This is a genomic window from Streptomyces sp. DSM 42067, from assembly GCF_055792885.1.
On the sequence record NZ_CM147706.1, the window covers coordinates 6,844,768 to 6,960,110 of the forward strand.

Sequence of the window (115,343 nt, forward strand, 5' to 3'; positions counted from 1 at the left end):
GCGCTCGGTGATCTGCTCGGCAGTGACCCGGTGTGCGCCCGCCACCTCGCCGACGTACTCCATGGCCTCCTCGTACATCTCCAGCTCCAGCAGGCCCAGCAGCGTGTGCATGCGGTTGGCGTGCTCGTGGTCCTGGGCGCGCAGGGCGTCGATCAGGCCCCGGGTGGAGTCGAGTTCGCGGCCGAGCTGCTCCAGTTCGGTGCGGTCGCGCAGGGTGGCGACGGCGCCGCCGTCGTCGGTGGGCATGCGGTTGGCGACGAGCACGCGCTGGCCGCGCACCGTCAGCAGATCGGTTCCGGTGACGCGCCCGGACAGCACATCGGTCGTACGACCGGGGCCGAGCGCCGTGTCCAGGGGTTGTCCGATCGCCTCCGCGTCGAGCCCCAGGAGCCGCTGGGCCTCGTCGTTGAGCAGCCGGATCCGGCCACCACGATCCAGGGCGACCACGCCCTCGCGGATGCCGTGCAGCATCGCCTCGCGCTCGGCAAGCAGCGCCGAGATGTCCGAGAAGGCCAGGTCACGGGTCTGCCGCTGTACTCGTCGGGAGATCATGTACGCGGCGAGCGCACCGACGGCCAAGGCGCCGCCCGCGTAGGCGAACAGTCCCGGTATGGCGTTGATCAGCCGGGCCCGGACGCTGTCGTACTCGATGCCGACGGAGACCGCGCCGACGATCCTGCCGTCGTCGCCGCGCAGGGGGACCTTGCCGCGTGCTGACCGGCCCAGCGTGCCGCTGTCGATCTGCATGACCTCCTGGCCTGCGATGGCGGCACTGGGGTCGGTCGAGACGAGTTTCCCGATCCGCTCGTGGTCCGGGTGCGACCAGCGGATCCCCTGCTTGTTCATGATCACGACGTACTCCGCGCCGCTGGCCCGCCGTATCCGTTCCGCCTCGACCTGGACGGGTCCGTCCGGCGTGGGCTGCGACGCCTGCAGATCCTCGGCGATCTGCGGCTGTGCTGCCGTGGTCTGCGCGATGGCGAGCGCACGCCGCATCGCCTGGTCGTCCAGTTGTTCGCTCAGCGGTGCGAGAAAGAGCCCGGTGGCGAGCACGGCGACTCCAGCGGCGATGGCCAGCTGCATGAGCAGCACCTGGGAGAAGACACGCCGGGGCAGGCCGAGGCGCAGTCGTCGGGCGGCGGGGGTCGGGCTCATGTGTACGAACGGTACGGGGGTGGGCGGGCTACACCGAAGCCCCTGTGGCCTGGATCTCTCGGCACCGGCGACGAGGACGGGCCTCGTCGCCCAGGTTGCACGGTCCAGGAGCCGGCTCTCAGCAGGCGAGGTCTCAGCCCGCGAGGCGGACGGCCTCGGCTGTCGGGCGGACCTCTCGTACCGCTACGACATCCATTCTCGCTGGTGAGCCGAGGGGCGAGCCGCAGCTCTCGGGGCGGGGTGGCAGGGAGGCGCCCTGAGCGACGGTGACCCGCCAGTGGCGCCCGTCGTTGTGGGCGACGGTCACCTCCCAGCGCGGGGCGGCCCCGTCTGTCCGTACGACGGTGAGAGTGCCGGCGCGGTCTTCGCCCGTCGAGGTACGCACGGCCAGCTCGGCGGCCTGTCCTGGCCGCTCCCACGCTGAGTTCCCGCGGCACCTTTCGGTGACGACGCGGCCCTCCCGGACGCCTTCGAGGATCTCCTTCACATGGTGGGCCGCGGCGCGGCCGTACGCGTATCCGTACGGCAGGACCAGAAGGGTCGGGGAGAAGCGGTGGCCGCCGAGGTGGGTGACCTCCCAGACGCCGTCGACTCCGGAAGCATCGAGTTCGGCTGCGAGGGGCCGGCCGAGGAGTGCACAGCAGCGGTCGCGCTTGCCGTTGGTACAGACGAGGGTGAGCGGGGAGCCGGTGTGGGCCTCGCCTTGGAGGACACGGTCGAACGTGTGGTGGTGGCCCATGCCGAGGGCCTGGAAGTCGAGCTTGAGCAACTGCTCAGGGGACTCTGTTGTGGCGCTTCGCAGCCATGGGTTTCCAGGGGCAGTGTGTGCCGCATACACCTGTCGGCGGGTGGGTGTGTGGCAGTCGGCGTGGCGGCCGGGGCGCCGGATGAGGGCTACGCGCACGCCCGTTCCCTCGGCGGCCACCTCGAGGGCGCGGCCGAGCGCCGGGTCCAGATGGCTGGACGTGAGCGCCTTGGCACCCCAGGGGCCTGGCTGCTCCACCAGCAACCACGTCGTCGCCGTGGCGGCGGTCCCGACGAGGGGTTCGTCGAGGGCGTGGGAGGCGGTCGCACACGTACTCACGTAGGTGACCCTAACCTGAATTGAGTGCGTGCGAATCTTGGGGCCACGCCAGGCTGCAACGTTGCGGGCCCGGCACCATGGCGTGTTGGTGCCGGGCCCGGGAAGTCTGTGGGTGGTCAGGCGTCGGGGATGTCGGCCTTGGCGCGGACCAGGGTCTCGCGGCTCACGATCACGATGCGTTCGTAGTCGGCGCAAGAGGCATCGGGAGGCAGTTCGCCGTCGAGCACCGCTGTGGCCTCCGTCCCAATGACGGCGAAATTGCCGTCACTGAGCTCGAAGATGTCCGGGCAGGAGTCGCCGGACAGACTGCCTCTTTCGCGTGGGGACGCACCGATGCGGCGCACGATTTTCAAGGTTCTGGTCCTCGCCTCTAGACATGACGGACCCTGATCCGCGCGCTGTCTAGTGGGTCAAGGGCGGAGCCAGGGCAGCCCGATAAGGGCGGGGCTAGGTTAGCTCTCCGCCGGTGGTTCACCCACAACCCACCACTCTTCCGTGTCAGCATCGTTCAAATCGCGGATGAGACGGTCGACCATTCGGCCCACCTTCGCCTCCTCGGAGCCGCCGTGGAGACTTGCGCGGTGTGGCCGGTGGGCGTCCCAGTAGTCGCGAAAGACGCGGTTCTGGCAGAACATTCGCAGGTGGCCGTGTAGCTCCTCCCAATTGACGATGCCCACGCGGTAGGCGAGCAGGGCGTTGTTGTAAAGCGCGTTCGCGAACAGGTACTGGCGGCGTTGGATGGGTGACTCGACTTGCACGTTGCTGTAGACAGCAGCCAGTTCAGGGTCCTCCATGGCTTTGTCCAGCAGGTAGAACTGCAGGCGCTGCTGCTCTGTCAGCATGGCCTGCCTGTCGCTCCGCTCGACCTCCGTGACCCGCAGGCGCAGCTCCGCGTACCGTCGTTGCTGCGTAGCCAGCGCCGCAAGTGCCCCCGCTGCAAAGGCGAGCCCCAATGCGGCCGCCGAGCCGAACCTTCGTATCTCAAGTTTCTGTGTGGCCATGTCAACCCCCGATTCAGGCGACCGTCCGCCGGTCGTCGGTGCGGGTCGACAAGATGGACCGGCGTGCGATAGGCGTCGCGCTTGCCGTCTCCCGGGGTGCCGAGCGGCTCTGATCGGCGGGGAGGCGGACAGGAGGCGCACGGCAGGAACGTTCGTCATGCTTGCCGGCGCCGTGCTGAGTGTGTGCCCAGCAAGCGGTGCTAACAATCGTTCACTTTGCCGGGGTTCTGGGCGCACATATTCTGGGTTGGTCCTCTGTCGTCGAACAAGAACCGCCGTACAACAGGCGTTGCACAAGAAGGGTCGCCAGTTTGAGTGAGCGGCAGGTCCCGGTCGTCGTACTCGCGGGGTTCCTGGGATCCGGGAAGACCACGCTGCTCAACCACCTCCTGCACAGCAGCAGAGGCAGCCGGATCGGCGCGATCGTCAATGACTTCGGGGCGATCGAGATCGACGCGATGGCTGTGGCGGGAGCGCTCGGCGACTCGACCGTCTCGCTCGGCAACGGCTGCCTGTGCTGCGCCGTGGACGCGAGCGATCTCGACGCGTATCTGGACAAGCTCACCCGGCCGTCCGCCCGCATCGACGTCGTCGTCATCGAGGCAAGTGGCCTCGCCGAGCCGCAGGAACTCGTCCGTATGGTTCTCGCCAGTGAGAATCCGCGCGTCGTGTACGGCGGGCTGGTCGAGGTCGTCGATGCCGCCGAGTTCGACAACACTCGCGAGCGGCATCCGGAGATCGAGCGGCATCTTGCCATCGCCGACCTCGTCGTGGTCAACAAGGCCGACCGTGTGCCGGGGGAGGAACGGGAGCGGACCATCCGGCTCGTCCGGGGGCTCGCCGGTCGTGCCGCCGTGGTCCCCGCGTCGTACGGGCGGATCGATCCCGAGTTGCTCTTCGACCGCAAGCCCGCCGAGGAGCGGATCGGGCAGCTCTCCTTCGATGACATGCATGAGCATGGCGACGCGGACGATCACGGTGACCACCTGCACGACGCCTACGACAGTCTCTCCTTCATCTCCGAAGTGCCGCTGAGCCCGCGCCGGTTGATGGAGTTCCTCGAACGCAGGCCCGAAGGGCTCTACCGCATCAAGGGCCACGTCGACTTCGGCGCCGCGGATGTGCGCAACCGCTACGTCGTGCATGCCGTCGGACCGTTTCTGCGGTTCTATCCGGAGCCCTGGGCGGGCGGCGCGGCACGTCTCACCCAGCTCGTCCTCATCGGTTCCGGCATCGACAGTGCGGCCCTGTACAAGGAGCTGGACGGCACCCGGGACGGCTCCCCCGCGAGCCCGGACGCCCCCCATGCCGATGAGCACAGCATGTGGGGCGTCCTCCGCTACGTAGAGGAACCCGAGGACCCGGAGGAACCCGAGCAGGCAGAAGCCGACTGACCCCGCGGGTCGCGGGACCGGTCGGCCCCCGCAGGGGTGGAGGCCGGGGCTTACGCAGGCGGTCCCGCCACCACCCCCACCGGCTTGCCGAGCGACACGCCGGATCCGTCCCGGCGCGGGTCGATTTCCGGCAGCTCCGTCGGCGAGCCGTTCTTCTGTGCCGCGCGGGCAGGCGTCTCGCCGGCCCAGGCGAAGCTCAGGCAGTCCTCGCCCTTCAGGAACCGCTGGCAGCGCACGCCACCCGTGGCGCGGCCCTTGCGCGGGTACTGGTCGAACGGGGTCAGCTTCGCCGTCGTCTGGACCGAGTCGTCCAAGGTTCCGCGGGAGCCCGCGACCGTGAAGACGACAGCGTCCGCCGAGGGGTCGACGGCCGTGAACGAGATGACCTTCGCGCCCTCCGCCAGCTTGACGCCCGCCATACCGCCGGCCGGGCGGCCCTGGGGGCGGACCACGGACGCCTGGAAGCGCAGCAGCTGGGCGTCGTCCGTGATGAAGACCAGGTCCTCATCGCCCGTACGCAGCTCGACCGCGCCGACGATCCGGTCGCCCTCCTTGAGGGTGATGACCTCCAGCTCGTCCTTGTTCGACGGGTAGTCCGGGAGGACGCGCTTGACGACGCCCTGCTCGGTGCCCAGCGCCAGGCCGGGAGAGGATTCATCGAGCGTCGTCAGGCACACGACCCGCTCGTCGGCCTCCAGGGACAGGAACTCCGACAGCGGGGCGCCGCCCGCGAGGTTGGGTGACAGTGTCGACTCCGGAAGCTGCGGGAGATCGATCACCGAGACCCGCAGCAGCCGACCGGACGAGGTGACCGCACCCACCTCGCCGCGCGCTGTCGCCGGCACGGACGACACGACCACGTCGTGCTTGACGCGCCGGCCGTCGGCGTCCTCGAAGGGGTTGCCGTTCGGCGTACGCGCCAGGAGGCCCGTCGACGACAGCATCACCCGGCACGGGTCGTCGGCGACCTGCAGCGGCACCGTGGCCGCCGGCGCGCCCGCCGACTCCAGCAGGACCGTGCGCCGCTCCGTGCCGAACTTCTTCGCCACGGCGGCCAGTTCGTTCGACACGAGCTTGCGCAGCTCGGCGTCCGACTCGAGGACGCGGGTCAGCTCCTCGATCTCCCTGTTCAGCCTGTCCCGCTCCGACTCCAGCTCGATGCGGTCGAACTTGGTGAGACGGCGCAGCGGCGTGTCGAGGATGTACTGCGTCTGGACGTCGCTGAGCCCGAACCGCCCCATCAGGCGCTCCTTGGCCTGCGCGGAGTTGTCGCTGGAGCGGATGAGCTGGATGACCTCGTCGATGTCGATCAGCGCGACCAGAAGGCCGTCGACAAGGTGCAGCCGGTCGCGCTTCTTGCCGCGGCGGAACTCGCTGCGGCGGCGGACGACGTTGAAGCGGTGGTCGAGATAGACCTCAAGGAGCTCCTTCAGGCCCAGCGTGAGCGGCTGGCCGTCGACCAGCGCGACGTTGTTGATGCCGAAGGACTCCTCCATGGGCGTCAGCTTGTAGAGCTGTTCCAGGACCGCCTCCGGCACGAAGCCGTTCTTGATCTCGATCACCAGGCGCAGGCCGTGCGCACGGTCCGTGAGGTCCTTGACGTCGGCGATGCCCTGCAGCTTCTTCGAGCCGACCAGGTCCTTGATCTTGGCGATCACCTTCTCCGGGCCGACGGCGAACGGCAGCTCGGTCACGACGAGGCCCTTGCGGCGCGCCGTCACGGTCTCCACGGCGACCGTGGCCCGGATCTTGAATGTGCCTCGGCCCGTCTCGTACGCGTCCCTGATCCCGGAGAGGCCGACGATGCGGCCGCCGGTGGGCAGGTCGGGGCCCGGGACGTACCTCATGAGCGTCTCGAGGTCGGCGCCCGGGTGCCTGATCAGATGGCGGGCGGCCGCGATGACCTCGCCCAGGTTGTGCGGCGGCATGTTCGTCGCCATGCCGACGGCGATCCCGGACGCGCCGTTGACCAGCAGGTTCGGATACGCGGCGGGGAGGGCGACCGGCTCCTGCTCCTGGCCGTCGTAGTTCGGCGTGAAGTCGACCGTGTCCTCGTCGATGGATTCCGTCATCAGCGACGTGGCGTCGGCCATCCGGCACTCCGTGTACCGCATGGCGGCCGGCGGGTCGTCGTTGCCGAGGGAGCCGAAGTTGCCGTGGCCGTCGACGAGGGGCAGGCGCATCGAGAACGGCTGCGCCATGCGCACCAGCGCGTCGTAGATCGACGCGTCGCCGTGCGGGTGCAACTTACCCATGACCTCGCCGACGACGCGGGCGCACTTCACATAGCCCCGGTCGGGGCGCAGGCCCATCTCGTTCATCTGGTAGACGATGCGGCGGTGCACGGGCTTCATGCCGTCCCGGGCGTCCGGCAGGGCCCGGGAATAGATCACCGAGTACGCGTACTCGAGGAAGGAGCCCTGCATCTCGTCGACGACGTCGATGTCGAGGATCCTCTCCTCGAAGTCGTCGGGCGGCGGGGTCTTCGTGCTGCGGCGGGCCATCGCTGCTGCGGCTCCTTCACACTGTCTGCCGGGCCATCGGGCTCAGGGCCATGAACGGATCTGATGCGGACCATTGTGGACCGCCTCGCTGACAACTGTGGACCGGGCCACTGACAACGGCGGCCGCGGGCCCTCTGCCGGCCTCGGCCCACGCCTCGCCCGCCCCTGCGCCAGGCCGCCCACGGGAGGCTGCGCCGAGCCGTACGCGAGGGCACCCGCCGTCGTGGGTTGTGCCCACCCTCCCCCATTGCCTTAAGGGCATGGGAGGCGCCCCCAGCCCTGCGGAACGATTGCCCACAACGGTGACGGCGAGAGAAGGGCGGGTCACGGGAACTTCGCCAGGTGTCAGCGCGCTTGCATACAGTGGCAGGAGCTGCAGAACCTTTCAGTTTTCGCGATCGAAGGGACGTACATGCCCATGGGTCACACGGCCACAGCTCAGGCCGGTTCCGGCGGCCTGACAGCGACCGAGCACCGGCTGGCCAACGGCCTGCGCGTCGTGCTCTCCGAGGACCACCTGACCCCGGTCGCCGCGGTGTGCCTCTGGTACGACGTCGGCTCACGCCACGAGGTCAAGGGCCGCACCGGCCTTGCCCACCTCTTCGAGCACCTGATGTTCCAGGGCTCGGCCCAGGTGAAGGGCAACGGCCACTTCGAGCTCGTGCAGGGAGCCGGCGGCTCGCTGAACGGCACCACGAGCTTCGAGCGCACCAACTACTTCGAGACGATGCCCGCACACCAGCTGGAGCTCGCGCTCTGGCTGGAGGCCGACCGTATGGGCTCCCTCCTCGCCGCCCTCGACGACGAGTCCATGGAGAACCAGCGGGACGTCGTCAAGAACGAACGCCGCCAGCGCTACGACAACGTGCCGTACGGCACGGCCTTCGAGAAGCTGACCGCCCTCTCCTACCCGGAGGGCCACCCCTATCACCACACCCCGATCGGCTCGATGGCCGACCTGGACGCGGCGACGCTGGAGGACGCGCGGGCCTTCTTCCGCACGTACTACGCGCCGAACAACGCCGTCCTGTCGGTCGTCGGCGACATCGACCCGGAGCAGACGCTCGCCTGGATCGAGAAGTACTTCGGCTCCATCCCGTCGCACGACGGCAAGCCCGCCCCGCGCGACGGAAGCCTTCCGGAGATCATCGGCGAGCAGCTGCGCGAGGTGATCGAGGAGGAGGTCCCGGCCCGCGCCCTGATGGCCGCCTACCGGCTGCCGGAGGACGGCACGCGCGCGTGCGACGCGGCCGACCTGGCGCTCACCGTCCTCGGCGGCGGCGAGTCCTCGCGGCTCTACAACCGGCTCGTACGCCGTGACCGCACCGCCGTCGCGGCGGGATTCGGCCTGCTCAGGCTGGCCGGAGCCCCGTCGCTGGGCTGGCTGGACGTGAAGACGTCCGGCGATGTGGAGGTCCCGGTCATCGAGGCAGCCGTCGACGAGGAGCTGGCCCGGTTCGCCCAGGAGGGCCCCACGCCGGAGGAGATGGAGCGCGCCCAGGCACAGTTGGAGCGCGAGTGGCTGGACCGGCTCGGCACGGTCGCGGGCCGCGCCGACGAACTCTGCCGGTACGCCGTTCTGTTCGGTGACCCTCAGCTCGCCCTGACCGCCGTCAAGCGCGTCCTGAAGGTCACCCCGGAGGAGGTCCGAGACGTCGCCAGGGCCCGCCTGCGGCCCGACAACCGCGCGGTGCTCGTCTACGAACCTCTCGCGCATCCTGAAACCGCGGACGAGACCGCCGAGGACACCGACGAGACCGCAGACGAGGAGGCGGCGAAGTGACCGAGGCCGCGACCATGGAATTCCACCCGCAGCCGCAGGCCGGGCCCGCCAGGCCCTGGGCCTTCCCGGCGCCCGACCGCACCACCCTCGACAACGGCCTCACGGTGCTGCGCTGCCATCGCCCCGGCCAGCACGTCGTCGCTGTCGAGATCCTCCTCGACAGCCCGCTGGACGCCGAGCCCGCCGGCCTGGACGGCGTCGCCACGATCATGGCCCGTGCCTTCTCCGAGGGCACCGACAAGCACTCCGCCGAGGAGTTCGCTGCCGAGCTGGAGCGCTGCGGCGCCACGCTCGACTCGCACGCCGACCACCCTGGCGTACGGCTCTCGCTCGAAGTCCCCGTCTCCCGGCTGCCGAAGGCCCTCGGCCTGCTCGCCGACGCGCTCAGGGCGCCCGCGTTCGCGGACAGCGAGGTCGAGCGGCTGGTGCGCAACCGGCTCGACGAGATCCCGCACGAGACCGCCAACCCGGCCCGCCGCGCGGCCAAGGAGCTCTCCAAGGGGCTGTTCCCGGCGGAATCGCGCATGTCCCGCCCCCGCCAGGGTACGGAGGAGACGGTCGCGGGCATCGACTCGGCGGCCGTGCGTGCCTTCTACGAGAAGCACGTACGCCCCGCCACGGCCACCGCCGTCGTGGTGGGCGACCTCTCCGGCACCGACCTGGACGCACTCCTCGCGGACTCCCTCGGCACCTGGACCGGCTCGTCCGCCGAGCCCCGCCCCGTGCCGCCGGTGACCGCCGACGACACCGGGCGCGTCGTCATCGTGGACCGCCCCGGCGCGGTCCAGACGCAGCTGCTCATCGGCCGTATCGGCCCGGACCGGCACGACCGCGTCTGGCCGGCCCAGGTGCTCGGCACCTACTGCCTGGGCGGCACGCTCACCTCTCGCCTGGACCGCGTCCTGCGCGAGGAGAAGGGATACACCTACGGCGTAAGGGCGTTCGGGCAGGTTCTGCGCTCCGCGCCGGACGGCAGCGGCGCCGCGATGCTCGCCATCAGCGGCTCGGTCGACACCCCGAACACGGGCCCTGCGCTGGACGACCTGTGGAAGGTGCTGCGTACGCTCGCCGCCGAAGGTCTCACGGACGCCGAGCGCGACGCCGCCGTGCACAACCTCGTCGGCGTCGCCCCGCTCAAGTACGAGACCGCGGCAGTCGTTGCGGGCACGCTGGCCGACCAGGTCGAGCAGCACCTCCCTGACGACTTCCAGGCGCAGCTGTACCAGCAGCTCGCCGCGACCGGCACCGTCGAGGCCACGGCGGCGGTTGTCAGCGCCTTCCCGGTGGACCGCCTGGTGACCGTTCTCGTGGGTGACGCCTCCCAGATCGAGGAGCCGGTCAGGGCGCTCGGAATCGGTGAAGTGACGGTTGTCACGGGCTAAGCGGCCCCGTCCGCGCGGCGCGGACGGGGCCGCTTAGCCCGCACAGGCCCCGCACAGCCCGCACAGGGCCCCACACGGACCTGCACAGGGCCCCACACGGACCCGAAGAGACCCCGGTGGCTGCAGAGCCACCGGGGTTCTCGTTTGTCCGAAATGTAGCGGAGGTTGCCTGTCTGCCCTGTGGGATGCACTACAAATCCCATGCTGCGTTTGTTGATTGAAAGATGTCCCGTTTAGCGTCGGTCCGGCTGTTCGTCAGGCAGTGCGCCGCGCCGCGGCACCGGACAGTCATCGCCGAGTCCCCGGACGGCGTGAGCCAGGGGAGCCGGGGACCCACCCTCCCGTCGACTTCGACGCAGGAGGAGCCCAAGTCCCTGGGGTGAATCGGGGGCCCTTGAGTCGTATCGAGGGAGCCCGTAGGAGACCTTCCTGCTCCGAACCCGTCAGCTAACCCGGTAGGCGAGAAGGAAGGAAAGGACCAGCCACTACATGGCGTTCACACGCGCCACCGGGAAGCATCGTCGTCCGAGCCTGCCCCAGCGCCTCAAGGGCCTGGGAGGTACCCCCATCACCCGCAGGACCGCAAGCGCGGCACGTGTCGCGGCACTCACCACCACCGGCGTCATCGCCGGCTTCGCCACCCCGGCCCAGGCTGCCGATGCCTCCGTCGAGCAGACCGGGCTGATCCAGGCCGTCACCCTCGGCGAGTCCGTCGCTGACAAGATCGACGCTCAGGCCGTCGCACAGCAGCAGGCCGCCGAGGAGGCCGCCGCCAAGAAGAAGGCCGCCGAGGAGAAGCGCAAGGCCGAGGCGAAGGCCAAGAAGGAGCGCGAGGCCAAGGAGCGTGCGGCCAAGGAGCGCGCCGCCCGCGAGGCCGAGCGCAAGCGCCTCAACTCCTACGTCAGCCCGATCGCCGGCTCCTATGTCTCCACCGGCTACAAGGCGGGCGGGTCGCTGTGGTCGTCCGGCAGCCACACCGGCGTCGACTTCCACGCAGCGTCCGGTACGGCGGTCCGCGCTGTCGGCTCCGGCACCGTCGTCACCGCAGGCTGGGGCGGTTCGTATGGGTACGAGGTCGTCATCAAGATGAACGACGGCACGTACACCCAGTACGGTCACCTGTCGTCCATCGCCGTCTCCGTCGGCCAGACGGTCACGCCGGGCCAGCGGATAGCCCTCTCCGGCGCAACCGGCAACGTGACCGGAGCGCACCTGCACTTCGAGGTCCGGACCACCGAGGAGTACGGCTCGGACATCGACCCGCTCACCTATCTGCGCTCGCACGGCGTGAAGGTCTGACGCGAGAGCGGACGCGCGTGAAGCACTGACCGGAGAACGGACCGGGCAGAACGCCCCGCTTCATGGAAGCCCCGGCTCATCGAGCCGGGGCTTTCGTCGTTTCCGAGCGCCGATTTGTCCAAAAAATATCCATGGATTCCAGCCCGCCGTCGGAAATTCCCGCCCGCTGCAATAGAGTCAGTCAACAGGCGTCAATCGACCGCGTTTCGCGGGGATTAAGGCGGAGGTCCGGTCATGCACATTCCCGCGCACTCGGTATGCACGGCCATCCGGGATGACATCGTCGCGGGTGTCTACGAGCGCGGCAGCCGTCTCACCGAGGAACTGCTCGCGCGCCGGTACGGGGTGTCCCGTGTCCCGGTGCGCGAGGCCCTGCGCACGCTGGAGGCGGAAGGATTCGTCGTCACCCGCAGGCATGCGGGCGCCTGTGTCGCCGAGCCCACCGAGCAGGAGGCCGCCGACGTGCTGGAGATCCGTACGCTGCTCGAGCCGCTCGGCGCTGCGCGCGCGGCACAGCGTCGTACCGAGGCGCATCTGAAGGTGCTGCGTGGCCTGGTCCGACTGGGCCAGGAGCGCGCCAGGCGGGGCCACAGCGAAGATCTGCGGTCGCTGGGCGGCTGGTTCCACGAGACGCTCGCGCAGGCCTCGGGCAGCCCGGGGCTGACGTCGCTGCTCACTCAGCTCCGGCACAAGATCGCCTGGATGTACACAGTCGAGACCCCCGCCCATCCCGTGGAGGCGTGGGCCGAGCACGGCGCGATCGTCGACGCCGTGGCCCGCGGTGACGCCGAACGGGCGCGGTCGCTGACCACCCTGCACACAGAACGGTTCAGCGCCGCCCACCGGCTCCGTTTTCCGGATCGCGGAGACCGTGTGAGGGGTTCGCAACACGCCGTAAACACTGTGAGCCCGCGGCATTAACAGAGGCGCCGTATACAAAGAGGGATATTCGGTGGGGGTTCTTTTTTGCTGCCCATTTTCTCGGGGTGCAGGGAATTCCGGCCGAGCTTCGGAAGGCATGGCGCGCGCTTCGGAGCGCATGGCGTAAAAAGGGCGGAGCCGCGCCGCCTCCGAATAAAGAGGCCGGCGCGGCTCCGCCGCAATTCACCTGTTGCCGTCAGACGGTCTCGGGAAGCTCCTCGAGACCCTCGGCGACCAGCTTGGCCAGCCGGTCGAGGGCGGCATCCGCCCCGTCGGCGTCGGACGCGAGGACGATCTCCTCGCCGCCCTGGGCGCCCAGGCCCAGCACCGCGAGCATCGACGCCGCGTTGACCGGGGTGCCGTCAGCCTTGGCGATCGTCACGGGGACGCCGGCGGCCGTGGCCGCACGGACGAAGATGGAGGCGGGGCGGGCGTGGAGACCCTCGGCCCAGCCGACGTTGACGCGGCGCTCAGCCATGTGATGCTGCCCTTCAGGATTCTCTCAGGGTTGTCTAGACCAGTGTTCCATACCGGCGGACGTGCCCGGAACAGTCGGGAACGGTCGGGAACGGCCCCGAAGAGGCCCGGAAGCGGTCCGGAACGATCCCTCGTCCCGCACCAGCTGCTCCAGTTCTCCCGGAACGTACCCGTCTGGTCGAACGGAAAGCCTAAGCCCGTTCTGCTCCCAGCGCCGCAGTGCCCCGTACGCTGGCCCCATGCACACCCCGTCGCAGCCGCTGTCGGAGCAGCACGCATACCCCGCGCACTGGGAGGCCGACGTGGTGCTGCGCGACGGCGGCACCGCACGGATCCGGCCCATCACCACCGACGACGCCGACCGCCTGGTCAGCTTCTACGAGCAGGTCTCCGACGAGTCGAAGTACTACCGCTTCTTCGCGCCCTACCCGCGGCTCTCCGCCAAGGACGTCCATCGCTTCACCCACCACGACTACGTGGACCGGGTGGGCCTCGCGGCCACGGTGGGCGGCGAGTTCATCGCGACGGTGCGCTACGACCGGATCAACGCCCACGGCATGCCGGCCTCGGCGCCTGCCGACGAGGCCGAGGTCGCCTTCCTCGTCCAGGACGCCCATCAGGGCCGGGGCGTCGCGTCCGCGCTCCTCGAACACATCGGGGCCGTCGCCCGTGAGCGCGGCATCCGGCGCTTCGCCGCCGAGGTGCTGCCGGCCAACACCAAGATGATCAAGGTGTTCACGGACGCCGGTTACACCCAGAAGCGGAGCTTCGAGGACGGCGTCGTACGCCTCGAGTTCGACCTGGAGCCGACCGACCGCTCGCTCGCCGTGCAGCGCGCCCGCGAACAGCGCGCCGAGGCCCGCTCCGTCCAGCGGCTGCTCAGGCCCGGTTCGGTCGCCGTCATCGGCACCGGGCGCGTGCCCGGCGGCGTGGGCCGCAGCGTGCTGAACAACCTTCTCGACGCCGGGTTCACGGGCCGCCTGTACGCCGTGAACAAGAGCTTCCCGCAGGAGCAGACGGAACTCGACGGCGTGCCTGCCCACCGCTCCGTACGCGACATCGCCGAACCCGTCGACCTCGCCGTCGTCGCTGTACCCGCGGCCCATGTGCCGGAAGCCGTCGCCGAATGCGGCGAACACGGCGTCCAGGGACTCGTCGTGGTCTCCGCCGGATACGCGGAGAGCGGCGCCGAAGGCCGCGAGCGGCAGCGCGAACTCGTCCGCCAGGCCCGCTCGTACGGCATGCGCCTGATCGGCCCCAACGCCTTCGGTGTCATCAACACGGAGCCGGACACGCTGCTCAACGCCTCGCTCGCCCCTGAGGTGCCCCGGCGCGGCCGGATCGGGCTGTTCACGCAGTCCGGCGCGATCGGGATCGCGCTGCTGTCGCGGCTGCACCGGCGCGGCGGCGGAGTGACCGGCGTGACCGGTGTCTCGACGTTCGTCTCCGCCGGCAACCGCTCGGACGTGTCGGGCAACGACATGCTGCAGTACTGGTACGACGACCCGGACACCGACGTCGTGCTGATGTACCTCGAATCGATCGGCAACCCGCGCAAGTTCACGCGGCTCGCCCGGCGCACCGCGGCGGCGAAGCCGCTCGTCGTGGTGCAGGGCGCCCGGCACAGCGGCGTCGCGCCGCTCGGGCACGCGGTGCAGGGCACGCGGTTGCCGCACGCCACTGTCTCCGCGCTGCTGCGGCAGGCGGGCGTCATCCGCGTGGACACGATCACGGAGCTGGTCGACGCGGGACTGCTGCTCGCGGGGCAGCCGCTGCCGACCGGTCCCCGGGTGGCCATCCTCGGCAACTCCGAGTCGCTCGGTCTGCTCACGTACGACGCGTGCCTCTCCGAGGGGCTGCGGCCGCTGCGGCCGCGGGATCTGACGACCGCGGCGACGCCCGAGGACTTCCGGGCGGCGCTGGGCGCCGCGCTCGCTGACGACCGCTGCGACGCGGTGGTCGTCACGGCGATCCCCGCGCTGGGGGAGGACGGGGCCGATGATGTCGCCCTCGCCGGAGCTCTGCGGGAGGCTGTGGCTGCGGGGCCGGCGAAGCCGGTGCTTGTCGTCCATGTCGAGCTTGGCGGGCTCGCCGCGGCGTTGTCTGCTGCCCGCAGCACGAGGCCTGGCCCCGGGGACCGCTCCGGGTACGACGGAAGCGCACCCGCCGTCGTGGGTGGTGCCCACCCTCGCCCAGTGCCTGAAGCGGCCTGGGGGGACCCCCATCTCCCCCAGAGCCAGAAGGGCCTGGGGGGACCCCCAGCGGAACGCCTGCCCACCACGGGACCCGCTGCCGGAACAGACGCCGAACTCCCCCGTATCCCCGCCTACCCCGCCGCCGAGCGGGCCGTGCGGGCGCTGGCCGAGGCCGTCAAGTACGGGCAGTGGCGGCGCGACGCCGCTGAGCCCGGGAAGGTCCACGAGTACGAGGACATCGACGAGAGCGGCGCGGCCGAGATGATCGACGGGCTGCTGGCCCGCGGCGACGGCGACCCGCGCGGCATGAGCCTCACCCCGGAGGCGGCCCAGGAACTGCTCGGCCGGTACGGCATCCACGTACGGCCCGCCCTGCCCGCGCCCGGCCCCGACGAGGCTGTGCGGGCGGCCGAGCGGCTCGGCTACCCCGTGGCGCTCAAGACCACGGCCCCGCACTTGCGGCACCGCCCCGACCTCGGCGGCGTACGGCTCGACCTGGCCGACGAGGAGCAACTGCGGCGCGCGTACGCTGAGTTGACCGATGTCCTCGGCAAGCCGGAGGAGCTGCGGCCGGTCGTGCAGGCCATGGCGCCGCGCGGCGTGGACACCGTCGTCCGTGCGGTCATCGACCCGGCCGCCGGAGCCGTCCTTTCCTTCGGGCTCGCCGGAGCCGCGTCGGAGCTGCTCGGCGACACCGCGCACCGGCTGATCCCGGTGACCGACCGGGACGCGCAGTCCGTGGTCCGGTCGATCCGGACCGCGCCCGTCCTCTTCGGCTGGCGCGGCTCGGCGCCCGTCGACACGGCCGCCCTCGAAGAGCTGCTCCAGCGGGTCTCCCGGCTCGTCGACGACCACCCGGAGGTCGCCGCCGTCTCCCTGGAGCCTGTGGTCGTCGCCACACAGGGCCTGTCCGTCCTCGGCGCGTCCGTGCGGCTCGCGCCGCCGCCCGCCCGCAGCGACCTCGGCCCGCGCACTCTGCCCGCCTACTGAGACACCGGCCGAGCCGCCTCCTGACGCACATCGGGCCACCCCCAGGGCCGTAGGATGGTCCGCATGGCCAAGACCAGTACGACGACCCAGGGGCTGCGCGCGGCGATCGAGCGCAGCGGCTACTACCCGGCCCTCGTGGCCGAGGCGGTGGAGGCCGCTGTCGGCGGCGAGGCCGTCGGGTCGTACCTGGTCCACCAGGAGACGACGTTCGACGCGAACGAGGTGCGCCGCCATGTGACGGTCCTCGTTCTGACCGACACGCGCTTCATCGTCAGCCACACCGACGAGCAGGCCGCCGACAGCACGTCCCCGACGCCGTACGCGACCACGTCCACCGAGTCCGTGAAGATCGGCCGGATCTCGTCGGTCGTCCTCAGCCGTGTCGTGGCCAACCCCGAGAAGTACGTGCCGGGCACCCTGCCCCGCGAGGTCGTCCTCACCATCGGCTGGGGCGCCGTCTCCCGTATCGACCTCGAGCCCGCCGCCTGCGGCGACCCCAACTGCGAGGCGGACCACGGCTACACCGGCAACTCGACCGCGGACGACCTCAGTCTGCGCGTCAGCGAGGCGGGCGACGGCCCGGACGCCGTCCGGCAGACGCTCACCTTCGCCCAGGCGCTCTCCGAAGCCACCGCGGTGACCACCCGCTGATGTCCCACCCTCCCGCCGCCCACGACGCAGGGCGCTCGGCGCCCGTCTCTCCCGCCACCGCCTGGGACCACCCGGAGCCGCTGCCCGTCTCCTCCGCGCCCGTCCCCGAGTACGGTTCCGGCTCGCTCGCCGACCTGCTGCCGACGCTGGCCGCGGGCCTGGGCGTGCCCGGGACGGCCGCCGCGATACCCGAGCTCACCCCCGCCGACCGGAACTGCGTCTTCCTGATCGACGGCCTGGGCTGGGAGCAGCTGAGGGCCCACCCGGCCGAGGCCCCGTTCATGACCTCCCTGCTGGGCAGCTCCCGGGGCGGCACGGGGCGTCCGATCACCGCGGGCTACCCGGCCACCACAGCGACCTCGCTGGCCTCGGTGGGCACAGGCCTGCCGCCCGGCGCCCACGGGCTTCCCGGCTACACGGCGCGCAACCCGGAGACCGGGGAGCTGATGAACCAGCTCCGCTGGAACCCCTGGACGGAACCTCGCGCCTGGCAGCCGTACCCCACCGTCTTCCAGCTCGCGGACGCGGCGGGCGTGCACACCGCCCAGGTCTCGTCCCCGACGTTCGAAAACACTCCGCTGACCAAGATCGCACTGAGCGGCGGAAAGTTCCTCGGCCGCCTCTCCGGCGAGGAGCGCATGGACCTCGCCGCCGAGCAACTCGCGGCGGGGGACCGGTCCTTGGTCTACACGTACTACGCGGAGGTGGACGGCAAGGGCCACCGCTTCGGCGTCGACTCCGACCCCTGGCGCGGCCAGCTCATGTACGTCGACCGGCTCGTCCAGCGCCTCGCCGAGCAGCTGCCGCCGCGCACCGCGCTGTACATCACCGCCGACCACGGCATGATCGACATCCCCTTCGACGAGCAGCACCGCATCGACTTCGACGAGGACTGGGAGCTGCGCGCCGGAGTCGCCCTCCTGGGCGGCGAGGGGCGAGCCCGCCACGTCTACGCGGTGCCGGGCGCCGAGGCCGACGTCCTGGCCGTCTGGCGCGAGGTGCTCGGCGAGCAGTTCTGGGTGGCCGGCCGGGACGAGGCGATCGCGGCCGGCTGGTTCGGCCCGGCCATCGACGAGCGCGTGTACGCCAGGATCGGCGATGTGGTCGCCGCGGCCCGCGACGACGTCCTGATCATCGCGTCGCAGCGCGAGCCGAAGGAGTCGGCCATGGTCGGCAACCACGGCTCGATGACCGCCGTCGAGCAGCTGGTGCCGCTCCTCGAAGTACGCACCTGACCGCGCTGCCTCCCTCTTCCCCGCTCATCCTCGCGTTCCCCCCTGCCGAAAGGTCCCCGAATCCTCATGCCCGAACTGGTCTTCTTCTCGGGCACCATGGACTGCGGAAAGAGCACGCTGGCCCTGCAGATAGGGCACAACAGGTCGGCTCGCGGTCTGGTCGGGATCGTCTTCACCAAGGGCGACCGGGCCGGCGAGGGCCGTCTCTCCTCGCGTCTCGGACTGGTGACGGAGGCGGTCGAGGTCGCGGACGGAATGGATCTGCACGCCTATCTGGCGGACCACCTGGAAGCCGGCAAGCGGGTGGACTACGTCATCGTCGACGAGGCGCAGTTCCTCACTCGCGACCAGGTGGACCAACTCGCCGACGTAGTGGACGAGTTGGGCAGGGACGTCTACGCCTTCGGCATCACGACGGACTTCCGCACCGCCCTGTTCCCCGGCTCCCAGCGCCTGGTCGAACTGGCCGACCGCGTCGAGACACTGCAGGTCGAGGCGCTGTGCTGGTGTGGCGCCCGCGCCACGCACAACGCCCGCACCGTCGACGGCGTCATGGTGGTCGAGGGCGAACAGGTCCTGATCGGTGACGTGGACCGCTCCGTGGGCGAGGCGGGCTACGAGGTCCTGTGCCGCCGGCATCACCGCCGCCGGATGACGGCCACGACGGCTGAGACACGCTCCACTGCGCTGTCCGAGCTCACGTGACGGGTGGCGGGTGCGCTCGGCGCGGGCGTACAGAGTCCGGATGATGTTCGCTTCGGCCGACGAGTGCCGTCCGGCCGATCCCGGCAAGCTGCTGGAGAAGATCTACGCCGGCACCGAGGGCCAGGGACCGGCCCGTGAGTCGGTCGCGCTGGAGCCGGCGCACTGACGTCTCGGCGGCCCGGCCGCGTGAAGACCTGGGGAGATCTTCTGCGGCTCCGAGCGCGCACCCATGACATTTTGGGTCAAAATCGACCTATACGGACAAACAGTGGTAGTTCACGCATGAGGGGAGATTTAGTACACCCTCCGTTCATATAGTCAGGCTTCGATTTAAAGGGTCCGAACGGAGCGCCCAGCGCGCCGATCCACCGCCGGAGCACCCGGCAGACGCGAGGATCGAGAGCCGTGAACACTTCCCCTTCATTGCGCCGGGCCAAGGTCTCCCTGGCCCTGACGGCGGCCGCCATACTGACCGCCAGCGCCTGCGGCGGTTCCGACGCGGGATCCGGCCAGAGTGACGGCTCCACGCTGGCAGGCTCCATCAGGGTCGACGGTTCCAGCACAGTGGCTCCCCTCTCGACCGCGGCGGCTCAGCTCTTCCAGCAGCAGAACCCCGGGGTCAACGTCACTGTCGGCACGTCCGGCACCGGCGGCGGCTTCGAGAAGTTCTGCAACGGCGAGACCGACATCTCGGACGCCTCCCGTCCGATCAAGGACGAGGAGAAGGCGGCCTGCGAGAAGAAGGGCATCACATACGAGGAGTTCCAGATCGCCAACGACGGTCTGTCCGTCGTGGTGAACAAGGACAACGACTTCGCCGAGTGCCTGACCGTGGAGCAGCTGAAGAAGATCTGGGAGCCCGGCTCCAAGGTCGACAACTGGAACCAGGTCGACCCGGAGTTCCCGGACCAGAGGCTGGAGCTGTTCGGCGCCGGCACCGATTCGGGCACCTTCGACTACTTCACCGAGGCCGTCAACGGTGAAGAGGGCGCATCCCGCACCGACTACAGCCCCAGCGAGGACGACAACGTCACCGTCCAGGGCGTCTCCGGCTCCAAGGGCGGCCTGGGCTACTTCGGTCTGTCGTACTACGAGGAGAACCAGGACAAGCTCAAGGTCCTGAAGATCGACGACGGCGACGGCTGCGTCGAGCCCACGAAGCAGACCGTCCAGGACGGGACGTACAAGCCGCTGTCCCGTCCGCTGTTCATCTACCCGAAGGCCTCCTCGCTGGAGAAACCGGAGGTCGAGGCGTTCGTCGAGTTCTACGTAGAGAACAACGCCGAGATCGCGGAGAAGTCCCTCTTCGTACCGCTCAACGCCGAGCAGGAGGCGGAGCTGAAGAAGGACCTCGCGAGGCTGCGGGAGCAGCACACGTCATGAGTTCATCCGGGAGCGGGCGGCGGGCCGCCGCGGGGAGCCCGGGCTTCCTGCGGCGGTCCCAGCCGCGCTACGGCGAGAAGGTCATCAAGGTCCTGCTGGTGGCCGCATCCCTGGTCTCCGTGCTGACGACGGTCGGCATCGTCATCGCCCTGATCCCGCCGGCCGTGGAGTTCTTCGGCAAGGTGAACTTCGGCGAGTTCATCACGGGCACCGACTGGTCCCCGCTGTTCAAGCCGCCGCACTTCGGCGTCCTGCCCCTGGTGACGGCGACGCTGCTTGTCACGCTGATCGCGCTGCTCGTGGCGGTGCCGCTGGGCCTCGGTGCGGCGGTCTATCTGAGCGAGTACGCCGATCCGCGCGTGCGGAAGTTCTTTAAGCCGGTGCTGGAGGTGCTCGCGGGCATCCCCACCGTCGTCTACGGCTTCTTCGCGCTGAAGGCGATCACGCCGCTGCTGCAGAACATCTGGCCGACCGGTGACGGCCCTCAGGTCTTCAACGCCCTGTCGGCGGGCTTCGTCATGGGCATCATGATCATCCCGACGATCGCCTCGCTCGCCGAGGACGCCATGAGTGCCGTGCCACGCGCCCTGCGCGACGGTGCCTTCGCGCTCGGTTCGTCCCGTATGCAGGTCTCCACGCGGGTGGTCTTCCCCGCCGCGCTGTCGGGCATCGTCGCCGCCATCGTGCTGGGCATCTCGCGGGCGCTGGGCGAGACGATGATCGTCGCGATCGCCGCGGGCGGCCGTCCGAACCTGACCTTCAATCCCCTTGAGGGCATGCAGACGATGACGGCGTTCATCGCGGCGGCCGGCATCGGCGATCTGCCGACCGGTTCCACCGGCTATCAGACGATCTTCGCGGTGGGCTCGCTGCTGTTCGCCATGACGCTGGTGATGAACCTGGTCAGCATTCGCCTGGTGCGCAAGTACCGGGAGGTGTACGAGTGATGAGCAACGTCGTCGACGGCGACCTCACCGTGGCGGAAGGCCCCGGCGTGCCCCGCCTCAAGGGCCGCGGCACCCCCTGGCGAGAGCGCTTCTTCGAGCTCAGCCTCCTGGCCTCGCTGGCTGTCGGCGTCATCTTCCTCGGAGGACTGCTGACGTATGTGGTCGTGGAGGGCTGGCCCCGCCTCGACTCACGGCTGTGGACGAACTTCCCCGACCTGATCAACCCGGCCAACGCCGGCGCCCAGTCGGCGATCACGGGCACGATCTGGGTCATCGGCTTCACGGCGCTGTACTGCCTGCCGACCGGCGTCCTCACCGCGATCTACCTGGAGGAGTACGCCACCCCGAACCGCTGGTGGAACCGCGCGATCGAGATCAACATCCAGAATCTGGCGGCGGTTCCGTCGATCGTCTACGGCATCCTCGGGCTCGGCATCATCTCCCGCGGCCTCGGCTTCGGCCAGACCGTACTGACCGCCTCGCTCACGCTCTCGCTGCTGGTCCTGCCGGTCGTGATCATCGCCGCCAGGGAGGCGATCCGCGCAGTGCCGCAGTCGATCCGCCAGGCGTCGCTCGCGCTGGGTGCCACCCAGTGGCAGACCATCTGGCGCCAGGTCCTCCCGGCGGCCGTACCCGGCATGGCGACCGGCTCGATCCTCGCCCTCTCCCGGGCCATCGGCGAGGCCGCGCCGCTGCTCCTGCTCGGCGGACTGACGTTCATCACCTTCAACCCGACCGGTGTGCACAGCCAGTTCACCGTCCTGCCGATCCAGATCTTCAACTGGATCAGCCAGTCGCGCGCCGAGTTCACCGCCCTCGCCTCCGCCGCGATCGTGATCCTTCTGGTGATCCTCCTGGCGATGAACTCCCTCGCGATCTGGCTCCGCAACCACTACTCCCGCCGCTGGTGACCGCCATGCCGCCCACTGCCGACCAGCCCGACCAGCCCGCCGACCCTCCACAGGAGACCGAGATGACGCCTCCCTCCGACTCCCACGGCGGCACCCGGAGCCCGCGGGCCTCCCATCGCGAAGCCCCGTCCCTGGCCAGCCCGGTCTTCGAGATCGGCAGCCTGTCCGTCTTCTACGGGGACCACGAGGCCGTACGCGATGTGAACATGAACATCGGGGACCGCCAGATCACCGCGATGATCGGCCCCTCCGGCTGCGGCAAGTCGACCGTGCTGCGCTGCTTCAACCGCATGAACGACCTGCTGCCCACGGCTCGGGTGGTGGGGAAGGTCCGGTACCACAACGAGGACCTGTACGGCCGCGAGGTCGACCCCATCGAGGTCCGCCGACGTATCGGCATGGTCTTCCAGGCGCCGAACCCGTTCCCCAAGTCGATCTACGACAACATCGCGTACGGACCCCGGGTGGGCGGCTTCAAGGGCAACCTCGACGACCTGGTCGAGGAGACCCTGACCCACGCCGCTCTCTGGGACGAGGTCAAGGACAAGCTGAAGAGCTCCGCGCTGGGGCTGTCCGGCGGTCAGCAGCAGCGGCTGTGCATCGCCCGCACCATCGCGGTCAAGCCAGAGGTGATCCTGATGGACGAGCCGTGCTCGGCCCTGGACCCGATCGCCACCGCCAAGATCGAGGACCTGATGGAGCACCTTGCCCGGGAGTTCACGATCATCGTCGTCACACACAACATGCAGCAGGCGGCGCGCGTCTCGCACCGCACCGCCTTCTTCACCGCGGACGTCGACCAACAGGGCGTACGCCACGGCCGGCTGGTCGAGTACGACGAGACGGCACTCATCTTCTCCAACCCATCCGACCAGCGCACCGAGGACTACATCTCCGGCCGCTTCGGCTGAGACCGCCGGTCGTAAGACCGATCCTGGTCTCGAGACCGGTCCTGGTCCGTCCCTTTGCGCACGACACGTGAAGGAGAGCCACGGGTGACGCCCGATCCGCACAGGCCGCCGCAGCCATACGTGAAGAGCGGCCCGGGCCGCCCTGAAGAGGGCAAGGCTCCCGATCTCGTGCTGGCCGAGCCCGACGAGGACCTGGCCGCCAAGACCAGGGCGCGCTTCGAAGAGGCGGGCCTTCGGACCGTGGTCTGCCACGACGGCGCCGAGGCTCTGCTGCAGATCGGCGTGCACCATCCCCGGGCGGTGCTGCTCGGCGCTCCGCTGCCGGTCGTCGACGCCGCGAGGGTCACTCAGCTGATCGCCCAACTCCACCTCGTGCCGGTCCTGGTGGCCGCCGGGCCCGACGGGGCCGCGGAGGCGACGGCAGCGGTGGAGGCGGGCGCAGTCGCCTTCGTGGCCCGCCCCTACCGGACCGATGAGATCGTCTCCCTGCTCATCTCCGGAGGCCGGGACGAAGACACCCCCGCCCAGCCCCTGGTGGTCGGCGACATCGAACTCGATGCGGCGGGCTTCCACGTCCGTGTACGCGGGCGCTCGCTGCAGTTGCCCGTACGTGAGTTCATGCTGCTGCGCTACCTGATGGAGAACGCCAACCGGGTCGTCAGCCGGAGCGAGCTGACCCTGGCCCTGTGGGGGAGCGAGACCTTGGACAGCAACACCCTGACCGTGCACATCCGCCGAGTGCGCACCAAACTCCGGGAGGAGGGCGCGAGCCGCTGCACCATCGACGCCATCCGCGGCATGGGCTACCGCCTCGAGTACATCCCCTCGAAAGCCGCGCGCAGGAAGGCGATGCGTACGGGTCAACCGTGGCAACCAAAGTGAACGCTTGGTGAACAAGGTTCGCGCTGTGTCTTCGAACACACTGCACACTTCTGACGGCCACTTATCGTGAAAAGGTGGCTATCACTGAATTGAGCGCCTCGGTGGTGGTTGATGAGGCGCAGGCGGAGACGTGCACTCCTGGGCTCGCGTGTCTGCTGATCGACCGCGAAGAGGCCCAACGGCTGGCAGCCATGCTCAAGGCGATCGCCGATCCCACCCGGCTGCAGATATTCCGGATCATCGAGCGTGCGCCCGCAGGTGAGGCCTGCGTATGCGACCTGGTCGAATGCCTGGGCTTCCGGCAGCCGACGGTCAGTCACCACCTGAAGACAATGACGGAAGCGGGACTGCTGAACCGCGAGCGTCGCGGGACCTGGGCCTGGTACTCGGTCAACCAGGAGGGCCTGAACAAGGTACGCGCGATCCTCGATCCTTCGGTCGCCTGACGGGCGTACGCCTTCGTGCTTGGCGAGGGCCAACTGCCCGCTGTGGGCGGCACGTTGCTCGTCGCCCCGTGATCAGGAAAGGGTCCGTACGACCTGGCGGACGTCGGCGGCGACGGAGTCCGGCAGTGGCGCGTAGTGAATCTCGGCCAGCGTTTTCTGGCCCTCTTCACTCGCGGTGTAGGTCAGGAACGACTTGAGGGCCGGAAGCGTCGCGGACCGGTTTCCCCTGTCGCACACGATCTCGTAGCTGATCAGGACGATCGGATACGCGCCTTCGTCACGGGTCGCATAGTCGAAGTTCAACCTCAGGTCCTTGCCGTCGCCCGCGATCTCGGCCGCGGCGATGCCGGCGGATGCGGTTGCCGGAGAGGGAGCCACGGGCTCGGCCGCTCCGGTGTCGATGCTGATCGTGTCGATCTTCAGGGCGACCGAGAAGGAGAGCTCGAAGTAGCCGATGGCCCCGTCATTCGAATCGACCACCGAGGCAACGCCGCTCGACCCGTCCGCGGACTCTCCGAGCCTGCCCTGCCATGCCTTCTCGGCCGGGTACTGCCACACCTCAGGTGCCGCTCCGGAGAGATAGGACTGGAAGTTCTGAGTCGTCCCCGAGTCGTCCGACCGGTGCACGGGTCGAATGGGTGTGTCCGGCAGTTCGGCGTCCGGGTTCAGCCTCTGGATGGCCGGGTCGTTCCAGGCGGTGATCCGGGCGTCGAAGATTCTGGCCAGGGTCGGGGCGTCCAGCACCAGGTCGTCCACGCCGCGAAGGTTGTAGCCGATGGCGATGGGGCCGCCGAGCATCGGCAGGTCGATGGCTCTGCCGCCCGGGCAGGCATTCTCCGAAGACAGTTCCACATCTTCGGGCTTGAGCGGGCTGTCGGAGCCGCCGAACGCGGTGGCCGCCCGCAGGAACTGGGCGACGCCGGCGCCCGAACCCACGGGGTTGTAGGCGATCCGCACACCGGGGCAGGCGCGTTGGTACTGGCCGATCCAGTACTTCATGGCGTTCTGCTGCGCGGTGGACCCCGAGCCGGGGACCTTGCCCTTCTCGGCGCAGTCGATATCGGCTACCGCAGCAGGCGTGGCGGACGGACGGTGCGAGTCCGCGTCGTCGTCCGAGCCCACGAATCCGCAACCCGCCAGCAGTACGGCCGCCATGGAAGCGGCGGTGATCGTAGTGACCCTTCGGGTCCTGCGTCCCGGATGTGGGCGCTGCACTGTGGTTCCCCCTCGGTGTACCGCGAACAGATCATCGATGCTCGCCGATCGGTCGCGTTGACGGGTGACAGCAAGGCGAACATCCGTCGACGTCCCGCTGTACGGAAATCGAGCGCCGAAAGTCGTGGGCGAGCCGCCGGGGGCGGCGGGGTCGGGCTTGGACGGATGGGTGGTGGTGCAGCGGTTAAATTCGACGTATGTCTATGTTGACAGATGTCGATGCGTCTGCCAGGCTCACGGACGACAGGTGATATCGACAGGTGTCGAATCAGTGAGCGACCGTGAGGGCAGGCCGCATCCGCAGCACGCCAGCACGCCAGCACGTGAGGAGACAGCAGTCATGAGTGAGCAGCAACCGCCGGTGGTCGTGATCGGCGCAGGACCGGTCGGTCTGGCCGCCGCCGCGCATCTGGTCGGCCGTGGCCTGGAACCGCTGGTCCTGGAGGCCGGACCGTCCGCCGGTACGGCGGTGCGCGACTGGTCGCACGTGCGGTTGTTCTCGCCCTGGGCCGAGGTCGTCGACCCGGCTGCCGAGAAGCTGCTCGCGCCTACGGGGTGGGTGAAGCCGGACGGCGCGACGTATCCCTCCGGCGGCGACTGGGCCTCGCTCTACCTCCAGCCGCTGGCCGACGTCCTCGGGGACCGCGTCCGCTACGGCGCCGAGGTCTCAGGGGTCTCCCGCGCCGGCCGCGACCGGGTCGTCGACGCCGGGCGTGAGGAGCAGCCCTTCACCGTCCATGTGGTGCACGCCGACGGCACGGAGGAGCGGATCACCGCCCGCGCGGTGATCGACGCCTCCGGCACATGGACCGCCCCGAGCCCTGCCGGTGGCGACGGCCTGCCCGCCCTCGGCGAGAAGGCGGCCGCCAGCCGCATCGCCTACCGGGTCCCGGACCTCGACGACCCCGCCGTACGCGCCCGTTACGCCGGCAGGCGCACCGCCGTCCTCGGCTCGGGCGCCTCGGCCTTCACCGCCCTCGCGTACCTTGCGGATCTGGCGAAGGAGGAGCCCGGTACGCACGCGGTGTGGATTCTCCGGCGCGGCATCAGCGGCAGCACCTTCGGCGGCGGTGAGGCCGACGAGCTTCCGGCCCGCGGCGCGCTCGGCCTGCGAGCCAGGGCCGCCGTGGAGGACGGATACGCGAGCGCCGTCACCGGCTTCCGCACCGCCGCCGTGGAGAGGGACGGCGACCGACTCGTGCTCGTAGGCGAGGACGAGCGCCGCCTCGACGCCGTGGACGAGGTGATCGTCCTGACCGGTTTCCGCCCCGACACTTCCATCCTGTCCGAGCTGCGTCTGAACCTCGACGAGCGCCTCGAGGCCCCCGTGGCACTCGCCCCGCTCATCGACCCGAACGTCCACTCGTGCGGCACCGTCTACCCGCACGGCGCCAAGGAGCTCTCCCACCCGGAGAAGGACGTCTACGTGGTCGGCATGAAGAGCTACGGGCGCGCCCCGACCTTCCTGGCCATGACCGGATACGAGCAGGTCCGCTCGGTCGCCGCCGCCCTGGCCGGAGACCAGGAGGCCGCCGCACGCGTGGAGTTGACCCTCCCTGAGACCGGAGTGTGCGGCGGCGCGGGCCTGTTCGACGAGCCGGAAGGAACCGAACAGTCCGGCGGAGGAGGCTGCTGCGCGGCACCCACCACCCTGCAGATCGGCGTCGGCGCCCCGACCACGTCGGGCGGCTGCTGACCGGTGCGACCCGCATCGACGCGGTGTCAGCCCGCCGTCCGTAGGAGCGCGAACACCGCTCCCTCGGGGTCCGCCACCGTCGCCGTCCGCCCCTTGTCCCCGTCGCGCGGCGGCTGCAGCACATGTCCGCCCAGGTCGGTCAATCGTTCCGTCGCCTCGTCGACGTCCGCGACCTCGAAGTACGTCATCCAGTGGGCGCCACGATCCCGGGGCAGCGCACGCCCCACGCCGTGGATGGACGCCACCGGGCGGCCGTCCAGATGCAGCGTCACATAGTCGAAGTCGGCCGAGACGACGGCCTCCTCCTTGTAACCGAACACGGACTGATAGAACCGGGCGACGCTCGCGGTGTCCCGCGTCATGAGTTCGTTCCAGGCGGGGGCGCCGGGCACGCCGGCGGCCGCCATGCCCAGGTGCGCGGCCGCCTGCCAGATGCCGAACACCGCGCCGGCCGGGTCCGATGCGATGGCCATGCGCCCCGCGGCGGCCGCATCCAGCGGGCCGACCCCGACGGTGCCGCCGCAGTGGCGCACGGTCGCGGCCGTCGTGTCCGCGTCGTCCGTGGCCAGATACGGCGTCCAGGCGACGGGTAGTTCCCGCCCGCCGGGCAACCGGCCGATGCCGGCCACCTCCTCGCCGTCGAGCAGGGCCCGTACGTACGGCCCGAGTTGTTGCGGCCCGGGTCGGAACTCCCAGCCGAACAGCTCCCCGTAGAACTGCTGAGTCGCCTCCATGCCGTGCACCATCAGACTCACCCAGCAAGGTTCACCGAGTGTGCTCCGTGCGGGACCGGAGTCGTCCTGCCGGTCCTGGGACCCCGCCTCGGTCATCGTCACGCTCTCCTCGACCCCTTCGGTGCGGCCGGACGACGGATGACGTCATCTCCGGTCATCCGCCACCGTCACCTGTAGCCCGTCACCTGCTGCCGTCGGTTGTGCTCGCTTCCACGCTTCACATACGCGCCCCGCGCCACTCTGCGGATGCCGCCGCGTCAGGCAGATGCTCGCACTCCCTGTCGCGGCCCGTGCCCCGGCCGCGCCGTGTCGGGGCGGCTTGTGGCGAGAGGGTGTCCGCATCCCTCACTCACGCGTTGCCGGGTTACTCACCCGTTCCCGGGCCGTTGCCGCGCAATGTCAATCAGTTGTACACGGCGTGCTCGGACCTGCACAGGGCGTGGTCGGACCCGCCCGGCGGAGCAGGTTAGCCGGACCCGGGCGTGGGGGCCACCCCGTGCGCAAGGATGGAGCCATGAATGCCATCATCTCCGCGTCTGAACTGGCCAACGAGTTGGCGGGTGACAACCCGCCGGTGCTGCTCGATGTCCGCTGGCAGTTGAGCACGGCCCAGGGAGCTGCCCCCTTCGACGGCCGGGCTGCATACGAAGCCGGGCACATCCCCGGGGCGGTCTTCGTCGACCTCGACGCCGAGTTGGCGGGACCGCCCGGCGCGGCCGGTCGCCACCCCCTGCCGGACGTGGCCGAGTTCGGTGCGGCGATGCGTCGGGCGGGCGTCTCGGCCGACACCCCGGTCGTCGCGTACGACGGCGGGCAGGGCTGGGCCGCAGCGCGGGCGTGGTGGCTGCTGCGCTGGACGGGTCACCCTTCGGTGCGGGTCCTCGACGGCGGCCTCGGCGCATGGGAAGGGCCGCTCGACACCGAGACGCCTTCGCCGGAGCCGGGGACGTTCGTGCCCGAGCCGGGTGCCACGGGGCTGCTCGACGCGGACGGCGCCGCCGCGCTGGCCCGCACGGGCCTGCTCCTGGACGCCCGCGCCGCCGAGCGCTACCGCGGTGACGTCGAGCCGATCGACCCGGTCGCCGGTCACATCCCCGGCGCCGTCTCCGCGCCGACCACGGGGAACGTCGCGGAGGACGGGCGCTTCCTGCCGGCCGAGGAGCTGGCCCCCCGCTTCAAGGCCCTGGGCGCATCCGGGACTTCCGAGATCGGCGTGTACTGCGGCTCCGGTGTCTCGGCGGCCCATGAGGTACTGGCCCTGGCCGTCGCCGGCATCCCGGCCGCGCTGTATGTGGGCTCCTGGTCGGAGTGGTCGTCGGATCCGTCCCGCCCGGTGGCGACGGGCCCGGAGGCGGGCTGACACACGCGTCCGCGCCACCTGAACCGTCCGCCTGGCGTGTGCCGCGGGAGGCGTGTGGCGGGGGTGTGTGTCTGCCTGGCGTGTGCCGCGGGAGGCGTGTGGCGGGGGTGTGCGTCCCCCGCCGCGTACCGCGAGGGTGTGGGCGCAGAGGGTCCCGCGTTCGCCTGGCGCCTACCCCGAGGGGCAAGTACGCCAAGGGACCCGCACCTACCCGGCGCGGGCCCCTCGGCGTGACGACGGCGGGAGCGACATCGGCGTACGAGCGCCTCCGTGCCCAACCGGACCGCTACTCCTGCTTCTTCCTTCTCGTGCCGAACACGATCTCGTCCCAGCTCGGGACCGCCGCGCGACGGCCGGGCCGCACGCCGTCCGCCTCGGCCTGGCGGTCGGTGGCGCCGACGAGACGGTCACGGTGGCTGGTCACCGAGCGCGGCATGAGCACGTCCGCGTAGGCGGAACCGGCAGATCCGGCCGAGGCCGCGGGGGCCGGCGGCTCCTCCGCCTCGGGCTCCTGCGCGGGCTCCTCCACGGGGCGCTCGGGCGCCGTCGAGGGACGTTCCGGCACGACCATGTCGCCACGGAAGCTGGGCACGGCCTCGAGCAGGCTGGTCAGCGAGTCGCGGCCCTGTTCACTCGGGATGCTCTCCTCGGGTGGCTCGGGCGCCTGCGACGGCAGGCTCGGCCTCTCCAGGGCGCGGTCAAGCGGCCGGTCGCGCGGCAGCCGGGCGATGCGGGGCACGAACGGAAAGCTGGGCTCGGGCGCGGCGAGGTCGTCGGACTCGCCGATCAGCGAGCGCGCCTCGTCGTCGACGGCCTGTACGAGCCGCCGCGGCGGGTCGTACGTCCAGCTCGCCGAGTGCGGTTCGCCCGCGACCCGGTAGACGAGCAGGACCTCCCAGGTGCCGTCGTCGCGGCGCCACGAGTCCCACTGGACGGTGTCCTTCTCGGCGCCGCGCAGCAGCAGCCGCTCCTGGACGGCCTCTCCGAGCGGGGGCCCCGCGTTCTCGCCGGGGCGCCGCACGGGAGTCTTCCGGGCCCGCTCGGCCATGAAGGCGCGCTCGGCCAGCACAGGACCCTCGAAGCGCCGAACGCGGTCGACGGGGATGCCGGCGAGCTGGGCGACTTCCTCCGCGGTGGCACCGGCACGTATACGCGCCTGGATGTCGCGGGGGCGGAGATGGCTCTCCACCTCGATCTCGATCTGGCCGAGGCGGGGACGGTCGCCGCGCACGGCGGCGCGGAGCCGTTCGTCAATCGGAAGCGTGTACTCCGTGCTGTCCGCAGCCTTCAGCACCAGCCGTGTGCCGTCATTGGAGACGGCCACGACACGCAGTTCGGGCATGGGGACCTCCCGGGTGGTGCCTGCCGACGTCACGTGCGTCGCTGCTTCCGCTAGTCGAGTGTGGCCTGCCCGGGTGCAGCCTGCCACAACCTTGCCGAGTTGCCCGGCGTGTCGGGCATGGGCCCTGGATCGCCGTTATGGCACGGTTACCTATTCGCAACGCTCAGTGACCAACTTGGTCACCCTGTGCAACGAGCCCCCTCCCGGCGGTCCTGGATGGACCCGGGCACCCTGGCGGGAGACCGGACCCAGGGCTCGCAACAGTACTCCATTCGGGCCACTCGGGTGGAGCGGCACGCCACCCAACTTCTATCAGGGGGCGGCAGTTGGCCGCAGGACGGCGAATTCGCGTCGCTGCGCGTGGCGCACTTCACAAAGTCCCCGGAAATGGACCTAATTGCTCAGTCGCCCAGGACCCTCCGCAGATAGTCGTTTCCGAAGCGGCGCTCGGGGTCCAGACGTTCGCGCAGGGCCGTGAACTCACCGAACCGCGGGTAGGCCGCCGCGAAGTACCCGGCGTCGCGCGTGTGCAGCTTGCCCCAGTGCGGCCGTCCGCCGTGCGCCGTGAAGATCCGCTCCGCGGCCGTGAAGTACGCCTGATAAGGCGTGCCTCTGTACATGTGTACGGCGATATAGGCGCTTTCACGCCCCGATGCCGTGGACAGCGCGATGTCGTCGGCGGGCGCCGTGCGCACCTCGACGGGGAAGCTGACGCGCAGATCCGAGCGGTCGACCATGGCCTTCAGTTCACGGAGGGTCTCGACCAGGGCCTCGCGCGGGACGGCGTACTCCATCTCGACGAAGCGCACCCGGCGGGGACTTGTGAAGACCTTGTAGGGAATGTCCGTGTACGTACGGGCGGACAGGGCGCGGCTGGAGATCTTCGCGATCGCCGGGATGGTCGCGGGGGCGGCCCGGCCAAGCGAATTGACCGCCTGAAAAAGGCCGTTGGAGAGGAACTCGTCCTCGAACCAGCCGCTCCACCGGCCGACCGGGGCGACCGGACCCGTGCTGCGGTTGTTGCGCTTGGTGTTGCAGTTCCCGGTGTGCGGGAACCAGTAGAACTCGAAGTGCTCGTTCTCCGCGTGGAGTTCGTCGAAACGGGACGTGACCTCGTCGAAGGCCATCGGCTCCTCGCGCGCGGAGAGCAGAAAGAGCGGCTCCACGGCGAAGGTGATCGCACTGACGACGCCGAGCGCGCCCAGGCCTATCCGGGCGGCCGCGAACACGTCCGGATTCTCCTTCTCGGAGCAGCTCAGAACCGAGCCGTCGGCCGTCACCAGCTCAAGGGCGCGAATCTGTGCGGCGATCGAGGCCGATTCGCGGCCCGTGCCATGGGTGCCCGTGCTGGTCGCGCCCGAGACGGTCTGCTCCATGATGTCGCCCATGTTCGTGAGCGACAGGCCCTCCCGGGCCAGGGCCGCGTTCAGGCGCTTCAGCGGAGTGCCCGCCTCCACGATCACGGTGCCGGCCTCGCGGTCGATGCGGCGTATTCCGGTGAGCAGGTCGGGCCGGATCAGCACGCCGTCGGTCGCGGCGGTAGCGGTGAAGGAGTGGCCGCTGCCGACCGCCTTCACCTTCAGACCGTCGTCTGCTGCCTTCCGTATGGCGTCGGAGAGCTCGTCGACCGAGGCGGGAGTGACCTCCCGTACCGGACGGGCGGTGACGTTCCCCGCCCAGTTACGCCACGTGCCGCTCTTCCCGTTCGCCATGCTGCTGGGCCCCTCCCCGCACAGGCACCGGCTGACTGAGCCGGCGGTACCCGAGGAAACCGACCGCCACCGCGACGGCTCCGGACACCGCCGGAACCCCGTACCCGGCGTCCGCACCGGCGGCGTCGATCACCCAGCCGGCCACGGAGGAGCCGAGCGCGACGCCGACCGAAAGCCCTGTGCTCACCCAGGTCATGCCCTCGGTCAGTTGTGCGCGTGGTACGTGCTCCTCGACGAGGGCCATCGTGGTGATCATCGTGGGTGCGATGGACAGGCCCGCGACGAAGAGCGCCACGGCCAGAAACGGCAAGTTTCCGACCAGTAGGAGGGGGATCATACTCATCGCCATCGCACATACGCCCAGCAGCCACCTCCTGGCCGGACGGCCGGTGAAATGCAGAAGCCCGAAGACGGCTCCGGCGATGCACGAGCCCGACGCGTACACAGCGAGCACGAGGCTCGCCGCCGCCTTGTGGCCCTGCTCCTCGGCGAAGGCGACGGTCACCACATCGACCGCGCCGAAGATCGCGCCGGTCGCGACGAACGTGGCGACGAGGACTTGCAGGCCCTTGGAGCGCAGGGCCGAGCCGACGGTGTGGTGCTCGCGGGGGTGCGGTGCCGGCTCGGTGGCGCGCTGGGCCGTCAGCCAGAAGACGCCTGCGGCGAGGAACGCGGCGGCCAGCAGCGGCCCCGCCTCCGGGAACCACACCGTGGACAGACCGATCGAGATGATGGGCCCGAAGATGAAGCAGATCTCGTCCACCACCGACTCGAACGAGTACGCGGTGTGGAGCTGCGGAGTGCCCCGGTAGAGGACCGCCCAGCGCGCCCGGATCATGGAACCGACGCTGGGTACGCAACCGATGCCGGCCGCGAACGCGAACAGCAGCCAGTCCGGCAGCTCGAAGTGGGCGGACAGCAACAGGCCGGCCGACGCGGCCAGCGCCACCAGCGTCGCGGGCCGCAGCACCCGGCGCTGCCCGTGCCGGTCGACCAGCCGGGATATCTGCGGGCCGATCACCGCGGCAGACAGCGCGATGGTGGCCGACAGCGCGCCCGCGAGGCCGTACCGCCCGGTGAGCTGCGAGATCATCGTCACGACGCCGATGCCCATCATCGAAAGCGGCATCCGCCCGAGAAGCCCTGCGGCTGAGAATCCCTTGGTGCCGGGGGCGGCGAACAGAGCGCGGTACGGGCTGGGCAACGAGGACTCCGGCGGGCATCGGTAAGGCGTAAAGCTGGCCGATACAGCTTACGGGTGCGGTGGCTGAGTCGCAGACGGTTTACGGGCCGCTGAGCCCGCCGTTCACGAGCCCGTTTTCCAGGTGTCAGTGGCGGGTGGCAGGATCGGAGGCATGTCACGAGTGCTGGATCCCGCCCCTTATGACGCCCTTCTGCTGCTCTCGTTCGGCGGCCCCGAAGGGCCCGACGACGTCGTCCCGTTCCTGGAGAACGTGACGCGCGGCCGCGGCATCCCGAAGGAGCGGCTGAAGGAGGTCGGGCAGCACTACTTCCTGTTCGGCGGGGTCAGCCCGATCAACGACCAGAACCGCGCCCTGCTCGACGCCCTGCGCAAGGACTTCGCCGACCACGGCCTGGACCTGCCGGTGTACTGGGGCAACCGCAACTGGGCGCCGTATCTGACCGACACCCTCCGCGAGATGGTCACCGACGGCCGCCGCCGCATTCTCGTTCTCGCGACCAGCGCCTACGCGTCGTACTCGGGCTGCCGTCAGTACCGCGAGAACCTGGCGGACGCGCTCGCCGCCCTGGAGGCGGAGGGCCTGGAGCTGCCGAAGATCGACAAGCTGCGGCACTACTTCAACCACCCCGGGTTCGTGCAGCCCATGGTGGAGGGCGTCCTGAGGTCGCTGGCCGAGCTGCCCGAGGACGTACGCGACGGGGCGCACATCGCCTTCACGACGCACTCCATCCCGAACTCGGCCGCGGACACCTCCGGGCCCGTCGAGGACCACGGCGACGGCGGTGCCTACGTCAAGCAGCACCTGGACGTCGCCCGGCTCATCGCGGACGCGGTGCGCGAGGAGACCGGCATCGACCACCCCTGGCAGCTCGTCTACCAGTCGCGCTCGGGCGCCCCGCACATCCCCTGGCTGGAACCGGACATCTGCGATCACCTGGAAGAACTGCACGGGGCCGGGGTCCCGGCCGTGGTGATGGCCCCCATCGGGTTCGTCTCCGACCACATGGAGGTCCTGTACGACCTCGACACCGAGGCCACGGCCAAGGCCGAGGAGCTGGGGCTTCCGGTCCGCCGCTCGGCCACCGTCGGAGCGGACCCGCGGTTCGCAGCCGCGGTGCGCGAGCTCGTCCTGGAGCGCGCCGCCGTCGAGAGCGGGCGCTCCGTGGAGCGCTGCGCCCTCGGTGCGCTGGGCCCGAGCCACGACCTCTGCCCGGTGGGCTGCTGCCCGGCCCGCGCGCCGAGGCCCGCGGCCGCCGGCGCCGACAGCCGGTACGCGTGAGGGGCGCGGACGGCCTGCCCACGGACGGCCTGCCGGCGAACCCGGTGAGGCGGGTCCATCGCATACGGGCCGGCTCGCCGACGGAAGGCCCTCAGATGTCAGACCGGCTGGTGGAGACCCCGGTGACCGCCCAGATCAAGGAGATCCGTTGACCGACCAGCTGAAGGCCGAACTGCTGGAGCTCGCGCTCGAGGCCGCCCTCCGTGCCGGCGAGTTCCTGCGCGACGGACGCCCTGCGGACCTCGGCGTCGCCGCCACCAAGTCCAGTGCCGTCGACGTGGTCACCGAGATGGACATCGCTTCCGAGAAGCTGATCACGGGCCTGCTGACCGACCGCCGGCCGGACGACGGCGTGCTCGGCGAGGAGGGCGCGAGCATCGAGGGCAGCAGCGGGGTGCAGTGGGTCATCGACCCGCTCGACGGAACCGTCAACTACCTGTACGGGCTGCCGAGTTGGGCGGTGTCGATCGCCGCGCGCAAGGACGGCGAGACGCTCGTCGGCGTCGTGCACGCCCCGATGCGCGGCGAGACCTGCCGGGCGGTCCTGGGTGAGGGCGCGTACCTCAACGACAGGCCCGCGCACGTGCGGCCCGCACCCGCCTTCGAGCTCGCCCTGGTCGGCACCGGCTTCGGCTACCTCGCCGAGCGCCGCAACCGGCAGGCCGAGGTCGTCCGGCAGCTCATCCCGCAGGTCCGGGACATACGCCGGGGCGGCTCGGCGGCGATCGACCTGTGCGACGTCGCGGTGGGCCGGCTCGATGCGTACTACGAGCGCGGGCTCAACCCCTGGGACTACGCGGCCGGCGAGCTGATCGCCCGCGAGGCGGGCGCCCTCACCGGCGGCCGCCGCCCCGGCGACGCCCCCACGACCGACCTGACGATCGCGGCCCCGCCCGGCCTGTTCGAGCCGCTCCAGGCCCGCCTGGACGAACTGGGCGCCTGGCACGACTGAGCCGGGCTCAGTCAGTGCCGCCGCTGGACGCGGCGGGCCGGACGCTGTGCGCGGCGCGCGGCGTCCACGCGCCTGCGGCCGCGACTGACGATGGATGGCGCGCCTGAGTTCCGCGTCCGCTGGGCAGTGGTTCGCGCGGGTTTGCCGCCTGCGTGGGGGTGGCGTGGGGCAGCTCGCGGCTGGCCGCCGTCGGCCGGCACGCCACCTGCCGGTGCACAACCCGCGACGGCGCGCGCCCTAGCGTGGGAGCTGGGCGTGGCGGGGGTGGGCGCAGCCCACGGAGGGCGGGCGCCCCGGCCCGGGACCCCGGTCTCCGGTCCCCGGCACGGGCCGGGTTATGCGCCCCGGCCCGGGACCCCGGTCTCCGGTCCCCGGCACGGGCGGGGTTATGCGCCCTGGCCCGGGACCCCGGTCCCCGGCACGGGCGGGGTTATGCGCCCCGGCCCGGGACCCCGGTCCCCGGCACGGTCGGGGGTGTGCGCCCCGGCCCGGGACCCCGGTCCCCGGCACGGTCGGGGGTGTGCGCCCCGGCCCGGAACCCCGGTCCCCGGCACGGTCGGGGGTGTGCGCCCCGGCCCGGAACCCCGGTCCCCGACACGGTCGGGGGTGTGCGCCCCGACCTGGGACCCGGTCCCCGGCGTGGGATCAGCGCCCCGGCGTGGTGGGCGCAATCCACGACGGCGGGTTCCCACGAGCGCGCGGCGCCGACGGCAGTCGCCTCCGCACGCGAGAGGGCCCCGGCAGCCGACTGCCGGGGCCCTCTCCTGCGAGCGGTTCAGGCGCGCGACGCGCCGACCTCCACGCCGTGCTCGGCGGCCAGGCGGCGCAGGTCGTCCAGCTCGCCCTGCTCGACCTCCGCAAGGAAGTCGTCGCCCGTCTCTCGAGCCCGGGTCAGATCGGACTCGGTCGCCCTTATGCGCTGCAGAAGTCCCGTGGTGAAAGCGTCCATGCTGCGCCCCTCGTCCTGGGTCGTGGGTCGGTGGCACGGGGGTGTGCCCTTGGAAGGGGCGATCACGTCTCTTGTCGCTCTGCGGAAAGCGATCGGTGGCACGCCACATACAAAGCGTGATCGCGGGTGTGAGGTCGTCTTCCCCCACCGGACTTCCGGGGAAACATGCCTGACGCGAGAAAAATCGCGCATTCCTGTGAGCACACCCGTCTTACAGCCGGTTTATGGCCGAAAGAGGCAGGATGGAGGCCTCATCCCACGACGGACCGTGCCCGCGTGCGCCCTTGGGCCTTGCGGGTGACACAGGAAGGACAAGCGACGTGCGCGTACTCGTCGTCGAGGACGAGCAGCTGCTCGCCGATGCGGTGGCCACCGGACTGCGCCGGGAGGCCATGGCCGTCGACGTCGTGTACGACGGCGCTGCCGCCCTGGAACGCATCGGAGTCAACGACTATGACGTGGTCGTCCTCGACCGCGACCTTCCGCTCGTCCACGGTGACGACGTGTGCCGCAAGATCGTCGAGCTCGGCATGCCGACGCGCGTCCTGATGCTCACGGCCTCCGGCGACGTCAGCGACCGCGTCGAGGGCCTGGAGATCGGCGCCGACGACTACCTTCCCAAGCCCTTCGCGTTCAGCGAGCTCACCGCACGCGTGCGTGCCCTCGGACGCCGTACGAGCGTCCCGCTGCCGCCCGTCCTGGAGCGTGCCGGCATCAAGCTCGACCCCAACCGCCGCGAGGTCTTCCGCGACGGCAAGGAGATCCAGCTCGCGCCGAAGGAGTTCGCGGTCCTGGAGGTGCTCATGCGCAGCGAGGGCGCGGTCGTCTCCGCCGAGCAGCTGCTGGAGAAGGCCTGGGACGAGAACACGGACCCCTTCACCAACGTCGTGCGCGTCACCGTGATGACGCTGCGCCGCAAGCTCGGTGAGCCCCCCGTCATCGTCACCGTTCCCGGCTCCGGTTACCGGATCTGAAGCCCTCCATGGCCACTACGCCTGCGCCGCCCGCGGCGCCACCGAAGCCGACCTGGGACCCCCGACGTCCCGAACCCCCGTTCCCGTGGCTGCGCCCGACCATCCGGATACGGCTCACGCTGCTCTACGGCGGGATGTTCCTGATCGCCGGCATCCTGCTGCTGTCGATCATCTATCTGCTCGCGGCTCAGGCCCTCAACGTCGGCAGCGACCTTCCCTTCAAGATCACCGAGGGCAAGGTCACCAGCACCATCTGCGATCTGCCGGTGCAGGCGCCGCCCAGCGAGTTCAACAGCGCCATGAACGACTGCGTCAACGAGCAGCGTCAGCACGCGCTGGACAACCTGCTCAGTCGCTCACTCCTCGCGCTGCTCGGCCTCGCCGTGATCGCCTTCGCCTTCGGGTACGCGATGGCGGGCCGGGTGCTCTCCCCGCTCGGCCGGATCACGCGTACCGCGCGCCAGGTGGCGGGCAGCGACCTGTCCCGGCGCATCGAGATGGACGGTCCGGACGACGAGCTCAAGGAGCTCGCGGACACCTTCGACGACATGCTGGAGCGTCTGCAGCGGGCCTTCACGGCCCAGCAGCGCTTCGTCGGCAACGCGTCGCACGAGCTGCGCACGCCGCTGGCGATCAACCGGACCCTGCTCGAGGTGCAGCTCTCCGATCCGAGCGCGCCGCCGGAGCTGCAACAGCTCGGCAAGACCCTGCTCGCGACCAACGAGCGCAGCGAGCAGCTCGTGGAAGGCCTCCTGCTGCTGGCCCGCAGCGACAACCAGATCGTGGAGCGCAAGCCGGTCGACCTCGCGGAGGTCGCCTCGCGCGCCATCGAGCAGGTGCGGGAGGAGGCTGTCGCGGGGGGTGTCGAGATCCGCGGAGAACGCGTGCCGGCCGTCGTCCAGGGCAACGGCGTCCTGCTGGAGCGGATCGCTCTGAACCTCGTCCAGAACGCCGTTCGCTACAACGTCCCCGAAGGCGGCTGGGTCGAGGTCACCACGGAGGCACAGCACGGTCAGGCGGTCCTGGTGGTGTCCAACACGGGCCCGGTCGTGCCCGCGTACGAGATCGACAACCTCTTCGAGCCGTTCCGGCGGCTGCGTACGGAGCGGACCGGCAGCGACAAGGGTGTGGGGCTCGGTCTGTCGATCGCGCGGTCGGTGGCGCGCGCCCACGGCGGCCGCATCATCGCGGAGCCACGCGAGGGAGGTGGGCTTGTGATGCGAGTCACACTGCCGACGTGAGAGGGTCGCCGCGACACGCCGATGAATGGTGTGTTGGCGACACGCCGAGGCTGTTCGCTTTGCGGAATTTTCAGGACGTATGCCGGACTGGATCGTGTGTGATCGATCACAGGAGCAGATTTCCGGCCATATACTCTCCGTGATCAAGAATCCGGTCGGAAAGCCGGGAACGTGGGGGTTTTCGGGGGTCCTGATCACGGGAAGTACACGGGGTGGCGCCCGTGAAGTGCAACATTCGGACCGTGTACGGTCGCCATCGCCATCCAAGCCGATCACTCGTGAGGAGTCCGGTTGGGTGTCGATTGAGTAACAGACCTTGATGTGAGGCAAAATCTCCGCCTCGGGTCGGGCACAAGTCCGGCCTCTCACGCGTTACGTGCGCTGAGACACCACAGACACCCAGAGGGGGAGAGCGAAATGGCAACGGATTACGACACCCCACGCAAGACCGATGACGATGTCGACTCTGACAGCCTTGAAGAACTGAAGGCCCGCCGGAACGACAAGACGACTTCCTCGGTCGACGTAGACGAGTTCGAGGCCGCCGAAGGCCTTGAGCTGCCCGGAGCGGACCTCTCGAACGAGGAGCTGGCCGTCCGGGTGCTGCCGAAGCAGCAGGACGAGTTCACCTGCATGAGCTGCTTCCTGGTCCACCACCGCAGCCAGCTGGCGCGCGAGAAGAACGGCCAGCCGATCTGCCGCGACTGCGACTGAGGCGGGCTCGGCCGTGACAGGCTCGACTCCGCCCTGGAAGCGCCGCTTCCGCGCTGCGGAAGCGGATGGTGGCCCGTCTGACGGCGTGCATGACGACGAGCGAGGCCGTGAGGCCTCGGCCTCGCTCGAAGCCCCCCACTTGGGCAGCCCGCCGGCCGTCGGCATGGCGGGGGCCCTGGAGAGGGCTGACGACGTCTCGGCAGGGGACGTCGAGACGCCCCCGGCCAGGCGCCGATCGACCGCCGTCCGAGAGGGCGTGCGCAAGAGCGGCAGCCTTGCCAAGGCCGGCCTGGGCTATCTCGCGGACCGGATCATCGAGATCGCCCCGCGCGTCCCGGTGCGCGACCTGGCGACTCTCCGGAAGCAGTTCCCCGGACTGACCCCCGAGGAGCTCGCGGACAAACTGGTCGCCGGAGCGGCCAAGGCGTCCTCCACCGTGGGTGCGGGCGTCGGTGCGGCAGCGATGCTGCCCGTACCGCCCGCGATGCCCACTGAGCTGGCCGCCGAGATCACCGGTGTCGCGGCGATCGAGCTGAAGCTGATCGCCGAGCTCTACGAGGTCTACGGAGTGCGTCCGCCCGGCAACCTCAAGGAGCGCAGCGCCGCGTATCTGACGTCGTGGACGGAGGAGCGCGATGTCGATGTCAAGAAGCCGGCGACGCTCGCTGCCGCCTTCGGCGGCCCCATGAAACTCCAGCTACGCCAGCAGATCATGAAGCGGATGGTCAGGAACCTTCCGAGCCTGATGCCCTTCATGGTGGGTGCGGCCGTCGGTGCGCTCATGAACCGCCGCGACACCAGGAGGCTGGCCGAGCACATCCGCAGGGACCTTCGCAAGCGTCAGGTGCCGTGGGACGAGCTGCCGCAGCTGCCGCCGCTGGAGAAGCCGGCCGATGCGATCGTGGTGGGCGAGCTTCCGAAGGAGCTCGGCCACTGAGCCGCGCTGAGGCCGCGCAGGAGTCTCGCCGGCACTCGTCGACGCGGCCGCACATGCGTGCCCTGCAGGGGGCACCCCATCGCCTCTGGGGGCACCCCCGACGGTAGCTGGGCGATGAACGACTGCCCACAACGGGGCGAGGCGTCTCGCTACGACGCCCGTACCGCCGCAAGTGCCGCTGACAGGCGTTCCGGGTGGCGCGTCGACAGGTACAGGTAGGGCGTCCGGTCCTCGGGGTCGGTGACCTCGATGCGCAGCGCCGTCGGAATGTAGCCGCGCAGGAGCATGAAGGCGCGGGCGTCCGCCTTGTGGGTGCGCCAGGCCCGGGCCTCGTCCTCGTCCAGGATCTCCGCCTCACCGAGGGCCGACACCGGAATCTTCGCGTCCCCGGCGATCAGCAGACCCCCGACCACTCGGATGCGGACCGAGCCGTACGAGCTCACCACCACCGCCGCGGCCGCCGTGCCGCCGACGAGCCCGCCCAGCAGCGGCAGCGTGCCGAACGGCAGCAGGATGAGCGCCATCGAGATCCCGACCAGGACGGAGACCACCCACCAGAAGCGGGGTGCGGTGAGGCGTTCTTCGTAGGGTGATGCGGAGGGTGCGGAATGCTGCATGCAGCCAAGCTTGGCATGGTGACGGGAAGCGGCCGAGGCCAGGGCGGTCAGGGCGGGATACTCCGGGTAAGGTCTGCGCCTGTGAGTGGTACATCTACGGGCCTGATGCCCCCGGCCGACGCCGTGGCCCCCGTTCGGCACCCCGACGCGCCGGCTCCCGGGGAGCTGCTCGGCGCGCACTACGGACAGTGTTTCGGCTGCGGCGGCGAGCAACCGCACGGGTTGCAGCTGGAGGCCCGCGCGGGCGACGGCGTGAACGTCACCGCCGAGTTCACGGTACGGCCCGCCCACCAGGGTGCTCCCGGCCTCGCGCACGGCGGTGTCCTGGCCACCGCGCTGGACGAGACGCTGGGCTCGCTGAACTGGCTGCTGCGCGTCGTCTCCGTCACGGGCAGGCTGGAGACCGACTTCCTGCTCCCCGTGCCCGTCGACACGGTGCTGTATCTGGAGGCCGAGGTCACCGCCGTTGCCGGCCGGAAGATCTACTCCACCGCCACCGGCCGGATCGGCGGCCCCGACGGTCCGGTCGCGGTCCGCGCCGACGCCGTCTTCATCGAGGTCAAGGTCGACCACTTCATCGAGAACGGCCGCCCTGCGGAGATCCGGGCCGCCATGAACGACCCGGACCAGGTCCGGCGCGTCCGCGCCTTCGAGGTGAACCCGTGACCCCCGCCGCCCGTGAGCCGCTCGTCGTGCAGATCCGTCGTATCGACCCGGACGTTCCGCTTCCGGAGTACGCACATCCCGGTGACGCGGGGGCCGATCTGCGGACAACCGAACCGTGCGAACTCGCCCCTGGTGAGCGGGCCGTTCTCCCCACCGGGGTGGCGGTGGCGCTTCCTGAGGGGTACGCGGCCTTCGTGCACCCGCGTTCCGGTCTCGCGGCCCGTCTCGGTGTGGCGTTGGTGAATGCCCCGGGGACGGTGGATGCCGGGTACCGTGGGGAGATCAAGGTGATCGTGGTGAATCTCGACCCGCGCGAGTCCGTGCGGTTCGAGCGCTTCGACCGGATTGCTCAACTGGTCGTCCAGCAGGTCGAGAAGGTGCGCTTCCAGGAGGTGGCGGATCTTCCCGACTCGGCGCGGGCCGAAGGGGGCTTCGGTTCCACCGGCGGTCATGCCGCCGTGGGCGGCGCGGATGGGCACGTGGGCGGGAATCGATACGCTTCGGTCGTATCCGACCGGGAAGGACAGTGACGTGTTCGGACGTCGCAAGAAGAGGGGTTCCGCCGAGGACGCGGCGGACGCGGCGAGCGAGGCCGAGCAGGTCGTCGACGTCGACGCGGCGGACGAGGCGGAGGCGGAGCGCGTAAGGCTCGAGCCCGCGCCGCGCCCCGACGGCCCCTGGGACAGCTCCGAGGTACGGGATCCGGCCGAGGGCCGCGTGGACCTCGGTGGTCTCTTCATCCCGGGTGTCGAGGGCATGGAGCTGCGCGTGGAGGTCGCGGGCGACGCGATCGTCGCCGCGACCGTGGTGCTGCGGGACAGCGCCATCCAGCTGCAGGCCTTCGCCGCCCCCAAGCGCGAGGGCATCTGGCGCGAGGTCCGCGAGGAGATCGCCTCCGGCATCACCAAGCAGGGCGGCGTGATCGACGAGATCGAGGGACCGCTCGGCTGGGAACTGCGCGCACAGGTGCCGGTGCAGCTGCCGGACGGCACGGGCGGCTTCCAGGTGGTCCGGTTCGTGGGTGTCGACGGGTCGCGCTGGTTCCTGCGCGGAGTGATCTCCGGACAGGGCGCGGTGCAGCCGCAGACCGCCGGCCTGCTCGAGCAGATCTTCCGGGACACCGTGGTCGTCCGCGGGGAGGGCCCGATGGCGCCCCGCGACCCGATCGTCCTGAAGCTGCCGAACGACGCGCAGATGGTGCCCGAAGGAGTTCAGCAGGAGGACCAGAGCGGCTCGCGTTTCTCCGGCGGCATGGGCCAGCTCTCGCGCGGGCCCGAGATCACCGAGGTGCGGTGACGCTTCGCGCCGGCGTGTAGTCGTGCCGGGCCGATGGGCCGCATCCCTGCCCGGGGTGCGGCCCATCGGCCTTCCGGCGCGAGAGTGGGTCCGCCGGCGGGGGCTTGCGGCTGCGCGGCGAGCTTGCGGGCCGGGGCGCGCCGGTGCGCGCGTCGTTTCGTCCGGTGTCGGCGCCGCGCGGGGATGTACCCCCCAGTGCCTTAAGGGCCTGGGAGGTGCCCCTCCAGGTTCGGCGCCGAGCTGTTGACGTCAGACGGCTCCGGAGGATTGCGCCGGCCTTCCCCGGTGCCTCAAGGGCCTGGGTGGTATCCCCAGCGGGCGCACATCCTGGCGCGGCCCCTTCGGCGCGCTTGAGGCTGCTGCCGGGTGGTCGGGCTCGACGGCGACGCCGCGTTCCTCCCGGTGGCCACCGACGACGAGACGGAGCCGGAGGTCCGCGCCTCCCCGGCCCGCCGCTTCCCAGGGCGGACCGGTAGCCGGGATGGGCCCCGCCGGGCCCACATCGCGGGCGGGCGCGACTAGTGATGCCCGCGGTCCCGTATCAGGGTTGCGTCAAAGACTCCCCGTGCCCCGCTGTCCAGCCCGTATGCCGTGATTCCTGGCGGTACCGTCTGGTCGAGGCCGACTGGAGCACACCGGAGCGCTGACCGGGGTGTCCGCGGCCGTCACGGAAGACAATGGGGCCATGGGACGCGGCAAGCTTCGGATATACCTCGGTGCGGCGCCGGGCGTGGGCAAGACGTACGCCATGCTGTCCGAGGCGCACCGGCGCGTGGAACGGGGCACCGACTGCGTGGTCGCCTTCGTGGAGCACTATGGCCGGCCGCGCACCGAGGTCATGCTGCACGGCCTGGAGCAGATCCCGTGCAAGGAGCTGGCGTACCGCGACACCGTCTTCACGGAAATGGACGTGGACGCCGTCCTGGAGCGCGCCCCGGCCGTCGCCCTGGTCGACGAGCTGGCCCACACGAACGTCCCCGGCTCGCGCAACGACAAGCGCTGGCAGGACGTCGAGGAGCTGCTGGCGGCGGGCATCGATGTCGTCTCCACCGTCAACATCCAGCACCTCGAGTCACTGGGTGACGTCGTCGAGTCGATAACCGGCGTACGGCAGCGCGAGACCGTGCCGGACGAGGTGGTGCGGCGCGCGGACCAGATAGAGCTGGTCGACATGTCGCCCCAGGCGCTGCGGCGCCGCATGGCACACGGCAACATCTACAAGCCGGACAAGGTCGACGCGGCCCTGTCGAACTACTTCCGCCCCGGCAATCTGACCGCCCTGCGCGAGCTGGCCCTGCTGTGGGTGGCGGACCGGGTGGACGAGTATCTGCAGGAGTACCGCAGCGAGCACCACGTCTCGAGGATCTGGGGCTCGCGCGAGCGGATCGTGGTCGGTCTGACGGGCGGTCCGGAGGGCCGTACGCTGATCCGGCGCGCCGCCCGCCTGGCGGAGAAGGGTGCGGGCGGCGAGGTGCTCGCGGTCTACATCGCCCGCAGCGACGGGCTGACGTCCGCCTCGACCAAGGAGCTGACGGCCCAGCAGACCCTCGTCGAGGACCTCGGCGGCACGTTCCACCACGTGATCGGCGATGACATCCCCTCCGCGCTGCTGGAGTTCGCCCGCGGCGTCAACGCCACGCAGATCGTCCTCGGCTCCTCGCGCCGCAAGGCCTGGCAGTACGTCTTCGGGCCCGGAGTCGGCGCCACCGTCGCCCGCGAGTCGGGGCCCGACCTGGACGTGCACATCGTCACCCACGAGGAGGTCGCCAAGGGGCGCGGGCTGCCGGTGGCGCGGGGCGCGCGCCTGGGCCGGTCCCGGATCATCGCGGGCTGGCTGGTGGGCGTGGCCGGTCCGGCACTGCTGGCGCTGCTGCTCACACATGTCGAAGCGGATCTCGGGCTCGCCAACGACATGCTGCTGTTCCTGGCGCTGACGGTGGCCGCGGCGCTGCTCGGCGGGCTGTTCCCGGCGCTGGCCTCGGCAGCGGTCGGATCCCTGCTGCTGAACTGGTTCTTCACACCGCCGCTGCACCGCCTCACGATCGCCGACCCGAGGAACATCGTCGCCATCGGCGTCTTCTTCGCCGTGGCCGTCTCGGTCGCCTCCGTCGTGGATCTGGCGGCCCGCCGCACCCACCAGGCGGCGCGGCTGCGGGCCGAGTCGGAGATCCTGTCGTTCCTGGCGGGCAGTGTGCTGCGTGGCGAGACGACGCTCGACGCCCTCCTCGAGCGGGTGCGCGAGACGTTCGGCATGGAGTCGGTGGCGCTGCTGGAGCGTGAGAACGACGTCGCGCCGTGGACCTGCGCGGGCAGCGTGGGCGCGCGGTCGCTGCTGGTCCAGCGCCCGGAGGAGGCGGACGTGGACGTGCCGGTCGGCGACCACATGGCGCTGGCGCTGTCCGGTCGCGTCCTGCCCGCCGAGGACCGCCGGGTTCTCGCCGCGTTCGCCGCACAGGCCGCGGTCATCCTGGACCGGCAGCGGCTCGAGTCCGAGGCCGAACAGGCCCGGGCGCTCGCCGAGGGCAACCGCATCCGCACCGCGCTGCTGGCCGCCGTCAGCCATGATCTGCGCACTCCGCTCGCCGCCATCAAGGCCGCCGTCACCTCGCTCCGCTCGGACGACGTGGCGTGGTCGGAGGAGGACCAGGCCGAGCTGCTGGAGGGCATCGAGGAGGGCGCCGACCGGCTCGATCACCTGGTGGGCAATCTGCTGGACATGTCGCGGCTGCAGACCGGCACCGTCACCCCGCTGATCAGGGAGATCGACCTCGACGAGGTGGTGCCGATGGCGCTGGGCGGCGTACCGGAGGACAGCGTGGTCCTGGACGTTCCGGAGAGCCTGCCGATGGTGGCCGTCGACCCGGGGCTGCTGGAGCGCTCGGTCGCCAACATCGTCGAGAACGCCGTGAAGTACAGCTCGGGCCGGCAACCGGTCCTGGTGGCGGCCAGTGCGCTCGGCAACCGGGTCGAGGTGCGCGTGGTGGACCGTGGCCCGGGCGTGCCGGACGAGGCGAAGGAACGCATCTTCGAGCCATTCCAGCGCTACGGTGACGCTCCCCGCGGCACCGGTGTCGGCCTGGGCCTCGCCGTCGCCCGCGGCTTCGCCGAGGCCATGGGCGGCACGCTCAACGCCGAGGACACTCCCGGGGGCGGCCTCACCATGGTGCTGACCCTCAAGGCAGTCGTGGGCCGCCCGCAGATCGGTCCCCGCCTTCCCGCGGAGGCCGCCTCGTGACCCGGCATGCGCACGGGACGGAACGCCCGCTTGATCGCTTCAGCTTGAGCTCGTCAGCTCGTCATCTCACGGCGGGATCCGGCCCTCACGACCTCCGCAGGAGATGACCTCACGACCGCCGCAGCAGAAGACACGACCGCCGCAGCAGAAGAAAGGCAGGCCCCATGCTGCACTCATCTGGGGGAGACCCCCAGGACCCCACGAGGGTGCTCGTGGTCGACGACGAACCCCAGATCGTCCGCGCGCTCGTCATCAACCTCAAGGCGCGCAAGTACGAGGTGGACTCGGCCTCCGACGGCACCGGCGCACTCCAGATCGCCGCCGCCCGCCACCCCGACGTGGTCGTGCTCGACCTGGGTCTGCCCGACATGGACGGCGTCGAGGTGATCAAGGGACTGCGCGGCTGGACCCGCGTACCGATCCTGGTGCTCTCCGCCCGCCACAGCTCCGACGAGAAGGTCGAGGCGCTGGACGCGGGCGCCGACGACTACGTCACCAAGCCCTTCGGCATGGACGAGCTGCTGGCCCGGTTGCGCGCCGCCGTCCGCCGGGCGGAGCCCGTCGGGGCCGGCGATGACGAGGTCGTCGTGGAGACCGAGGACTTCACCGTCGACCTGGCCGCCAAGAAGGTCAACCGCGGTGGACGCGACGTGCGCCTGACCCCCACCGAGTGGCATCTGCTGGAGGTCCTCGTACGCAACACCGGCCGCCTCGTCAGCCAGAAGCAGCTCCTACAGGAGGTCTGGGGGCCCTCCTACGGCACCGAGACGAACTATCTGCGCGTCTACATGGCCCAGCTGCGCCGCAAACTGGAGGCGGACCCGTCGCATCCGCGGCACTTCGTCACGGAGCCGGGGATGGGGTATCGGTTCGAGCGGTGAGCTGCTTGGCCGGGGGTCCGGGGGTTGCCCCCGGGGGGGATGCAGCATCACGGAGCCGGGGATGGGGTGTCGGTTCGAGCGGTGAGCTCGCACCCGGGGCGGGGTGCCGGTTCGGGAGAGGTGCCGACCGGGTATCGGAGCAGGAGAGCGCGCAGACGAGCACCTGTTCCTCCCCCACTGCCTCACGGGGCCTGGGAGGTACCCCCAGTGTCACAGCCCAGCCCCCCGGTAGGCTTCCTGTTATGAGTGCTGACCCTCGTTCCGAAAAGCCGGCGGGCCGGTTCCGGCGCATGCTCGACCGGCTTTCCTCGTCCCAGGAGGACCTGGAGTCGGAGGAGCTGCGCGAGGACGCCGACACCGCAGGCTGTACGCGTATAGGCGACTGTCGCGACCGCCAGATCGTGACGGTTACTGGTACCTTGCGCACGGTCACCCTGCGACCGCGGGCCGGGGTCCCGGCCCTGGAGGCGGAGCTCTTCGACGGCTCCGCGGCCCTGGACGTGGTGTGGCTCGGCAGGCGCTCCATCGTGGGAATCGAACCGGGGCGCAAGCTGATCGCATCGGGCCGGATCTCGATGAGCCGGGGCCGCCGGGTGCTCTTCAACCCGAAGTACGAACTCAGACCGCTCGGACGGGAGTAGCCGGTGACGTCCCTCGACAAGCCGACCGACCATCGGACCACGGACGGGGACGCCGAATCCACCGACTCCAGGGCAGTGACCGAGGCCGCACTCTTCGAGGCCTTCGGCGGTGTGCGGGGCATGGTGGAGACGGTGCTCCCGGGCCTGCTCTTCGTGGCGATCTACACGATCAACAAGGACCTGCACACGTCGGCCATCGCGGCCCTCGGGGTGTCCCTGCTGCTGGTCGTCGTCCGGCTGGTCATGAAGGACACCGTCAAGCACGCCTTCAGCGGCGTCTTCGGCGTCGCCTTCGGCGTGGTCTTCGCGATGATGACCGGCAACGCCAAGGACTTCTATCTGCCGGGCATGCTCTACACGCTGGGCCTGGGCCTCGCCTACATCATCACGACACTCGCAGGCGTCCCCCTGATCGGCCTCATCCTGGGACCGGTCTTCAAGGAGAACCTCTCCTGGCGGACCCGGAACCCCGGCCGCAAGAAGGCGTACGCGAAGGCCAGTTATGCCTGGGGCCTGATCCTGCTCGCCAAGTGCGCGATCCTCTTCCCGCTCTACTGGTGGGCCGACACCACCCAGCTCGGCTGGGTCCTGGTGGCGCTGAAGATCCCGCCGTTCCTGCTTGCGGTCTGGCTCACCTGGCTGTTCCTCGCCAAGGCGCCCGCGCCGATCGACGTCTTCGCGGAGATGGAGGCGGAGGAGCAGGCCAGGAAGGCGAAGGAGCAGGAGAAGCCGGGTGCGGGCGAGGAGTCGGACCCGGACCGCAAGACCGCGGCGGGGCGCCACCGCCGCGAGGCGTAGGGCCGCGCAGCCGTCCGACGACCGCAGCCACCTGCACGACGGAGGGGGCGCCCGGAATCATTCCGGGCGCCCCCTCCGTGTTGCCCGCCGTCGCGGGTGTGCCGCTGTGCCCACCCTCCCCCAAGCTCTCGGCTTCGCTCGAGCAGGGGGACCCCCATCGCCCCAGCGGCACGATTGCCCACAGCGGCGGCGCAACTGCCCACAGCAGCGGCACGACCGCCCGCAGCGACCAGCGGCTAGCGACGCGCGTCAGCTCGCCGCGTCCTCCCGGCGTACCGACAGCAGGTCCTCGAGTTGTTCCTCGCGGGCCTGGGCAGCCACGAACAGGAGCTCGTCGCCCGCCTCCAGGGAGTCCTCCTGGGTGGGGGCGAGGACCCGGTTGCCGCGGATGATCGTCACCAGCGACGTGTCCTCGGGCCACTCGACATCGCCGACCTGCGTGCCGGCCAGGGCCGACTCGGGCGGGAGCGTCAGTTCGACCAGGTTCGCGTCGCCGTGGCTGAAGCGCAGCAGGCGTACGAGGTCGCCGACGCTCACCGCCTCCTCGACCAGGGCCGACATCAGGCGCGGTGTGGAGACGGCGACGTCGACGCCCCACGCCTCGTTGAACAGCCACTCGTTCTTGGGGTTGTTCACACGGGCGACGACCCGCGGGACCCCGTACTCGGTCTTCGCGAGCAGCGAGACGACGAGGTTGACCTTGTCGTCACCCGTGGCCGCGATGACCACGTTGCAGCGCTGCAGCGCCGCCTCGTCGAGCGAGGTGATCTCGCACGCGTCGGCGAGCAGCCACTCGGCCTGCGGTACGCGCTCGACCGAGATGGCGGTCGGCGCCTTGTCGATGAGAAGGACCTCGTGCCCGTTCTCCAGCAGCTCGCCGGCGATGGAACGACCCACCGCACCGGCTCCGGCAATGGCGACCCTCATCAGTGACCGCCCTCCTCAGGACCCTCGGCGAACGCCGCCTCGACCTTCTCGACGTCGTCCGTACGCATCATCACGTGGACGAGATCGCCTTCCTGCAGAACCGTCTGCGAGGTCGGCAGAATCGCCTCGCCCAGCCGCGTCAGGAACGCGACCCGGACCCCCGTCTCCTCCTGGAGTCGGCTGATCCTGTGGCCGACCCAGGCCGGTGACGTGTGCACCTCGGCGAGCTGCACCCCGCCGGTGGGGTCGCGCCACAGCGGCTCCGCGCCGGACGGCAGCAGGCGCCGCAGCATCTGGTCGGCGGTCCAGCGGACCGTCGCCACGGTCGGGATGCCAAGACGCTGGTAGACCTCGGCGCGGCGGGGGTCGTAGATCCTGGCCGCGACGTTCTCGATGCCGAACATCTCGCGGGCCACCCGGGCCGCGATGATGTTCGAGTTGTCGCCGCTGCTGACGGCGGCGAAGGCGCCCGCCTCCTCGATGCCGGCCTCGCGCAGGGTGTCCTGGTCGAAGCCGATACCGGTGACGCGGCGGCCCCCGAACCCGGAGCCCAGACGGCGGAACGCCGTGGGGTCCTGGTCGATCACGGCGACCGTGTGCCCCTGTTGCTCCAGGGTCTGCGCGAGAGCGGAGCCCACTCGTCCGCAGCCCATGATGACGATGTGCACCTGACCTCTACCCCGCAGTCCTCGTCACCCTGCTGACCTGCGAAAACAAACTGCTCACTCTTCTCTCTCAGTAGGCCGGGCAACAACCGGGCAACCGCGTACGGCGTTGCCCGTTGACGAGCTTATGACGCAACCCTTGCGTTGCCCTCATCCGCGTACGGGTTTGATCGGAGCAGCACCGATCGCGCGGCGGGCGTGCGCCGTCCGGCCGCGCGCCTATGGAGGTGGGCGGCGTACCGCCGTCAGTCGGCGCCCACGGCGTCGGCCTGCAGCCGCTCGACGAGCCCGGCCCGGTGCAGTCGGGCCACGGGCAGCACGAGGTCGGGGTGGCGCAGCAGAGGAGCCGCGTTCCTGTCGTATGCGTCGGGGTCGGTGAGGCGCCGGAACTCGACCGGTGAGGCTCCCATGTGCTCGGACCCGGTCAGCGCCGCCACGGCCGCGGCCGCGAGCGCGGGGTCGGTGAGCAGTGACGCCGCCCAGCTCGCCACGACCTCGTCCACCCAGGTGCGCCACGCCTGCTCGTCGGCGTCGAGCTCACCGCCGTAGCCTCCGACGAGCCAGTCCAGGCGCCTGGCGCCGCCCGGTCCGACGAGCGTCACCAGCGAGGCGTCCACCGCGGTCGGATAGCGCAGCCAGGCCGCCACGGTTGCCGCCTGCCGGGCCTGCGCCTCGGCGAGTACGGCATTGAGCGCCCCGGAGGCCGGAGGATAAGCGCGGATCAGCCACTGGGTGGTGGCGGCTATGACGGACGGGAGGCCGACGGACACGCTGCCCGACCTCCTCTCGTTAGATGTGGACATTGCGTGACAAACGCCCGCCACCGTACCTCGCCCGACGCCCGCGCCTGCATGACGCACGTCACGTCGCCGGTGCGCATCGGGCCTTGCGACGACCTGGATCATGGCGCGGTCCGCGCCCTTCGCGGCCGATGTACGCATGTGTGGGTGTCCTCGTATGGCCATCCTGCGAACGTGTGGGGTGGTGGGTGGGCGGTCCCCCGTTCGAACGCTTACGATCCTCTGCGTGTCCAAACTGACCGACGTGCCCAAACGGATCCTGATCGGGCGCGCACTGCGCAGTGACCGGCTGGGAGAGACACTCCTGCCCAAGCGCATCGCACTCCCCGTTTTCGCCTCCGACCCGCTCTCCTCCGTCGCTTACGCGCCCGGAGAAGTCCTGCTGGTCCTCTCGATCGCGGGCCTGTCGGCGTACCACTTCAGCCCCTGGATCGCGCTCGCGGTCGTGGTGCTGATGTTCACGGTGGTGGCGTCCTACCGGCAGAACGTGCACGCCTATCCCAGCGGCGGCGGCGACTACGAGGTGGCCAACACCAACCTCGGGCCCAAGGCCGGCCGCACGGTCGCCAGCGCCCTCCTTGTCGACTACGTCCTGACCGTCGCCGTGTCGATCTCGTCCGGCGTGGAGAACCTCGGCTCGGCCATCCCCTTCTTCGTCGAGCACAAGGTCGCGTGCGCTGTCGGCATCATCGTGCTGCTGACGCTGATGAACCTGCGGGGCGTCAAGGAGTCCGGCAAGCTCTTCGCCATCCCGACGTATGTCTTCGTGGCCAGCGTCTTCATCATGATCATGTGGGGTGCGTTCCGCGGGATCGTCCTCGACGACACCATGAAGGCCCCCACCGCCGACTTCGAGATCAAGCCGGAGCACCAGGGCCTCGCGGGATTCGCGCTCGTCTTCCTGCTGCTGCGCGCCTTCTCCTCCGGCTGTGCCGCGCTGACCGGCGTCGAGGCCATCAGCAACGGTGTGCCCGCCTTCCGCAAGCCCAAGAGCAGGAACGCGGCGAACACGCTCGCGCTGATGGGCATCCTGGCCGTCACCATGTTCTGCGGCATCATCGGCCTGGCCATGGTCACGAATGTCCGCATGGCCGAGAACCCCGCTCACGACCTGCTCCGCGACGGCACTCCGGTCGGTGAGGACTACGTCCAGAACCCGGTGATCACGCAGGTCGCGGCTGCCGTCTTCGGCGACGGGACGTTCTTCTTCATCCTCCTCGCCGCGGCCACCGCGCTGGTGCTGTTCCTCGCGGCCAACACCGCGTACAACGGCTTCCCGGTGCTCGGCTCGATCCTCGCGCAGGACCGCTACATGCCGCGCCAGCTGCACACCCGCGGCGACCGGCTCGCCTTCTCCAACGGCATCGTGCTCCTCGCGGGCGCCGCCGCACTGCTCGTCTGGATCTACGGAGCCGACTCGACCCGCCTGATCCAGCTCTACATCGTCGGCGTGTTCGTGTCCTTCACGCTCAGCCAGACAGGCATGGTCCGGCACTGGAACCGCCATCTGAGGACCGAGACCGACCCGGCGAAGCGCCGCCGCATGATCCGCTCCCGCGCGATCAACACCTTCGGCGCCTTCTTCACCGGCCTCGTCCTGGTCGTCGTCCTCGTCACCAAGTTCACGCACGGCGCCTGGGTCGCCCTGCTCGGCATGGTGATCTTCTACGTGACGATGACCTCGATCCGCCGCCACTACGACCGCGTGGCCGAGGAGCTCGCGGCCCCCGAGGGCCCGACCGACGACATCGTCCGCCCCTCCCGCGTCCACTCGGTCGTACTCGTCTCCAAGATCCACCGGCCGACGCTCCGCGCCGTCGCGTACGCCAAGCTGCTCCGCTCCGACACCCTCGAGGCGCTCAGCGTCAATGTCGACCCGGCGGAGACCAAGGCACTGAAGGAGGAGTGGGACCGGCGCGGCATAGACGTACCGCTCAAGGTCCTCGACTCGCCGTACCGCGAGGTCACCCGGCCGGTCATCGAGTACGTCAAGGGTCTGCGCCGCGAGTCCCCGCGGGACGCGATCAGCGTGATCATCCCCGAGTACGTGGTGGGCCACTGGTACGAGCAGCTCCTGCACAACCAGAGCGCGCTCCGGCTCAAGGGCCGGCTGCTGTTCACGCCCGGCGTGATGGTGACCTCCGTGCCCTATCAGCTGGAGTCCTCCGAGGTGGCGAGGAAGCGGGCCCGCAAGCGCCAGGAGTGGAACGCGCCCGGTTCGGTGCGGCGCGGTCCCGTGGAGAAGCGGCCGAAGGAGCCGAGCACCAAGAGCTGACCCGGCGCCGACGATCCTGTGGTGAACGGCCGGACGACACCCACGTAGACTGGTGGGCTGTTGTCCGGCCGTTTGTGACGTGCGTCGACCGTTCGCTTTCGCAGGTCGTCCGTTCGTTTCTTACGCCGTCCGTTCGTTCCTTACGTTGTGGAGTCACCCCGCCATGCAGGCAGAACCGAAGAATTCGCTGGTGGGGGAGGAGTACGAGGTCGAGATCGGCCCCGTCGCCCACGGTGGCCACTGCATCGCCCGTACCGACGAAGGGCAGGTGCTGTTCGTACGGCACGCCCTGCCCGGAGAGCGGGTCGTCGCGCGCGTCACGGAGGGCGAGGAGGACTCCCGCTTCCTGCGCGCCGACGCCGTACGGATCCTCGAGCCGTCCAAGGACCGCGTAGATGCGCCCTGCCCGTACGCCGGTCCCGGCCGCTGCGGCGGCTGCGACTGGCAGCACGCCAAGCCGGGAGCGCAGCGGCGGCTGAAGGGCGAGGTCATCGCGGAGCAGCTGAAGCGCCTCGCCGGCCTCACGCCCGAGGAGGCCGGCTGGGACGGCACGGTCATGCCGGCGGAGGGCGACAAGCTGCCCGCGGGGCAGGTCCCCGCGTGGCGCACGCGCGTGCAGTACGCGGTGGACGAGAACGGAAAGGCCGGGCTGCGCCGCCACCGTTCGCACGAGGTCGAGCCGATCGAGCACTGCATGATCGCCGCGGAGGGCGTCAGCGAGCTGGGCATCGAGCAGCGTGACTGGACCGGCATGGCGTCGATAGAGGCGATCGCCGCGACCGGCTCCCAGGACCGCCAGGTGATCCTCACGCCCAAGCCGGGCGCCCGCCTGCCGATCGTCGAACTCGACAAGCCGGTCTCGGTGATGCGGGTCGAGGAGAAGGACGGCGGAGTCCACCGCGTCCACGGCCGGCCCTTCGTGCGCGAGCGCGCCGACGGCCGCACCTACCGGGTCGGCAGCGGCGGGTTCTGGCAGGTCCACCCGAAGGCCGCCGACACCCTCGTCAAGGCCGTGATGCAGGGCCTGCTGCCGCGCAAGGGCGAGATGGCGCTCGACCTCTACTGCGGCGTGGGCCTGTTCGCGGGAGCCCTCGCGGACCGGGTCGGCGAGAAGGGCGCGGTGCTCGGCATCGAGTCCGGCAAGCGCGCGGTCGAGGACGCCCGCCACAACCTGGCCGAGTTCGACCGGGTCCGCATCGAACAGGGCAGGGTCGAATCCGTCCTGCCGCGCACCGGCATCACCGAGGTCGACCTGATCGTCCTCGACCCGCCCCGCGCCGGCGCGGGCAAGAAGACCGTCCAGCACCTGTCCTCACTGGGCGCCCGCCGCATCGCCTATGTCGCCTGCGACCCGGCGGCGCTGGCCCGCGACCTGGCGTACTTCCGCGAGGGCGGGTACCGGGTGCGGACGCTTCGGGCGTTCGATCTGTTTCCGATGACGCACCACGTGGAGTGCGTAGCGATTCTGGAGCCGGCAGGAAAGGGCGCCTGACCTGCTGCTTTGCAGTGGAGGCGGGAGGTCTCGACCTGTCCCGTGCCAAGATCGTCCTCATCGGCGAGGCCAAGGTCACCGCCGCCCGCCGTGGCACCGGCGATCTTCAGCGCCTGGAGCACATCCGCGGCCTGCTCACCGAGCAGGGGTACGACATCGAGGGCACCACGCTGGCTCGTTCTCCCTGCGCTTTCTGATCCAGGCCGCGAGCTTGTAGGTGCGTCACGCAGCGGCACGAGGAGGGGACCACGGGGGTCCCGAGAGGGCTCCGAAAGTTTTGAAAGCCGCACACAGAAAGTTTCGAAATCCCCGCACACGCTGGCGTTCTGTTCTTCCCGGATTCCATTCCATCCCTCACGCCGGTTCGTATGAGAGGAAGCTTGACCAGCGAAGGCGCATTCATCAAGGCTTCCTCTGGTTAAGGAAATGTTTCCGAAAGGCTGTCGAAAGTGTTGACAGGTTCATGAGGTCCTACGAAAACTGTGGCCACCGAACGACAGGAGTCCGTCGTTCCCCTCGCGTCATGTGACCGGGGACGCCGGTCGGTCGGTACCGCACGACGACGGGCGACCCCCGCCGTGTTCCATGCAAGGCCGCCGGGCAGCAGAAGCCGCCCGGTCCCCACCAGCCTTCATCGGGAGGATGCATGCAGCAGGACGGCACGCAGCAGGACCAGATCCAGCAGAACCCCGCTCCCCTCAACGGCGTGAGCCGACTCAACGGCATGAGCCGACGAGGCTTCCTCGGCGGCGCCGGCACCGTCGCGCTCGCCACCGCGTCCGGGCTGCTGCTGCCCGGCACCGCCCACGCCGCCACCACCATCACCACCAACCAGACCGGCACCGACGGCATGTACTACTCGTTCTGGACTGACGGCGGCGGCTCCGTCTCCATGACGCTCAACGGCGGCGGCAGCTACAGCACCAACTGGACCAACTGCGGCAACTTCGTCGCGGGCAAGGGCTGGAGCACCGGCGGACGCAGGACGGTCCGCTACACCGGCTACTTCAACCCGTCGGGCAACGGCTACGGCTGTCTCTACGGCTGGACCTCGAACCCGCTGGTGGAGTACTACATCGTCGACAACTGGGGCAGCTACCGGCCCACCGGCACCCACAAGGGCACCGTCTACAGTGACGGCGGCACGTACGACATCTACCAGACGACCCGGTACAACGCCCCGTCCGTGGAAGGCACCAAGACCTTCCAGCAGTACTGGAGCGTCCGGCAGTCGAAGGTGACCAGCGGCTCCGGCACCATCACCACCGGCAACCACTTCGACGCCTGGGCCCGCGCGGGCATGAACATGGGCAGTTCAGGTACTACATGATCATGGCCACCGAGGGTTACCAGAGCAGCGGAAGCTCGAACATCACGGTCAGCGGCTGACCTCTGTCCGGCGAACGACCGGCTGCGGGCCCCGTCCTCGTGACGGGTCCCGCAGCCGTGGTCGTTGCGGACGGCGGGTGGGTTCAAGGCGGCCTCGAACTCCTGGGACTTGGGCGTCCCAGCCACGGCGCGACGCTCAGCAACTCGTTGCGGGAACGTCATTGCGCCGGGCGGACCGGCCTCAGGTTCCCGCTTCCTCCACGACCCCCTTGGCCGGGCCGCGCAACTCGTCCAGCGACTCCGGCGGGCGTCGCCGAAACTTCTCCCGGTGCAGCGCGAGGTCCTCGGAGACCGGGCCCGAGAGCTCGCTCGGCGTGGGTGCGTGCGGCGTGCTGTGGGCATGACAGGCATCTTTCCGATGACGCATCACGTGGAGTGCGTGGCGATTCTGGAGCCGGCCGCGAAGGGCCTTTGACCTGTGGTTTTGTTCATGTGCGCGATGAACGGTGCGGGCGTGGTCGCGGCTTCCCCGTTCAGGGAGGTCCACGCCGGCGCCGTGAAGCCGGTGGCCACAACCACCGTGGGAAAGGCAGCCTTAGGCCTGCTCCTACCTCTGGCCCCCGGCCGTGGCGGACAGTGCCTCCGACTCCGCGAGCCGGCGGGTGAGCGGTTGCAGTGCGGCGTGGAGGAGAGTGGCCGCGGCGATCGCGGCGAGCGTGATGCCCCAGGCGAACGGCCCCAGCGGGGTGGAGCCGAAGAAGTGGCTGACGCCGGGGGTTTGGATGATGCCGATGAGGGCGGCGGCCGAACCGAGGCCGGCGAGGAGGACGTTGCGGTCCAGGCTGCCGCTGGTGAGGGTCTGCGCGAGCTGGGTGCCGACCACGGCGGCGAGGGCGACGGTGCTCGCGCGGCGCTCGGTGCCGGTGATGCGGGCGACCACCCAGGCGAGGCCCGCACCGAGGGCGGTGGTCAGGCCGCGCAGCAGCATCTCCTGGTTCAGCGCGGCGCCCAGCGACTGGTGGGGGCCCTCCTGGAGCAGCTGCTCCCCGGCCTCTTCGGCTGGTGCCCGCACCGCGATGGCGACGGCGGGGGCGAGATCGGTCAGCAGGTTGACCAGCATGATCTGACGGGCGTTCAGCGGGGCGTTGCCGGTAACGGCGGAGGCGAGCACGCTGAAGGTGACCTCGCCCAGGTTGCCGCCGATGAGGATGGCCAGCGCCGTCCTGACCGAGGTCCACATCGCGCGGCCTTCGGTGAGAGCGGCGACGATGGTCTCCAGCCGGTCGTCGCTGATGACCAGATCGGCGGCCGCAGTGGCGGCAGGGGTGCCGCGGCGCCCGAGGGCGATGCCCACATCGGCGAGGCGGATGGCGGGGGCGTCGTTGGCGCCGTCGCCCGTCATCGCCACGGCCTTGCCCAGACGTTGGTACGCCTGGACGATGCGGACCTTGTGATGCGGGCTGCAACGGGCGATCACGTCCACGGTCGGCAGCAGGGCGTCGAGTTGGTCGTCGCTGAGGTCGTCCAACTCCGGCCCCGTGCACACGACATGCTCCGCTTGCCCGGTGACGGAGGCGGCGATGGCGTCTGCGGTGGCGGGGTGGTCGCCGGTGAGCATGACGGTCTGCACCCCCGCCTCGCGCAGCCGGGCGGTGGCCGGGGCGGCACCGGGGCGAACCGGGTCCGCCAGGATGAGGAAGCCGAGGAAGGCCAGGTCGTCCACGGCCTCGTCGGTGAGCTCCTCACCCGCCCGCAGGGGGCGTTCGGCCACGGCGAGGACGCGGCGGCCGGCACCGGCGAGCTCCTCGGTGGCGGCGGTGAGTTCCTTGCGTGCGGCGTCGTCGAGGGCGATGTCCTTGCCGTCCCAGAACCGGTACCGGCAGCGAGCCAGGATGTTCTCCGGGGCACCCTTGACGCTGAGCAGCAGGCCGCGCTGGGTGCGGCCGGCGGTGGCGTGGTAGGCGCGGGAAGACTCGAAAGGCAGATCGTCGGTACGGCGCCAGCGGGGAGCGCCGCGGGTCACCGACACCCGGGCCCGGCGGGCCCCGGCGGCCACCGCGTGGTCGGTCTGGTGGGCCATGGGCTCGGCATGGCGGGCGGGCGGGGTGGCGCGCAGCGCGGCGCCCAGAATCACCTTGTGGGAGAGAGGGAGCCGGTCGACGGTCAGAGGCCGGTTCCCGTCGCTGACGGCGGTGAGTTGGAGCCTGCCCTGAGTGAGGGTGCCGGTCTTGTCGAAGCACAGCACGTCGGCGCGGCCGAGGGCCTCGATGGTGCGGGGGTTGCGCACCAGGGCGCCGTGGTCGGCCAGGCGGCGGGCGGCGGCCAGCTGGGCGGCGTTGACCAGGAACGGCAGCCCTTCGGGGACGGAGGCGACGGCCAGGTTCACCGCGGAGGCGAGGCTGTTGGACAGCGGCTGCCCGTGCAGCAGCGCGGATCCGGTCACCGCGGCCGCGGAGGCGATCGCGACCGGCAGGCTCGCCTTGGTCAGCTTGTTCAGGCGCACTTCGACGCCGGTCACCGGGGCCGCCTGGCGGGCGGTGGCGATGCTGCGCCCGACCTCGGTGGCCGCCCCGGTGGCCACGACGACGGCGATCGCCTCCCCGGCGGTGACGGTGGTGCCTTCGTAGAGCATCGAGGTGCGGTCGGTGATCTGCGCGGCTACCACCGGCGCCGGGTCCTTGGCCACGGGCAGCGACTCGCCGGTCAGCGAGGACTCGTCGACCTCCAGTCCCTCGGCCTGGAGCAGTCGGCAGTCGGCGGGTACCACGTCTTCGGGCCGCAGCACGATGACGTCCCCCGGCACCAACTCCTCGGCGGAGAGCACCAGTTCGGCACCCGCGCGGCGCACCCGCGCGCCGAGCGCGGAGCGGGCGGTCAGCTCGGCCAGGGCGCGCTCGGTCCGTACCCGCTGGACGCCACCGACCAGCGCGGAGGTGGCGGTGATCCCGGCGACGAGCGCGGCGTCGGTGCGGGAACCGACGGCGGCGGACAGGGCGGCCCCGGCGGCGAGCACCGGGGTGAGCGGGTTGGCCAGCTCGTCGATGAACGCCGACGGGAGGCTGCTGTGCAGCGGCTCACGGGCCAGCGACGTGTCCGTGGCTCGCGCCGCAGCCTCCCGGGCGGTCAGTCCGTCGAGGCTCGTGTTCAACCGCTCCAGCACCCGCGAGGCGGGCATCAGATGCCAGGGGACGGTTTCGACGGCCGGGGTGAGCGGGCGGGCGAGCAGCTGCCGGGCCCGCCAAAGGCCCAGGCAGAAGGCGATCGCTCCGGCGGTGTTGCCCGCGGCCTGCCCCCGCGAGCACGCCATGGCCGGCGGGGCCTGCAGGGCCGCGACCGCACCGACGCCGCTGCCGCCCGCGGCCAGCACGGCGCTGTCCCGGTCCACCTGCCGGGCCACCCCGACACCGGCCAGGATCAGCGCGGCCGCCTCCAGGTCGTCGCCGATCAGCAGGTGGGCGCCCCAGGCCGGTGGCTCCCCCTCCAGGTGGATCCCGATCCCGCAGTCGGAGGCCCCCAACGCCCGGCGGTTGCCCGAGATCAGCAGCACCACCGCGCCGTCGGCCTGCAGCCCGCGCACGGACGCCACCAGTCGGCCACCGGCGGGCACCATCGCGTCGACGAAGCCGAGCGCCGGGTCGGGTTCGTCGGCGGCGAGCACCACGCGGATGCCCGAGCGGCGGGCGGCCGTCGCCAGGGCCTGCGCACCCGGCAGCACCTGCGCGGACACCCCCGATACCGCTTGTAGCCGCCCTGCCTTGGCCAGGCCGAGGATCTGCTCGCTGCCCCGCCGTCGCAGCCGGGCCGCGGCCTGACGCCCGACCGGCTCCGACCCCTCCAGTGGTCCCAGCACCCAGCCCTCGTCGTCGTGGTGGACCCGGCCGGGCGCTTCCGGGTCGAACAGGGCGAAGAGCCGGTCGGAGATCTGCTCAGGATCGGCCCCCCTCAGTGGTACCAGGTCGGTCAGCTCGTGCCGGCCACTGCGCAGCGCCTCCACGTCCAACACCACGGTGTCGACCTGGCCCAGCCGGCGCAGGGCGCCGCGGTCCATGGTCACGACCCCGCGCAGCGACAGGAACCGGCCGAGACTGGTGGCGAACCCCTCGCGTCCGGCCTCCGGCGCCTTCGGCACGCTCGCCAGCGCCACCGCCAGCCCGCGCCGCCAGCCGGCATACGGCGCGGCCGCGGCGCCGGCCAGCGCGCCGAGGCCCATGGCCCGCTCGGCATAGCGCGCCGTTACGTCCCGGTGCACAGGACCCGGCCGCTCCACCACGATCGGCTCGGCCGCCGCGTCCTCCGGCTCGCGCAACAGGAATGGCTCGGCCGCCTCCCAAGCGTCGCGGTCCGCGTTCGCCTCCCGCCACTGCGAGATGCGCGCGACGACGTCGAGTACCAGCCCTCCGCCGCGGGTGGCCACGCCCTGGGCCAGCGCGTTCAGCACCGGCAGCACCGACTCGGCCTCCTCCCGGCCGGTCAGGCCCCGCGCGGTCCACTTCCGCAGCCGAGGGTGGTACTGGAGGGCCGAGGCCACCGCACCCACCTCGGCCGGCAGCGGTGTCCACGGCGACAGGCGCGTGGCGAGGGAGAGCAGCAGCCCCACCGCGTCCGCGGCCAGCGCCGGGAGCTCCTTTCGCCTACGTGGCCCTTCGCTCGGATGGTGCGGCTCGGGGCACCACTCGTCGAACTCGCTCGGCTCCGCCGGCGCCGCCATGCCGTGTGCCTCCGCATGCGCGACGAGCCGGATCAGCTCCCGCTCGGACGGGGGCGGCGAGCCCAGCGCCACCACCACCCGCTCCGACGGCGCGTTCACCCGCGCCCACTCCACACCCGGATGCTCCTCCAGGGCGCGCTCCACCAGCCGGCCCACCCACATCCCCCGGGGGCCGTGCACGCCGTGGACCTCGATGTGGCACCGCCCCGGCCGCGACCACACATCGCGCCGGTCGAGGCCGACCAGGAGCGCGGTCGCGTCCGCCACGCCGCGTACCCCGAGGGCCACCCCGCCCGCCACACCACCGGCCAGCGTCCCCAGCACCGAAAGCGCCGGAAGGCGCATGTTCGACAGCGGCGACATCTGCGGTGACCTCCCCAGCCGGTCCTGCCCATTTCACGGTAACCGCCCCCATGGAAACGGCCAGCGGGGCGAACAACCGCAGCAGCGAGCGCACCGCGTCGTACGGGTAGGTGCCTGAGGCCATCTGGGGTGGCCCTGCAGATCAGCTCACGGTGGTCGTCGTGACAGCGGCGGCCGGGGTGTCGCGCAGGCCGAGGCGCAGGTGCTCGACGTGGTAGAGGGCCTGCTCCAGGAGTTCGGCGACATGGTTGTCGTAGAGCGCGTAGATGACCGAGCGGCCGCGGCGCTCGCCGGTGACCAGGCCGAGATTGCGCAGCAGGCGCAGCTGGTGGGAGCAGGCGGACTGTTCCATGCCGACGGCGTCGGCGAGTTCCGTCGCCGCGCACGGCCCTTCCTGGAGGCGGGTCAGGATCCGCAGCCGGGAGGGAGTGGCGAGGGCCTGGAGCGTGGCGGCCACATCGGCGGCGCCCACGGTCTCGAGGCGCTCGCGTGCTGTGGCGGCGGTTTTGGTGTCAGCTCCGTGGCCCATTACCTCATCCTACGGACGCGAGACCCGCCACGCATGAAGGAATGAATGAGTCTTCATGTATTCCTGTACGGTGGGTGGAAGCCGCGGGTGCGACCGCTCGCCCGTATGCCGTCTTGCCGTATGCCCTCTGCCCGTATGCATCCCTCTGCTCTCATGCGTCCCTCGTGAAGGACCACCACGCTGATGACTTCCACCCTCACTCCGTCCCCGGCCGGGCTCGCCGCGCCTGCGCGCGATGCGGGCGGGCCCCGGCGGCGTACCCGGTTCTTCGCGCTGCCCGAGGTGCGCTGGGCCGCCGCCGCCACCGCGTTCTTCCTGATCGCGCTGGTCCTTGAGCTGACCGGAACGCCGGCCTGGCTCTGGGGGCCGCTGTACGCGCTGGCGTATGTCACGGGCGGGTGGGAGCCGGGCTGGGAGGGCTTGAAGGCCCTGAAGGACAAGACGCTCGATGTCGACCTGCTGATGGTCGTCGCGGCGCTGGGCGCCGCCGCGATCGGGCAGGTGATGGACGGCGCCCTGCTGATCGTCATCTTCGCGACCTCGGGCGCGCTGGAGGCCCTGGCCACGGCCAGGACCGCCGAATCGGTGCGCGGACTGCTCGATCTGGCGCCGGCCACGGCGACCCGGCTGACGCCGGGCGGTCGCGAACAGGCCGTGCTCGTCGAGGAGTTGGCGGTCGGTGACACGGTCCTCGTACGCCCCGGAGAGCGCGTCGGTGCCGACGGCCGCGTGCTGGACGGGGCGAGCGAGGTGGACCAGGCGACCATCACCGGCGAACCGCTCCCCGTGGCGAAGGAGCCGGGTGACGAGGTGTTCGCCGGAACTGTCAACGGCACGGGTGCGCTGCGGGTCCGTGTCGAGCGCGACGCCTCCGACACGGTGATCGCCCGGATCGTACGGATGGTGGAGGAGGCGTCCGAGACCAAGGCACCCACCCAGCTCTTCATCGAGAAGGTCGAACAGCGCTACTCGCTGGGCATGGTGGCCGCGACGCTCGCCGTGTTCGCCGTACCGCTCGCGTTCGGCGAGGAACTGACCGGGGCGCTGTTGCGTGCCATGACCTTCATGATCGTGGCCTCCCCGTGCGCGGTCGTGCTGGCCACCATGCCGCCGCTGCTGTCGGCCATCGCGAATGCCGGACGGCACGGTGTGCTGGTCAAGTCGGCGGTGGTGATGGAGCGTCTGGGGCAGGTCGACGCGGTGGCGGTCGACAAGACCGGCACGCTGACCGAGGGCGTGCCGCGGGTGACCGACGCCCGGCCGCTCCCCGGCTCCGGCCTGGAGGAGGGCGAGTTGCTGGCGCTCGCGGCCGCGGCCGAGCACCCCAGCGAGCATCCGCTGGCGCGGGCCGTTGTGGATGCTGCACGCGCGCGTGGCCTGTCACTGTCCCCAGCGGAGGACTTCGACTCCACGCCCGGCGTCGGAGTGACCGCCACCGTCGACGGGCGACCGGTCGCGGTGGGCGCGCCGGCACGGCTGCTCGACGGGGCGACGGACGCGGCGGACGCGACGGTCGCGCCTGCCGCACACGCGGCGATCCTCGCGGCCGAGCTGGAGAAGGGCGGGCGTACCGCGGTCCTGGTCCAGGCCGACGGTGTTCCGGTCGGCTTGCTGGGCCTCGCCGACCGCCTGCGCCCGGACGCCTCTGCCGCCGTCGCCTCGCTGACGGCGCTCACCGGCGCCGCACCGGTGCTGCTGACCGGTGACAACCCGCGCGCGGCCGGGCACCTCGCTGCCGAGGTCGGCATCGAGGACGTACGAGCCGGTCTGCTGCCGCAGCACAAGGTGAGCGCGGTGAAGGAACTGGAGAGTGCCGGCCGCAAGGTCCTGGTCGTCGGAGACGGAGTCAACGACGCCCCGGCCCTGGCCGCCGCCCACACCGGCGTCGCCATGGGCCGGGCAGGCTCGGACCTCGCGCTGGAGACCGCCGACGCGGTGATCGTCCGAGATGAACTCACCACCGTGCCCGCGGTGATCGCGCTCTCCCGCCGGGCACGGCGCTTGGTGGTGCAGAACCTCGTGATCGCCGGGGTGTTCATCGGCGGCCTCGTCGCCTGGGACCTGGTGGGCACTCTTCCGCTTCCGCTCGGCGTCGCCGGTCACGAGGGCTCCACCGTCATCGTCGGCCTCAACGGACTGCGACTGCTGAGGGAGGCGGCTTGGCAGCGGGCCGTCCTGGAGGGCGACCGGTGAGCGATCCCACTGACCCCATATGGGTGATTTGCTCTTATTCTCACTAAAGCTCGCATTCGGTCTGTTGGTCCAACTTGCAGTGCTTCGCGTGGGGTTATGAAGAGGGGAATTCCCACCAAACCGTGATATGCCTCACTTCAGGGCGAGCTGACCGTTCTCTGACGTTCTCGCGCCCTCGCCCATTTCGCCGTCAGACAACGGGAGTTGGGCTCCCCGGCGGCGGACGCGTAACCGGATCTGTCCCGGCTTGATTCGCAATGGGGATTTCTCTGTGATTTCGGCCCTTGTTCCGGTCGGGCGCTCTCGCTTACGTTCGCGCCAATCCGGGTGGCCCGCGCCGAATCCTGCCGCTGCCCGGAAACCGCAATCACCCACGTATGGCAGGAGCGGGGAACCCAGGTAAGTCGCCGATCCGGAAACAGGACCGGCTCGGGGTGAAGTCGCAATCACATGCGGCCGGGCATCTCCAGCCCGAACCCGACAGCTCACCTCGCAGGCGACGGAGAGGAATTCGTCATGCGCGCAAACGGCAAGTACCGTCGTCCCAGGACCAATCCATTCGCTCGAGGCCTCATGGCCATGGGTGTGGGTGGTGCCGTATTCGCCGTACCGTTGGCGACCGCGGCCACTGCCGACGCGGCTCCGGCGGCGCAGTACGCGACCGCCGCAGCGGCGCTCTCGCCTGTCGTCGCCGCTCAGACGGGCAGCCCGACGACCTACACGGTGGTTGCCGGCGACACCCTGGTCAAGATCGCGGCCGCGCACAACCTCAAGGGTGGCTGGAAGAAGCTGTACGAGGACAACAAGGCGATCATCGGCAGCGATCCGTCGAAGATCCGCGCCGGCCTCAAGCTGACGCTCGGGGAGAAGGCCACGCCGAAGACGGCGACCACGACCACCGTCGCGCCGGCATCCGGGAAGACGTACACCGACAACCTGGACGGTTGGATCAAGGAGTCGCTGGACGTCATGGCCGCGAACGGTATTCCCGGCACCTACGACGGAATCCACCGCAACATCATGCGCGAGTCCTCGGGCAATCCGAAGGCCGTCAACAACTGGGACTCCAACGCCGCGAAGGGAACACCTTCCAAGGGCCTCCTCCAGGTCATCGACCCCACGTTCCAGGCCTATCACGTACCCGGTACGTCGATGGACATTTTCGACCCGGTCGCCAACATCACTGCTGCGTGCAACTACGCCGCCGACAGGTACGGATCGATGGACAACGTCTTCGGCCCCTACTGACGTAACTGCTCTGCCTGCCGTATCCGCTCTGCTTTCCGCACCGACGTAATCGCATTCCGCCGAAGATCACGGCAGGAATCCCGCACCGGGTATCCGGCCGTGCGCAGGCAAATCCAGGAAAACGCGCGCACCGATTCCGTTCACGGCCGATCCCAGGGGGTAGCCGGACGGCAGGAAGCGGCCGATCTGCGATGCGACACAAGGGGGACGCCCACCTGGACCCGCGCCTGTGAGCGGCCGGGTCCCGGTGGGCGGGCCGAGTACGCGGACAAGGAGAGCCACCGTGGAATTCGACGTGATCGTGGAGATCCCGCAGGGCTCCCGCAACAAGTACGAGATGGATCACGAGATGGGGCGGATCCGGCTGGACCGGATGCTGTTCACGTCCACGAAGTATCCGGCCGACTACGGATACATAGACGGTACCCTCGGCAGCGACGGCGACCCCCTGGACGCCCTGGTCATCACCGGTGACCCGACGTTTCCCGGCTGCGTCATCGAGTGCCGGGCCGTCGCGATGTTCGTCATGCGCGACGAGAAGGGCATGGACCAGAAGGTCCTGTGCGTGCCCGCCCATGATCCGCGCTACGCCGCCACGCAGGACATCGGCGATGTCCCGGAGTTCGACCGGCTGGAGATCACCCACTTCTTCGAGGTCTACAAGGACCTGGAACCCGGCAAGTCCGTCGAGGGTTCCCACTGGGAGGGCCGAGACCAGGCCTACGCCGAGATCGAGGCGTCCCGCCGACGCGCCGCCGACCATCAGACCCTCGTGTGACCAGGGGCGACGGCACCTGCAACGGCAACGGTAAGGACAAGGGGTGAGGCCAGGAGGCAACCGTGAAGCTGTCCTTTCTTGAACCGCTGTACGCACGGCCGGGTCCCTACGCATGTGCCTATGTGAATACGTCCCGCGACATCGAGGACCCTGAGACAGCCAACGACCTGCGACGACGTCATGTGCGGGACGACCTGACCGCACAGGGGGCCGATACCGCCACCGTCGCTGCGGTGGCCGCCGTGATCGGGACCGACAGGACGGTGCCGGGCCGGCACGGCCAGGCGATCTTCGCGGCACAGGGGCGGCTCGCTCTGGTGGAAGAGCTGCCCGATCCGCCCGTCCGTGACCTGGCCGAGTTCACCTCACTGCCGGACGCCATGCCGCTGGCGGTTCAGCACGCACCGGACATTCCGTACGCGGCTGTCGTCGTGCACCGCGCCGACCTGAGAGGCGAGACCGGCGCCCAGGAGGAACTGCAGGTCGACCTGGAGACGGGCCGGTGGCCCATCAGCAGGGTCACCCCCGGCACGCATTCCCGTCGGCGGATCCCCGCAGCGGACTGGCAGAGGGGCGTGGCGCAGGTCGTGGGCGAGCTGGAGGAGCTGGCTGACCGGGGCGGTGCGGAGGTGATCGTCGTGTGCGGGGAGGTGTGGGCGCGTGGCGTCCTGCTCCACAGACTGCCCCGGCGCCTGAGCGAACGCGCGATCGTCGCCGAGGGCGGAGCGGGAGAAGGTGACGGGGGCCGGGCGTTGCTGGAGGGGGAACTCGGGGAGCTGTTCCGCGGACGCATGGCGGCGCGGGACCGGGCCCAGGCGGAGACGTTCATGGCGCACCGGGCCCGGTACGGGAGCGCGGCGGAGGGCTTGGGGGCCACCGTCGCCGCGCTGCAGCGAGGCCAGGCGAGGTCCCTCCTGGTGAACGAGCACACGGAGTTCGTTGCGCGCGTGTGGACCGGCCCCGCGCCGACGCACATCGCCCTGTCCCCTGTGGACCTGCGGTCCTTCGGCGTGGCCGCCGTCGAGGAGCAATCGGCCGATGCCGCTCTGATCCGCGCAGCCGTCGGTACGGGCGCCGAGCTGGTCGTCGTACCGCCACACGAGGAACCGCGGCTGGAAGACGGGGTGGGCGTGCTGCTGCGCTACTCGGACACGGCCACGACCTGGGTGTCGTAGTCCCTGCGGCCGCACAGGTGACCCCTTCCCTTGAAAGTGACGTTACGTCACCTTCTAGCGTGAGTCCTGCACCCCTGGGAGGAGACGGATGGCAGAGACGGACGAGAGCATGCGGAAGATCGGCGAGCTGGCGCGCGAAACCGGCCTCACCGTACGGACACTGCGCCACTACGACCAGCTCGGTCTGCTCTCGCCGTCCGCGCGTACGGCCGGTGGACACCGCAGCTACACCGGCGGCGACGTCCGGCGGCTGCACCGCATCCTGGCGCTGCGGAGCTTCGGGCTCCCCCTGGAGCAGATCCGGGCGACGCTGGCGGACGAGCCGGACCACGACCCGGCCGAGCTGGTCCGGCAGCAGTTGGACGTGGTCGAGGAACGGCTTCGGCAGAACCTGGAACTGCGGTCCCGCCTGCTCGCGGTGCTCGGCGCGCTCGGCCGTACGGCCGGGACGTCGACCGAACAGTTCCTGCAAGTGATCGAGGAGATGACGACCATGATCCAGCCGCTGACACCTGAACAGGCCGCCGAGTTGATCGAGTCCCGCCGGAAGCACATGGCAGGGCTCGGCGAGCAGGAGCTCGCCGAACTCCACCGGAGGCGTGAGCAGGTGTTCGCCGGACTCGGCGAGGAGGAACGGCAGCGTCTGACGGAACAGCGCCGGCAGATGATGCCGCCGACCGTCATCGGGGCGGACGCGGACGGTTGAGCACCGCTGTCGCGGCGGCCGTGGAGGCGGCGCGCCGGCGGTGAGGGCACGCCACCACGGGCGGGTAGCGCCGACTGCCTCGGATGCATCGCGGATCGGCCGGAGCGAGAATGGATCTGGGCCAAGGCACAGGAGGCGACCAGGGGAGTAGTGGCAGACCAGGGATGCCGTGGCAGCCCAGGGATGCCGTGGCATCCTCGCGCCTCCGCAGGCCGATCCGCTGCCAAGGAGGCTGTCATGACCAGTGCGCGAGACGTCATGCACACCGGTGCGGACTGTGTGGGCGAGCACGAGACGCTGGATGCCGCGGCACGGCGCATGCGGGACCTCGATGTGGGCGCGCTGCCGATCTGCGGTGACGACGACAAGCTGCACGGCATCATCACCGACCGCGACATCGTGGTGAAGTGCCTGGCCGCCGGGGGTGATCCGACGAAGATGACCGCCGGTGAACTGGCGCAGGGCAAGCCCGTCACGGTGAAGGCGGACGCGGACATCAAGCAGGTGCTGGAGACCATGGAGGAGCACCGGATCCGCCGTGTTCCGATCATCGACGAGAACAAGCGGCTGGTCGGCATGATCAGCGAGGCCGACCTGGCGCGCAACCTGCCGGAGAAGGAGGTGGGGCGGTTCGTGGAGGCCGTCGTGGCGTACAGCATCTGACTGCTGCGGCAGGGAACCTCTCCACACGATCACGCAACACACCTTGAGGACGCGGAGGTTGCCGGAGCGCTGGGGGCGGCGCTGCCTCGCGAGCCGGTCCCGCGCTTCGTTCCGCGCGCGGCGGATCCCTTCCCCACAGGCGGTTCGCCATCGAGGTCCGCCGCGCCGCGGCTTCCATCGGCCTCACGGGCCTCGCGCTGCATCGCACAGTCGTCCCATGGGTGAAGCCGTGAGGCCGGACATGTGAGCCGATTGTGAACGCGCCACCATATGCGAACGCATTTCCACGAAACGCCAGGCTTCGCCACCCCTTCCGCGCCGTAGAAATATCTACCAGCATGAGCGCGTCGGACCCGGTGCACCAATCCGAACAGGTTTGTGCCGGTTGGGAGTTGATTCTCCGTCCGATCATGCCGAGCAGATGTTTTATGGAGGAGGGTCATGAGGAATTCGGCCTCGAGGCAAGCCATGGAGTGGCTCGCCGCGGCCGCGAAGGATCCCCGCGCGTGCAAACGGGAGTGGGAATACGGCGAACACGGGACGGTGGTACTGGCTTCCGGACGGTTCTGGGACGTGCTCAGCGTTCCCGAGGAGCTCGGCCTGCTCACGCTCGACACCCTGCTGCGCACCCCGCAGTACGAGCCCGGGCCCACACTCGCGGATTTCGCAGCGCACAGAGTCGGCTTCTTCCTGCCGCCGGATCCGGCCTGCCGCTGGATCGGCTCCGGCATCCGCTACGCAGGCAAGGGCTCCTGGGTCGCCGTCCCTCCCCCTTACCGGTCCGGACGCTCGCTGCAGTGGCTCGTTCCGCCCGACGGCAGCGGCGACCTGCACACCCCGGCCGCCCTCGAACTGGCGCTCCGTCAGGCGACGGGCGAGCTCGCCGTCATCATCAGCCGGGCGGAAGCCCGACAGGGGGGTCACTCTGAGTTCCTCCGGCCGCGCGACTCGCGGCCTCAGGGCTAGCGGCCCGGATTCACGCTCGCGGGATCAGGGCTAGAGCCCCCGATCCACGCTCTCGGGGATCAGGACTAGCGCCCCTGGCCCACGCTCCTGGGGATCACGCCTCAGGGTCGAAGCAGTTCTCTCAGCATGCGGCCAGACCGCCGAAGGCCTCCGCCCCCACCGGAGGCGCATGCTCCTGACCGGCGCCGACGTCCACGACGTCGCTCCCGCAGACAGACGTTCGGTCAGTATTCTCGTTCCACTCCGTGTCGCTGTTGGGCCGAACGGGTGACTGGTTGTAAGAATTGCCCGGTGCAGACAATCAGGACGAGCCCGGACGGGGTGGGGGCATGAACAGCCACGACGTCACCGACGAACAGTGGGAGGGGCTCGCCCAGGTCGTACCGCTGCGAAACCGCGACGAGTGGCCGTCCTGGCCAGGTCATCGCGCGATGCCGGAGGCGGAGACCGAGACGAACCGGCGCTTCGTGGTGCTGCGCGTCAATGTGTTCGCCGACGCCAGGAAGGTCGCGGAGACGCTCATGGCACAGGTCCCGGTCCTGCTGGACCTGACCGGCGCGGAGACCGAAGTCGCCAAGCGCGTCCTGGACTTCGCCAGCGGCGTCGTCTTCGGTCTCGGCAGCGGCATGCACCGTGTCGACCGCAACGTCTTCCTGCTCGCACCACCCGGAACCGAGGTCCAGGGGCTCGTGGCCGGGGCCGGAAAGCACGGGCTGTGAGGTCCTGAGGCCGGGGTGCCGCGCAGACCTGGCGGACGAGGCCGGGCCTGGCGGCGGAAGCGCCGCCGTTGAAGGCGTGCCGCCCCGGCAGGTATGTATGACACCTCTTCGGCAGGCCCCGCCGTCGACGCGGCTGCGCATACGGTCCCTCGATCGTAGGAAGGTCGCTCCAGCGGAACGATTCGCCTGGTCCTTCGCCGCCTACGGTCCCGGACATGACCGTGCTCTCCCGGGGCGCGACCCCGGCGGCGCCCGCCCCGCGCCCTGACCGGCCGAGCATCACCGAACTAAGGCTCTCTGCCTTCGCGTCGCACCGCCGCGCCGTCTTCCCGCTCGGCCCGCTGACCTTCTTCGCCGGAGCCAGCGGCACCGGAAAATCGAGTGCCCTGCGGGCGTACGAGGCGCTGGCGCGGCTCGGCGGCGGGGCGAAGCTCGGCGAAGCGTTCCCGGACCCGGTCGCGTGCGTGCCCGAGCGCGCCAGGCCCGACGCCCAGCGGCGGCGCGGATTCCGCATCGGCTGTACGGTCGACGGCCCCGTCGGTGCCGTACGACTCGACGTCGCCGTACAGGCCGAACCCGAACTGCGCATCGTCGGCGAGCGGTTGACGGCCGGCGGGCTGACGCTGCTCGAGACGGCGCTGCGCGACCCGAGGCGGCGCGCCGTCCAGGCGGCCTGGTACACCGCGGGCACCTCACCTGTGACCCGCGCCCCGCTGCCCGACGACCGGCTCGGCACGGCGCTGCTTCCGCTGCGGGTGGCCGGCAAGACGGACGGCCAGCGCCATGTGCTCGCCGCGGCGGAACAGGTGGTGGTCGCGCTGCGGTCCGTCTTCGCCTGCGACCCGCTGCCCCGGCGCATGCGGGGCGCGGTGCCGCTCGACGAGGGGCGGCTGCTGGGCGGCTGCGACAACCTCGCCGAGGTCCTGTGGCGCACCAGGTCGGAGTGCGGCCAGCGGCACGCGCAGCTGGTCGCGGCGGTACGGGCGGGCTGCGCCGGCACTGTGGAGGACGTACGGGCGGAGCAGCTGGACAGCCGGACGGTGCGCGCGGTCCTCGACCGGGGCGACGGCGTGCGCACCCCCACAGGGCGGCTCGGCGACGGTGAGCTGCGGTTTCTGGCGCTGGCTCTCGTGCTGCTCACCGGGCCGGGCGTCCTGGAGGTCGATCCGGTGGCCGAGGTGCCGGAGGCGCTGCAGTGCCTCACCGTCCTCGCCGACGGGTTCGACCGCTGTCTGGACGAGCGGCAGTTGCGTGAGCTCGCGAGGCTGGCCGTGCTGACGTGCGAGCGCGGGCACATCCGGCTGGTGGGCGCGGTGCAGAACGCGTCATGGGCCGCGGAGGCGGACGGTGTCACGGTGGTAGACCTGGACCGTGAAGGAACTTGATGTGGCGGGGCTGCAGCGCAGACTGGCCGAGTTCGCGGCCGCCCGCGACTGGCAGCAGTACCACACGCCGAAGAACCTGGTCGCGGCGCTCAGCGTGGAGGCCTCCGAGCTGGTCGAGATCTTCCAGTGGCTGACGCCCGAGGAGTCGGCCGCGGTGATGGACGATCCCGAGTCGGCGCACCGGGTGACGGACGAGGTCGCCGACGTCCTCGCGTATCTACTGCAGCTGTGCGAGGTGCTGGGGATCGATGCGCTGGCGGCGCTCGACGCGAAGATCGACCGCAATGAGCGGCGGTTTCCGGCGCCCGGGGGTCGGTGAGGGGCCGGGCCCGGTCCGTCCGGGCTCGGCCCGTCCGGGCCCGGTCCCTTGAATGCCTGGGATCCCATGAGTGCGCGGGAGCCCGTGGGTGCGCCGGGAGCCGCCCCTTGAGGGCTGACGCGCCGCAAAGGATCCGCTCTTCGTCACTCTCCGGAGTGATTGCGTTGTCCACATCTCGTTTTCTGTCCACAGATTCCGGACGACCTCTGGCTTTTCATTTCCTGGCAACTCACTCTGGGTAGTGGATAGAGGAGTGCGGGCAGCGCGCGGCAGCGCGTGCGGGACGGACGGGGGCGGCGATGGAGGCGGTGCGGCTCATCGAAGCGAACAGGCGTGCCCTGGCGCAGAGCCAAGGGGTGCCGGACATCGTGGTGGAGTCATGGCAGGCACAGGCGCTGGCTCAGGCGATCGGGAGCCGGCTGGCGGTCACCGGCCCGCCTGAGTTACGGGGCGAGGCGCTCGGCCTGAGCGAGGTGGGCGGCAGAGGCTGTGGCGCGCTGGACGCTCCGACGCTGGGCATCGGGGAGATACGGGCGGCGCAGCTGACGGAGATCGGCGACGCGCGCCAGGCACTGCTGGGCCTCGGCGGCTTGCTGGGCGAGGTCGGCATCGCTCTCGTCGGGATCGCCTGCTCCGCAGACGAGGAAGGGGCGTACTGGCAGTGCATGGAGGCGATCGACGCCGCTGACGAGTGCCGGGACCGGGTGCTGGAGATGCTGCGCCGACTCGCGGTGCGCGAGCAGAGCATGCCGGAACCGGAACCGGAACCGGACTCGGCGGCCGGGTAGCTTTCCGGTCAGTCTGCGTGTGGTCGAGGTCCCAAGTGCCCAGCGGTCCCATATGCCCCATGGATCGCAGAGGGCTCACAGGACGCATGGCACTTCTGGGGCACCTCCGTGCAGGATGGAGGCATGGATCTTCGCATCTTCACCGAGCCCCAGCAGGGGGCGACCTACGACACTCTTCTGACCGTGGCCAAGGCCACTGAGGATCTGGGCTTCGACGCCTTCTTCCGGTCGGATCACTATCTCCGGATGGGTTCCGTCGACGGGCTGCCGGGTCCCACCGACGCCTGGATCACGCTTGCAGGGCTGGCCCGGGAGACCAAGCGGATCCGGCTCGGCACGCTCATGACGGCCGGTACCTTCCGGCTGCCCGGTGTGCTGGCGATCCAGGTGGCGCAGGTCGACCAGATGTCGGGCGGCCGCGTGGAACTCGGCCTGGGAGCGGGCTGGTTCGAGGAGGAGCACAAGGCGTACGGCATCCCGTTCCCGAAGGAGAAGTTCGCCCGGCTCGAGGAGCAGCTGGCGGTCGTCACCGGGCTGTGGAGCACGGAGGTCGGCGAGAGCTTCAGCTATGACGGCGAGTACTACCAGTTGACCGACTCGCCTGCGCTGCCGAAGCCGGCGCAGGCCAAGGTGCCGGTGCTCATCGGCGGACACGGCGCGACGCGCACGCCCCGGCTCGCGGCCGAGTACGCCGACGAGTTCAACATGCCGTTCGCGTCGATCGAGGACAGCGAGCGGCAGTTCGGCCGGGTGCGGGCGGCAGCGGAGGCGGCCGGCCGCAAGGGCAGTGACCTGGTGTACTCCAACGCGCTGGTGGTGTGTGTCGGCAAGGACGACAGTGAGGTCGCGCGCCGCGCGGCAGCGATCGGACGGGAGGTGGACGAGCTCAAGGCCAACGGCCTGGCCGGGTCCCCGGCCGAGGTGGTGGACAAGCTCGGGCGGTACGCGACGATCGGCTCCCAGCGGGTATATCTCCAGATCCTCGATCTGGACGACCTGGACCATCTGGAGCTGATCTCGTCGCAGGTGATGTCGCAGCTGTCGTAGCAGCAGGCCGAAGCACGCGTACGGCGAGGCAGGGCTCGAAATTCCTTGGTCCGTACGAAGGGGACGCGGCCATACTCGGACGCGTGTTCCTGACGATCAGTACCACCGGTACCCCAGAACGCCCCGCGATCGACCTCGGGTTCTTGTTGCACAAGCATCCCGACAACGCGCAGGCGTTCTCCACCTCCTATGGCACCGCGCACGTCCTCTACCCCGAGGCGTCAGCGGAACGCTGCACGGCGGCGTTGCTGCTGGAGGTGGATGCGGTGGCCCTGGTGCGGCGGGGCAAGGGCAAGGGGCGCGGCGGCGCACCGGACGCGGCGCTCGCGCAGTACGTCAACGACCGGCCGTATGCCGCGTCGTCGCTGCTTGCCGTGGCGCTGAGCAGGGTGTTCTCCAGCGCGATGAAGGGGCAGTGCACTGCCCGGCCCGAGCGGGCCGGGCAGCCGCTGCCGCTGCGTATCGAGGTGCCCGCGCTGCCCGCGCGCGGCGGCGCAGGGCTGGTGCGTGCGCTCTTCGAGCCGCTCGGCTGGACGGTCACCGCGGATGCCGTCCCGCTGGACGAGCAGTTCCCGGAGTGGGGCGACTCGCGGTACGTACGCCTCGTCCTCGAGGGAGAGCTGAGGCTCGCGGAGGCGCTGCGGCACCTCTATGTCCTGCTGCCGGTGCTCGACGACGCCAAGCACTACTGGGTGGCGTCCGACGAGGTCGACAAGCTGCTGCGGGCTGGTGACGGCTGGCTGGCCGAGCATCCGGAGCACAAGCTGATCACCAGCCGTTATCTCTCGCGGCGCTGGTCGCTGACCCGTGCGGCGATGGAGCGGCTGGAGCTGGTGCGGCTCGCCGAGGCGGACGACACCGAGGTCGAGGAGATCGACAACGCCGTCGACGAGTCCGCAGGCGGCGACGAGTCCGCAGATACGGACGAAAGGTCCGTTCCCCTGGCCGTGCAGCGGCGCGAGGCGATCCTCGGGGCACTGCGCGAGGCCGGTGCGAGCCGGGTACTCGATCTCGGCTGCGGACAGGGCCAGTTGGTGCAGGAACTGCTCAAGGACAGCAGGTTCAAGGAGATCGTCGGTGTCGATGTGTCGATACGGGCGCTCACCATCGCCACGCGGCGGCTGAAGCTGGAGCGGATGGGCGAGCGGCAGGCGGAGCGGGTCAAGCTCTTCCAGGGCTCGCTCGCCTACACCGACACCCGGCTCAAGGGGTACGACGCGGCGGTGCTCTGCGAGGTCATCGAGCACGTCGACCTCCCGCGGCTGCCCGCCCTGGAGTACGCGGTCTTCGGCTCCGCACGCCCCCGGACCGTGCTGGTGACGACGCCGAACGTGGAGTACAACGTGCGCTGGGAGACCCTCCCGGCGGGGCGCGCCCGCCACGGCGACCACCGCTTCGAGTGGACGCGCGAGGAGTTCCGCGGCTGGGCGGTCCGGGTGGCCGAACGGCACGGGTACGAGGTGGAGTTCAGCCCCATCGGCCCGGACGACCCCGAGCTGGGACCGCCCACGCAGATGGCCACGTTCCGTTTGAAGACCGGGGCGGAGACCCTGAAGAACACAGCACGGCCGGCCGACGACACCCCACAGGACGCGAAGGAGGAGAAGGCCGCATGACGAACCGGAACGACAAGGGCACCGGCACCGCCGGTGGCACCACCCGCATCCTGGGCGTGACCGACCTGTCCCTCGTGGTCCTCGTCGGCGCCTCCGGATCGGGCAAGTCCACCTTCGCCCGCAAGCACTTCAAGCCCACCGAGATCATCTCCTCGGACTTCTGCCGCGGCCTCGTCGCCGACGACGAGAACGACCAGAGCGCCAGCAGGGACGCCTTCGACGTCCTGCACTACATCGCGGGCAAGCGGCTGGCGGCGGGCCGGCTCACCGTCGTCGACGCCACGAGCGTGCAGCAGGAGAGCCGTAAGCAGCTGATCCAGCTGGCACGGCAGTACGACGTGCTGCCGATAGCCATCGTGCTCGACGTGCCCGAGGAGGTGTGCGCCGAGCGGAACTCCACGCGGGCCGATCGGGCCGGGATGCCGCGCCGTGTCATCCAGCGGCACACCCGTGAACTGCGTCGCTCGCTCAGGCACCTGGAGCGCGATGGCTTCCGGAAGGTGCACATCCTGCGCGGCGTCGAGCAGGTCGAGAGCGCACAGGTCGTGCGGGAGCGGCGCTTCAACGACCTGACGCATCTCACGGGTCCGTTCGACATCATCGGCGACATCCATGGCTGCGGCTCGGAGCTGGAGACGCTGCTCGGCAAGCTCGGTTACGTCGACGGCGCCCACCCCGAGGGCCGTACTGCCGTCTTCGTCGGCGACCTCGTGGACCGCGGCCCGGACACACCGGGCGTGCTGCGCCGCGTGATGTCCATGACCGCGTCCGGCGCCGCACTGTGCGTGCCGGGAAACCACGAGAACAAGCTCGGGCGTTGGTTGAAGGGCCGAAAGGTCCAGCACACGCACGGTCTGGCGGAGACCGTCGCGCAGCTGGAGGGGGAGAGCGAGGAGTTCAGGCAGCAGGTGGCGGAGTTCATCGACGGGCTCGTCAGCCACTACGTACTCGACGGCGGACGTCTCGTCGTGAGCCACGCGGGCCTGCCGGAGAAGTACCACGGCCGGACGTCGGGCCGGGTCCGGTCGCACGCGCTGTACGGCGACACGACCGGGGAGACCGACGAGTTCGGGCTGCCCGTGCGCTACCCGTGGGCCGAGGACTACCGCGGCCGCGCCGCAGTGGTCTACGGCCACACACCCGTGCCCACCGCCACCTGGCTCAACAACACGATCTGCGTCGACACCGGTGTGGTGTTCGGCGGCAAGCTCACCGCTCTGCGCTGGCCGGAGCGGGAGCTCGTCGCCGTACAGGCCGAGCAGGTCTGGTACGAGCCGGCCAAGCCGCTGGCGACCGAGGCGCCCGGCGGGCACGAGGGCCGGCCGCTGGACCTCGCCGATGTGCACGGCCGGCGGGTCGTGGAGACCCGGCACGGCGGCCGCGTCTCGGTGCGTGAGGAGAACGCGGCCGCGGCGCTGGAGGTCATGAGCCGGTTCGCCGTGGACCCGAGGCTGATGCCGTATCTGCCGCCGACGATGGCGCCGACCGCGACCTCGCGGATCCATGGCTACCTGGAGCATCCGGCGGAGGCCTTCGCGCAGTACGCGGCCGACGGGGTCGCGCGGGTCGTGTGCGAGGAGAAGCACATGGGTTCGCGCGCGGTGGCGCTGGTGTGCCGGGACGCGGACGTGGCGCGCGAGCGCTTCGGCGCGACGGCCGCCACCACGGGCGAGTCGGTCGTGACCGGCTCCCTCTACACCCGTACCGGCCGTCCCTTCTTCGACGATGTGACCGCCACCGAGGAGATCCTCGGACGGCTGCGCACCGCCGTGACCCGGGCCGGGCTGTGGGAGGAACTGGAGACGGACTGGCTGCTGTTGGATGCCGAGTTGATGCCCTGGTCGCTCAAGGCGTCCGGGCTGCTGCGCACGCAGTACGCGGCGGTGGGCGCCGCCTCCGGTGCCGTCTTCCCCGGCGCGCTCGCCGCCCTCGAGGCAGCCGCCGCGCGCGGGGCCGAGGTGGGCGATCTGCTCGCCAGGCAGCGTGAACGCGCCATGGACGCCGCGGCGTTCACCGACGCGTACCGGCGTTACTGCTGGACGACCGACGGTCTGGACGGGGTGCGGCTCGCCCCGTTCCAAGTCCTTGCCGTCCAGGGCCGAAGCCTGGCCGCGCTGCCGCACGACGGGCAGTTGGCGCTGATCGACCGCATGGTCGAGCACGACGGCAGCGGCCTGCTGCAGACCACCCGCAGGCTCTTCGTGGACACCGGCGACCCGGCGTCCGTGCAGGCGGGCGTCGACTGGTGGCTGGAGATGACCGGCCGCGGCGGGGAGGGCATGGTCGTGAAGCCGGTCGAGGCCGTGGTTCGCGACGGGCAGGGCCGGTTGGTGCAGCCGGGCATCAAGTGCCGCGGCCGCGAGTACCTGCGGATCATCTACGGTCCCGAGTACACGCGTCCCGACAACCTGGAGCGGTTGCGCGGCCGCTTCCTCGGCCACAAGCGCTCGCTCGCGCTGCGCGAGTACGCGCTCGGGCTCGAGGCGTTGGACCGGCTCGCGGCGGGCGAGCCGCTGTGGCGGGTCCATGAGGCGGTGTTCGCGGTGCTGGCACTGGAGTCGGAGCCGGTGGACCCTCGGCTCTGAGCGGGTGGACCCTCGGCTCGGAGCCGTTGGACCCACGGCGCCGAGCCGGTGGATCCACGCCAGTGGCAGCCGGTCCCGCCCCTGCCGTCCCGCTTGTCGCATCAACCCCGCCTGGTTAACCGTGAGTTGGCGTGCTAACTTCGCTGGGCGGTACAGACATACGTACCGACTCATGGGGGACGGTCGGTGGAGGCAGGAACGGGACGCGGTGGGCCCGGGGGCGATGCCAGGCGTGCGTCCGAGCGTGCGCTCGTGAACCTGCTGACCGACGCCCTGTGCCGGCTCGGCTGCACCGAGGACGCCCAGAGCCGCCTGGAACTGGCCCAGTCACTGGGGCAGGACCTCGGCCGCCCGATAGACCTGCAGGGCAGAAAACAGCGCCCGGACGTGGTCGCCCTGGTGCGTACGGCGCTGAGCGTCCCGGACGGTGAACTCGTGTTGGCGGACGTCGTCCACGCCTACGAGGGTCCGGACGCCGCCGCCGAACTGCACCGGCTCATCGCCACGGCGGCCCAGCAGCCACCTGCGGTGAGCCTCCAGCAGGGGCCGCTCAGCGGGTACGACATCCGCACCGCTCAGGGCCTGCTGGAGGCCGCCGAGGACGTCCTGCCCGCCGACCGGCTGCGCAACGACCTCGCTGCCGACGTCGTGTGCGAGGTGCCTCTCCACCGCACTCCCACGCAGTTACTGCGCTACCTGGCGGAGTTCATGGTCGAACCGGACGGTCTGCCGCCGGCCGTCCTGCTCCTCGACCACGCCGCCGAGCACGCAGCGGGCACCGAGCATGCCGGGCCCCTCACCGGCTGGGCAGACTCCTGGGCACAGCACGCCGGCCTGACCCACGTCCTCGAGCAGCGGCGCCTCGGACGCGCCACCGCGGTCCTCGACCCGGAGATCCCGCGCTGCCTGATCGTCGCCGTCGACCCCGCCCGGGACACCTCCGAAGACATCGTCGTACGGTCCTGGTTCAACACGGGGCCGGGCCGCTGGGACCCGCAGCCCGCCGAGCCCGAGCACACCACCCTCGACGGACTCGCCCCCGCACTCGAACGGGCCCTGCGGCGCGCCTCGCGCCTGTGGGCCGACCAGCGCACCGACGGCCCCGCCGAACGTCCCGACCCCGAACACCCCGCGGCGTACGTCGAGTTCATGCTCCCCTACGAGCTGCTCAACCACGACATGGCCGGCCTGAGGCTCCGTTTCGGGGACGGCGCGGCCATGTCGCTCGCGCTGAAATACGCAGTGCACCTACGCAGCCTGGACCGCATGCGCACGGACGACCCGGTCGTCATGGCAGCCTGGCGCGAGCGATGGCGCACACTGCGCCGGGACGGCGTGAAGGTCCACAGCTGGCTCGGTCCCGACCCCGGTGACCTGGCCAAATGGCAGACCGCACTCGCGGGCGAGCCCGGCTGCACAGCGGTCGTCCTCGATGCGCCCGACGACGAGTCGGCCCTCACGGCGCTCAAGGCGGCGCTCGCGGAGGGCATCGGTCTCGCGGTCTGGGACCGCAGGGGGGTTTTCGCGCATGAGCGCAGGGAAGTGGTCAGTGCCGTGTTCGCCTCGGTCTCGACGTCCACCCAGATCCCCCTGGCGATCCAGCGGCTGAGGCGCCGGGCCGAGCACGACGTGGCGGGCCCGCTGCTCCTGGGCAAGCACATCGCCTTCTTCTGGGACGACCCGACGCGCCTCGTAGACGTCGACGCGGGAGCCGGCCTGACCCTGCACGGCGCGTCCGGCACGGCCGTGGACGCGCTCCTCGGCGCGGAGGCCGACGTATACGGCGATACCGTCGACGAGACCCTCGGCGGGCCGACCGGGCAGAGCACCGGCTTCGGCGCCCGCGACAGCCGCGACCTCCACGAGACCAGCACCGCCGGCTCCGTCAACGGCTCCGGCGCTGTCCACCCCGATCGCGCGGCCGACCCCGGCGGAGAACCGCGCACCGACAGTGAGGAGGCACGGCCATGACGGCGCAGGAGGAGCGCGACCCGCACGCCTGGCGGGTGTTCCAAGCCACGGGCGTGCCCCCGAAGGGGAAGGCGCCGTCCCTGCCGAAGCCACCGGCCTGGCGCCGGTTCGCGGGCGGCCCGGCCCTGCCCGCACCGCCCGCGGACGAGCCCGCCGAGCTGCGCCGCCTCGGCCGCGTCGACATCACCCCGCACCTGGACGAGTCCGAGGTCGACACGGTCAACGCGGCCCTCCTGCTGCGCAGGCCGCTGCTCGTCACAGGCCCGCCCGGAGTCGGCAAGTCGACTCTGGCCTATCTGATCGCCCGTGAACTCGGCCTGGGCCGCGTCCTGTCGTGGAACATCGTCAGCCGCACCTCCCTGCGCGACGGCCTGTACGCCTACGACGCCATCGGCCGCGCCCAGGCCATAGCCGCGTGGCGGGCCGAGTCGCGCGCCACCGGCCCCGACGACTCCCCGCGTCCACCTGCGTCGCCCGATCCCTCACCGGAGCACACCGGCGGCCCCGCGGACGCGCAGCACCGACCGCCCACGCTGGGCGACTTCATCACCCTCGGCCCGCTCGGCACCGCGCTGCTGCCCTACGACCGCCCCCGCGTCCTCCTGGTCGACGAACTCGACAAGAGCGACATCGACCTGCCCAACGACCTGTTGCACGCGCTCGAGAACGGCAGTTACGAGATCGCGGAGCTGGCCCGCGACGCCGCCGACACGGCGAGCGTCCACACCGACGATCTCGGCGGCCGCGCGGACATCCTGCGGGGCAGGGTGGAGTGCCGCCAGTTCCCGATCGTGGTGATCACCAGCAACGGCGAGCGTGAGTTTCCGGCCGCGTTCCGCAGGCGATGCCTGCCCCTGGACATGCGTATGCCGGGCAAGGAGCAGCTCCTGGCGATCGTGCGCAGCCACCTCGAGGCCGACGAGGAGCAGGCAGAGCCGCTGGTCGACCAGTTCCTGCAGCGGGTGCAGGGCGGCGGCACGCATTCCCTCGACCAACTACTCAACGCTGTCCAATTGACCACTATGGGTGGTTTCCAGGCGGACGGTAACGGGCGTAAGCTCGTGGAGTCGTTGCTCCGCGACCTCGCGAAGGGCCGCTGAATTGAACGGCTTTCCCAGGGAGCGTTCACCCGGTCCAGGCGAGGGCGACACCGGCCGGGCGGTTCCGTCGGCCCATCCACCCCGCACACCCGCGGGCCACGCCACGCCCGACGCGCCGGAGTCCGCTCCGCACTGGCAGGAACTCGCCGACGCCGTCTGGCTCGCCGCGTACTGGGACAGCCGAGGCCACACCCCCGGCACCGGTGAGGCCGAGGCGCCGCCACCCCTGCCGCCGTCGGAGCCCGGGCCGCCGCCGGGGCCGATGCCCGACATCCCGTATACGCCGCCGCTCCCTGACACGGGCACCGTGCCGCCGCCGGTGCCGGACGCCGATCCCGAAGGCCCGCTGACCCTGCGCCTGGACCGGCCGCGGCTGCCCATGCCCGATTCCGACCGGCCCGCCCCCGCCCGGCGCACCGCCCTGCTCGCCCGCTCCCTGCACCGTGTCGGCCGCCGGGTGCCCTCCCGTACCGCGCTGGAACTCGACGAGGTCGTCACCGCCGAGCGGGCTCTCGCCGATGATCTGTGGCTGCCGTACTTCCGGCGCGCCGAGGACACCGCGTTCGACCTGGTCCTGCTCGTCGACGACGCGCCCACGATGCGCATCTGGGACGAGGACCTGGCGAGGCTGACCTCCGCGGCGGAGGCCAGCGGGGCCTTCCGTGACGTCCGCCCCGTCAAGGTGGACCTGCCCACGGAGGGCGCGCCCTCGCTGCGCTGGGACACCACATCCGGCGCCGACCCCGCCGAACTCCTCGACGGCAGCGGCACCCGGATCTTCCTCGTGGTCACCGACGGCCTCGCGCACGGCTGGGCGGGCCGGGCCGCCGACGCCCTGCTGACCCGCCTCGGCCGCGCCGGGCCCACCGCGGTCGTCCATCTGCTGCCACCCCACTTACGGCACCGCTCGTCGCTCTACCCGTACCCCGCGGTCCTCGAGGCGGGCGGTTTCGGCGGACCCAACCCCGTTCTGCTGCACCGGCCGCCGACCAGCGGACCCGACCCGGTACGTCCCCTGCCGGAGGGCGGAGACGACACCGTGCCCGTGCCGGTGCTCTCGCTCAAGCCCCAGTCACTGGCCGCCTGGGCCGACCTGGTGACCGGCGAACGGGGAGTGCGGCACGCACTGCCCGTCGTACTGGCGGGCGCGCTCACCAAGGGCTCGCCCGCGCCCGGCCTGAACGCCCCGCGCCACGGCCTGCCCGCCGCCGCCCGCGCCATCGTGCGCCGCTTCCGCACCCTCGCCACTCCGGCGGCGCGCCGCCTTGCCGCCCATCTGGCCACCGTGCCCATCGACTTCGGTCTCATCGACCAACTCCGCCGGCGCGCCATGCCCGAGACGGGCCCCGCTCATCTCGCGGAGATCTTCATGGGCGGCCTCATCGACTGGGAGGGTGCGGGTGAAGGACGCCCCGACTTCGCCGACGGAGTGCGCGAGGCCCTGCTCGCCACGACGACCCGCCCTCAACTCGCCCGCATCGTCGGTCTGCTGGGGGAGCTGCCTGCGGCCGGCCGAGGCGGGGTGGCGCTGCGAGCCGCGGTGCGCGACCCCGTCGGCCGTCCGCTGCCCGATCCGTGGGACGACTGGTGGCGCCCCGAGCTCGCCATCATGCGGGCGCTCTCCGGGAGCATGTACAGCGACCGGGCTAACCGCATCGAACTGCCTGAAACTATTGAACTCCCGCAAAATGGTATGAATCGACGCGAAGCTGTTCCTTCTGGGCTAGCTGCCCTTGAGTCACTGTCCGGCGCAGACGGCGTTGACCCAGAGCAGAACGCTGATCCACCACCCTCTGGAGAGCTCGTGCCGATTCCGGTCCTCCCCGCCACGTCCGACCCTCAAGCCCCGGAGGCTGAGCCACCCATGCACAGCAGCACCACCAGCGCAGGGAACGCCCTTCTGGTGAACGTACCCCTGCGGAACACATCGTTCGTCGGGCGTACGGCGCTGCTGGCCCTAGTGGAGGAGCAACTCGAAGCCCAGGACGCCGCGGCGGTGCTGCCGCACGCACTGCAGGGCCTGGGCGGTGTCGGCAAGTCACAGCTCGCCCTGGAGTACGTCTACACCCACCAGCAGCAGTACAAGGTGATCTGCTGGATCCCCGCCGAGCGCGAGAGTCTCATCCTCGGTGCGCTCTCGCAGCTCGCCGCGCGTCTCGGCGTCGTCCCCGCCGACGCGGAGAACCGGGGGGCCCCGGCCGCCAACACCGCGGTGCCTGCGGCTCTGGAAGCACTCCGCACGGGCGTTCCGTACGACAACTGGCTGCTGGTGTTCGACAACGCGGAGGACATCGACACCGTCCGCAGCTATTTCCCGGCGAACGGCCCGGGCAAGATCATCGTCACCTCGCGCAACCGTGACTGGGAGCGGGTCGCCACCCCTCTGCCGGTGGACGTCTTCGAGCGCGACGAGTCGATCCAGCTGCTGCAGAAGCGCTCTCCCGACCTGTCCCGCGAGGAGGCCGGGCGGCTCGCCGAGGCGCTCGGCGACCTGCCTCTCGCCGTCGAGCAGGCGGGCGCGTGGCTGGGGGTCACCGGCATGCTCGTCACCGAGTACCTGGCCCTCCTCGACCAGCGCAGCCCGGAGATCCACGAACTCGACCCCAACCCGGACTATCCGGTCTCCGTCGCCGCCGCCTGGGACATCTCGCTCGGCCGGATCGGCGAGAACAACCCCGGCGCCCGCAAACTCCTCGACATCTGCGCCTGCATGGCCCCCGAGCCCGTGCCGCTGTCACTCCTGCGCGGTAGCCGCGGCATCGACATCGCGCCCGACGTCAACCCGGTGCTGCGCGAGTCGATCAAGCTCAGCCGGGCCATCCGCGATCTGGGCCAGTTCTCGCTGGTGAGACTGGACCTGCGCAACGACACGCTGCAGATGCACCGGCTGCTGCAGAACGTGCTGCTGACCAAGCTCGGTGAGGACGAGCGCCGGACGACCCGTGACGCCGCACACCAGCTGCTGTCCGCGGCGAAGCCCGGTCAGCCCTCCTCGTCCCTGGAATGGCCGGCCTACCTGGCGCTGCTGCCGCACATCCTCACCTCCGAGGCGGTCGCCAGCAACGACACCTGGGTACGCGAGCTCATCCACGACACGACGTCTTTCCTGTACTACTGGGGCGACCACGAAAACGCGGTCGTCCTCGCACGGCAGGCCCGCGAGACCTGGACCCGGACCTCCGGCGAGGAAGACGCCCAGGCCCTGCGGATCTCCAAGCTCCTCGCCTTCTGCCTGCGTGTGCTCGGCCGGGTCACCGAGTCGATCCCGCTGAACGAACAAGCCCTGGAGATCTCCCGCCGCGCCGGTGTCGACGAGGAGGAGCTCCTCGACTCGATGACCCAGATGTGTGACGCGCTGCGCTACCAGGGCGCGTTCACCCAGGCACGCGACCTCGCCCAGGAGGCGTACGACCGGGCCATGTCGCAGTTCGGACCCGAGGACCCCACGACGCTCCAGGCGGCCCACGCCCTCGGTGTGGGGCTGCGCCTGTGCGGGCAGTACCGGGAGGCGCTCGCCCTCGACCAGGAGACGCACCGCCAGCGCGACCTGCTGTTCGGCCCGAACAGCGGCCTCACCTTCAACACCCTCAACGCCGTCGCCCTCGACATGTGCGAGAGCGGCGACTACCCGGGGGCTCGGGACCGCCAGGAGGAGACGTACCGCAGGCAGTGTGAGGCGTTTGGCGAGCGCAACCCGGTCGCCATGCAAGCCGCTCGCAACCTCGCCGTGTTCCGGCGCCGCGACGGCGCCGTGGCCGAGGCCGCGAAGCTCTCCGAGGAGACGCTGCGCCGTCTGACGGCACGCTATGGGGACGACCACTCGGCCACCCTCACCGTCGCGATCAACGTGGTTGTCGACAGGCGCCTGGTCGGCGACCTGGAAGGGTCGCGCTCCTTGGGAGAGGAGACCGTGCGCCGCAACACTCAGCGCCTCGGCCCCGACCATGCGCACACCCTCATCACCATGGCCAACCTGGCGGCCACCGGGCGCGCCCTCGGCGATGTGTACACGGCGCAGGAACTCGACGACGCGGCCGCGGCGCGCCTCACGGCGACCCTCGGCAAGCGCCACGTGCTGACCCGGACCGTCGCCATCGGCCAGGCCAACAACCACTACGCCCGCCTGGACTTCGAGCACGCCCACGAGGTCGACGAGGCCAATCTGCCGCTGCTGACCGAGGCCGTCGGCCCGGACCACCCGCTGACCTTCGCCTGCACCGCCAACCTCGCCCTGGACCTGCGGGGGCTGGGCCGCGGCGAGGAGGCCGACGAACTGGGCCGGCGCGCCGTGGAGGGCTTCACCCGCGTGGTGCGCAGCGACCATCCCTGGCTGCTGGCGGCCCAGCAGCGCCGGCGCATCGAGTGCGACCTTGCGCCGATGCCGCTGTAGGAGACCGCTGTAGAAGGTCCGGCCCCTGGGGCGGTGACACCGCGTGCCATCGCCTGGGGTGCCATCCAGAACGTCCATGCCACACTGGTGATGTGACGCTGTGACAGTCATGTGACGGCCGTGGCCGTGCCGCCATGGTCATGACGCCGACGGGGGGTTGCGCGTATGACGGGGACGACGGTCGTCTTCATCCACGGGACAGGGGTGCGCGAGCCGCGCTTCACCGCGCTGGCCGAGAGCGTCCGTGCCTCGCTCGATGCCGAGCGGTCCGGGCTGCGGTTCGTGCCGTTCTACTGGGGCGACACCCATGGCGCGACACTCGGCGCCGGAGGTGCCAGTCTGCCGCCGTCCAGCGGGCATGCCCGGACCCTGGCCTCCGGCGACGGGGACGACATCGCCGCCTGGGGAGTCCTCTACGACGACCCCGACGCCGAACTCGCCCTGGCCGCGGCCGCCGCGCCGCCCAAGGCCGAGCGCCCTCCCGGCGCGGCCCGCCCCGAGCAGGCCGTGCGCGCCCGCCTGGGCGAGCTGGCCGCCCAAGGGGATGCAGCCACGGCCGAACTGGGGCCCGGGCTCGCCGAGTCCGCGACCGCGCTGGCCGCCCACCCGCTGCTCGCACCGGCTGCCGCCGCCCTGTCCCCGGAGGACCTGGCCGTCATCCTCGCCCGCGCCCTGACAGCCCGTGTCGTCGCCGCCGCGCTCGACGCCGACGCACCGCTGATCCCCGACGGCGACACCCGCGACGCCGTGGCCGCCCGCCTCGCCGAGACCCTGGGCGCGCCGCCCGCCGGCAGCGGGCGCACACTGCGCGGACGCCTGCTGCGCATCGCGACGGGCGCCGCGGCGCGGGCCGCCCTGCGCCGCCGCCGCGCCCTCACCGAGGCCGCCCACCCCGCCGCCGGCGACATCCTGCGCTACCTCAGCCGTGGCGAGCCCCTGCGGGCCGAACTGCGCGCCCTGATAGGCGAGTTGCCCGGACCCGTGGTCCTCATCGGGCACAGCCTCGGCGGCATCATCGCCCTCGACACCCTCGTCGGCGCGCCGCTGCCCCAGGTCCGCCTCCTGGTGACGGCCGGTTCCCAGGGGCCGTTCCTGTACGAGTCCGGCTCCCTGCCCTCGCTCACCCACCCGCAGTCGCTGCCGCCCCACGTTCCCGACTGGCTCAATCTGTACGACCCCCGGGACCTCCTCGCCTACCTCGGCGCGGGTCTCTTCCCCGGCCGCGTCACGGACGTGTCCGTCGACAGCCGCCAGCCCTTCCCCGCCTCGCACAGCGCGTACTGGACCAACCCAGCCGTCTACCGCGAGATCGTGGGCCGCCTGCCGTGAGCCACCTCAGCCCCGACCGGGTGCACGCACTGATCGTCGGTATCGAGCGCTACGAGGCGGGGCACAGCTGGGACCTGCCGGGGCCCGCCCGTGACGCCCTCGCCTTCCACTCCCTGCTGCGCGCCGCCGGGGTCCCGGACTCGCAACTCAGGCTCCACCTAGCTCCGTTGGACGGCTTCGCGCCGGGCATTCCGTACGCGGGCGCCGACCACGCCACCCTCCGACGTACCCTCGTCCACGAACTCTCCCCGGCGCAGGGCGACGTGCTGTGGGTGTGGTGGGGCGGCCACGGCGTCCTCGACGGGTCCGGCCACACCCGCCTGCTCTGCGCCGACGCCACGACCGGCGACAAGGTGGCCATCGACCTGGAATCGGCGCTCGACCGGTACACGAGCGACGCCGTGGCATCGCTCACCGACCAGTTGTGGATCGTCGACGCCTGCGAGACGTTCGAGGAGGACCTGGACTTCCGGGATCCCCTGCCGCCGGACGCCCTGCCCCGCGGGCACCGGACTCTGGCCCACCGCCAGATCGTGCTGCGGGCAGCGGGCCGTGGCCGGGAGGCCGCCAACGACCCCGTCCGTGCCACCGGCCTCTTCTCCGAGATCGCGCTCGCCCTGCTCGCCGAGCGGGGCGCCGACTTGCCCGCTCTGCCCGACCCGGAGGAGTTCTTCCCCGCCGTACGGGCCAAGGTGGAAGAACTGCGGGCCGCGCATCGCACCGCGCAGCACCCGGAGATCCTGCTGCGCAGCCCTGGGCGGACCGAGGTGCTGCCACCCGCCGCGCCTCAGGTGCCCGCCGCGCCCCAACTGCCCGCGCGTTCCCCGCTGCCGCGCGCCGTGGCCGCGCTGCTCGCGTATCCGCTGATGGCCGACCCGGCCGAACGGCAGACCGTGATCGGGCAGCTCAGCTCCGCTCTCACCGGAACGCTGCCCCGGCACAACAAGGCGCGTACCGATGTCACCGGCATCCTCACCGCGCTGCGCCGCCGGGGTCCCGCCGCGCTGCAGGAGCTGTACGACGCCGTGGTCGCGGTCGACGACGACCCGACACTGGCCGCCGAACTCGACGCCTCCCTGCGGGAGTTGACGCGGGCACAGGACGAACCCGGGCGGTCGGCCTGATCATGTGGCCTGATCGCACAGGTTTCCGACGAGGGCCCGCTTGGCCATGATGGTAGGAGACGGGGGCATTGCGTGCCACCGTGTGTGAAGGGGGACCGATCTTGGATCAGCCAGCACCCGCCCGGCACGACGCCGACGTCGTCGCCTTCCATCCGTCTTCCACGTCGGACGCCGCGGGAGCCCCCGCCTGGGAGTCGGAGCTGGCGGACCTCACGGGGATGCCCCTCAGCGACGTGGAGTCACTCGCCCCCCTCTCGCCAGGGGCCCGCCTGCTCGGGGAGGTGCTCCGCGCCCGCTCCAGCATCCGCGGCGGCGGAGGCGAGCCCAGCGGCCGCGCCGAGTAGCCGCCCTCGCCCGCCCACTCACGAAGGCCGCGCGCAATGAACCAGCACGGTACGACCACGCACGGCACGGCACCCCCGTACCGCCCGGAGCCGCACCGCCCCTCGCATCCGCCGCTCACGATGCCCGACCACCTCTTCGCGCAGCTCGCCACCGGCGGCCACTCAGCCGAGGCCCTGGCATTCCTGGAGCGCGGTGAGCGCGCGCGTCGGCTGCTCCTTCTGCGCACCCTGCTCGACCGGCTCGACGCCCTGCCCACGCCGCTGACGCCGCCCGCGCGGGCCTGGGCCGTCCTCAAGGAGGCGGCCGGGGCGGCGCCCGAGGCCGTGGAGCGGCTGCTGCTCGCACCGGGGACGGGCAGCTGGCTCGGCCACGTACTGCGCCGCAGCCACGGCACGTCCTCCGGGCCGCCGATGTGGGCCGAGGCCGGGCACCTCTGCGCACTGGCCGTCGTCGCGGCCGTGCACGCCGGCACCACCGCCGACCTTCTCGTCCCCCTCATGGACGGCGCCCTGCACCTGCCCGGTCTCGGGCGCCTGCGGGTGCCGGGCGTGGCACCTCACCCCACGGTGGGGCGGGCGCGGGTCAGCGCAGGAGAGGTGACGGTGACCGTGCCGAGTGCCCCCGGCGTGCCGGCCGTGCGCTGCCGCCCTGTCACCGTCCCCGCGGGCAGCCCCGAAGCGGCGGCCGACGCAGGACCGCATTGGCTTCCGCTGCGCACCCTCGCCCTCCCCGCCTCCGCGGGCGGCGGAACGGTACTGCTCGACGACCTCGATCCCTACCGCGACCTCGACGAGCCCGTGCCGGCGGAACGGCTCGACGACGAGGAGGCGGCGGCCTGGCAGCGGTTGTTCGAGGAGGCTCTGGTGCTGCTCGGGGCGCGTAGCGGGGACGGGCCGGACGCCGGGCGCGGGCCGGACACCGGGTACGGGCCCGGGCGGCTCGTCCCGGCCGCGGTCCGCGTTGTCGTCCCCTGGGGACGTACCACGAGCACGCCTCCGCCCCCGCCCTTCGTCCGCACCTCCGCCACCAGCGGCGACGCCTACGGTGCCATGGTGGTCTCGCGCCCCGCGACGGCCGTCGCCCTCGCCGAGACCCTGGTCCACGAGTTCCAGCACAGCAAACTCGCCGCCCTCCTCCACCTCTTCGAGCTGCTCGACGACGACCGCGCGGAGTGCCACTACGCCCCCTGGCGCCCCGACCCCCGCCACCTCACCGGCCTGCTGCACGGGGCGTACGCCTTCACGGCCGTCACCGGCTTCTGGCGCGACCGCCTCGCCGACGATCCCGGCAGCCCCACCGCCGCATACCACTTCGCGCTGCGCCGGCTCCAGACCCGTGTCGTCGTGCGGACCCTGCTCGGCAGCGGCCGGCTCACCGCACCCGGGCGGCGCCTGGTGTCCGGGCTCGCCGCGACCCTCGACGGGTGGCTGCGCGAGCCGGTGGACGCGGGCGCCCTCGCCCGGGCGCGCACGGCCGCCGCCCTGCACCGCACCGAATGGCGGCTGCGCAACCTCGACGGCCCCGGTGCCCGGCCCCGCCTCCGCGCCGGCGCCCTTCCGTGGGCCGACACCCGTACCCACGCCTTCGCCGAGCCGCCCGCCGCGCCCCGCACAGCCGACGAGTACCTGGCCGCCGGCGACCCCGCCAGTGCCGTCGTCCGGTATGCCGACATGCTGGCGCGCACACCGGACGATCCGGCCACCCTCGCAGGTTGGATCGTCGCCCGGGCCGCGCTGCACCCCGGCCGCGGCGACGCCCGGCGCGCACTGGCCCGCCCCGAACTGCTGACCGCTGCAACCGAGGGGTGAAGGGGTGGCCGAGTGGTCAGGATGAGGGCATGGGATTCCATGTCGACTCCGAGGCCGGGCGGCTGCGGCGCGTCATCCTGCACCGCCCCGATCTGGAGCTCAAGCGGCTCACTCCGAGCAACAAGGACGCACTTCTCTTCGACGACGTGCTGTGGGTGCGCCGGGCCCGGCAGGAGCACGACGGGTTCGCCGACGTGCTCCGCGACCGCGGTGTGACCGTCCACCTCTTCGGCGATCTGCTCACCGAGACCCTCGACGTCCCGGCGGCCAGGAACCTCGTACTGGACCGGGTCTTCGACGAGAAGGAGTACGGGCCGTTGGCCACGGATCATCTGCGGGCGGCCTTCGAGACGATGGACTCGACCGAGCTCACCGAGGCGCTGGTCGGCGGGATGACCAAGCGGGAGTTCCTGGAGCGGCACCCGGAGCCCACATCCGTCCGCTTCCATGTCATGGAGCTCGACGACTTCCTGCTCCACCCCCTGCCCAACCACCTCTTCACCCGCGACACTTCGGCCTGGATCTACGACGGGGTGTCGATCAACGCGATGCGCTGGCCCGCCCGGCAGCGCGAGACGGTGCACTTCGAGGCGATCTACCGGCACCATCCGCTGTTCCACGCCGACCGGGCCGGCCCGTTCCACACGTGGTCGGAGGGGCAGCACGACTACCCGTCGACCATCGAGGGCGGCGACGTCCTGGTGATCGGCAACGGCGCCGTGCTCATCGGCATGAGCGAGCGGACGACCCCGCAGGCCGTCGAGATGCTGGCGCACAAACTGTTCGCGGCGGGGTCGGCGCAGACCATCGTGGCGCTCGACATGCCCAAGCGGCGTGCGCTGATGCACCTCGACACCGTCATGACGATGATCGACGGCGATACGTTCACGCAGTACGCCGGACTCGGCATGCTCCGCTCGTACACCATCGAGCCGGGCGTCGACGGCCGGGAGCTGAAGGTCACCGACCATCCGCCGGAGCACATGCACCGGGCGATCGCCGCGGCCCTTGGGCTGAGCGAGATCCGTGTGCTGACCGCCACACAGGACGTGCACGCGGCCGAGCGGGAGCAGTGGGACGACGGCTGCAACGTCCTCGCGGTCGAGCCGGGTGTGGTCATCGCCTACGAGCGGAACTCGACGACGAACACCCACCTGCGGAAGCAGGGCATCGAGGTCATAGAGATCCGGGGGAGCGAGCTGGGGCGGGGACGGGGTGGGCCGCGGTGCATGAGCTGTCCGGTGGAGCGGGAGGCTGTGGCCGCGTAGTGGTGCAACGCGTCGGCGCCTCATCGACCCCGACGATCCGCATAGAAATGTTGACGATCGTATAGACTTCCAAGGTTCCCGCATCCGTACACCCAGGAGAGCTCCCATGGCGACAGTCCCGACCGGTCTCACCGGCCGCCACTTCCTCAAGGAGCTGGATTTCACCGCCGAGGAGTTCAGGAGCCTGATCGACCTGGCCGCCGAGCTCAAGGCGGCCAAGAAGGCGGGGACCGAGACCAGGCGGCTGACCGGCCGGAACATCGCGCTGATCTTCGAGAAGACCTCGACCCGTACGCGCTGCGCCTTCGAGGTGGCGGCAGCGGACCAGGGTGCCTCCACCACGTATCTGGACCCGTCCGGCTCGCAGATCGGGCACAAGGAGTCGGTGAAGGACACGGCGCGTGTGCTCCGGCGGATGTTCGACGCGATCGAGTACCGCGGGGACAGCCAGGCCGCTGTCGAGGAGCTCGCCGCCCACGCGGGTGTGCCCGTCTACAACGGTCTCACCGACGACTGGCACCCCACCCAGATGCTGGCCGACGTGCTCACGATGACCGAGCACAGCAGCAAGCCGCTGGAGCGGATGGCCTTCGCCTACCTCGGCGACGCCCGCTTCAACATGGGCAACTCCTACCTGGTCACGGGCGCGCTGCTCGGCATGGACGTACGCATCGTCGCCCCGAAGTCCTACTGGCCGGCCGAGGAGATCGTGACGGAGGCCCGGCGGCTCGCCGAGAAGTCGGGTGCGCGCATCACGCTCACCGAGGACGTCGCCGAGGGCGTGCAGGGTGCCGACTTCGTCGCGACCGATGTGTGGGTGTCGATGGGGGAGCCCAAGGAGGTGTGGGACGAGCGCATCGCCGCCCTCGCCCCGTACGCCGTGACGATGGACGTGCTGCGCGCGACCGGCAATCCCGAAGTGAAGTTCCTGCACTGCCTGCCGGCCTTCCATGACCTGGGCACCAAGGTCGGCCGCGAGATCCACGAGCGCCATGGCCTGGACTCCCTCGAGGTCACCGACGAGGTCTTCGAGTCCGAGCACTCGGTCGTCTTCGACGAGGCCGAGAACCGGCTGCACACCATCAAGGCGGTGCTGGTCGCGACGCTCGGCTGAGGCCCTTTAGCATTTCGGGGGCGCTCCCCGGCGCCTTTGGTCACGTCGCAACACGCGACACCGCTTCGCAACACCGACACCGCTTCGCACAACCGTAAACACCGGCGGGCCCGGACCACCCTTCCCGTGCCCGCCGCCGCGCGGCCCACCCCGCCGCGTCCAGCACCAGAAACGAGAACCACCCATGCCCCGCCCCCGCCCGTCCGGATCCGGACTCCGGGTCAAATCACCCGAACTGCTCGTCGCCGAATCGGGCGCGGACCTCGAAGGCCATGGCCTGAGGCGCACCATGGGGCTGTTCCAGCTGGTGTGCTTCGGTGTCGGCGCGGTCGTCGGCACCGGCATCTTCGTCGGCCTGTCCGACACGGTCGCCGAGGCCGGTCCGGCGGTCGTCATCTCCTTCGTGCTGGCCGCGATCACCTGCATCTTCACGGCCTTCTCGTTCGCCGAGCTGGGCGGTGCGATACCGGTCTCCGGCTCGTCCTACTCTTTCGCCTACGCGACCCTCGGCGAGCGCATGGCGTTCCTCGTGGGCTGGTGCCTGCTCCTCGAATACGGCGTCTCGGCCTCCGCGGTCGCCGTCGGCTGGGGCCAGTACCTCAACGAACTCCTGGACAGCGTCATCGGCTGGGAGCTGCCCGCCGCCCTCGCGAACCCGCCGGGCGACGGCGGCGTCGTGAACGTCCCGGCCGTGATCGTGATGGTGCTCGCCGCGCTGCTCCTGGTACGCGGCATGCGCGAGAGCGCGCGGGCGACCGCCGCCATGGCCGTTCTGAAGATCGCCATCCTGGTTCTCTTCTGCGGTATCGCGTTCACGGCCTACCAGCAGGGCAATCTCTCCGACTTCGCGCCCTTCGGCGTAGCGGGCATCACCTCGGGCGCCTCGCTCGCCTTCTTCTCGTACATCGGCTTCGACGCCATCACCACGGCCGGTGAAGAGGTCAAGAACCCGCGGCGCAACATCCCGCTCGCCATCCTGATCTGCCTCGGCATCGTCACCGTGCTGTACTGCCTGGTCGCGGTCGCCGCGATCGGCGCGTTCTCCGCTGACGGCGTGGCCGAGACGCCCGCGGCGCTGTCGCTGATCGTCAACGAGGTCACCGGCTCGACCGTCGGCGGCGCCGTGATCGCCTTCGGCGCGGTCGTCGCGATCGCCTCGGTGGTGCTCGCCGTGATGTACGGGCAGACCCGCATCCTGATGTCGATGTCCCGCGACGGCCTCGTCCCGCGCGTTTTCGAGCGGATCTCGCCCAAGACGTCCACGCCGGTCGCCGGCACCTGGATCGTCGCGGTCGTCTTCGCGATCCCCGCGGCCGTCGTACCGCTCGACGCGATCATGAACCTGACGACCATCGGCACGCTCGCCGTCATGGCGGTCGTCAACTTCGCCGTGATCGCGCTGCGCCGCAGCCGCCCGCAGCTGAAGCGCAGCTTCCGGGTGCCGCTCTACCCGGTCAGCCCGCTGCTGGGCATCGGCTTCTGCGTGTATCTGATGTACGGCACCGGGGTCGAGACCTGGGTGCAGTTCGCCGTGTTCCTGGCGGTGGGGGTGCTGGTGTACGCCGGGTACGGGCGCCGTCACTCGAGGCTCGGGGCGCAGGCCGCGTCGGAAGAGGCTGGGCCGGATGCGGCGCCTGGGGTCGACCCGGGTACCGAGCCGGAGCCTACGAAGGGCGCCGCTGCTGAGGCACCGCGGGGAGCCTGAACCAGACCGCCTTGCCCGTCGTGGTGGGGCGATGACCGCAGGAGGAGCTCAGGGCGCGGATCAGGAGAAGGCCGCGCCCGTGCTCCTGCCAGGGGTCCGGCGGCTCGACGGGGTCCGGCTGGGTGAGCTGAGTGGGCGGCGCGGGGTCGCGGTCGTGCACCTCGACCTGACAGCCGGTGGGCAGCAGTTCCACCACCAGCTCTATGGGGGTGTGTCCCTCGGTGTGCTCCACCGCGTTGGCGACCAGCTCTGCGGTGAGCAGCTCGGCGGTGTCGCTCTCGCTTGCGCAGCACTCGATCTCGGCGAACGCCGTACGGACCAGGGCGCGGGCGACCGGCACGGCTGCGGTGCTGTGCGGCAGCGTGATGCGCCAGGAGGAGGGCGTGGGGCTCGTGGCAGGGAGGTCGTACACGATAGGTCCGTTCGGGAGCAGGTGATCCGGGGTCGTCCTGCTTTCAACCGTATGAATGGTAAGGGGTGCCGGTGCAGAGGCTCCGGTCGGGTGTATCCGGGACGAATGTCCCTGATGGTGCGGGGTGCGTGGGCCCGGGGGCGAGGGCCGGGAGGCTGGGCGTAAGGCACGCCAGGGCCCCCGGAACGCTATTGCGGGATAGTGACGACGGTCAGATATCGGTGATAACTTCGGGAGGGTAGCCGCCCCGTCCGAGGAGGCCGCACGTCATGAGTCCCTTCATCGGCTCCGCATCGCGCACCCGCGACTGGCGTCACGTGCGCTGGGCCGTCTCCGACGGGGTCGCCACCGTCACCCTCGCCCGCCCCGAGAAGCTCAATGCGCTCACCTTCGGTGCCTACGCCGATCTGCGCGATCTGCTCGCCGAGATGTCCCGCGAGAAATCCGTACGTGCTCTGGTGCTCGCAGGGGAGGGGCGCGGCTTCTGCTCCGGTGGGGACGTGGACGAGATCATCGGCGCCACCCTTGCCATGAACACGTCGCAGCTGCTCGACTTCAACCGGATGACCGGGCAGGTCGTACGGGCCCTCAGGGAATGTCCCTTCCCGGTGGTCGCCGCCGTCCATGGTGTGGCGGCGGGTGCGGGCGCCGTCCTCGCACTGGCCGCCGATTTCCGGGTCGCCGACCCCTCGGCCCGTTTCGCCTTCCTCTTCACCAGAGTGGGCCTCTCCGGGGGTGACATGGGTGCCGCCTATCTGCTGCCGCGGGTCGTCGGGCTCGGCCACGCCACGAGGCTGCTGATGCTGGGCGAGCCCGTGCGGGCGACGGAGGCCGAGCGGATCGGGCTGATCAGCGAGCTCACGGACGAGGGACAGGCGGACGAGGCCGCCCACGCACTGGCCCGCCGCCTCGCCGACGGTCCCGCCCTCGCCCTCGCCCAGACGAAGGCGCTGCTCACCGCGGAACTGGACATGCCGCTCGCCGCCTCGGTCGAACTGGACGCGTCGACGCAGGCGCTCCTCATGAACGGCGAGGACTACGCCGAGTTCCACGCGGCCTTCACCGAGAAGCGGCCGCCGAAGTGGCGGGGGCGATAGCGGTGCCCGCGGCGCGGCACGCGCCGGAGCCTGCTCCGGGAGCCGAGCCCGCTCCGGACGCTGAGCCGGTCGTGAGCCGCCGGGGCCTCGCCCGCCGCGTGGCGGTCATCGGCGGTGGTCCCGGCGGGCTGTACGCCGCGGCCCTCCTCAAGCGCCTGGACCCGAGGCGCGAGATCACCGTTTGGGAGCGCAACGCGCCCGACGACACCTTCGGTTTCGGTGTCGTCCTGTCCGACGAGACGCTCGGAGGAATCGAGCACGCCGACCCCGTCGTGTACGCGGCGCTCGAGGCCGAGTTCGTACGCTGGGACGACATCGACATCGTGCACCGCGGCGCCCGCCACACCTCCGGTGGGCACGGCTTCGCGGCGCTCGGTCGGCGTCGGCTGCTGGGCATCCTCCACGAACGCTGCCGCTCGCTCGGCGTCGACCTCCGCTTCCGTACGGAGGCGCCGCCCGCGGCCGAGCTGGCCTCCGCGTACGACCTGGTCATCGCCGCCGACGGCGTACACAGCCTCACCCGTGAGGCACATACGGACGTCTTCCGGCCGACCCTCACCACCCACCGCTGCCGCTATATCTGGCTGGCCGCGGACTTCGCCTTCGACGCCTTCCGCTTCGAGATCGCCGAGACCGAACACGGCGTGATGCAGCTGCACGGCTACCCGTACGCGCCCGATTCCTCCACCGTCATCATCGAGATGCGCGAAGAGGTCTGGCGGGCCGCCGGATTCGCGGAGGTCGACGAGCACGAGTCCGTCGAGCGGTGCGCGAAGATCTTCGCCGATGCACTCGACGGCCGTCCCCTGCGCGGCAACAACTCCTCGTGGATCAACTTCCGCACGGTCGTCAACGAGCACTGGTCCGACGTGAGCTCCGGCGGGGACCGCGGGAGCAGTACTGACGGGAGCTCGCGCGCGGACTCCGGCGGGAGCTCGCGTCCGCACTCCGGCGGGAGCTCACGCGGCCACATCGTCCTGCTCGGCGACGCCGCCCACACCGCGCACTTCTCCATCGGCTCGGGCACCAAGCTGGCCGTCGAGGACGCCCTCGCGCTCGCCGCCTGCCTCACGGAACAGTCCGATCTCGGCGAGGCACTGCGGGCGTACGAGGCCGAGCGCCGGCCCGTCGTCGAGTCCACGCAGCGCGCCGCCCTCGCCAGCCTGGAGTGGTTCGAGAACCTCGGCATGTATCTCCGCCAGCGGCCGCGCCAGTTCGCCTTCAATCTGCTCACCCGCAGCCGCCGCGTCACCCATGGCAATCTGCGGCTGCGCGACGCCCACTTCACCGAGGCCGTGGAGCGCGACTTCGGCTGTCCGTCCGGCACGCCCCCGATGTTCACCCCTTTCCGGCTGCGCGACCTCACCCTGCGCAACCGCGTCGTCGTCTCGCCGATGGACATGTACTCGGCCGAGAACGGCATCCCGGGCGACTTCCATCTCGTCCATCTGGGCGCCCGGGCGCTGGGCGGCGCCGGACTGGTGATGACCGAGATGGTGTGCGTCAGCGCCGAGGGCCGCATCACGCCCGGCTGCACCGGGCTCTACACCCCTCAACAGGGCGGGGCATGGCGCCGCGTCACCGACTTCGTGCACACCCACGCCCCCGGCACCGCGATCGGCGTCCAACTCGGGCACTCAGGGCGCAAGGGCTCCACGAAGCTGATGTGGGACGGCATCGACGAACCGCTCGACGACGGCAACTGGCCGCTCGCGGCGGCATCCCCCCTTCCGTACCGGCCCGACAGCCAAGCACCCCGGCAGCTCGGCAGGGCCGGGCTCACCGACATCCGCGAGCAGTTCGCGGCCGCCGCCTGGCGCGCCGCCCGCTGCGGCTTCGACCTGCTGGAACTGCACTGCGCACACGGCTATCTGCTGTCCGGCTTCCTCTCCCCGCTGACCAACCGACGGACCGACGGCTACGGGGGTTCCCTCGAGCGGCGGCTGCGCTTCCCGCTCGAGGTGTTCGACGCCGTACGGGCCATCTGGCCGGAGGACCGGCCCATGACGGTCCGGATCTCCGCCACGGACTGGGCGGACGGCGGCACCACGGCCGACGAGGCCGTCGAGATCGCCCGCGCGTTCGCGGCGCACGGCGCCGACGCCATCGACGTCTCCACGGGGCAGGTCGTTCCGGACGAGCGGCCCGCGTACGGGCGCTCGTACCAGACGCCGTTCGCGGACCGGATCCGCAACGAGGTGGGTGTCCCGGTGATCGCGGTCGGTGCGATCTCGTCGTGGGACGACGTCAACTCGCTGATCCTGGCGGGACGTGCGGATCTGTGCGCACTGGGGCGGCCGCACCTGTACGACCCGCACTGGACGTTGCACGCCGCGGCCGAACAGGGGTACGCGGGGCCTGGGGTGCACTGGCCCCTTCCGTACCGTGCGGGAAGCAGGCGACCCCAGACGGGCCGCCTCGACGCACCGAAGCCGCGCCTGACGCTGGACGGCTGAAGCGTGGGATGGGATGCATCCCTCCTGCCGGGGGATTACTTCGCCCCCGTAAGTCCCCGATCCCGCAGCACCCGCCGCTCGATCGGCGTGAAGACCAGCGCCTCCACCAGGACCCCGATCGCCAGTATCACGACCACCGCGGCCACGATCAGCGTGAAGCTCTCGCTCTCCTTGCCCGCATTGAGGATCTGCCCGACCCCCGGCAGGGGCGTCGCGGTGATCAGCTCCGCGGTCATCAGGGCACGCCAGCCGAAGGTCCAGCCCTGCCGGAGGGCCGCGACCAGGCCGGGCAGCGCGGCCGGCAGCAGTACCTTGCGCACAGCACGGAACCCCGTCGCACCCATCGTCACGCCCGCCCGCCGCAGCAGCGGCGGTATCTGGTCCAGTGCGCCGACCAGCCCCATCGAGATCGACGGCACGGCGCCGAGCAGGACGACCGCGTACACGGCCTGCTCCGACTCGCCGAGCGCGATCACCGCCAGCGGCACCAGCGCGGCGGCGGGCAGCGACTGGAAGGCGGACAGAACCGGCGCGATGACGGTGCGGACCGGCGCGTACCGGTGGACGAGGAGCCCCAGCGGGGCGCCCAGCAGCACCGAGGCGGCGAACCCGAACAGACAGCGCTCCAGGCTCTGCCCAAGGGCGGGCAGCAACGTGCCGTCGTGCCACAGGTCGCCGAGCTCCCCGGCCACCGACGCCGGCGACGGCAGGGTGGACGGGACGTCCAGGGCGTACGCCAGCTGCCACACCACCAGGACGAAGACGATGGCGGCCAGAGGCGCCACCGCCTTCTTCGCGGCGCGGCGGCCGGCGGGAACGGACGGCGACTCCAGGGCGTCCAGGCCCGAGGAGATGTCCTCCTCGTCCCCGCGGGAGGGCGCGCCGGTGGATTTGAGGTCAGTGGCGGGCATGACGGCGGATCTCCTCACGCAGATGTCCGGTGATTTCGAGGGACAGTTCGGCGACGTCGTGGTCCTCGATACGACGGGGGTAGGGGATGCCGACCTGCCACTCGTGGGCGATCCGGCCGGGCCGGGAGGAGAGAAGTACGACCCGCTGTCCCAGCCGTACCGCCTCCCGGACGTTGTGCGTGACGAAGACGATGCTCAGCTTCCGTTTGTCCCAGACGTCGGTGAGCACCTCGTGCAGGACGTCGCGGGTGATCGCGTCGAGCGCGGCGAACGGCTCGTCCATCAGCAGGACCTGGCTGCCCTGGGCGAGCGCGCGGGCGAGCGCCACGCGCTGGCGCATACCGCCCGACATCTCATGGATGCGCTTGCCATGGGCACCCTGGAGACGGACGAGGGCGAGCAGCCGCTCGGCCTCCGCCCGTCGCTCCCTGCGGTCCATTCCGCCCAGCTCCAGGGCGAGTTCGACGTTTCCGCCGGCCGTCAGCCAGGGGAACAGCGCATGGTCCTGGAACATCAGCGCGGGCCGGGCGGCGCGGGCCGTCACCGTGCCCGCGCTCGGCCGGTCGAGGCCCGCCACCAGGTTGAGGAGAGTGGACTTGCCGCAGCCGGAGGCGCCAAGGAGGCAGACGAACTCGCCCTCGGCCACATCGAGGTCGATGCGGTCCAGGACCAGCGCGTCGCCGAACCTCTTGGTGGCCCCCGCCAGTCGTACGGCTGGTGCCCCGGCGGGGCTGGTCACAGACGTGCTGGTCACAGACGTGCTGGTCACTCAGGTCACCGCGCCATGCCTGCGGTCAGGGTCGCACCGTCCGCCGGGTCGATCAGCAGGAACGAGCCGGTGCGGCGCACCTCGGCGTAGGGGTCGAGCGCGAGTGGCTCGGCCGTGCGGAGGGTTACACGGCCCAGGTCGTTGGCCGTGAACGCCTCGGCACCGTGGAGGTTCTTGACGATCGCCCGGACGGTACGAGTGGTGTGGCGCAGCAGCACCCGGTCCCCGTTCCGCAGCGGCCGGTCCGCCAGATGGCAGACGTCCGCCTCGACGTCCTGTGTGGTGGTCGGCGCGGTGGCCGTCGGCACGATCAGGTCGCCGCGGGCGATGTCGATCTCGTCGGCGAGGCACAGCGTCAGAGATTGCGGCGCGCAGGCGGCCGCCGCGTCCCGGCCCAGTACGTCGACCGCGGTGACCGTCGTCGTACGTCCGGACGGCAGCACCGTGACCTCGTCCCCGACGTGCAGCGTGCCCGAGACCAACTGGCCCGCGTAGTAGCGGACCCCGTCGTGCCTGATCACGTACTGGACGGGGAAGCGCGGCGGCGCCCCTGCCGCGTCGTCGCCGACCGGCACCGTCTCCAGGTGTTCGAGGACGGTCGGGCCGCCGTACCAGTCCATGTTCGCGGACGGGTCCACGACGTTGTCGCCTGCGAGCGCGGAGATCGGGATCGCGGTGACCTCGGGGACGCCCAGCTCCGTCGCGTACTGGAAGAACTCCGCGGCGACCTCGTTGAAGACGGGCTCGGCGTAGTCGACGAGATCCATTTTGTTGACGGCGAGGACGACGTGGGGGACGTGGAGGAGGGCGGCGATGGCGGCGTGGCGGCGTGTCTGTTCGACGACGCCGTTGCGGGCGTCGACGAGGATCACGGTGAGTTCGGCGGTGGAGGCGCCGGTGACCATGTTGCGGGTGTACTGCACGTGGCCGGGGGTGTCGGCGAGGATGAACCGGCGCCGGGGCGTGGCGAAGTAGCGGTACGCGACGTCGATGGTGATGCCCTGCTCGCGTTCGGCGCGCAGGCCGTCGGTGAGCAGTGCGAGGTCCGGACCCTCCTGGCCGCGGCCGGCGGATGCGCGCTCGACGGCCTCGAGCTGGTCGGCGAGGACCGACTTGGAGTCGTGGAGCAGGCGGCCGACGAGGGTGGACTTGCCGTCGTCCACGGAACCGGCCGTCGCGAAGCGGAGGGTGCCGACCTCGGCTGTGGCTGGGCGCCCCGCGCCGGTTGTGGCCGCGGGGCTGATGCTGGTGCTGGTCATGTCTAGAAATACCCCTCGCGCTTGCGGTCTTCCATCGCGGCCTCGGAGAGCTTGTCGTCGGCGCGGGTCGCGCCCCGCTCGGTGAGGCGGGAGGCGGCGATCTCGGCGATCACCTTCTCGATGGTGTCGGCGTCGGAGTCGACGGCGCCGGTGCAGGACATGTCGCCGACGGTGCGGTAGCGGACCTGCCGCTTCTCGACCGTCTCGCCGTCCTTCGGGCCGCCCCACTCGCCCGCGGTCAGCCACATGCCGCCCCGCTGGAAGACCTCACGCTGGTGCGCGAAGTAGATCTCGGGAAGCTCGATGCTCTCGCGGGCGATGTACTGCCACACGTCCAGCTCGGTCCAGTTGGACAGCGGGAAGACACGAACGTGCTCGCCGGGCGCGTGGCGGCCGTTGTAGAGCTGCCACAGTTCCGGGCGCTGGCGGCGCGGGTCCCACTGGGAGAACTCGTCGCGCAGGGAGAACACGCGTTCCTTGGCACGGGCCTTCTCCTCGTCGCGGCGTCCGCCGCCGAAGACGGCGTCGAAGCGGTGGTTCTGGATGGCCTCGGTCAGCGGCACGGTCTGCAGCGGGTTGCGGGTGCCGTCGGGGCGTTCGCGCAGCACACCGCGGTCGATGTAGTCCTGTACGGAGGCCACATGGAGGCGCAGCCCATGGGCGGCCACCACACGGTCGCGGTACTCGAGGACCTCGGGGAAGTTGTGTCCCGTATCCACATGGAGCAGCGAGAAGGGGATCGCCGCGGGGGCGAACGCCTTCAGCGCCAGATGCAGCATGACGATCGAGTCCTTGCCGCCGGAGAACAGAATCACCGGCCGCTCGAACTCACCCGCGACCTCACGGAAGATGTGCACCGCCTCGGACTCCAGAGCGTCCAGGTGCGACAGCGTGAAGGCGCTGGTGGCGCTGGTGGCGCCGGCGGGGCCGGTGGCGCCGGCAGAGCTGATAGGGCTGGTCACGATGGTCACACCAGCCCCCTCGCCGCCAGCATGGCGTACACCGCGTCCGCCGACTGCTCCGGCGTCTGGTGCTGCGTCTCCAGGACGAGCTCGGGGGCGACCGGCGGCTCGTACGGGTCGTCGACACCCGTCAGACCGGTCAGCTGCCCGGCCGCCTGCCGTGCGTACAGGCCCTTCACGTCGCGGTCGCTGCACACCTCCACCGGCGTCGCGACATGTACCTCGAAGTACGGCGTCTCGCTCGCCTGATGCCGCTTGCGCACCGCCTCACGGCTGTCCGTGTAGGGCGCGATCACCGGGACGACCGTCAGCACGCCGTTGCGCGCCAGCACCTCCGCGACCAGGCCTATCCGCTGCACGTTCGTGTTGCGGTCCTCGCGGCTGAAGCCGAGACCCGCGGACAGGAAGCGACGGATCTCGTCACCGTCCAGGACCTCCACGCGGTGGCCCTCCGTCCGCAGTCGGCCCGCGAGCCCGCGTGCGATCGTCGTCTTGCCCGCGCTCGGCAGGCCGGTGAGCCAGATCGTGGCTCCCTGTGCCCGTGCCGTGGTCATACGTGAAGTCCTTTCGCGGCACCGCTGCGGTGCCGGGTCTCGTGCAGTTCGGTGAAGAGTGCCTCCCACCGCGGGTGGACGGAGTCCGGGCCGTAGGAGGCCGCGGTCATCAGGGCGGCGACTCCCATCTCGGCCCGCAGTTCCTGGTCGGCCATGAGCCGTCCCATGGCGTCGGCCAGTGCGTCGGTGTCCTGGGCCGGCACCAGCAGCCCGTCCACGCCGTGTGTGAGAACGTCGGCCGGTCCCGTCGGGCAGTCGAAGGCGACCACGGGCAGTGCGTGGCTCATCGCCTCGATCATCACCATCGGCAGACCTTCGAAGCGCGAACTGAGCACATAGAAGGAGGCCTTGGCGAGCTCGTCGTCGAGGCGGTCGGTGTGCCCCATGAGGAAGACGTGGTTGTAGAGATGGTGCTCCTCGATGAGGGCCCTCAGCTCCGCCTTCTTCTCGCCGCTGCCGTAGATCCTCAACTGCCAGTCCGGGTACTTCTCGACGAGCCGCGCCCATGCCGGGATCAGCAGGTCGAAGCCCTTCTGCGGGAAGAGCCGCCCGGCCGCCACCGCGATCTTCGATTCGGGGCGTGACGGAATCTGATCCAGCGTGTGAACGGCGTTCGGAATCCGGATGACGCGCGTGCCTGGCAGGAGTTGCTCGTAGTCCTGGCGGTCGCGCTCGGTCAGTACGGCCACCGCGTCGAACTCCGGATAGCACTCCACGATGCGCCGCTGGACGTCCGCCCGGTGCGTGCCGTGGTTCATGTGCTCCTGCGCCACCCGGATCACCCCGCCGTTCGCATGCCGCGCGGCGAGGAAGTTCAGGGCCGGCCTGGTGGTCACCAGGACGCCGTCGCGCAGGGACGCCACGTACGCGATGACCGCGTCCTCGACGTGCCGGTTGAAGTAGCGGTAGCCGAACTCCCCGCGGGGAATCTCCCGTGCGGGCGCCTCCAGTTGCCGGGTCCGGCGCCGGTCGCGCAGCCGCGCCACCAGGCCCCGCGGCGGCTCCTGCGCGCTCTCGCGCAGGTCGACCAGCGTGGACACGGTGACCCGGGGGTCCAGCGGGAACTGCACCTCGTCGCGGCGGCGCAGCACGCTCACCAGCTCGACGTCCCAGCCCGCGGCCACCAGGGAGTTGGCCTGGTTCATGACGGTACGGATGGTGCCGCCGCGGCCGTAGGCGTGCAGCAGCAGATAGCGGATCTTGATGCCGGGTCTCATACGCGGCACTCCAGCGACAGATTGTCCTGGACCGTGTAGTACGGCTGCACCGTGAGGGTCCCGCGGGCAGCAGGCACACGCTGAGCCGGAAAGACCATGATCTTCTTCTTGTCGCGGATGTCGTCGAGCTGCCGCCCGGCCCGCAGCTTCACCTCACCGTCCGTGAGGTGCAGATCCCACTGCTCGATGCCGTCCGTGTCGTACGCGGCGAGGTCCGCGACCGGTACCTCGCTCTCGAAGCGGTCGTCCTCGACCCGGGCCCGGTACCGCAGTTGCTGCGTGCTGCTCCGGCGCACCAGCAGCAGCCGCCAGTCCCCGCCGCTGTCCCCGCGCCTTCCGTGCAGCCGGCCCACGATGCGTATACGTCCGTCCCGCGGCCACACCTGTTCTATCTCGGCGTGCGGCTTCACGAGGCGTAACCCCAGGACACGCACATCGGCCGGAGGATCTCGGGTATCTCGTCCTCCTTGGGCAGTTCACGGCCCGCCTGCACCCGCCCTGTGCGGATCTTGTCGCGCCAGTCGCCGAGCCCCTTGACGAGGTCGCCGTCCTGGCGATCGCCGTAGGCGAGCATCGAGGCGTCGAAGTCGATGCCGAGGAAGGTGCACAGGCTCCGCAGCTGTCCCTCGGGGTCCTCGGTGAGCTGTTCGTAGCGGATGGTGTGGCCGCCGGTGAGGCCTTTGCGGGCGTTCTCGACGGCCTTCATGTAGCGCAGCGCGTCGGCCGCGGCCTCGTCGCAGGTGCGCTTCTCGGGGTCGGCCTCGTGCCAGGAACGCGCGATGGACACGGGGTGGCGCAGCAGGAAGACGAACTTGGCGTCCGGCCAGCAGGCGGCTATGCGCTTGTACGCGAAGGCGTTGCTCGGCGTCTTCTCGACGATGAAGTCCTTGCCGGACTTCGTCAGTTCGCGGTGCAGGACCCGGTCCCACAGCAGATGCTCGAGATCACCGCGCTCGAGGTCGAGGGCGCTCATGGCCTTCTGCGAGAGCTTGCTGCCGAAATCGACCTCCAGCCGTCGGATGTGCAGCTCGTGCGGGGCGTGCAGGCGCGGGTGCGCGTTGAGCAGCATGCGCAGCAGGGTGGAGCCGGACCGGACGGGCGACATGATGAAGACCGGTTGCCGCAGCAGCCGGTCGACCTCGGGGTCGTCGGGACATCGGAACGGCACGTCGGGACGCTTCTTCGGTGGCGCGCTCTTCGCCGGTGCCTTCTTGGCGGGCGCCGTGGGCGCGCCTACCACCCGACGGACCTGGTAACCCGTCGCCGAAGCGAACGCCTGGTTGAGCTTGGGCAACAATCTCATGCGGCCCGATGGTATGAGCGATTTCTGAGAAGAAGGGCCAAAGAAGCTGAGGGTTTACTTAGCGCCTCAAGATGTGACCTAGGCCTCACCAGTCTCAGGGGCCACGCGACTCATGCAGAATGCACGAATTTCTTCCCGGTGTCCCGCAGTCGGGCCGCCAACTCCTGGAAGACCTGTGCCGACCGGGCGCCCGGCCATCCCTGGGGCAGAAGTTCGGCGGGAAGCCCCGGGTCCGCGTACGGCAGATGCCGCCACGAGTCCAGCGCGAGCAGATAGTCGCGGTACGCGTCCTCTGCGGGGGCGCCGGCTCGCTTGCCCCACGCCCGCAGCACCGGCTCGTGGCGGTCCAGGAACTCCTCGTGCAGCTTGGCGATGGCCGCCAGGTCCCACCAGCGTCCGACGGCCTCCGCGGTCGGCGTGAAACCCAGGTGGTCGCCGCGGAACAGATCGACGTACTGGGCCAGTTGCAGGCGCTCCAGTGTGTGCCGGGTCTCCTCGTACAGCCGCGCGGGGGCGATCCAGACGCCCGGTGCCGCCGCGCCGAAGCCCAGCCCGGCAAGCCGCGAGCGCAGGACGTGCCGCTTGTGGCGCTCCGGCTCCGGGACCGAGAAGACGGCGAGGACCCAGCCCTCCTCGCCCCGGGGCGCGTCCGTGCGGTAGATGCGGCGGTCGCCGTCGTCGAGCAGCTGACGGGCGTCGGGCGACAGCGCGTATCCGGCCGTGCCCGTCGCGGTGCGCTCGGGGACGAGCAGTCCGCGCCGCTTCAGCCGGGACACCGACGAGCGCACGGACGGGGCGTCGACGTCGACGGCGCCCAGGAGGCGGATCAGCTCCGCCACCGGTACGGGACCGGGGAAGTCCCGCCCGTACGCGCCGTAGAAGGTGACGATCAGGGACCGTGGGGTGTGCTGCTCGGACACGTGATCACTCTACGGTCCCGGGCTCCCGGAGCCGGAATCTCTGCACCTTCCCGGTCGCGGTACGAGGCAGCGCGTCGAGGAAGAGGATCTCGCGCGGGCACTTGTACGGTGCCAGCTCGGCCCTGACGAAGTCGCGCAGCGCCGCCGGGTCCTTCCCCGCCCCCTCGCGCAGCACCACACAGGCGACGACGATCTGCCCGCGCGCCTCGTCCGCCCGGCCCACGACCGCTGCCTCGACCACGTCCGGGTGGCGGAGCAGAGCCTCCTCGACCTCGGGGCCCGCGATGTTGTATCCCGCCGAAATGATCATGTCGTCCGCGCGGGCGACGTAGCGGAAGTAGCCGTCCGGCTCCCGGACGTACGTGTCGCCGGTGATGTTCCAGCCACCGCGCACGTACTCCCGCTGCCGGTCGTCAGCCAGATAGCGGCAGCCGACCGGGCCCCGCACGGCGAGCAGTCCCGGCTCGCCGTCCGCCACCGGCTGCCCCTCGGCGTCCACCACGCGCGCGTGCCACCCCGGTACGGGCACGCCCGTCGTACCCGGGCGGATCGCCTCGTCCGCCGCGGAGATGAAGATGTGCAGCAGCTCGGTCGCGCCGATGCCGTTGATGATGCGGTGCCCGGTCCGCTCGTACCAGGCCTGCCAGGTGGCGGCGGGCAGGTTCTCACCTGCGGAGACACAGCGGCGCAGCGACGAGATGTCGTACGCGGACACCTCGTCCAGCATCGCGCGGTACGCGGTCGGCGCGGTGAACAGCACGGACACCCGGTGCTCGGCGATCGCGGGCAGGAGCTGCCCGGGGCCCGCCTGCTCGAGCAGCAGCGCGCTCGCCCCGGCCCGCATCGGGAAGATCACCAGCCCGCCGAGCCCGAAGGTGAAACCGAGCGGGGGACTGCCGGCGAAGACGTCGTCCGGCTCGGGCCTGAGCACATGGCGTGCGAACGTGTCCGCGACGGCCAGCACATCGCGGTGGAAGTGGACACAGCCCTTGGGCCGCCCGGTCGTGCCGGACGTGAACGCGATCAGCGCGACATCGTCGGACGACGTGTCCACGGCAGCGCAGCCACCCGGCATCCGCGCACTGCGGTGCAGCAGATCGTCCGGCGCGTCCCCGCCGTACGTCGTGATCCGCAGCCCCGGAATCTCCGCCTTCGCCAGGTCGTCCACCGCCCTGATGTCGCAGAGGGCATGGCCGACCTGCGCGATTCTGCACATGGTGGCCAGCTCGTGGCTGCGCTGCTGGGCGAGGACGGTCACCGCGATCGCGCCCGCCTTCATCACGGCGAGCCAGCAGGCGGCCAGCCACGGTGTGGTGGGCCCGCGCAGCAGCACCCGGTTTCCGGGCACGACACCGAGCTCACCGCTCAGTACCTGGGCGATCCGGTCGACGTGGCCCTGCAGCTGCCCGTACGACCACACCTCGCCGGACGCGGTACGGAACACCGGCCGTTCCGCTCCGAACCGCTCGACGGCGCGGTCCAGTAATTCCGTCCCGCAGTTGAGCCGATCGGGGTAGCGCAGCTCCGGCAGATCGAAGGTGAGGGCGGGCCACTCGTGTGCGGGCGGAAGATGATCGCGCGCGAAGGTGTCGACGTGGGCCGAGGTCTTCAGCCCCAGGACGTCGCTGGGATTCATGGCGGTTCGCCCCCTTGTCATGGTGGGCTCGCTCCATGAGCGTATCGTGAAGGTGACGACAGTCAACGCTTCGCGATAATGGGAGAGGCCATTCGATGCCCGGATTCGCACTGGAGCCGCAACAACTCGAGTGGTGCGCCCAGCTGCGCACCCTGGCCGCCGAGCGGCTGCGCCCCCTCGCGGACAAGGCCGAACCGGGCCGCGTCAACCGCCCACTCCTCACCGAAATGGCCGAACACGGCCTGCTGGCCCGGTTGTTCACTGCCGGTGCCCTCGACCTCTGCCTGATGCGGGAATCGCTCGCCCACGCCTGCACGGAGGCCGAGACGGCGCTGGCACTCCAGGGCCTGGGCGCGCATCCGATACGCCACTCCGGCACACGCCGGCAGCGCGACCGCTGGCTCCCGGAGGTCATGGCGGGCCGCGCCGTCGCCGCCTTCGCGCTGAGCGAGCCGGGCGCGGGCTCCGACGCGGCGGCGCTGTCCCTCGCCGCCGAGCCGACCGCGGACGGCTGGCGGCTCACCGGCGAGAAGCGCTGGATCTCCAACGCCCCCGAGGCCGACTTCTACACCGTCTTCGCCCGTACGACACCGGGCGCGGGCGCCCGCGGCGTGACCGCCTTCCTGGTCCCCGCCGACCGCCCCGGTCTGACCGGCGCCGCACTCGACATGCTCTCCCCGCATCCCATCGGCGCCCTCCACTTCGACGGGGTGCCCGTGACCGCGGACGACGTGCTCGGCGAACATGACCGCGGCTTCCGCGTCGCGATGCGCACTCTCAACCTCTTCCGGCCGAGCGTCGGCGCCTTCGCGGTCGGTATGGCGCAGGCCGCGCTGGATGCGACGCTCGCGCACACGGCACAGCGCAGCGCGTTCGACGGCAGGCTGAAGGACCTCCAGACCGTCGCCCACCAGGTCGCCGAGATGGCTACCCGGACGGAGGCCGCGCGGCTGCTCGTCTACGCCGCCGCATCCGCGTACGACGCCGGCGCACGGGACGTACCGATGCGCGCCGCCATGGCGAAGCTGCTGGCCACCGAGACCGCGCAGTACGTGGTCGACGCGGCCGTCCAGCTGCACGGCGCCCGCGCCCTGCAGCGCGGACACCTCCTCGAACACCTCTACCGCGAGGTGAGGGCTCCGCGGATCTACGAGGGGGCCACCGAGGTACAACGCGGGATCATCGCCAAGGAGCTGTACGCCTCGGAGGAGCTTGACGGCGCCAAAGATGGCTCAGCAAAGGGTTCCGCAAAGGAGTCGGACGCCTCGTGAGCACGGAGCGCATCAATCCGGCCGAGCTCTCCCCGCCCACGGGGTTCTCGCACGCCGTGACGGCGACGGGCTCCCGCCTCGTCTTCCTCGCCGGGCAGACGGCGCTCGACTCCGACGGCAAGGTCGTGGGCGAGACGCTTCCGGCCCAGTTCGAGAGGGCACTGACCAACCTCCTCGCCGCACTCGCCGCGGCGGGCGGCGGCCCCGCCGACCTCGCCCGGGTCACCGTCTACGCCACGGATGTCGCCGACTACCGGGCCCATGCCGCCGAACTGGGCAGCATCTGGCGGCGGTTGGCGGGACGGAACTATCCCGCGATGGCGGTGATCGGAACGGTTCGGCTCTGGGACACGGAGGCGCTGGTGGAGCTGGACGGGGTCGCGGTGCTTCCGTGAGCGCCCGGGGCCTTCCGGGGCACCGGCTCCTGGCAAGGGTCATTCGCCCGCAGCGGCTGGCGCAAGCGTTGGCTGCTGTCCGACGACGGCTCCTCGGCGCCACACCGAGGACGTACATGCCGCCGCGGCCCCCCGCCGCCAGGCGGCAGCCGCCGTCCCAGGGCGAGCCGTTCCCCGCGGGAGCCGGGGCGGCGGTAGCGTGGTGGGGCCTCGGGGGACAAGGCGCGGCATAGGACGACTTGGGGGCTGTCATGCCGAAGACCGAGCTCAGCGTGGGCACCATCGAGTACGAGGACTCAGGGGGATACGGCGTCCCCGTCGTGCTGCTGCACGGGCTCGCGCAGGACGGCACGGTCTGGCGTGGCGTCGTGGAGCAACTCGGCCCCGAGTTCCGCTGTATCGTCCCGACCCTCCCGTACGGCAGCCACCGCACCCCACTGCACCCCGGAGCGGAGCTCACCCCGCACGCGATGGCCCTGCTCATCGGAGAGTTCGCCGACACGCTGAAGCTCGGCGACGACGCGGTGTTCGTCGAGAACGACGCCGGACGGCTGCAACAGCTGGCCGCCGAGCGGCCGGATCGCGTCGGCCGGATGGTCATCGCCGGCTGCGAGGCCTTCGACAACTACCCGCCCCGCGCGGGCGGCAAGATGCTGGTGGCGGCCGCCAGGATCCCCGGTGGTATCGCGCTGATGGCGAACGCCCTGGCCATCCGTCCGCTGCGGCGGATCCCGGGCACCGGATACGCCATCATGGGGCACAAGCCCGTACCGGACGACCTGATCGACCGTTGGATCGAACCGCTGCGCAGGAATCCCGCCGCCCGCGACGTGCTGGTCCGTTATGCGCGCGGCCTGCGGAAGACGGAGATGTCCGAAGCCGCCGAGGGTCTGCGCTCCTACACCCGACCCGCGCTGGTCGTCTGGGGCAGGCAGGACCGCATGATGCCGCCGGAACACGGCCGCCGACTGGCCGAGCTGCTGCCCCAGGGGCGCCTCGTGGAGCTCGACGAGTGCCGCACGCTGATCCCGCTGGACCGCCCGCACGGGCTCGCCGAGGCGATCCGGACCTTCGTACGCGAGACGTCGTCGCCCTGATTCATCAGCCCGGCGAAGAGACCGTGCCGGACGGCGTGTCGGCGTCCTGTTCGCCGTGATGGCTCGGCGGTGCGGTGCGGGCGGTCGCTGGAGCGCCAGCCTGAACCCCGTGCACCTCGCGCTGCGGAGGCGTACAGAGGGCGGCTGCCAGCGGAGCCGCACGCATGATCGCCGCCACGTCGGCGCGGGAGGGTGGCGGTTGACGAGACGTCATGGCCGGGAGGAGGTCGGGTGCCGGTGCGGGCAGTGTCGTCCGGCGGCGAGGAGATTCTGGATCCCCGCCCCGGCCTGGGCCGTGTCATGCACCGGCTGGGGAAACAGAAGCCGGAGGTCGCAGTGGCCACGGGCGTACTCGCAGCGCAGTGTGATGGCGTAGCGGTCGAGGGCGACGGGTTGCACGCGGACGACCCCCTGCAGCAGCCGCGGCCCGGCCAGCCGGGACAACTTCGCCACCATGTCCTGGTGGGCGTCGGCCAGATGCGTCAGCATCGCCGCTTCCTCGATCGCCAGGGGATCCGCTTCGGCGAGCACCAGTTCGTCGAGGCCCACCGCCACCATGTCCTCCCCCGTTTCGAGGGTGGCGCGCGCGAGGTCGAGGCGGAGGCCGGCGCTGTCGTCCGCGTCCTCCTCCGTGCCGTCGGCCAGGGCGAGCCATCCCGAGAGCGTCACCTTGGCGCGCACCCGCGCCCGGACCGGCGTGGGGGAGATGTCGGTGAACTCCAGCAGCGCGGCCAGAGCGCCGCGTGGGGCGGATACGGTCCGGGCCGCCAGAGGGCTGTCGGCCGGCAGCCGCAGTCTCACCTGGCCTTTGCTGTCGACGGTGTGCAGACCGATGAGGTCGTAGCGGTGACCGTCCGTCGTGAGGGTCAGCGATCCGGCGCGGGCCAGTACCGAACGGATCCGTTCTGCGGCGGTCGGTGCCGTCGCGGAGGCGGTGGTGGGGTTCATCGGACCTCCAAGGAGAGCGAGCAAGGTTAGGCTAACCTAACTTACGCAAATTCGGGAGCCCTCGTCCCGGGGCTCGCCCGCAGACGCAGCCGGAGACTCTGAGCCGGCAGATCTGACGAGGCACCAGTAGCCCGTTCGCGCCCCTCCGGCGCTTCCTCCGCCGTAATGGCCTCTGCGCCGGTGACCTGCGTAATCGATCAAGCGGGAGCTCCGCTGCACCTGACTGGGCGACACATCTGCCGATCCGTCATGTTGCGGGGCTGACGGACTGTCGGTTGCCTCGTGAGCGGAGCACAGCAGAGGCGCCGCGCAGACAGGCCGGACACTGCTCCGTTGGAGGATTCATATGCGTTACACACACGTTGGTGCAGGTATCGGCCTGGTTCTCGGTGCCCTCGGTCTGCAGGTCCCGGCCGCTGTCGCCGCTGATGGCTCAGATGTCCGGATCAATCCGTGGAGTGCGTCCCCGGGCTCCACGGTCACGGTCAGTACCACGGCGTGCGGCCCGGACGTGGACTACGGCAAGGGCTGGTCGGAGGTGGGAGGGCAGTTCCACCTCTTCGAGGGCGACCATGCAGGGGTACTCACCGGCCAGTTCGAGATCCCGGAAGGAACCAGGCCGGGCAATGACACGGTCACCCTGAAGTGCCCACCGCGGATCAAGATCACGGATACGTACCGGGTCACCGGCCGCCCTCCGAGCGGCTCGGTCAGCGCCGGTTTCGGACCGGGTGAAGACAGGGGCATGGAGCTCGCCCTGGGCGGTGCGCTGCTCGTCGGAGCCGCCGCCGGAGGCGTGGTCTGGATGTGCCGCCGCCCGAACGGCACCCGAACCTGACGCTCAGCCGCGATGGAACCCGAGCACAACACCAGCGCTTCCCGAGACCCGTTCATCCCCGCAGTGAGCTTTCTGGCGTGCGCCATGATGGTGGGTGCGGTGCTGCTGATCAGCGGGGTGCACGACGAGGAGCCGCCGCAGCCATCGGCGGCCCAGGCCTTCTCCACGTCCGCAGACCCCACACCCACCGCCACTGCCTCGGCTCCCGCCATTGCCTCGCCTGCCAGCACTGCCTCGGCTCCCCCCACTGCTTCAGCGACCGGTCCTGCTTCGGCCCCCGCCACTGCTTCAGCGACCGGTGCCGCGTCAGCTGCCCCTGCTGCTCCAGCTCCACGTACGGCTGCGGCAGCCGGCCCCGCCGGTTCCGCCCTCCAGCCGCTGCCCCCGGCGGATCCGGTCCGGCTCCGGATCGCCGCCATCGGCGTGAACGCCCCCATGGCACGACTGGGTCTCGACGCGGCAGGGGCACTACGGAGCCCACCACCTGGCAAACCGGGCCTCGCCGGCTGGTACGGCGACGGCACGGCTCCCGGCTCGCCAGGGACGGCCATCGCCACCGGACATGTGGACACACCCACCGGCGCCCCCGGTGTCTTCCACAACCTCGGCGCCCTGACCAAGGGCGCCACGATCGAGATCAGCCGGGCGGACCGGCGGACGGCGGTGTTCGCCGTCAGCGCCGTCGAGCTCTACGACAGGAAGAAATTCCCCAGCAAGAAGGTCTACGGCAGTACCGGCCGGCCCGAACTCCGGTTGATCACCTGCGGCGGCGGCTACACCAAGCGCACCGGCTACCTGAGCAACGTCGTGGTCTACGCGACGCTGACCGCGGTGAAGTAGCCGGCGGCGGGTACCTGAGCAGCTCATGGCTAGGGTCCCCATGGTCAGCGGCCGAGCGGGATCCCCGTGGCCAGTGCTGCGGTCACAGGGTGGGATGGTGAGGTGAACAGCCGTGTGGTGGGGCCCGACTCGACCGCGTGTCCCTCGGACATCACGACCAGCGAGTCCGTGCGCTCGGCGACCAGGCGCACGTCGTGGCTGACGAGGACCAGGGACAGGCCGCGCCGGGCGCGGAGATCCGTCAGCAGATCCATCACGGCGACGGCGGTGTCCGCATCCAGCGCGGAGGTGACCTCGTCGCAGAACAGCACGTCGGGGTCGGCCGCCAAAGCGCGGGCTATGGCGACGCGTTGGCGCTGTCCGCCGGAGAGCTCGTGGGGGTAGCGGTCGGCGAAGGCGGCGGGCAGGCCGACTTGGTCCAGGAGTTCCAGGACGCGGTCGGGGACCTCGGCCCGCCCGGCCCGGCGGTGCAGCAGGAGCGGGCGGCGCAGAGCGTCCCCCACGGTGCGACTGGGGTTGAGGGTGCCAAGGGGATCCTGCGGCACGAGTTGGAGGCGGCGGCGCTGGTCCCGGGAGCGGCCGTGTGCGGTGGGGGAGAGGCGGGCGCCGTCCAGGCTGACGGTGCCGGCGGTGGGGCGGTGCAGGCCGACGAGGGTGCGCAGCAGGGTCGTCTTGCCGGAACCGGAAGCACCGACGACGCCGAGGCTGCTTCCGGCGGCGACGGTGAGATCGATGCCGTGCAGCACGGGGACGCGGCTGCCGTGGTGGAGGTGGGCGGCGTGCAGGCCGGACGCGGTGAGCGTGGACTGCCCGTCGGACGAGGTGGGAGCGGGATCGCCCAGGACGGGTGCGCTGCGCGCGGCCACCCGGAGGTGTGGGCCGGTCAGGTCGACGACGTCGTCGGCGAGCCGGGTGACCAGGTCGGGGTCGTGGCAGGACAGGCCGATCGCTATGCGGTGGCTTTCCGCGAGGTGGCGCAGGAGGTCGGCGATCTCGTCGCGCAGCGCGGGGTCGAGTCCGGCCGTGGGTTCGTCGAGGAGGAGGACGGCGGGTCGGCGGGCCAGGGCCCGGGCGAGCGCCACCCGCCGCTGCTGGCCGCCCGACAGCCCGCCGATGCGGCGGTCGGGCAGTCCGTCGTCAACGGGAAGCTTCACCTCGGCCAGCTGCGCCCGGATGGCCTCGGGGCTCGCGTCCACGGCGACTTCGGCGAGCAGGCGGCGTACCTTCATGCGCGGGTTGAGGGCGGAGCCGGGGTCCTGACCGACGTAGGCGAGGCGGTGCCGGCGCAAGGTGCGCAGGGCGGGTGCCGGGAGGGCGAGGGGGTCGTGGCCGAGAACGGCGATGCTGCCCGCGGTGCGCTCGGTGCCCGGGGGCAGGGTGCCGGTCACGGCCCGAAGCAGCGTGGTCTTGCCACAGCCGGAGGGACCGACGACGGCGGTGATGCGACCGGGGGCCAGTTCGAGATCGGCTCCGTCCAGCAGGAGGCGGCCGTTCGGGGCGGCGACGGTCAGGCCCGAGACCCGTACCGCGCTCTCCCCCTCCGTCGCGTGGCTGTCGGAGTACCAGTGGGGCATGTGGTTCACAGCGCGGGCACCGCCTTCTGGCCGGCATGCGGGACGAGGGCGGCGGCCGCCAGATTGACGCTCATGGCGAGCAGGCCGATGGCGACACTGGGGGCGAGGACGGCCCACGGATTGAGGAGGATGCCACCGGAGTTCTCCCGGATCATCAACGCCCAGTCCGCGGCGGGCGGTTGGGGTCCCACCTGAAGAAAGCCGGCGGTGGCGACGAGGTAGACGGCGGCGACGAACCGCAGCCCGAACAGTGCGAGCAACGTGGCCCGCAGGTTGGGCAGCACCTCTCTGACCACGAGATACCACAGCCGCTCGCCGCCGACGGACGCCGCCTCCACGTATCCGGAGGCCGCCACGGGCGCGGCCGCGCCGGCGACCAGGCGCACCGCGTACGGGACGCCCAGGACGACGGACGCGGTGACGACGGCGAGCCGTCCGCCGTCCGGCCAGGACAGGGTGACCAGCAGGATGCCGAGCACGGCGGGCAGCAGCATCAGCACGTCGGCAGTGCGCTCGACGACCCGTCCGACGGCCGGGCGCAGGGCGCTGGCCGCGCCGAGCACGGCGGCTACCGCGGTGACCAGGACGGCGACCAGCAACGAGGTGACGACGAGCTCGCGTCCTCCGGCGAGCACACGGCTCAGTACGTCCCGGCCCAACTGGTCGCCGCCGAGGGGAGCGTCGCCGCCGGGCTCCGCGTACGGCGCGCTGACCGGGGCGTCGATGGCGTGCGGGGCGAGCCACGGACCGGCCAG

At 70.9% G+C, this 115,343-nt stretch carries 98 protein-coding genes, 1 pseudogene and 2 riboswitches (2 of these 101 only partly in view); of the genes and pseudogenes, 67 read left to right on the plus strand and 32 right to left on the minus strand.

The window, feature by feature from the left end; genetic code table 11:
- From ACSMXV_RS30990 to ACSMXV_RS31005, 4 genes are all read right to left on the minus strand, one after another.
- Positions 1-1,155, minus strand: the 5' portion of a protein-coding gene (locus ACSMXV_RS30990; RefSeq protein WP_473174443.1) for an ATP-binding protein. 486 nt of this gene lie to the left of the window's left edge; only the first 1,155 of its 1,641 coding nucleotides appear in the window; its start codon is at positions 1,153-1,155; the stop codon falls past the left edge of the window.
- A gap of 133 nt (positions 1,156-1,288) precedes the next feature.
- Complete coding sequence (locus tag ACSMXV_RS30995; protein ID WP_473174444.1) at positions 1,289-2,239, minus strand: sucrase ferredoxin; 951 nt, start codon at positions 2,237-2,239, stop codon at positions 1,289-1,291.
- 116 nt (positions 2,240-2,355) lie between these two features.
- Positions 2,356-2,592 (minus strand): hypothetical protein, encoded by a 237-nt coding sequence (locus tag ACSMXV_RS31000; RefSeq protein WP_181864243.1) that lies wholly within the window; start codon positions 2,590-2,592, stop codon positions 2,356-2,358.
- A 99-nt stretch (positions 2,593-2,691) separates the two neighbouring features.
- Positions 2,692-3,240, minus strand: coding sequence for a DUF6082 family protein (locus tag ACSMXV_RS31005; protein ID WP_473174445.1), 549 nt, complete (start codon positions 3,238-3,240; stop codon positions 2,692-2,694).
- Between the two features lie 311 nt (positions 3,241-3,551).
- Between ACSMXV_RS31005 and ACSMXV_RS31010 the strand changes: the two genes are divergently transcribed.
- Positions 3,552-4,634, plus strand: coding sequence for a CobW family GTP-binding protein (locus ACSMXV_RS31010; RefSeq protein ID WP_473174446.1), 1,083 nt, complete (start codon positions 3,552-3,554; stop codon positions 4,632-4,634).
- A 50-nt stretch (positions 4,635-4,684) separates the two neighbouring features.
- On the opposite strand, the gene ACSMXV_RS31015 is transcribed toward ACSMXV_RS31010, so the two are convergent.
- A complete protein-coding gene (locus ACSMXV_RS31015; protein WP_473174447.1) occupies positions 4,685-7,138 on the minus strand; it encodes a DNA gyrase/topoisomerase IV subunit A in 2,454 nt (817 codons plus the stop codon).
- Positions 7,139-7,556: 418 nt separating this feature from the next.
- Here ACSMXV_RS31015 and ACSMXV_RS31020 point away from each other — a divergent pair, with 418 nt between their 5' ends.
- The 4 genes from ACSMXV_RS31020 to ACSMXV_RS31035 all read left to right on the plus strand — a co-directional run bounded on the left by ACSMXV_RS31020 (position 7,557) and on the right by ACSMXV_RS31035 (position 12,523).
- Complete coding sequence (locus ACSMXV_RS31020; protein WP_473174448.1) at positions 7,557-8,921, plus strand: M16 family metallopeptidase; 1,365 nt, start codon at positions 7,557-7,559, stop codon at positions 8,919-8,921.
- Positions 8,918-10,303, plus strand: a complete 1,386-nt coding sequence (locus ACSMXV_RS31025) for a M16 family metallopeptidase (RefSeq protein WP_473174449.1) — start codon at positions 8,918-8,920, stop codon at positions 10,301-10,303. Before ACSMXV_RS31020 ends, ACSMXV_RS31025 begins: the two co-directional genes overlap by 4 nt.
- A gap of 282 nt (positions 10,304-10,585) precedes the next feature.
- A riboswitch (cyclic di-AMP (ydaO/yuaA leader) is annotated at positions 10,586-10,779 on the plus strand.
- A 13-nt stretch (positions 10,780-10,792) separates the two neighbouring features.
- The gene (locus ACSMXV_RS31030; RefSeq protein WP_473174450.1) at positions 10,793-11,602 is read left to right on the plus strand and encodes a M23 family metallopeptidase; all 810 of its coding nucleotides are present in this window, start codon (positions 10,793-10,795) and stop codon (positions 11,600-11,602) included.
- 234 nt (positions 11,603-11,836) lie between these two features.
- Positions 11,837-12,523: a GntR family transcriptional regulator gene (locus tag ACSMXV_RS31035; RefSeq protein WP_181661643.1), complete on the plus strand. Its 687-nt coding sequence runs from the start codon at positions 11,837-11,839 to the stop codon at positions 12,521-12,523.
- 196 nt (positions 12,524-12,719) lie between these two features.
- Here ACSMXV_RS31035 and ACSMXV_RS31040 read toward each other — a convergent pair whose 3' ends face one another.
- Positions 12,720-13,001 (minus strand): HPr family phosphocarrier protein, encoded by a 282-nt coding sequence (locus ACSMXV_RS31040; protein ID WP_181661642.1) that lies wholly within the window; start codon positions 12,999-13,001, stop codon positions 12,720-12,722.
- A gap of 238 nt (positions 13,002-13,239) precedes the next feature.
- Between ACSMXV_RS31040 and ACSMXV_RS31045 the strand changes: the two genes are divergently transcribed.
- The 11 genes from ACSMXV_RS31045 (at position 13,240) to ACSMXV_RS31095 (ending at position 24,256) form a co-directional block, all read left to right on the plus strand.
- Positions 13,240-16,185, plus strand: a complete 2,946-nt coding sequence (locus ACSMXV_RS31045; RefSeq protein WP_473174451.1) for a bifunctional acetate--CoA ligase family protein/GNAT family N-acetyltransferase — start codon at positions 13,240-13,242, stop codon at positions 16,183-16,185.
- A gap of 63 nt (positions 16,186-16,248) precedes the next feature.
- Positions 16,249-16,836: a DUF5998 family protein gene (locus ACSMXV_RS31050; protein ID WP_473174452.1), complete on the plus strand. Its 588-nt coding sequence runs from the start codon at positions 16,249-16,251 to the stop codon at positions 16,834-16,836.
- Complete coding sequence (locus tag ACSMXV_RS31055; RefSeq protein ID WP_473174453.1) at positions 16,836-18,071, plus strand: alkaline phosphatase family protein; 1,236 nt, start codon at positions 16,836-16,838, stop codon at positions 18,069-18,071. The genes ACSMXV_RS31050 and ACSMXV_RS31055 overlap by 1 nt, the downstream gene beginning before the upstream one ends.
- A gap of 66 nt (positions 18,072-18,137) precedes the next feature.
- Positions 18,138-18,776 (plus strand): thymidine kinase, encoded by a 639-nt coding sequence (locus tag ACSMXV_RS31060; RefSeq protein WP_473174454.1) that lies wholly within the window; start codon positions 18,138-18,140, stop codon positions 18,774-18,776.
- Between the two features lie 40 nt (positions 18,777-18,816).
- Positions 18,817-18,942, plus strand: a complete 126-nt coding sequence (locus tag ACSMXV_RS31065; RefSeq protein WP_473174455.1) for a hypothetical protein — start codon at positions 18,817-18,819, stop codon at positions 18,940-18,942.
- A 239-nt stretch (positions 18,943-19,181) separates the two neighbouring features.
- Entirely contained in the window at positions 19,182-20,159 is a 978-nt protein-coding gene (locus tag ACSMXV_RS31070) for a PstS family phosphate ABC transporter substrate-binding protein (protein ID WP_473174456.1), read from the plus strand.
- On the plus strand, positions 20,156-21,106 hold the full coding sequence (gene pstC, locus ACSMXV_RS31075; protein ID WP_473174457.1) for a phosphate ABC transporter permease subunit PstC: 951 nt from the start codon (positions 20,156-20,158) through the stop codon (positions 21,104-21,106). Before ACSMXV_RS31070 ends, pstC begins: the two co-directional genes overlap by 4 nt.
- On the plus strand, positions 21,106-22,017 hold the full coding sequence (gene pstA / locus ACSMXV_RS31080) for a phosphate ABC transporter permease PstA (RefSeq protein ID WP_473174458.1): 912 nt from the start codon (positions 21,106-21,108) through the stop codon (positions 22,015-22,017). The genes pstC and pstA overlap by 1 nt, the downstream gene beginning before the upstream one ends.
- Positions 22,018-22,079: 62 nt before the next feature.
- Positions 22,080-22,928 carry a phosphate ABC transporter ATP-binding protein PstB gene (pstB, locus tag ACSMXV_RS31085; RefSeq protein WP_473179112.1) on the plus strand — a complete coding sequence of 283 codons (849 nt, stop codon included), beginning with the start codon at positions 22,080-22,082 and terminating at the stop codon, positions 22,926-22,928.
- An 84-nt stretch (positions 22,929-23,012) separates the two neighbouring features.
- Positions 23,013-23,810, plus strand: a complete 798-nt coding sequence (locus ACSMXV_RS31090) for a winged helix-turn-helix transcriptional regulator (RefSeq protein WP_473174459.1) — start codon at positions 23,013-23,015, stop codon at positions 23,808-23,810.
- An 89-nt stretch (positions 23,811-23,899) separates the two neighbouring features.
- Positions 23,900-24,256: an ArsR/SmtB family transcription factor gene (locus tag ACSMXV_RS31095; protein ID WP_473174460.1), complete on the plus strand. Its 357-nt coding sequence runs from the start codon at positions 23,900-23,902 to the stop codon at positions 24,254-24,256.
- A gap of 72 nt (positions 24,257-24,328) precedes the next feature.
- On the opposite strand, the gene pstS is transcribed toward ACSMXV_RS31095, so the two are convergent.
- Entirely contained in the window at positions 24,329-25,411 is a 1,083-nt protein-coding gene (gene pstS / locus ACSMXV_RS31100; RefSeq protein WP_473174461.1) for a phosphate ABC transporter substrate-binding protein PstS, read from the minus strand.
- 400 nt (positions 25,412-25,811) lie between these two features.
- On the opposite strand from pstS, the gene ACSMXV_RS31105 reads away from it, so the two are divergent.
- The gene (locus tag ACSMXV_RS31105) at positions 25,812-27,167 is read left to right on the plus strand and encodes an NAD(P)-binding domain-containing protein (RefSeq protein ID WP_473174462.1); all 1,356 of its coding nucleotides are present in this window, start codon (positions 25,812-25,814) and stop codon (positions 27,165-27,167) included.
- Positions 27,168-27,193: 26 nt separating this feature from the next.
- On the opposite strand, the gene ACSMXV_RS31110 is transcribed toward ACSMXV_RS31105, so the two are convergent.
- Complete coding sequence (locus ACSMXV_RS31110; protein ID WP_473174463.1) at positions 27,194-27,997, minus strand: VOC family protein; 804 nt, start codon at positions 27,995-27,997, stop codon at positions 27,194-27,196.
- 418 nt (positions 27,998-28,415) lie between these two features.
- Between ACSMXV_RS31110 and ACSMXV_RS31115 the strand changes: the two genes are divergently transcribed.
- Entirely contained in the window at positions 28,416-29,261 is an 846-nt protein-coding gene (locus tag ACSMXV_RS31115) for a sulfurtransferase (protein ID WP_473174464.1), read from the plus strand.
- 286 nt (positions 29,262-29,547) lie between these two features.
- On the opposite strand, the gene sepH is transcribed toward ACSMXV_RS31115, so the two are convergent.
- From sepH to ACSMXV_RS31130, 3 genes are all read right to left on the minus strand, one after another.
- Positions 29,548-30,603, minus strand: a complete 1,056-nt coding sequence (sepH, locus tag ACSMXV_RS31120) for a septation protein SepH (protein ID WP_473174465.1) — start codon at positions 30,601-30,603, stop codon at positions 29,548-29,550.
- A gap of 401 nt (positions 30,604-31,004) precedes the next feature.
- Positions 31,005-32,315: a D-arabinono-1,4-lactone oxidase gene (locus ACSMXV_RS31125; protein ID WP_473174466.1), complete on the minus strand. Its 1,311-nt coding sequence runs from the start codon at positions 32,313-32,315 to the stop codon at positions 31,005-31,007.
- Positions 32,284-33,519: an MFS transporter gene (locus ACSMXV_RS31130; RefSeq protein ID WP_473174467.1), complete on the minus strand. Its 1,236-nt coding sequence runs from the start codon at positions 33,517-33,519 to the stop codon at positions 32,284-32,286. The genes ACSMXV_RS31125 and ACSMXV_RS31130 overlap by 32 nt, the downstream gene beginning before the upstream one ends.
- Positions 33,520-33,670: 151 nt before the next feature.
- On the opposite strand from ACSMXV_RS31130, the gene ACSMXV_RS31135 reads away from it, so the two are divergent.
- Together ACSMXV_RS31135 and ACSMXV_RS31140 are read left to right on the plus strand one after the other, a co-directional pair.
- Positions 33,671-34,798 (plus strand): ferrochelatase, encoded by a 1,128-nt coding sequence (locus ACSMXV_RS31135; protein ID WP_473174468.1) that lies wholly within the window; start codon positions 33,671-33,673, stop codon positions 34,796-34,798.
- Positions 34,799-34,946: 148 nt separating this feature from the next.
- A complete protein-coding gene (locus ACSMXV_RS31140) occupies positions 34,947-35,750 on the plus strand; it encodes an inositol monophosphatase family protein (RefSeq protein WP_473174469.1) in 804 nt (267 codons plus the stop codon).
- A 775-nt stretch (positions 35,751-36,525) separates the two neighbouring features.
- Here the strand turns inward: ACSMXV_RS31140 and ACSMXV_RS31145 are convergent.
- Positions 36,526-36,699, minus strand: coding sequence for a hypothetical protein (locus ACSMXV_RS31145; protein WP_351300170.1), 174 nt, complete (start codon positions 36,697-36,699; stop codon positions 36,526-36,528).
- A 320-nt stretch (positions 36,700-37,019) separates the two neighbouring features.
- Between ACSMXV_RS31145 and ACSMXV_RS31150 the strand changes: the two genes are divergently transcribed.
- The 4 genes from ACSMXV_RS31150 (at position 37,020) to ACSMXV_RS31165 (ending at position 40,565) form a co-directional block, all read left to right on the plus strand.
- A complete protein-coding gene (locus ACSMXV_RS31150) occupies positions 37,020-37,673 on the plus strand; it encodes a response regulator transcription factor (protein ID WP_181662400.1) in 654 nt (217 codons plus the stop codon).
- Between the two features lie 8 nt (positions 37,674-37,681).
- On the plus strand, positions 37,682-38,914 hold the full coding sequence (locus tag ACSMXV_RS31155; protein ID WP_473174470.1) for a sensor histidine kinase: 1,233 nt from the start codon (positions 37,682-37,684) through the stop codon (positions 38,912-38,914).
- Positions 38,915-39,331: 417 nt separating this feature from the next.
- A complete protein-coding gene (locus ACSMXV_RS31160; protein WP_053655247.1) occupies positions 39,332-39,628 on the plus strand; it encodes a DUF4193 domain-containing protein in 297 nt (98 codons plus the stop codon).
- Between the two features lie 13 nt (positions 39,629-39,641).
- Positions 39,642-40,565, plus strand: a complete 924-nt coding sequence (locus tag ACSMXV_RS31165; protein WP_473174471.1) for a hypothetical protein — start codon at positions 39,642-39,644, stop codon at positions 40,563-40,565.
- Positions 40,566-40,714: 149 nt separating this feature from the next.
- On the opposite strand, the gene ACSMXV_RS31170 is transcribed toward ACSMXV_RS31165, so the two are convergent.
- Positions 40,715-41,182 (minus strand): DUF3093 domain-containing protein, encoded by a 468-nt coding sequence (locus tag ACSMXV_RS31170; RefSeq protein WP_473174472.1) that lies wholly within the window; start codon positions 41,180-41,182, stop codon positions 40,715-40,717.
- Positions 41,183-41,263: 81 nt separating this feature from the next.
- Here ACSMXV_RS31170 and ACSMXV_RS31175 point away from each other — a divergent pair, with 81 nt between their 5' ends.
- From ACSMXV_RS31175 to ACSMXV_RS31210, 8 genes are all read left to right on the plus strand, one after another.
- On the plus strand, positions 41,264-41,848 hold the full coding sequence (locus ACSMXV_RS31175; protein ID WP_473174473.1) for a PaaI family thioesterase: 585 nt from the start codon (positions 41,264-41,266) through the stop codon (positions 41,846-41,848).
- Positions 41,845-42,378, plus strand: a complete 534-nt coding sequence (gene dut, locus ACSMXV_RS31180; RefSeq protein ID WP_181864271.1) for a dUTP diphosphatase — start codon at positions 41,845-41,847, stop codon at positions 42,376-42,378. Before ACSMXV_RS31175 ends, dut begins: the two co-directional genes overlap by 4 nt.
- A 1-nt stretch (position 42,379) precedes the next feature.
- The gene (locus tag ACSMXV_RS31185) at positions 42,380-43,144 is read left to right on the plus strand and encodes a DUF3710 domain-containing protein (RefSeq protein WP_473174474.1); all 765 of its coding nucleotides are present in this window, start codon (positions 42,380-42,382) and stop codon (positions 43,142-43,144) included.
- Positions 43,145-43,510: 366 nt separating this feature from the next.
- Complete coding sequence (locus ACSMXV_RS31190) at positions 43,511-43,666, plus strand: hypothetical protein (protein WP_473174475.1); 156 nt, start codon at positions 43,511-43,513, stop codon at positions 43,664-43,666.
- A gap of 163 nt (positions 43,667-43,829) precedes the next feature.
- The gene (locus ACSMXV_RS31195) at positions 43,830-46,379 is read left to right on the plus strand and encodes a DUF4118 domain-containing protein (protein ID WP_473174476.1); all 2,550 of its coding nucleotides are present in this window, start codon (positions 43,830-43,832) and stop codon (positions 46,377-46,379) included.
- Positions 46,380-46,543: 164 nt separating this feature from the next.
- On the plus strand, positions 46,544-47,260 hold the full coding sequence (locus ACSMXV_RS31200; RefSeq protein WP_473174477.1) for a response regulator: 717 nt from the start codon (positions 46,544-46,546) through the stop codon (positions 47,258-47,260).
- Positions 47,261-47,502: 242 nt separating this feature from the next.
- Entirely contained in the window at positions 47,503-47,901 is a 399-nt protein-coding gene (locus ACSMXV_RS31205) for an OB-fold nucleic acid binding domain-containing protein (RefSeq protein WP_473174478.1), read from the plus strand.
- A gap of 3 nt (positions 47,902-47,904) precedes the next feature.
- Positions 47,905-48,699 carry a DUF3159 domain-containing protein gene (locus ACSMXV_RS31210; RefSeq protein WP_473174479.1) on the plus strand — a complete coding sequence of 265 codons (795 nt, stop codon included), beginning with the start codon at positions 47,905-47,907 and terminating at the stop codon, positions 48,697-48,699.
- Positions 48,700-48,948: 249 nt separating this feature from the next.
- On the opposite strand, the gene ACSMXV_RS31215 is transcribed toward ACSMXV_RS31210, so the two are convergent.
- The 3 genes from ACSMXV_RS31215 to ACSMXV_RS31225 form a co-directional block, all read right to left on the minus strand.
- Positions 48,949-49,626 carry a potassium channel family protein gene (locus tag ACSMXV_RS31215; RefSeq protein WP_181662411.1) on the minus strand — a complete coding sequence of 226 codons (678 nt, stop codon included), beginning with the start codon at positions 49,624-49,626 and terminating at the stop codon, positions 48,949-48,951.
- Positions 49,626-50,294: a potassium channel family protein gene (locus tag ACSMXV_RS31220; protein WP_181662412.1), complete on the minus strand. Its 669-nt coding sequence runs from the start codon at positions 50,292-50,294 to the stop codon at positions 49,626-49,628. The genes ACSMXV_RS31215 and ACSMXV_RS31220 overlap by 1 nt, the downstream gene beginning before the upstream one ends.
- 242 nt (positions 50,295-50,536) lie before the next feature.
- Positions 50,537-51,061, minus strand: a complete 525-nt coding sequence (locus tag ACSMXV_RS31225) for a hypothetical protein (RefSeq protein ID WP_473174480.1) — start codon at positions 51,059-51,061, stop codon at positions 50,537-50,539.
- A gap of 256 nt (positions 51,062-51,317) precedes the next feature.
- Between ACSMXV_RS31225 and ACSMXV_RS31230 the strand changes: the two genes are divergently transcribed.
- The 4 genes and pseudogenes from ACSMXV_RS31230 (at position 51,318) to ACSMXV_RS31245 (ending at position 56,247) form a co-directional block, all read left to right on the plus strand.
- Positions 51,318-53,366, plus strand: a complete 2,049-nt coding sequence (locus ACSMXV_RS31230; RefSeq protein WP_473174481.1) for an APC family permease — start codon at positions 51,318-51,320, stop codon at positions 53,364-53,366.
- A gap of 163 nt (positions 53,367-53,529) precedes the next feature.
- On the plus strand, positions 53,530-54,858 hold the full coding sequence (locus tag ACSMXV_RS31235) for a class I SAM-dependent RNA methyltransferase (RefSeq protein WP_473174482.1): 1,329 nt from the start codon (positions 53,530-53,532) through the stop codon (positions 54,856-54,858).
- Positions 54,859-54,872: 14 nt separating this feature from the next.
- Positions 54,873-55,055: a hypothetical protein gene (locus ACSMXV_RS31240; protein WP_473174483.1), complete on the plus strand. Its 183-nt coding sequence runs from the start codon at positions 54,873-54,875 to the stop codon at positions 55,053-55,055.
- Between the two features lie 449 nt (positions 55,056-55,504).
- Positions 55,505-56,247: pseudogene (locus ACSMXV_RS31245) on the plus strand (glycoside hydrolase family 11 protein).
- 547 nt (positions 56,248-56,794) lie between these two features.
- Here the strand turns inward: ACSMXV_RS31245 and ACSMXV_RS31250 are convergent.
- Both ACSMXV_RS31250 and ACSMXV_RS31255 read right to left on the minus strand, forming a co-directional pair.
- Positions 56,795-61,258, minus strand: a complete 4,464-nt coding sequence (locus ACSMXV_RS31250) for a cation-translocating P-type ATPase (RefSeq protein WP_473174484.1) — start codon at positions 61,256-61,258, stop codon at positions 56,795-56,797.
- Between the two features lie 142 nt (positions 61,259-61,400).
- Positions 61,401-61,787: an ArsR/SmtB family transcription factor gene (locus ACSMXV_RS31255; protein ID WP_473174485.1), complete on the minus strand. Its 387-nt coding sequence runs from the start codon at positions 61,785-61,787 to the stop codon at positions 61,401-61,403.
- A gap of 183 nt (positions 61,788-61,970) precedes the next feature.
- Here ACSMXV_RS31255 and ACSMXV_RS31260 point away from each other — a divergent pair, with 183 nt between their 5' ends.
- The 24 genes from ACSMXV_RS31260 (at position 61,971) to ACSMXV_RS31375 (ending at position 94,129) form a co-directional block, all read left to right on the plus strand.
- Complete coding sequence (locus tag ACSMXV_RS31260) at positions 61,971-63,980, plus strand: heavy metal translocating P-type ATPase (RefSeq protein ID WP_473174486.1); 2,010 nt, start codon at positions 61,971-61,973, stop codon at positions 63,978-63,980.
- Positions 63,981-64,338: 358 nt separating this feature from the next.
- A riboswitch (cyclic di-AMP (ydaO/yuaA leader) is annotated at positions 64,339-64,494 on the plus strand.
- Between the two features lie 2 nt (positions 64,495-64,496).
- A complete protein-coding gene (locus ACSMXV_RS31265) occupies positions 64,497-65,228 on the plus strand; it encodes a LysM peptidoglycan-binding domain-containing protein (protein ID WP_473174487.1) in 732 nt (243 codons plus the stop codon).
- A gap of 283 nt (positions 65,229-65,511) precedes the next feature.
- Positions 65,512-66,006 carry an inorganic diphosphatase gene (locus ACSMXV_RS31270; protein WP_473174488.1) on the plus strand — a complete coding sequence of 165 codons (495 nt, stop codon included), beginning with the start codon at positions 65,512-65,514 and terminating at the stop codon, positions 66,004-66,006.
- Positions 66,007-66,068: 62 nt separating this feature from the next.
- Positions 66,069-67,181, plus strand: coding sequence for a baeRF2 domain-containing protein (locus tag ACSMXV_RS31275; protein WP_473174489.1), 1,113 nt, complete (start codon positions 66,069-66,071; stop codon positions 67,179-67,181).
- Between the two features lie 88 nt (positions 67,182-67,269).
- On the plus strand, positions 67,270-67,887 hold the full coding sequence (locus tag ACSMXV_RS31280; RefSeq protein ID WP_473174490.1) for a MerR family transcriptional regulator: 618 nt from the start codon (positions 67,270-67,272) through the stop codon (positions 67,885-67,887).
- 237 nt (positions 67,888-68,124) lie between these two features.
- The gene (locus ACSMXV_RS31285; protein WP_181662420.1) at positions 68,125-68,550 is read left to right on the plus strand and encodes a CBS domain-containing protein; all 426 of its coding nucleotides are present in this window, start codon (positions 68,125-68,127) and stop codon (positions 68,548-68,550) included.
- Between the two features lie 441 nt (positions 68,551-68,991).
- Positions 68,992-69,516 carry a hypothetical protein gene (locus tag ACSMXV_RS31290; RefSeq protein WP_473174491.1) on the plus strand — a complete coding sequence of 175 codons (525 nt, stop codon included), beginning with the start codon at positions 68,992-68,994 and terminating at the stop codon, positions 69,514-69,516.
- Between the two features lie 329 nt (positions 69,517-69,845).
- Positions 69,846-70,235, plus strand: a complete 390-nt coding sequence (locus ACSMXV_RS31295) for a cell division protein SepF (protein WP_473174492.1) — start codon at positions 69,846-69,848, stop codon at positions 70,233-70,235.
- A 215-nt stretch (positions 70,236-70,450) separates the two neighbouring features.
- Positions 70,451-71,620, plus strand: a complete 1,170-nt coding sequence (locus ACSMXV_RS31300; protein WP_473174493.1) for an AAA family ATPase — start codon at positions 70,451-70,453, stop codon at positions 71,618-71,620.
- Positions 71,607-71,939 carry a nucleotide pyrophosphohydrolase gene (locus ACSMXV_RS31305; protein WP_181864281.1) on the plus strand — a complete coding sequence of 111 codons (333 nt, stop codon included), beginning with the start codon at positions 71,607-71,609 and terminating at the stop codon, positions 71,937-71,939. The genes ACSMXV_RS31300 and ACSMXV_RS31305 overlap by 14 nt, the downstream gene beginning before the upstream one ends.
- Before the next feature lie 299 nt (positions 71,940-72,238).
- On the plus strand, positions 72,239-72,727 hold the full coding sequence (locus ACSMXV_RS31310) for a DUF6099 family protein (RefSeq protein WP_473174494.1): 489 nt from the start codon (positions 72,239-72,241) through the stop codon (positions 72,725-72,727).
- Between the two features lie 123 nt (positions 72,728-72,850).
- A complete protein-coding gene (locus ACSMXV_RS31315) occupies positions 72,851-73,774 on the plus strand; it encodes an LLM class F420-dependent oxidoreductase (protein ID WP_473174495.1) in 924 nt (307 codons plus the stop codon).
- 83 nt (positions 73,775-73,857) lie between these two features.
- On the plus strand, positions 73,858-75,390 hold the full coding sequence (locus tag ACSMXV_RS31320; protein ID WP_473174496.1) for a 3' terminal RNA ribose 2'-O-methyltransferase Hen1: 1,533 nt from the start codon (positions 73,858-73,860) through the stop codon (positions 75,388-75,390).
- Positions 75,387-77,975 (plus strand): polynucleotide kinase-phosphatase, encoded by a 2,589-nt coding sequence (locus tag ACSMXV_RS31325; protein ID WP_473174497.1) that lies wholly within the window; start codon positions 75,387-75,389, stop codon positions 77,973-77,975. Before ACSMXV_RS31320 ends, ACSMXV_RS31325 begins: the two co-directional genes overlap by 4 nt.
- Positions 77,976-78,227: 252 nt before the next feature.
- Positions 78,228-79,946 (plus strand): VMAP-C domain-containing protein, encoded by a 1,719-nt coding sequence (locus ACSMXV_RS31330; protein WP_473174498.1) that lies wholly within the window; start codon positions 78,228-78,230, stop codon positions 79,944-79,946.
- The gene (locus ACSMXV_RS31335; RefSeq protein ID WP_473174499.1) at positions 79,943-81,046 is read left to right on the plus strand and encodes an AAA family ATPase; all 1,104 of its coding nucleotides are present in this window, start codon (positions 79,943-79,945) and stop codon (positions 81,044-81,046) included. The genes ACSMXV_RS31330 and ACSMXV_RS31335 overlap by 4 nt, the downstream gene beginning before the upstream one ends.
- Before the next feature lies 1 nt (position 81,047).
- Positions 81,048-85,436, plus strand: a complete 4,389-nt coding sequence (fxsT, locus tag ACSMXV_RS31340) for an FxSxx-COOH system tetratricopeptide repeat protein (RefSeq protein ID WP_473174500.1) — start codon at positions 81,048-81,050, stop codon at positions 85,434-85,436.
- A gap of 165 nt (positions 85,437-85,601) precedes the next feature.
- On the plus strand, positions 85,602-86,765 hold the full coding sequence (locus ACSMXV_RS31345) for an alpha/beta fold hydrolase (RefSeq protein ID WP_473174501.1): 1,164 nt from the start codon (positions 85,602-85,604) through the stop codon (positions 86,763-86,765).
- A complete protein-coding gene (locus tag ACSMXV_RS31350; protein WP_473174502.1) occupies positions 86,762-87,889 on the plus strand; it encodes an effector-associated domain 2-containing protein in 1,128 nt (375 codons plus the stop codon). Before ACSMXV_RS31345 ends, ACSMXV_RS31350 begins: the two co-directional genes overlap by 4 nt.
- Before the next feature lie 101 nt (positions 87,890-87,990).
- A complete protein-coding gene (locus ACSMXV_RS31355; protein ID WP_473174503.1) occupies positions 87,991-88,233 on the plus strand; it encodes a hypothetical protein in 243 nt (80 codons plus the stop codon).
- 36 nt (positions 88,234-88,269) lie between these two features.
- On the plus strand, positions 88,270-90,042 hold the full coding sequence (locus ACSMXV_RS31360; RefSeq protein WP_473174504.1) for an HEXXH motif domain-containing protein: 1,773 nt from the start codon (positions 88,270-88,272) through the stop codon (positions 90,040-90,042).
- A 29-nt stretch (positions 90,043-90,071) separates the two neighbouring features.
- Positions 90,072-91,310, plus strand: coding sequence for an arginine deiminase (locus ACSMXV_RS31365; protein WP_473174505.1), 1,239 nt, complete (start codon positions 90,072-90,074; stop codon positions 91,308-91,310).
- Between the two features lie 106 nt (positions 91,311-91,416).
- A complete protein-coding gene (argF, locus tag ACSMXV_RS31370) occupies positions 91,417-92,424 on the plus strand; it encodes an ornithine carbamoyltransferase (protein ID WP_473174506.1) in 1,008 nt (335 codons plus the stop codon).
- 184 nt (positions 92,425-92,608) lie between these two features.
- Positions 92,609-94,129, plus strand: a complete 1,521-nt coding sequence (locus ACSMXV_RS31375; RefSeq protein WP_473174507.1) for an amino acid permease — start codon at positions 92,609-92,611, stop codon at positions 94,127-94,129.
- Here ACSMXV_RS31375 and ACSMXV_RS31380 read toward each other — a convergent pair.
- Positions 94,089-94,541, minus strand: a complete 453-nt coding sequence (locus ACSMXV_RS31380; protein WP_473174508.1) for an ATP-binding protein — start codon at positions 94,539-94,541, stop codon at positions 94,089-94,091. The two genes, ACSMXV_RS31375 and ACSMXV_RS31380, sit on opposite strands and share 41 nt — an antisense overlap.
- Before the next feature lie 269 nt (positions 94,542-94,810).
- Here ACSMXV_RS31380 and ACSMXV_RS31385 point away from each other — a divergent pair, with 269 nt between their 5' ends.
- Positions 94,811-95,638 (plus strand): enoyl-CoA hydratase family protein, encoded by an 828-nt coding sequence (locus ACSMXV_RS31385; protein WP_473174509.1) that lies wholly within the window; start codon positions 94,811-94,813, stop codon positions 95,636-95,638.
- Positions 95,639-95,709: 71 nt separating this feature from the next.
- Positions 95,710-98,094, plus strand: a complete 2,385-nt coding sequence (locus ACSMXV_RS31390; protein WP_473174510.1) for a bifunctional salicylyl-CoA 5-hydroxylase/oxidoreductase — start codon at positions 95,710-95,712, stop codon at positions 98,092-98,094.
- A gap of 35 nt (positions 98,095-98,129) precedes the next feature.
- Here ACSMXV_RS31390 and ACSMXV_RS31395 read toward each other — a convergent pair whose 3' ends face one another.
- The 10 genes from ACSMXV_RS31395 to ACSMXV_RS31440 all read right to left on the minus strand — a co-directional run bounded on the left by ACSMXV_RS31395 (position 98,130) and on the right by ACSMXV_RS31440 (position 107,625).
- Entirely contained in the window at positions 98,130-99,005 is an 876-nt protein-coding gene (locus ACSMXV_RS31395) for an ABC transporter permease (protein ID WP_473174511.1), read from the minus strand.
- The gene (locus tag ACSMXV_RS31400; protein ID WP_473174512.1) at positions 98,992-99,774 is read right to left on the minus strand and encodes an ABC transporter ATP-binding protein; all 783 of its coding nucleotides are present in this window, start codon (positions 99,772-99,774) and stop codon (positions 98,992-98,994) included. The genes ACSMXV_RS31395 and ACSMXV_RS31400 overlap by 14 nt, the downstream gene beginning before the upstream one ends.
- A gap of 5 nt (positions 99,775-99,779) precedes the next feature.
- Positions 99,780-101,033: a sulfate adenylyltransferase subunit 1 gene (locus tag ACSMXV_RS31405; RefSeq protein WP_473174513.1), complete on the minus strand. Its 1,254-nt coding sequence runs from the start codon at positions 101,031-101,033 to the stop codon at positions 99,780-99,782.
- A gap of 2 nt (positions 101,034-101,035) precedes the next feature.
- The gene (gene cysD / locus ACSMXV_RS31410; RefSeq protein WP_473179113.1) at positions 101,036-101,983 is read right to left on the minus strand and encodes a sulfate adenylyltransferase subunit CysD; all 948 of its coding nucleotides are present in this window, start codon (positions 101,981-101,983) and stop codon (positions 101,036-101,038) included.
- Between the two features lie 17 nt (positions 101,984-102,000).
- A complete protein-coding gene (cysC, locus tag ACSMXV_RS31415; RefSeq protein WP_473174514.1) occupies positions 102,001-102,549 on the minus strand; it encodes an adenylyl-sulfate kinase in 549 nt (182 codons plus the stop codon).
- Positions 102,546-103,766, minus strand: coding sequence for a glycosyltransferase family 4 protein (locus ACSMXV_RS31420; RefSeq protein WP_473174515.1), 1,221 nt, complete (start codon positions 103,764-103,766; stop codon positions 102,546-102,548). The genes cysC and ACSMXV_RS31420 overlap by 4 nt, the downstream gene beginning before the upstream one ends.
- A complete protein-coding gene (locus tag ACSMXV_RS31425) occupies positions 103,763-104,176 on the minus strand; it encodes a hypothetical protein (RefSeq protein WP_473174516.1) in 414 nt (137 codons plus the stop codon). Before ACSMXV_RS31425 ends, ACSMXV_RS31420 begins: the two co-directional genes overlap by 4 nt.
- The gene (locus ACSMXV_RS31430; RefSeq protein WP_473174517.1) at positions 104,173-105,069 is read right to left on the minus strand and encodes a sulfotransferase family protein; all 897 of its coding nucleotides are present in this window, start codon (positions 105,067-105,069) and stop codon (positions 104,173-104,175) included. The genes ACSMXV_RS31425 and ACSMXV_RS31430 overlap by 4 nt, the downstream gene beginning before the upstream one ends.
- Before the next feature lie 110 nt (positions 105,070-105,179).
- A complete protein-coding gene (locus ACSMXV_RS31435; RefSeq protein WP_473174518.1) occupies positions 105,180-105,989 on the minus strand; it encodes a PaaX family transcriptional regulator in 810 nt (269 codons plus the stop codon).
- A gap of 4 nt (positions 105,990-105,993) precedes the next feature.
- Positions 105,994-107,625 carry an AMP-binding protein gene (locus ACSMXV_RS31440; protein ID WP_473174519.1) on the minus strand — a complete coding sequence of 544 codons (1,632 nt, stop codon included), beginning with the start codon at positions 107,623-107,625 and terminating at the stop codon, positions 105,994-105,996.
- 95 nt (positions 107,626-107,720) lie between these two features.
- Here ACSMXV_RS31440 and ACSMXV_RS31445 point away from each other — a divergent pair, with 95 nt between their 5' ends.
- The 3 genes from ACSMXV_RS31445 (at position 107,721) to ACSMXV_RS31455 (ending at position 110,388) form a co-directional block, all read left to right on the plus strand.
- On the plus strand, positions 107,721-108,896 hold the full coding sequence (locus ACSMXV_RS31445; protein ID WP_473174520.1) for an acyl-CoA dehydrogenase family protein: 1,176 nt from the start codon (positions 107,721-107,723) through the stop codon (positions 108,894-108,896).
- Complete coding sequence (locus ACSMXV_RS31450) at positions 108,893-109,291, plus strand: RidA family protein (RefSeq protein ID WP_473174521.1); 399 nt, start codon at positions 108,893-108,895, stop codon at positions 109,289-109,291. Before ACSMXV_RS31445 ends, ACSMXV_RS31450 begins: the two co-directional genes overlap by 4 nt.
- A gap of 251 nt (positions 109,292-109,542) precedes the next feature.
- A complete protein-coding gene (locus tag ACSMXV_RS31455) occupies positions 109,543-110,388 on the plus strand; it encodes an alpha/beta fold hydrolase (RefSeq protein WP_473174522.1) in 846 nt (281 codons plus the stop codon).
- A gap of 210 nt (positions 110,389-110,598) precedes the next feature.
- On the opposite strand, the gene ACSMXV_RS31460 is transcribed toward ACSMXV_RS31455, so the two are convergent.
- Entirely contained in the window at positions 110,599-111,336 is a 738-nt protein-coding gene (locus ACSMXV_RS31460) for a DUF2470 domain-containing protein (RefSeq protein ID WP_473174523.1), read from the minus strand.
- Between the two features lie 346 nt (positions 111,337-111,682).
- Between ACSMXV_RS31460 and ACSMXV_RS31465 the strand changes: the two genes are divergently transcribed.
- Both ACSMXV_RS31465 and ACSMXV_RS31470 read left to right on the plus strand, forming a co-directional pair.
- Positions 111,683-112,174, plus strand: a complete 492-nt coding sequence (locus ACSMXV_RS31465) for a sortase (protein WP_473174524.1) — start codon at positions 111,683-111,685, stop codon at positions 112,172-112,174.
- 87 nt (positions 112,175-112,261) lie between these two features.
- Complete coding sequence (locus ACSMXV_RS31470; RefSeq protein ID WP_473179114.1) at positions 112,262-113,014, plus strand: class F sortase; 753 nt, start codon at positions 112,262-112,264, stop codon at positions 113,012-113,014.
- Between the two features lie 44 nt (positions 113,015-113,058).
- Here ACSMXV_RS31470 and ACSMXV_RS31475 read toward each other — a convergent pair whose 3' ends face one another.
- On the minus strand, positions 113,059-114,597 hold the full coding sequence (locus tag ACSMXV_RS31475; RefSeq protein ID WP_473174525.1) for an ABC transporter ATP-binding protein: 1,539 nt from the start codon (positions 114,595-114,597) through the stop codon (positions 113,059-113,061).
- A protein-coding gene (locus ACSMXV_RS31480; protein WP_473174526.1) for an ABC transporter permease crosses the window boundary here: on the minus strand, positions 114,594-115,343 show its 3' portion. The gene runs 99 nt beyond the window's last position; the window shows 750 of its 849 coding nt (coding positions 100-849); the start codon falls outside the window, past its right edge; the stop codon is at positions 114,594-114,596. Before ACSMXV_RS31480 ends, ACSMXV_RS31475 begins: the two co-directional genes overlap by 4 nt.

Excerpts from the sequence above, each read along its gene's own strand:
- ACSMXV_RS31395 (WP_473174511.1), bottom strand. The coding sequence starts at position 99,005 with ATGCCCGCCACTGACCTCAAATCCACCGGCGCGCCCTCCCGCGGGGAC.
- ACSMXV_RS31280 (WP_473174490.1), top strand. The coding sequence starts at position 67,270 with ATGGCAGAGACGGACGAGAGCATGCGGAAGATCGGCGAGCTGGCGCGC.
- ACSMXV_RS31420 (WP_473174515.1), bottom strand. The coding sequence starts at position 103,766 with ATGAGACCCGGCATCAAGATCCGCTATCTGCTGCTGCACGCCTACGGC.
- ACSMXV_RS31040 (WP_181661642.1), bottom strand. The coding sequence starts at position 13,001 with ATGGCTGAGCGCCGCGTCAACGTCGGCTGGGCCGAGGGTCTCCACGCC.
- ACSMXV_RS31115 (WP_473174464.1), top strand. The coding sequence starts at position 28,416 with ATGAATGCCATCATCTCCGCGTCTGAACTGGCCAACGAGTTGGCGGGT.
- ACSMXV_RS31430 (WP_473174517.1), bottom strand. The coding sequence starts at position 105,069 with ATGAGATTGTTGCCCAAGCTCAACCAGGCGTTCGCTTCGGCGACGGGT.
- ACSMXV_RS31195 (WP_473174476.1), top strand. The coding sequence starts at position 43,830 with ATGGGACGCGGCAAGCTTCGGATATACCTCGGTGCGGCGCCGGGCGTG.
- ACSMXV_RS31035 (WP_181661643.1), top strand. The coding sequence starts at position 11,837 with ATGCACATTCCCGCGCACTCGGTATGCACGGCCATCCGGGATGACATC.
- ACSMXV_RS31055 (WP_473174453.1), top strand. The coding sequence starts at position 16,836 with ATGTCCCACCCTCCCGCCGCCCACGACGCAGGGCGCTCGGCGCCCGTC.
- ACSMXV_RS31385 (WP_473174509.1), top strand. The coding sequence starts at position 94,811 with ATGAGTCCCTTCATCGGCTCCGCATCGCGCACCCGCGACTGGCGTCAC.
- ACSMXV_RS31205 (WP_473174478.1), top strand. The coding sequence starts at position 47,503 with ATGAGTGCTGACCCTCGTTCCGAAAAGCCGGCGGGCCGGTTCCGGCGC.
- sepH (WP_473174465.1), bottom strand. The coding sequence starts at position 30,603 with ATGCCCGAACTGCGTGTCGTGGCCGTCTCCAATGACGGCACACGGCTG.
- ACSMXV_RS31405 (WP_473174513.1), bottom strand. The coding sequence starts at position 101,033 with ATGACCAGCACCAGCATCAGCCCCGCGGCCACAACCGGCGCGGGGCGC.
- ACSMXV_RS31030 (WP_473174450.1), top strand. The coding sequence starts at position 10,793 with ATGGCGTTCACACGCGCCACCGGGAAGCATCGTCGTCCGAGCCTGCCC.
- ACSMXV_RS31110 (WP_473174463.1), bottom strand. The coding sequence starts at position 27,997 with ATGACCGAGGCGGGGTCCCAGGACCGGCAGGACGACTCCGGTCCCGCA.
- ACSMXV_RS31470 (WP_473179114.1), top strand. The coding sequence starts at position 112,262 with ATGGTGGGTGCGGTGCTGCTGATCAGCGGGGTGCACGACGAGGAGCCG.
- pstC (WP_473174457.1), top strand. The coding sequence starts at position 20,156 with ATGAGTTCATCCGGGAGCGGGCGGCGGGCCGCCGCGGGGAGCCCGGGC.
- ACSMXV_RS31325 (WP_473174497.1), top strand. The coding sequence starts at position 75,387 with ATGACGAACCGGAACGACAAGGGCACCGGCACCGCCGGTGGCACCACC.
- ACSMXV_RS31160 (WP_053655247.1), top strand. The coding sequence starts at position 39,332 with ATGGCAACGGATTACGACACCCCACGCAAGACCGATGACGATGTCGAC.
- ACSMXV_RS31050 (WP_473174452.1), top strand. The coding sequence starts at position 16,249 with ATGGCCAAGACCAGTACGACGACCCAGGGGCTGCGCGCGGCGATCGAG.
- ACSMXV_RS31065 (WP_473174455.1), top strand. The coding sequence starts at position 18,817 with ATGATGTTCGCTTCGGCCGACGAGTGCCGTCCGGCCGATCCCGGCAAG.
- ACSMXV_RS31290 (WP_473174491.1), top strand. The coding sequence starts at position 68,992 with ATGAGGAATTCGGCCTCGAGGCAAGCCATGGAGTGGCTCGCCGCGGCC.
- ACSMXV_RS31155 (WP_473174470.1), top strand. The coding sequence starts at position 37,682 with ATGGCCACTACGCCTGCGCCGCCCGCGGCGCCACCGAAGCCGACCTGG.
- ACSMXV_RS31015 (WP_473174447.1), bottom strand. The coding sequence starts at position 7,138 with ATGGCCCGCCGCAGCACGAAGACCCCGCCGCCCGACGACTTCGAGGAG.
- pstS (WP_473174461.1), bottom strand. The coding sequence starts at position 25,411 with ATGGCGGCCGTACTGCTGGCGGGTTGCGGATTCGTGGGCTCGGACGAC.
- ACSMXV_RS31105 (WP_473174462.1), top strand. The coding sequence starts at position 25,812 with ATGAGTGAGCAGCAACCGCCGGTGGTCGTGATCGGCGCAGGACCGGTC.
- ACSMXV_RS31265 (WP_473174487.1), top strand. The coding sequence starts at position 64,497 with ATGCGCGCAAACGGCAAGTACCGTCGTCCCAGGACCAATCCATTCGCT.
- ACSMXV_RS31170 (WP_473174472.1), bottom strand. The coding sequence starts at position 41,182 with ATGCAGCATTCCGCACCCTCCGCATCACCCTACGAAGAACGCCTCACC.
- ACSMXV_RS31145 (WP_351300170.1), bottom strand. The coding sequence starts at position 36,699 with ATGGACGCTTTCACCACGGGACTTCTGCAGCGCATAAGGGCGACCGAG.
- ACSMXV_RS31135 (WP_473174468.1), top strand. The coding sequence starts at position 33,671 with ATGTCACGAGTGCTGGATCCCGCCCCTTATGACGCCCTTCTGCTGCTC.
- ACSMXV_RS31260 (WP_473174486.1), top strand. The coding sequence starts at position 61,971 with ATGACTTCCACCCTCACTCCGTCCCCGGCCGGGCTCGCCGCGCCTGCG.
- ACSMXV_RS31445 (WP_473174520.1), top strand. The coding sequence starts at position 107,721 with ATGCCCGGATTCGCACTGGAGCCGCAACAACTCGAGTGGTGCGCCCAG.
- ACSMXV_RS31460 (WP_473174523.1), bottom strand. The coding sequence starts at position 111,336 with ATGAACCCCACCACCGCCTCCGCGACGGCACCGACCGCCGCAGAACGG.
- ACSMXV_RS31315 (WP_473174495.1), top strand. The coding sequence starts at position 72,851 with ATGGATCTTCGCATCTTCACCGAGCCCCAGCAGGGGGCGACCTACGAC.
- ACSMXV_RS31375 (WP_473174507.1), top strand. The coding sequence starts at position 92,609 with ATGCCCCGCCCCCGCCCGTCCGGATCCGGACTCCGGGTCAAATCACCC.
- ACSMXV_RS31365 (WP_473174505.1), top strand. The coding sequence starts at position 90,072 with ATGGGATTCCATGTCGACTCCGAGGCCGGGCGGCTGCGGCGCGTCATC.
- ACSMXV_RS31465 (WP_473174524.1), top strand. The coding sequence starts at position 111,683 with ATGCGTTACACACACGTTGGTGCAGGTATCGGCCTGGTTCTCGGTGCC.
- ACSMXV_RS31310 (WP_473174494.1), top strand. The coding sequence starts at position 72,239 with ATGGAGGCGGTGCGGCTCATCGAAGCGAACAGGCGTGCCCTGGCGCAG.
- pstB (WP_473179112.1), top strand. The coding sequence starts at position 22,080 with ATGACGCCTCCCTCCGACTCCCACGGCGGCACCCGGAGCCCGCGGGCC.
- ACSMXV_RS31250 (WP_473174484.1), bottom strand. The coding sequence starts at position 61,258 with ATGTCGCCGCTGTCGAACATGCGCCTTCCGGCGCTTTCGGTGCTGGGG.
- ACSMXV_RS31005 (WP_473174445.1), bottom strand. The coding sequence starts at position 3,240 with ATGGCCACACAGAAACTTGAGATACGAAGGTTCGGCTCGGCGGCCGCA.
- ACSMXV_RS31060 (WP_473174454.1), top strand. The coding sequence starts at position 18,138 with ATGCCCGAACTGGTCTTCTTCTCGGGCACCATGGACTGCGGAAAGAGC.
- ACSMXV_RS31215 (WP_181662411.1), bottom strand. The coding sequence starts at position 49,626 with ATGAGGGTCGCCATTGCCGGAGCCGGTGCGGTGGGTCGTTCCATCGCC.
- ACSMXV_RS31300 (WP_473174493.1), top strand. The coding sequence starts at position 70,451 with ATGACCGTGCTCTCCCGGGGCGCGACCCCGGCGGCGCCCGCCCCGCGC.
- ACSMXV_RS31295 (WP_473174492.1), top strand. The coding sequence starts at position 69,846 with ATGAACAGCCACGACGTCACCGACGAACAGTGGGAGGGGCTCGCCCAG.
- ACSMXV_RS31455 (WP_473174522.1), top strand. The coding sequence starts at position 109,543 with ATGCCGAAGACCGAGCTCAGCGTGGGCACCATCGAGTACGAGGACTCA.
- ACSMXV_RS31255 (WP_473174485.1), bottom strand. The coding sequence starts at position 61,787 with ATGGGCCACGGAGCTGACACCAAAACCGCCGCCACAGCACGCGAGCGC.
- argF (WP_473174506.1), top strand. The coding sequence starts at position 91,417 with ATGGCGACAGTCCCGACCGGTCTCACCGGCCGCCACTTCCTCAAGGAG.
- ACSMXV_RS31345 (WP_473174501.1), top strand. The coding sequence starts at position 85,602 with ATGACGGGGACGACGGTCGTCTTCATCCACGGGACAGGGGTGCGCGAG.
- ACSMXV_RS31020 (WP_473174448.1), top strand. The coding sequence starts at position 7,557 with ATGGGTCACACGGCCACAGCTCAGGCCGGTTCCGGCGGCCTGACAGCG.
- ACSMXV_RS31440 (WP_473174519.1), bottom strand. The coding sequence starts at position 107,625 with ATGAATCCCAGCGACGTCCTGGGGCTGAAGACCTCGGCCCACGTCGAC.
- ACSMXV_RS31360 (WP_473174504.1), top strand. The coding sequence starts at position 88,270 with ATGAACCAGCACGGTACGACCACGCACGGCACGGCACCCCCGTACCGC.
- ACSMXV_RS31125 (WP_473174466.1), bottom strand. The coding sequence starts at position 32,315 with ATGGCGAACGGGAAGAGCGGCACGTGGCGTAACTGGGCGGGGAACGTC.
- cysC (WP_473174514.1), bottom strand. The coding sequence starts at position 102,549 with ATGACCACGGCACGGGCACAGGGAGCCACGATCTGGCTCACCGGCCTG.
- ACSMXV_RS31335 (WP_473174499.1), top strand. The coding sequence starts at position 79,943 with ATGACGGCGCAGGAGGAGCGCGACCCGCACGCCTGGCGGGTGTTCCAA.
- ACSMXV_RS31045 (WP_473174451.1), top strand. The coding sequence starts at position 13,240 with ATGCACACCCCGTCGCAGCCGCTGTCGGAGCAGCACGCATACCCCGCG.
- ACSMXV_RS31200 (WP_473174477.1), top strand. The coding sequence starts at position 46,544 with ATGCTGCACTCATCTGGGGGAGACCCCCAGGACCCCACGAGGGTGCTC.
- pstA (WP_473174458.1), top strand. The coding sequence starts at position 21,106 with ATGAGCAACGTCGTCGACGGCGACCTCACCGTGGCGGAAGGCCCCGGC.
- ACSMXV_RS31235 (WP_473174482.1), top strand. The coding sequence starts at position 53,530 with ATGCAGGCAGAACCGAAGAATTCGCTGGTGGGGGAGGAGTACGAGGTC.
- ACSMXV_RS31285 (WP_181662420.1), top strand. The coding sequence starts at position 68,125 with ATGACCAGTGCGCGAGACGTCATGCACACCGGTGCGGACTGTGTGGGC.